The following is a 112607-nucleotide window of genomic DNA, read 5'->3' on the forward strand; positions in this document are numbered from 1 at the left end:
GGGCTCGAGGCAATCGCGCTGATACGGCGACATGAGGAGGAAAGCGGCTTGGCGCCCCTGCCCATACTCGTCCTCACGGCGGACGGCCAGGAAAGAACCCGCCACGATGTGCTGGCCCATGGGGCAAGCGGCTTCGTGACCAAGCCGCTCGACCCCGATGCTCTCGTGCACGCCGTCGAGGAGGGCGCCACTTAAGCGATCTTTTGCTCTGTTAGGAGTGGCTTGAGCCGACCGCTTCCCACCGCTATCGTTCACATACCTGTTGCAGAGCGGCACTATGCGTGCGCAAGGCCCTGTCGCAGGAGAAGCAAGGTGCAGGCAGTTTCATCCGCAGTGAGCACTCCACCCGACCCTGAGACAGTGGTGTCTGGGCTTTCCCCAGTCGGGATCGCCGGACGGACTCTCGGCAGGATCGGCTCCCTGGAGGCTCGGCTGGCCTGCAGCGAGGCGGAAATCGAGGCCGCCCAGGAAGTGCGCTACAGAGTTTTCTACGAAGAACTGGGGGCGAAGGCCAGCCGGCTGCAGGCAGCGGAGCGGCGCGACGCAGATCGGTTCGACGCGGTCTGCGACCATATCCTCGTCTTCGATCATTCGCTGGCCGCGCCCGAGCACGAACGAATCGTCGGCACCTACCGCGTTCTCACCCAGGAAGGGGCGGCGCTTTGTGGCGGCTTCTATTCGGAGGACGAGTTCGATCTGGCCGGCCTGATCGAGAGAAACCCGGGCAAGCGGTTCCTGGAGCTTGGGCGCTCCTGTGTACTTCCGCAGTACCGGTCCAAGCGCACGATCGAGGCTCTTTGGCAGGCCATCTGGGCCTATGTGCTCCATCACAAGATCGATGTGATGGCCGGTTGCGCCTCCTTCCACGGGACGGTACCCGCGGCCCATTCGGAAGCCCTGTCCTTCCTCGCACAGAGCTTCCGGACGGAGCCGGAATTCCAAGTCAGCGCGCTTCCAGAGCGCTACCGCTCGATGGACCTGGTGCCGCCCGAGGCCATCAACGCAAAGGCAGCGTTCGCCCGCATGCCGCCGCTGATCAAGGGATATCTCCGCCTCGGCGCCCGGATCGGCGACGGATGCGTGATCGACCACGACTTCGAGACGGTGGACGTGTTCGTGGTCTTGGCGGTGAGCGACATCCGCCAGCGCTACATCAGCTATTACACGGCCGACGAAGGCGCATACGTCGCATAGAGGAAGCGAGCCCCCGCCAGGCGGCTTGGCCGCCCTATCCGAGGTCCTTCGGATGGCGGCCGGGGCGAGCGCGATAGGCCGGTATGCTCCAGCCGTATCTGAGCGCACTGCCGCGTACAGCGAATGCCGCTGCAAACGCCAAAATGGCTGAAGCGTACTCCGGAAAGCCGGCCATGTCGGAGAGGGTGAAGACCGTCGCGCCGGCCAGGGCGGCGGTAACGTAGATTTCGGGCCTGAGCAGCACGGACGGTTCGTTCGCCAGGAGGTCGCGCATAATGCCGCCGAAAGTCGCCGTCAGCATGCCCATGACGATCGCAACGACGGGAGATCCGGTGGCGGTCAAGCCCTTCGCCGCGCCCAAGGCCGAGTAAGCGGACATACCGATGGCATCCAGCCAGAGCAGCAGCCGGTATCGGGATTCCAGCCTGTGCGCGCCCAGAAACACGAGGATCGCCACGGCCGCGCAGACGAGCACATAGGTATGGTCGCGTATCCAGAAGACCGGCAGCCCGAGGATCACGTCGCGCACCGTGCCGCCGCCAATGCCGGTCACGCCTGCGAGGAAGAGGAAACCGACAAGATCAAGTTGCTTGCGCGAGGCGGCGAGCGCGCCGGTCGCGGCAAACACCGCGACTCCGGCATAGTCGAGAACATGCAGCGGGGTCATGGCCACTGGATCGCATTGGGCATTCCCGCAAAAAGGCCGCGGGACGGTGGTCGCGTCAACCCCCTGCGGCTAGGCCATGAGCCGAATTGTTCGGGTGACCGATTCTCGTCTCAGCCTTCGGATTGCCCGCTCTGCTCGGCTTCCGCCGTAGCATCGCTGCCGCCGTTCTTGGGGCCGCCCTTCGACACGCCGACCATCGCCGGACGCAGCACACGCTCGCCGATCGAGTAGCCTGCCTGAACGACCTGCACCACGGTATTGGCCGGGACGTCCGGATTCGGCACCTCGAACATGGCCTGATGGAAATGGGGGTCGAACTTCTCGCCGGCCGGGTCCAGCTTCTTCACGCCATGGCGCTCCAGCGCCGAGAGCATCGAGCGCTCGGTCATCTCGACGCCTTCCGCCAATGCCGCGAGACCCGGATCGGCCGCCTTGGCCTCCTCGGGGACTGCCTCAAGCGCCCGCTGCAGATTGTCGGAAACGGTCAGCATGTCGCGCGCGAAATTGGCGACGGAGTAATTGCGGGCATCGTGGATCTCGCGTGCGGTACGCCGCCGCAGGTTCTCCATCTCCGCCGCCGCCCGAAGGACCTTGTCCTTCAGTTCCTCGTTCTCCTTCATGAGCCGCACCAGCGCCTCATAGTCGCCGTCCTGGGTGTTGGCAGCTTCGGGCGCCTGTCCGTTGGTCGCGTTCTCCTCTGGCGCGTGTTCGTCCTTGGTCTGCTCGCTCATCGCATCCTGTTCCTGCAAACTCACTCCTTGGAGATGCGGCGGATATCGATCCTGCTACTTCGAAAATCAAGGGGCAGGGCCATTTGCCTGCAATTCAGAGCCCGAAAGCAAAGTTCGTTAGACTTTTAGATAAATTTTACCATGAGCGGCCACGCTGCAGTGCGTACAGGAACCATTCGGAATGGGTCGAGTTTCGCTGAAGCAACGGGTTACCGGGACAATGACGAACCAGGAGACAAATAATCCTATAAGGCTCGAGATGGAATTCCGCCGCCAGATGCGCAGCGGGCAGATGAGCCGGTTTGTCGGGACGTTGCCGGTATACACGGTGGAGCCGGAAATACCGGACCGTTTCGTCAGACTGCTGGAGGAACTCGATCGTGCCTGCGCAGAGCAGGACGATCTGGAAGAACTCGGCGGGCGCCGAGCGCCCACCAGGAACTGAGCGGCCGGCGTTTTCCAAACGCCGGCCTGCGCTCTTGGTCAGGCAGCCCGCCGCCCCTCCGATCTTAGAGTCTCGCCATACGAGATCTCGGTGCCGAGCACCCTCAAACACTCCCTCATGAAAGCAGCAAGCCCCGGCCAGCCCTTTCCGGAAACAAGGTTTCCATCGACATGGGCGCCGGTCGGGGGAACGTCGATGTACTTTCCGCCAGCCAGCGTCACCTCCGGCTCGCAATACTGTAGCGCAGCCACTTCCCGTCCGCGCAGGACACCATCCACGGCCATCAGGATCTGCACGCCGTGGCAGATAGTGAAGATCGGCTTGCCGGCCTCGTGGAAGTGGCGAACGAACGCCTGCACGCGCTTGTCGATGCGGATGTATTCGGGTCCGCGCCCCCCGGCGCAGTAGACGGCGTCGTACTCGGCCGGGTTCACCTCCGAAAAGGTCTTGTTCAGGTAGCAGTCGTGGCCGAGCTTCTCGGTATAGGTCTGGTGACCCTCGAAATCGTGCAGGGATGTCTTCAGCACGTCCCCGGCCTTCTTGTCCGGGCACACGACATGCACGGTGTGGCCGACCGCATGCATGGCCTGCTCGAACACGAAGATCTCGTATTCCTCGCTGAAGTCGCCGACCAGCATCAGAATCTTCTTCCCAGGCATGATCTTTTCCTCCCGATCGCCAGAGTTATTTCGAAACTCGTAATAATCAGGCTATCGTAAGTTCAGGATTGACGCAGGGGAAGAGCGAATCCGCTCCTGGGCACCTTCCGGAACCCTTGATGGGTGGTCAGTTTGCGGGTCGCCGCCGCCAGGAGTATTTTTCCGTCGTACCGGAAGACTGAGACGTCGGCTGGTAATACACACCCAATCCGCCCACCCGTCCTTCCTCAAGGCGCCGGATCAGAACGGGGTTAGTCACCTCGAACTCGTCGAAGCCGAGGCGAAGCATGTGAGGAAGCTGGTCGACGAGTACCTGGCCGGTGGCGCGGATCGCACCCTCGAAGTCGTAGCGGCTCCTCAGGAGCTCGGCCTTGGAGAAGCTGCGCCCGTCGTTGAAGGCCGGGAAGGCAAGCGCCAGGAGGGAAAGATCCTCGAGCAGGTCGGCAACGCGCTCCACCGGATCGCCCGGTTGCAGCAGCACGCCAAGGCGTTCCTTGGCGGAGCGGCGCTGCGTCCGGTCGAGCGCGAGAAAGGCAGCAAGCGGCAGGATGAAACGGCCGTTGCCGGCGAGCGCCTCGGCACTCTCGGCATGGGTCCATTCGTCTTCCTTGAAACCCGCAGGGGTCCAGAGGCGCGGCTGAGGCGCTGGCTGTTCAGTCATGCAATGCGAAGTCCTAAAGCGAGGAGTCTGTGAGCGATTGCTCGAGACCCGTCAAATGGATTCCGCACTCGGTCTTGGCGGAACCCGCCCAGCGTCCCGAGCGCGCGTCTCCGCCTGGCTGGGCGGGAAGGGTGCAGGGGAAGCAGCCAATCGAAAGATAGCCGTAGGCGACCAGCGGATTTTCCCGAAGCGCATATTTTCGCATGTAGTCCGCCAGATCGGATGTGCCCCAGCCGGCGAGCGGATTTATCCTGTAGCGTGGCCCGATCTTTTCGAACACGGGCATGCGCGAGCGCGTACCCGACTGGAAGCGCTTGCGGCCGGTGAACCATGCCCCGAAGGGCTTCACGGCTCGCGCCATCGGCTCGACCTTGCGCACTTCGCAGCATGCGTCGGTATCGGTGTGGTGCAGGTTGCCGTCCGGATCGACGCTCTCCAGCACCTGCGGATCCGGATGGATGACCTGGATGTTCGTCAGCCCGACATCCGCTGCTAGCGCGTCCCGGTACTGAAGCGTCTCGCCAAAATGTTTGCCGGTGTCGAGGAACAGCACCGGCAGGTTGCGATCGATCTCGGCGATCATGTGCAGGAGGATGGCCGAATCGGCGCCGAAGGAGGACACCGCGGCAATACCGCCAAAATCCTGTTCCAGCGAACGCGCGATCACCTCCTGCGGCGGCAGCGAGCCATAGAGCGTCTCGAGCGACTCTGCCCTGTCCAGGATCTCGGAGGCGTCAAGCAGCCTTGGATTCGGCACCATAGAGCGCCTCCTTGAATGGAGCGGCGCCGACCCTGCGATAGGCGTCCAGGAATTTCTCGTTCGGATCGAGCCGCAGGCCGAGATAGGTCTCGACGACGGTCTCAATCGCGTCGGTGATCTCGTCCGGGCCGAAGCCGCGGCCGATGATCTCGCCGATCGAGGTATTCTCGTCTCCGGAGCCGCCAAGGGTCACCTGGTAGAGCTCCGCGCCCTTCTTCTCGACGCCGAGGATGCCGATGTGGCCCACATGGTGATGGCCGCAGGCGTTGATGCAGCCGGAGATCTTCAGCTTCAGTTCGCCGACTTCGCGCTGGCGCTCCAGCGAGGCGAAGCGCCGCGAGATGTCCTGGGCAACCGAGATCGACCGCGCGTTGGCCAGCGCGCAATAGTCGAGGCCCGGGCAGGCGATGATGTCGCTGATGAGGTTTGAATTGGCCGTCGCCAGTCCGATCTCCGCCAGAGCGTCGTAGACCTTCTTCAGGTCGGCGCGCGCCACATGCGGCAGGATCAGGTTCTGCTCGTGGCTGACGCGGATCTCGTCGAACGCGTAGCGCTCGGCGATGTCGGCCACCGCGTCCATCTGGCTGTCGCTGGCGTCGCCCGGCACTTCGCCGATCCCCTTCAGGGAGATGGTCACTGCGGCATAGTCGGGAATCCGATGCGTGGTGACGTTCTGGTCCAGCCATTCGCTGAAGGAGTGCGAGTCAAGCCGCGCCTGCTTGACAACATCGTCGCCCTCCAGCCGGGCCGGCAGCTTCGGCGGCGCGAAATAGGCCTCGATCGCGCGGATGTCCGCCTCAGGCAGCGTCAGTTGACCGTCCTTCAGGTGCGCCCATTCGGCCTCGACCTGACGGGCGAACTCTTCCGTGCCGGTCTCGTGGACGAGGATCTTGATGCGCGCCTTGTACTTGTTGTCGCGGCGTCCGTAGAGATTGTACACGCGCAGGATCGCGGTGACGTAGGAGAGCAGGTGCTCCTCCGGGAGAAAATCCCGGATCTTCTTGGCGACCATTGGCGTGCGCCCCTGCCCGCCCCCGACATAGACGGCAAAGCCTAGGCTGCCGTCAGGACCGCGCTTCAGGTGCAGGCCGATATCGTGCGTCTGTATCGCAGCCCGGTCGCGCTCCGCACCCGTGACCGCGATCTTGAACTTGCGGGGCAGGTAGGAGAATTCAGGATGGACGGAGGACCATTGCCGAAGGATTTCGGCGTAGGGCCGCGGGTCGGCCGCTTCGTCGGCGGCAGCCGCAGCGAAGTGATCGGCGGTGACGTTGCGGATGCAGTTGCCGCTGGTCTGCAGGGCATGCATCTCGACCGAAGCCAGATCCTCCAGGATCGCCGGTATGTCGGAGAGCGCCGGCCAGTTGAACTGGATGTTTTGCCGGGTCGTGAAGTGGCCGTAGCCCTTGTCGTACTTGCGGGCGATGTGGGCCAGCATCCGGAGTTGCCGCGGATTGAGCGTGCCATAGGGGATGGCGATCCGCAGCATGTAGGCGTGGAGCTGCAGATAAACCCCGTTCATCAGGCGCAGCGGGCGAAACTGCTCCTCCGTCAACTCGCCTGAGAGTCGGCGCTCCACCTGGTCACGGAACTGCGCGACGCGGGCGGATACGAACTCGTGGTCGAACTCATCGTAGCGGTACATTCTTGTTTTCCGTCAGTTCCGAAGCCTGTTCATGCGGCCGTGCGGGCCTGCTTGCCGAGATCAAGCCGGATCGTCGGACCGGCCGCCTTGATACGCTCGCGCAGCCGGATCGGGATAATCGAGCCGTCCACCAGCTCGACGTCGATAAATTCGAGATCAATCACCTGATTTGCGGCAACGGCAGCCTTGGCGGTCCGCTCCAGCTCGGCCTCCGCCTGCTTGTCGGCGGCGACCTCCGCCGCCTGGATGGTCTCGGCCCACACGCCGTTGGCAGACAGCCAGACTGCCTCGCCGTCGGTCAGCCGGTTCGCAGCCGCAACCTTCATGCTTGATGTTCCTCTTTCTCATGTTGGCGGCTTGTCTCGCGCCGCGCAGACAGCGGCTCCGACCGCGAGAAATCGGCACCGGCGACGGCGTCGCCAATGATCGTCATCACCGGACCTTCGAGATCATCCCGTCCCTGAAGCGAGGGCAGGTCCGCCAAGATACCATGGAAACGGCGCCGTGTCGGCAGGCTGGCGTTCTCGACGACGGCAACCGCCGTGTCCGGCGACAGCCCGGCGCCGATCAGCCGGCCCGCGACATCGGCCGCGACGGAGCGGCCCATATAGACGGCGACGGTCGCGCCGGAGATCGCCAGCTTCGCCCAGTCCGGAAGCGAGTTACCCTTGAGATCGTGGCCGGTGGTGAACACCATCGAGGAAGTGACGCCGCGCAGAGTCAGCGGCAGCGCGAAATCGGCAGCAGCGGCAAAGGCCGAGGTGACGCCCGGCACCACTTCGAATGAAACACCCGCATCGCGCAGCGCCTGCATCTCTTCGCCGGCACGGCCGAACACCAGCGGGTCGCCGGACTTCAGGCGCACCACGCGCTTGCCCTCGCGCCCGAGCCGCACCAGCAGCGCGTTGATCTCGGATTGGGTCTTGGAGTGGCAGCCCTTGCGCTTTCCGACAGGCAGGCGTTCGGCATCCCGACGCCCCATCGACACGACCGCCTCTGGAACCAGGGCGTCGTACACGATTGCGTCGGCTTCCATGAGGAGGCGATGAGCGCGGAGCGTCAGCAGGTCCTCGGCGCCCGGACCGGCGCCGACCAGCGCGATATGGCCGGCCCTCGGCTTGGCCTCGATCAGCAGCCGCGCCGCAGCTTCGCGCGCTTCCGCCTCGTCGCCGTCCGCAACCGCGCGGGCTGGCGCGCCAGCGAAGAAGTCGTGCCAGAACGAGCGGCGGGCGACGCCCCTGGGAATGAACTTCTCTGCCGCCTCCCGGAACGAGTTCGCCAGTCCGGCAAGGGCGCCGAGCGACGGCGGCAGCAGTGCATCGATGCGCGAGCGGACGATCTGCGCCAGGACCGGTCCGGCGCCCTCAGTGCCGATTGCCACGGCGAGCGGTGCCCGGTTCACGATCGCGGGCGTATAGAAATCGCAGAGATCCGGCCTGTCCACCGCGTTGACCGCGATCCTCAGCCTGCGCGCATCCTGCGAGATGCGGCGGTCGAGAGCGGCGTCGCCGGTCGCGGCGAAAACCAATGCAGCATCGCGGAGGTGAGCAACGTCGTATTCCGCCTCGACGAGCGTCGCACCGTGTTCTGCGGCCCAATTGCGGAGAGCATCCTCCGCCGCGTCGGCAACGATCACCAATTCCGCGCTCGACTGCCCGAGCAGACGCGCCTTCGCCAGCGCCTCGTCGCCGCCACCGACAATGACGACCTGCCGTCCCTCGACCTTGAGGAAGACGGGAAAGGCGTTCAGCTTGTTCTCCAAATGCCGCATGTCGCGCAGGTCGTCCTCGCTTGAACCGGCATGTTTAGAGGGTCAAGCTGCGATCCAGAAGAAACCCACTCGCGCCACGCTCTGCGGCCACGGATCGGTTTTCCGTGGCCCGCAGGCACAAAGGCATTTTATTCCGCCGCGTCTGTTTCGACCTACAGGTTGCTGATTTTTGGGCTGGACAACCGACTGGGGCCGGCAAGACGGATCCAGGCTAGACCTCGATCGTCTTCAGCCGCTCTGCGACCAACCGGGCAAGCCGGCGGGCGACCTCCTCCTTGCTCATCTGAGGCCACTCCTCGACGCCTGCGGTCGAGACGATGCTCACCCGGTTGAGGTCGCCGCCCATCGCCCCGCCCTCGGCGCTCACGTCGTTCGCGACGATCAGATCCGCGCCCTTCTTCTTGAGCTTGGCCTTGGCATTGGCGAGCAGGTCGTGCGTCTCCGCGGCAAAGCCGATCACAAGGTAGGGTCGCTGGCTATCATGGCCAATAGTGGCGAGAATGTCGGGATTCTCGACCATTCGCAGCACGGGCGGTTCGGCGCCCGGCTTCTTCTTGATCTTCTCGCCCGCCGCTGCCTCGCTTCGCCAATCGGCAACTGCGGCAACGAAGATCGCGGCATCGGCCGGCAGTTCGGCACGGACGGCTTCCATCATCTCGCGGGCCGTTTCCACGTGGACGGCATGCACAGTCGCAGGATCGGAGGTGCCAACGGGGCCGGAGACTAGACGCACCTCCGCGCCGAGTTCGGCGAGCGCAGCCGCGATCGCATGGCCCTGCTTTCCGGAGGACCGGTTGGCGATGTAGCGCACGGGATCGATCGGCTCGTGCGTCGGCCCCGAGGTGACGATGATCTTTTTTCCAGCCAGCGGACCGGGAGATGGAGAAAGCAACCGCTCCACCGCGGCGACAATCTCCAGCGGCTCGGCCATGCGGCCCTCACCTGCCTCCCCGCGCTCGGCCATCTCGCCGCGGTTCGGCCCGACAAAGGCAACGCCGTCCCGCTCGAGGGTGGCCCGGTTGCGCTTCGCCGCCGGGTTGGCCCACATGCGCGGGTTCATGGCCGGCGCCATCAGCACCTTCTTGTCGGTGGCGAGCAGGATGGCGGAAGCGAGATCGTTGACCAGCCCGTTGGCAAGCTTCGCCATCAGGTCGGCCGTTGCCGGCGCCACGACGACCAGATCGGCCTCCCGCGACAGGCGTATATGACCGACGTCGTGTTCGTCGTCGCGATCGAAAAGCTCGGTGAAGACCCGATCCGCCGTCAGCGTGCCGACGGATAGGGGAGTGACGAACTCGCACGCCGCCTTTGTCATCACGGCCCGAACCGCCGCCCCCCGCTCGCGTAGCCGGCGAATGAGGTCGAGGGACTTGTATGCGGCAATGCCGCCGCCGACGATCAACAAGACGCGCTTGCCGGAAAGGGTCATGGGGCTACTTCCCACGGGTTTATCACCTTGATCCCGCACTCCTGGAAGTCATCGGTATTTCTTGTGACAACGGCAAAGTCGTGCCGGCGTGCAATCGCCGCGATCTGCGCATCAAACTCACCGATCTGCCTGCCAATGCTCAACCTATGCGAGACAAGTTCTGCAAAGTGCTCGGCCTCCCGCCCTCCGAAGGCCAGCACAGGCGTTCGCAGCCGGTCCTCGAAGAAAGTTCGTAGGGCGCTGCCCAGAATCTGCTTGCGCCTGCCCTCGGGCATTACGGCTAGGCCGAGCAGTGACTCGGCCTTGCTGACAGATGTTACATAGAGTTGAGCTGGATCAGCGGCCTCCAGCCAATATTCGACCGCCGGTTCAGGTCGGGGCCTGAACAATTCCGATACGACGTTGGTATCGAGGATGAACATATCTACTCGAAGGTCGGCGGTTCGCGCATCTTCTTACTGCGCGGCGGAATTTCAAGTTCAAAGCCGCCGTGCGGTTCCACGAGCTTGCGGATCGAGCGATACCAGTTCTCCCCCGAGCCTGTTCCGGGGATACTCCCTTCGGAAAGGACCTCCTTCCTGAGGATCAGTCGAACTTCCTGCTCCATGGAGACGCCATGCTTGGCGGCGCGAAGGCGCAACGCCTGTTTCGTTTCTTCATCGAGGTTCCGGATCGTCAGGGCAGCCATGGCATCATGATCTCGTAGCAGCCTGCAACCTATGCAGTGCTAGCATTGCAGTCAACTCGGGGTTACGACAGCTGCCACGCCAAATAGATCAGCGTTGCGGCAATCACCCAGACCGCCACCCTGCCCCATCGGGTCGCTTCCGCCTTTGCCCGGCCCATCGCGTGGGCGGTTTCCTTTTCCAGCCGAACGCCCTCTTCGACCATGCGGTCGATCTCGCGGCTCAGATGCTCGGTGCGGCGGAGCAGTTCAGGCGCTTGCCTCGCGAGGGCTATCAAGGCGTTCACGCCCTCGCGCGCGTCTGACAGGATGCCACGCGGTCCGAGATTCTCGCCGATCCAATGGCCCACCACCGGCTCGGACGCCTTCCACATGTTGAAGGTCGGATCGAGGTTGCGGGCAACGCCTTCGACCACCACCATCGTTTTCTGCAGCAGGACGAGTTCCGGCCGGGTCTGCATGTCGAACAGTTCGGTCACCTCGAAGAGCAGCGTGAGCAGCTTGGCCATCGAAATGGTCTCGGCAGGCTGGCCATGGATCGGCTCGCCGATCGCCCGGATCGCCTGGGCAAACGACCAGACATTGTGGGCGTGCGGCACATAGCCCGCCTCGAAATGTACTTCGGCGACGCGCACATAGTCGCGGGTGATGAAGCCGTAGAGGATTTCCGCAAGGAAGCGGCGCTCCTTCTTGCCGAGCCGCCCCGAGATGCCAAGATCGACCGCGACGATGGTGCCATCCGCCTCGACGAACAGGTTGCCGGGATGCATGTCGGCATGGAAGAAGCCGTCGCGCAGCGTATGGCGCAGGAACGACTGCACCAGCGCGACCGCAATCGCCTGCAGATCGTGGCCGGCGGCGCGAAGCGCATCGATGTCGCTCATCTTGATGCCGTCGATCCACTCCATGGTGACGACGTCGCGACCGGTGCGTTCCCAATCCACGGACGGAACGCGGAAACCCGGATCCTCGGAGGTGTTCTCCGCGAGTTCGGAGATTGCGGCTGCCTCCAGCCTGAGATCCATCTCAATGCGGGTGGTCTGGGCAAGAATTCGCGTGACCTCGACAGGACGCAACCGTCGCGACGAGGGGATGAACCGCTCCTGCAGGCGGGCGGCGAGGAAATAGCTCTCCAGGTCACGGTAGAAGGCGCGGCGCACCCCCGGCCGGATAACCTTGACAGCCACCTTGCGAATCACGCCGTCCTTCAAGACCTCGCCGGGGTGCACCTGAGCGATCGAGGCAGCGGCGACCGGCGACCCGATGCTCACGAACAGATCCTCGATGGGACGGCCAAGCGACGCCTCGATCTCGGCGACCGCCAGTTTCTGCGGGAAGGTCGGCATGCGGTCCTGCAGCTTGGCGAGATCGATCGCGACCTCGTCGCCGACCACGTCGGGACGGGTGGCGAGGAACTGGCCGAGCTTCACATAGGACGGGCCCAGCCGCGCGACGGCTTCGGCCAGCCGCTCCGTTCGGCCGAGCCCCCTTGCGCTGCGGCGCGTGAGGATCTTGGAAAGGCGCCAAGCCAGGCGCGGTGGACCGGATAACTCCTCGCCTGGCAAGGCCGCGAACACGCCTTCCCGCATCATGACCCAGCCGGCCCTGACGAGCCTGAATGCCGCCCCTACAGAACTCATCCCAGAGCGACCGTCAAAGCTTCCAGCCGGAATGCAGCGCGGCGATGCCGCCCGAATAGTTGCGCCAGGTGACGCGCTCGAAGCCGGCGCGGCGGATCATGTCGGCGAAGTTCTTCTGGTCGGGGAACTTTCGAATCGACTCGACCAGATAGGCGTAGGGCTCGGCCTCGCCTGTTACGGCCTTGCCGATCGGCGGGATCGCCTTGAACGACCAGGTTTCGTAGGCCTTGTCCAAAAACGGCATCTCGACCTCCGAGAATTCCAGGCACATGAAGCGACCACCTACCTTGAGCACGCGATTCGCCTCTTCCAGGGCTCGGTCGATGCGCGGCACGTTCCTGATGCCGAAGGCGATCGTGTAGGCGTCGAAACTCTCGTCCGGGAAAGGCAGTTCCTCCGCGTTCGCCTCGACGAAGTCGATCCGCCCCTCCAGACCGCGCTTCCGGGCACGCTCCCGCCCGACGCCGAGCATGGAACCGTTGATGTCCAGAACGGTTACCGCGGCGTTACTGTCGGAGGCTTCGACGATCCGAAACGCCACATCGCCGGTCCCGCCGGCCACATCCAAGGCTGCCCAGCCGGGCCGCTTCGGCGGATTGAGAGCGGCGACCATCGCGTTCTTCCAGACGCGGTGGAGTCCGCCGGACATCAGGTCGTTCATCAGGTCGTACCGTTCGGCGACGCGATGGAAGACGGCGTCGACGAGGGGCTGCTTTTCGCCATTGTCGACATTGCGAAAGCCAAAGGAGGTTTCCATGCCGCCAGCGGCGGTGGTGCGCTGCTCTGTCATAAGTTTGGACCGTTCGCGGTTTACCGGCTTACCCGATGCACCGTGCAGCCGCTATTGTCCAGCACGGCCGTAAACGATCCGTGCTTCGCATCAGGGAGGGGACCATGCGCCTGAGCGCCGAGTTGCACTGCCATATCGAGGGCGCCGCCGATCCGCAGTTGGTCAACGAGCAGGCCCGGAAGTACGGAGCGGACGCATCCCGCTATATCCGCGATGGCTCGTTCGTCTGGCACGACTTCACCTCCTTCCTCGAAGCCTACGACTTCGCCGCCGACCTTTTCCGCAGCGAGGACGACTATGCACGGCTGACGGAGCACTATCTCACGAGCCTGGCGCGCGATGGCGCGATCTATTCGGAGATCTTCATCTCACCGGATCACGCCCGGAAGGCGGGCCTTTCGCCGCAGGCCTATACCGATGCGCTCGGCGAGGGAATCATGCGGGCCCGCGACAAGACCGGGATCGAGGGCCGGATGATCGTGGTGGGCATACGCCACTTCGGAGTGGAGGCGGTCGAGGCGGCCGCGCGTTTCGCGGCCCGGCGCGAAAACCCGCTCGTCACCGGCTTCGGCATGAGCGGAGAAGAACGGCACGGCGATTTAGAAGACTACGTGCGGGCTTTCGAGATCGCACGCGAGGCGGGGCTCGGCATCACCGTGCATGCGGGCGAACTCGCCGGCTGGAAGAGCGTCGCCGCGGCGCTCGACCACCTGCGGCCGAGCCGGATCGGGCATGGCGTACGGGCCATCGAGAATCCGGACCTTGTGCGGCGCATCGCCGAGCAGGGCGTGGTGCTGGAATGCTGTCCGGGGTCCAACATCGCGCTCGAGGTTTTTCCCAGATTCGCCGACCATCCCTTTCCGAAACTGCTCGCCGCCGGCTGCAAGGTGACGCTCAACTCGGACGACCCGCCCTATTTCTGGACCTCGCTGCGCAAGGAGTACGATATCGCGGCCGAGCACTTCGGAATGGACGAAAAGGCGCTTGCAAAAGTGACGCGGACCGCGATCGAAGCGGCCTTCGTCGACCGCAAGACCAAGGCGGCGCTGTTCGCCCGCCTCGATCGCAAGTCGCGATAAACCGGGGAAATCGTGTATGGAACGATGTCTGGCGCTTCTCCCGTCGCCCGGCGCCGCTAATATCCCCGCCGCCAAACTGAAGTCATGGAGGTCGCCATGCGCGGCGTAACGGTCATCGATCACCCTCTCGTCCAGCACAAGCTGACGATCATGCGCAAGAAGGAGACCTCCACGGCAAGTTTCCGGCGGCTGCTCAAGGAAATATCGCTGCTCCTCGGCTACGAGGTGACGCGCGACCTGGAACTGACCACCACCACGATCGAGACGCCGCTCGAGACGATGGAAGCCCCGACGCTCGAGGGCAAGAAGCTCGTCTTCGCCTCCGTGCTGCGGGCCGGCAACGGCCTTCTCGAAGGGCTGCTCGACCTCGTCCCAGCGGCGCGCGTGGCTCATATCGGCCTTTATCGCGATCACGACACGCTTGAGGCGGTCGAGTATTTCTTCAAGTCGCCGAGCGACCTCGGAGACCGCCTCGTGATCGTCGTCGATCCGATGCTGGCAACCGCCAACTCCGCCGTGGCGGCGGTGGACAAGCTCAAGGAGCGCGGCGCCACGAACATCCGCTTCCTATGCCTGCTTGCCGCGCCCGAAGGAGTGCAGCACTTCACATCCGCGCACCCGGATGTGCCGGTCTTCACCGCCTCGCTCGACCGGCAGCTGAACGAGAAAGGCTATATTGTGCCCGGCCTCGGCGACGCCGGCGATCGGCTTTACGGTACTAAGTAGTCCCGTTAAGCGCCGATTCACCCAAACTTCGATCGTGAAGGCTCTGGCGTCGGTCCGTTAAATACTCGCTCGCAGCGATCGGGTAGAGCAGGCGAAGCAACAGCGGCTTGGCCATGCTTCGCAAGACGATCATCTTCGGAATCTGCGTGGGCGTCTCGGCCTCGGTGCCGGTCCTCTACAAGACCAACCCCGAGGCCGTGGCGGCACTGGTAGGCTCAAGCAGAGAACAGGGCGTCGGCATCGAGCCCCCCGCTGAAATCGCCAAGCAGGCCGCCACCCGAACCTCGGGGATCAGCGGCCGAAAGGTGGAGATCAAGGCCGACCCGCGGGGCCACTATCTGGCGGAGTTCAAGATCAACGGGCGCCCGGTCACTGCTCTGGTCGATACGGGAGCCACCTTGGTGGCGATGAACTTTTCGACCGCCCGGAGGATCGGGATCAAGATTTCGCCCTCCGATCTCACAGGCAGCGTGAACACGGCGAACGGAAAGACCCGCGCAGCAACCGTCGAGCTTGGCCGGGTCGATATCGGCAGGATCTCCGTCGAAAACGTCCCGGCGATGGTGCTGGAGGATAAGGCCCTGGATGTCGTCCTCATCGGGATGGCCTTCCTCAGCCGCCTCAAGAAATTCGAGGTCAGCGAGGGCAACCTCCTGCTCGCGCAGTAGCTCTAACGGTCCGGCGTGATCCTGCGCACGACCGGGTCCTTTGCCGCCGATCTTGAATCGCCGATCGAATGGGCGGCCATCACTGCTGCCGCTGCAGCATCCGCATCGGCAGCAGTGCGGGCATGGACGATCGCCAGTGGCTCGCCGGCGCGGACCTCGGCGCCCAACGGAAGCAGGCGCGAGAGGCCGACGGCATGGTCGATCGCCTCACCCGGATTCGTCCGCCCGCCGCCCAGCCCGACAACCGCCAGCCCGAGTTCGCGCGTCGCGATCTGAGCCACATAACCGTCGCGCGGCGCCGTCACGACGCGCTCTTCCGGCGCGCGCGGCAGGTAGGTCTCGTAGCGTTCGATGAAGTCAGACGGACCGCCCAGCGCTCGCACCATGCGGGCGAACCGCTCCGTTGCCCGCCCGCTTTCGAGCGCCTCGCGCGCCTGCGCCAGACCATCGGCTTGCGAGGACGCCAGGCCCGCGGACAGAAGCATCTCGGCACAGAGCGCAAGCGTCACCTTCTCCAGCCGCGGATCGCGCCTTCGCCCGGTGAGAAATTCGACGGCATTGGCCACCTCGACCGCGTTGCCGGCGGCGGAGGCCAAAGGCTCGTTCATGGCGGTGATCAGCGCCGTTGTCCGCAGCCCTGCGCCATTGGCCACCTCGACCAGACTGCGGGCCAGGGCGGCCGCGTCGCGGGATCTTTCCATGAAGGCGCCGTTGCCGACCTTCACGTCCAGCACCAGGGACTGCAGCCCAGCCGCGAGCTTCTTCGACAGGATCGACGCGGTGATCAGCGGGATCGACTCCACCGTCGCCGTGACGTCGCGGATGGCGTAGAGCCGCTTATCGGCCGGCGCGAGCGCCGCCGTCTGGCCGATGATCGCGCAGCCGGCCTCGCGCACCGCCTTGCGGAACAGCACGTTGTCGGGCTGGCTCACATAGCCGGGGATGGAGTCCATCTTGTCGAGCGTGCCGCCGGTATGCCCCAGGCCGCGCCCGGAGATCATCGGCACATAGGCACCGCAGGCGGCGACGATCGGCGCCAGCACCAGCGAGACATTGTCGCCGATGCCGCCGGTCGAGTGCTTGTCGGTTGTCGGGCCCGGCAGATCGGACCAGTCGAGGACCTCGCCGGAATCGCGCATCGCGAGCGTGAGCGCCACCGCCTCGTCGCGCTGCATGCCCTTGTGGAAGATCGCCATGGCGAGCGCCGCGGCCTGGCCTTCGGAAACGGAACCGGAAGTCAGGCCAGCGATGAAGCCGGCTATCTCATGGGACTGAAGGGTGCGGCCGTCGCGCTTGGCACGGATGATTTCCTGGGGGAGCATGGCTGCGCGCGTCATGGCAGCCCCTCCTCGAACATCTTCCGCAGCACCGCCGCCAGCCTGCGTCCACCGAGCGGCGCCATCTCCTTGGTCTCCTCGTGCGACAGTTCCACTGCCGACATCCCGGCGGCGAGATTGGTGATGACCGAGCAGGCGGCGACGCGCAGCCCGAGGAATCGCGCGAGAATGACTTCGGGAACCGTGGACATGCCCACCGCCGTCGCACCCAGCACCCGGGCCATGCGGATCTCCGCCGGGGTTTCGAAGGAGGGGCCGGAGAACCACATGTAGACGCCCTTGTGCAGGGTCGTCCCGGTCGCCTCGGCGGCCTTCTCGATCGCGGCCCGCAGGTCCGGGTCGTAAGCGCCTGTCATGTCGATGAAGCGGCGATCGGTGCTTTCACCGATCAGCGGGTTCGCCCCCGCGAAGTTGATGTGATCCTCGATCAGCATCACCGATCCAGGCGACATCTCCGGGTCGAGGGAGCCCGCGGCGTTGGTAAGGATCAGGGTCGTGATGCCGATACCGGCGAGCGCTTCGAGGGCCTGGCGCATCGCCGCCGCGTTGCCGTGCTCGTAGTAATGCGAGCGGCCGGCGAGCAGGATGACTTCCGTGCCGCCGAAGCGGCCCGCGACGAGCGTTCCGGCGTGACCGGTGACGCCGCTCTGCGGGAAGCCGGGCAGTTCGGAATACGGAATGGTGGTTGCGTCCTCGACCTCGTCGATCAGCCCGCCCAAACCCGAGCCAAGCACGACGGCGACCTTCGGCACGCGGCCACCGAGACGTTCAACCAGCACCGCGACGGCATCGGTCATTTGAGCACGCATCCTTCGAAGGCGAAGGGAAGGATGTCGCCGATCGTCACCGTCTCGACGACGCCCGCCTGGTCGCAGAGGTAGAGCTTCGTGTCCGGCCTGGAGAACTCTGCCAGCCTCTGCCGGCAGCCGCCGCATGGCGTGATCCGGTCCATGCGCTCGGCGACGACTGCGATCTCGGCGATCTCGCCGCCGCCTTCCATGACATAGTGGCCAAGCGCCGTCGTCTCGGCGCACCAGCCCTCGGGGAACGAGGCGTTCTCGATGTTGCAGCCGGAATAGACCCGCCCGTCGCTCGTGCGGATCGCCGCTCCGACGGGGAATTTGGAGTAAGGCACGTAGGCCCTGGCCATCGCCGCGCGCGCGGCGAGGAAGAGGTCATGGGACATGGCGGCCTCCGCGACTGATCGACCGGGGCTTCGAAACCGATTGAGTAGAGATCGTTTCGACCCCCGGGAGCGCCATCACCGCTCCTTCACATAGGGCACGCCGCCGGCGCGCGGCGGGATCGCCTTGCCGATGAACCCGGCGAGCAGGATGATGGTCAGGATGAACGGCAGTGCGTTGACGAGCTGCACCGGGACCTTGCCGATCACCGGCCAGGCCATACCCTGGAAGCGGATCGAGGCGGCGTCGAGGAAGCCGAAGAGCAAGCACGCGAACATGGCGGGAACCGGCTTCCACTTGGCGAAAATCAGCGCGGCCAGCGCGATGAAGCCCTTGCCGGCGGTCATGTCCTTCACGAAGCCGGCGTTCTGCGCGATGGAGAGATAGGCCCCGGCCACACCGGTGAGCACGCCGGTCAGGATTACAGCCCGATAGCGCAGCCAGGTCACGGAAATGCCCGCCGTGTCGACCGCGGCGGGGTTCTCGCCGACTGCCCGGAGTCTCAGGCCGAAGCGGGTGCGGAACAGGACCCACCAGGTGAGCGGCACCATGAGGAAGGCCACGTAGACCAGGATCGAATGGCCGGAGATCAACTCGGAATAGATGAGACCGATGACCGGCACGTCGCGTAGGGCGTCCGCGCCGGGCAGCGTGATCGCCTCGAACCGGGCCGGCCCCGACAGCGGCGGGGTGCGGCCGCCCTGGCTGAACCAGGCCTGGCCGAGGATGATGGTGGATCCGGCGGCGATGAAGTTGATCGCCACGCCGGACACAATTTGGTTTCCACGGTGAGTGATCGAGGCGAAGCCGTGCACCAGAGCTAGACAGACGGCGATGAGAATCGCCATGCCCAGCCCAACCCAAGCCGAGCCGGAGACCGCGGCGGCGGAGGCGCCGGCGAAGGCGCCGGCCAGCATCTTGCCCTCGAGGCCGATGTCGAAGATGCCGGACCGCTCGGAATAGAGGCCGGCGAGGCAGGCGAGCAGCAGCGGCACCGAGACACGGATGGTCGCGTCAATCAGTTGGGCGAGTGCGTCCACGAAAGCCATATCAGGCGCCCTCCCCCTTCGGCGCAGGAACGCCCATGGTGCGCGGGCTGAGCGAGGCGAACACCGTCTGCACGTAGGGACGGAACATGTGCTCCAGCGCCCCCGCGAAGAGGATCACCAGGCCCTGGATGATGACGATCATGTCGCGCGAGATGTTGGGCATCTCGAAGGCGAGTTCCGCGCCGCCCTGGTAGAGCACGCCGAACAGCACGGCGGCGGGCACGATGCCGGCGGGATGCGAGCGGCCCATAAGCGCCACTGCGATGCCGACGAAGCCGGCGCCTGCGACGAAGTCGAGCGTCATGTGGTGCTGGTCGCCCATGATCGGGTTCAGCGCCATCATGCCCGCCAGGCCTCCCGAAATCAGCATCCCGATGATGATCATGCGGACGTCGGAGATACCGGCATAGCGCGCCGCCTTTGGGCTGAAGCCGAAGGTGCGCATCTCGTAGCCGAGCTTGGTGCGCCAGATCAGCAGCCAGACCGCCCAGGCCATGAGGAGCGCCAGCAGGAAGGAGATGTTGAGCGGCGCCGAACGGACGGACATGCCCATCGCCTCGAGCACCCAGCCGAGCTTCGGAAGCTGCGCCCCTGCCAGGAAGTCGCGGGTCTGCGGCGCCATCGATCCCGCGGGCTTGAGCGGCCCGACCAGCAAATAGACCATCGCGCTCGCCGCGATAAAGTTGAACATGATCGTGGTGATGACGATGTGCGAGCCCCGCCTGGCCTGCAGATAGGCAGGAATGAAGGCCCATGCCGCTCCCACCGCTGCTGCGGCGGCGATGGCGAGGGGGAAAGTCAGCCACCAAGGCAGTACGCCGTCGAAGGTGAGGCAGACGACCGCCACGCCGAGCCCGGCAATGTAAGCCTGCCCCTCCCCACCGATGTTGAAGAGGCCGCAATGAAACGCAACCGCGACAGCGAGACCGGTGAAGATGAAACTGGTCGCGTAGTACAACGTATAGGCGATGTTCTGGCCGGAGCCGAAGGCGCCCTTGACCAGGATGCCTGCCGCGTCGATCGGGTTCTCCCCCACCAGCAGCACGACAATGCCCGCCACGAGAAAGGCGACGATCAGGTTGATGACCGGAATGAGCCCGTAGTCGGCCCAGCGCGGCAACCTTGCGAAGGGGGCGCTCATTCGGCTGCTTCTCTCTGCTCGACGCCCGCCATCAGCAGGCCGAGTTCGCCTTCGCTGGCGTCCGGCCCTCGCTCGCCGACAATACGGCCGGCGAACATCACCAGGATGCGATCGGAGAGCGAGCGGATCTCGTCGAGTTCGACCGAGACCAGCAGCACCGCCTTGCCGGCGTCGCGCATCGCGATCAGCCGCTTGTGGATGAATTCGATGGCGCCGACGTCCACGCCGCGGGTCGGCTGGCCGACGAGCAGCACGGTCGGATCCTGCTCCATCTCGCGGGCAAGCACGATCTTCTGCTGGTTGCCGCCGGAAAAATTCGCCGTCTTCAGCCGGTCGCTGGCCGGGCGGATATCGTATTTCGCGATCTTGTCGCGCGCATCCGCGTGAATCGCCTCGATGTTGAGGAATGGGCCCCTCAGGTATTGCGGCTTGTCGTGATAGCCGAGGATCGAGTTCTCCGCCTCCTCGAAGGCCAACACCAATCCCACATGGTGCCGGTCCTCCGGCACATGGGCCAGTCCGCGATCGCGCAGTTCGCCCGGGTCAACGTGGCCGGTCACGTCGACCGGCCGTCCGTCGAGCATCACGGTCCCGGCCTCCGCATTCCGCGTACCGGCGATAGCCTCGAGCAGCTCGGACTGGCCGTTTCCGGCGACCCCGGCGATCCCGACGATCTCGCCTGCGTGCACGTCGAGCGAAACGTCGTCGACCATGACCACGCCGCGCGAATCCCGGACGGTGAGGTTGCTCACGGAGAGCTTCACGTCGGCAGGCCTGGGCTCCCCCTTCTCGACGCGCAGGAGCACGCGGCGGCCGACCATCAGTTCGGCGAGTTCCTCCACGGTCGTCTCGGAGGTCTTGCGGGTCGCCACCATCGTCCCCTGCCGCATGACCGACACCGTGTCGGTGATCGCCATGATCTCCCTGAGCTTGTGGGTGATCAGCACCACCGTCTTGCCCTGGTCCTTGAGCATCTTGAGGATGCGGAAGAGGTGGTCGGCTTCGGCCGGCGTCAGCACGCCTGTCGGCTCGTCGAGGATGAGGATGTCGGCGCCGCGATAAAGCGCCTTCAGGATCTCGACGCGCTGCTGCAGGCCGACCGGCAGTTCCTCGATCACCGCGTCCGGATCGACTTCGAGGCCATATTCGCGCTCCAGCCGCTGCAGTTCGGAGCGCGCCTTGGAGATCGAGGACTTGAGCAACGCCTCGCCTTCGGCGCCGAGGATAACGTTCTCGATGACCGTGAAATTCTCCACCAGCATGAAATGCTGATGGACCATACCGATGCCGACCGCGATGGCATCGTTCGGCGTGTTGATGGCAATCGGCTTGCCGCCGACCCGGACCTCGCCGCTGTCGGCCTGGTAGAAGCCGTAGAGGATCGACATCAGTGTCGACTTACCGGCGCCGTTCTCGCCGATGATGCCGTGGATGGTTCCGCGCTCGACTTCGAGATTGATGTCGCGATTGGCCCGAACCGGTCCGAAGCTCTTATTTATCCCTATGAGCTGGATTGCGGCTTCAGCCATCCCCCGCCCGCCTCTGTCTTGTTTTATTGGTTGGTCAAATCCGCTAGCACGCGCGATCTCCCCTGCCAATCGCCCGCGTCCCCCACTAATGTCGGCAGAGAGCACGCATCTTGTCAATTTCGAACACGAGCCGGATAGAAGCCGCGCACATGCAGCGGAACTCGACCGCTCCCGGAGCACCCCATGACCGAGCCCAACGACCGTATCACGACGCTCGAAATCCGCGCCGCCGAGCAGGAGAAGGTGATCGAGGAACTGTCCGGACAGATCGCCGAACAGTGGAAGACGATGGACCGGATGCAGAAGAAGCTGGACGCCTTGGTCGACCGCTTCCTGTCTCTGGAGGAGGAAGTGCGGCCGGACGTTCCGGTCACAAAGCCGCCGCACTGGTGAGGCACGGCGGTCACAGCGGACGGGCTCTGATATGATTCCGTCCCGATATTCCGCTTTCCCCTATACAAGCACGGCTGGCCTGCGGCATTATCTCGGCAGGTGGGTGTCTTACTGACATGATAGAAAACGAAAACTCGACGCGTGCTGCGCAGATCTATGTCCTTGATGAGAGGAGAAAGACGCACCGCGCCAAGCCATCGCTCGGCGACGCGACGACGCTCAGGATATCGTTGCAAGCTCGGGTGTCGGCTCCACAGCGGGCCCGGCAAACCATGCCCGGACGCAGATGGCGTGCCGTCTCCGACAGGCTCGTCCGCCTCCCGCACGTGCGACTTCAAGCGCATGGACGATCGGCCTCCGCTGCTCACCATCCTTCGCTCCGGACCCAGGCTCTTGACCGGCTCAGTTCCGGGTTTCGGAACGACCGACTCGCAGCCGGCCAGAGCGCGCTCTTGGTGATCGGCCTGCTGGCGGCGTTCGGCCTTGGCTTTCTTGCAGGAACCTCCTCGCACGCCGATGCCCCTGCGGCCGCCGCGCTCGTCCAGACCGGCCAGGCAGGCTAGAAAATAACGTAGAGCCCGCGACGAGGGTCCTGTCGTTTATTGCCGAGGCACCGATGCGGCCGCGATCGATGTTCTGACGAACAGCAAGGGCGCTAGCGTCCCGAGGGCGGCGATTCAGACCGCAACCATGAAAAGCGCAAAGCCGGTCCACGAATAGGCGTCGATCACTTGCGCTGCAAGCGGTGGGCCAATGACTGTTCCGATGCCACCGGCCTGGCAAACCAACCCGATCGCGACCGCAGTTGATCCTCCCGGCGGCACGACCGCGGGAATCGCGGCGAACAGAGCCGAGGCGATGACGCCGCCTGCGACGGCGAACAGGACCATAGACATGGTCGCGGTCGCCTGGATTGAGACGGCGAAGGTCGGCCATGCCGCCAAGGCAGTCGCGGCGAAGCCGAGCGCGGCAAGGAGCAGAGCGTTGCGCGCTCCGCCGCGCACCAGCAGTCCGGCGAGAAGATTACCGAGCGGCACGGTCAGCGAGATCGCACCGGCCGCGAGCGCGATTGACGAGGCCGAGCGCTCAACGAAGGCTGGCAGGAAGGTGAAGAAGCCGATCGACAGGATGACGTAGAGCCCGAAGGCCAGGGCCACGATCACCACCGGCAGCGTCATGGTCGCAGCAAAGCCGCCGAACGCGCCAGTCCCGTTGGCCGGAGCTTCGCTGCCGTCAGGCACACGGGCCAGAAGGAGGGTGGCGAGAGCAGCGAACAAGCCGAACAGGAGGATGGCAGCCAGAAGATACCGGCCCGGCGCTGAAGGCGCATCAGCCGCGCGCGCCAGATAATCGCCGACCGCATAGCCGAGCGGCACGAAGCCGCCCCACACCGCGAGGGCGGGAGCCCGCCATTTCGGCGCGGGAATGGAGTTGAGCAGGGCCGGTATCGTGATCACCAAAACGAGATAGCCCAACCCCTCCATCAGGCGAGCGGCGAGAATGGCCGCAGGAGACCTCAGGAACGCGAGCGCGACTCCGCCGACCATCAGAACAAGCGAGGCGATGACGAAGGAGCGTCGCGTCCCAACCCGCTCGATCGCCCAGCCTGCAGGAAGTGCGGCAAGCGCAACGAAAATGCCGATCATCGCCGTGAACCAGCCGGTCAGGACCAGCGAAAAGCCGATCTCCTGCTGATACCAGCCGACCAGCGGCGCGATCTTGCCAAGCTGCGTACCGGCCAGGATGCCGGCGGCGAGCAAGGCCACGATGGATAGAAGGCGCATCCTCCTCCCCGTCTGCGCAAAAAAGCCGCCGGTATTACCGGCGGCTTCCAAGACTGCGGATCGAAGATCAGTACGGGCAGGCGTTGTCCGACATGTAGTCGTGCACCTTGACGGTGCCGGCGATGATGTCGGCCTTGGCCTTTTCGGCCGCCGCCTTGATCTCGTCCGTCACCAGGTCCTTGTTGTTGTCATCCATGGCATAGTCGACGCCGCCTTCCTTGAGGCCGAGGTCGTTGATGCCGGGCGTGAATTTTCCGTCCTTGGCGTCGGTGAAGGCGTTGTAGACGGCGACATCGACACGCTTGACCATCGACGTCAGGATCTTGCCGGGCTGCAGTCCGTTCTGGTTGGAGTCGACGCCGATGCCGAGCTTGCCGGCGTCAGCCGCAGCCTGCAGCACCCCGACACCCGTTCCGCCAGCCGCGGCGTAGACCACGTCCGCGCTCTGGTCCATCTGCGCCTTGGCGATCTCGCCGCCCTTGGTCGGGTCGTTCCACGCCGCCGGGGTATCGCCGGTCATGTTGTAGATGACGTTGGTTGCGCCGGCCGCCTTGGCGCCGCCGACGTAACCGCAGCCGAAGCGGCGGATCAGTGGGATATCCATGCCGCCGATGAAGCCCACTACCTTGGACTTCGACGCAAGGGCCGCCATCACACCGACCACATAGGAACCTTCCTGTTCCTTGTACACCACCGAGCGGACATTCGGCTTGTCGACGACCATGTCGATGATGGCGAACTTGGTGTCGGGGAAATCGGCCGAGACCTTCTCCAGTGCGGCCGCCCAGGAGAAGCCGGCCATCACGATCGGGTTGTTCCCGTCCTCGGCGAACTTGCGGAGCGCCTGCTCGCGCTGGGCATCGTTCTGGATTTCGAAGTCGCGATAGTCGATGCCGGTCTCCGCCTTGAACTTCTCGGCGCCGTTGAAGGCCGATTCGTTGAAGGACTTGTCGAACTTGCCGCCGAGATCGTAGATGATCGCCGGCTTGATGTCCTCGGCCAAAGCCGGGACAATAAATGCGGTTGCGGCCAGGAGGCCGAGAACGAGACGCTTCATGTGTTCCACACCCTGTCGGTTTCTTTGATCGGCAGTACCGTGGCACCTGAAGGTGCACGCGGCCCGCGGCACGCCAAAGGCGACCGCTTGGCGGCCACTTTACATGGGCTTAAGCAAAATTCACGCGGAATTTTGGGAGCTTGGTGAAACGCACGACCTGCCCCTCCCCCTTGAGGCGAGGGTGCCGAGCGAGGCGAGGCGGGAGGGGTTCTGGCGCCCGTTCTCCACGCTGATCAAGAAGTCAATCAGGTTGGCGCATTGCCACGACCACCCCTTCCGGCCGCTCCGCGGCCACCCTCCCCGCAAGAGGGAGGGATGGTCGCGCTGATCAACCGGCGGAGGCGGCCTGTGGCGCGGGACAGGACACGCCAGTGCCACGCAGGTTGCAATAGCCGAAAGGGTTCTTGGCCAGATACTGCTGGTGGTCTTCCTCCGCGAAGTAGAAGTCCGGCGCCGGCGCGATCTCGGTGGTGATCCTGCCGCGCCCCGCCGCATCGAGCGACGCCTGGTAGGCGTCGCGCGAGGCCTTGGCCGCCGCGAGTTGTTCGTCGCCGAAGGTGTAGATCACCGAACGGTAGGTCGTGCCGACGTCGTTGCCCTGGCGCATGCCCTGGGTCGGGTCGTGGTTTTCCCAGAACAGTTTTAGGAGGTCCGAATAGGAGATGATCTTCGGATCGAACACCACCAGAACGACCTCGGCATGTCCGGTCAACCCGGTGCAGGTCTCCTGGTATGTCGGATTGGGGGTGGTGCCTCCCGCATAGCCGACTGCCGTGACCCAGATACCTTCGGTCTGCCAGAACATGCGCTCCGCGCCCCAGAAGCACCCCATGCCAAACAAAGCATTCTCCAGGCCCTCAGGATAAGGGCCAGCCAGCGGACGCTTCGAAACGAAATGGTGCGTCGCCGTCGGGATCGGCGAGGCGCGACCGGGGAGCGCCTCTTCCGCCGTGGGAATCTTCAGCTTCTTGTTCAGCATATCGCTCAGGAAGAACATTGCATGTGCCTCTGCTCGATCGGGGCTAGACGGCGAGCCGGCGGGCGGCGCGCTGCGGGCGCCTGCCGATCGCATGGAATAGGAGCGCCAAACCCAGGAAAACCGCAAAACCCGGAAGGGCCAGGATCGGCTCGACGACCAGTTGCCAGATCATCGGGCTGAGCCGTGCGTCACTGAACTGCCGCGCAGCCAGGATGGTCTCCGGCGACACGGCTTGCCAACTCTGAACAAGCGGCGTCATCACCGGCGCCGAAACCGCGATCGACCGCGTCGAATCGAGGACGATCATGATGACCGCCACCGACAGTGCAAAGAGGGAAAGCAGGCGAAAGACGAACCGTATCATGCTATCCAGGCGGCACTTTTCGGGCTTGCCGAGAATATGGCCGCGAGCAGGCAAGTTCAATGCGGCACACGCCGAATTGAGCGCGGGCCAGGGTTTTTGGGGGCCGAAGCCGCTCATTATCCAATCGCCACTCCCGAGCGGAGGCCCTCCTTGCGCGGGATCCCGGAGCCGCGTTCGCCGGCTAAGTCGGCATCACTTATCAAGACAGCGCAAACGAGGCTTGGCATGGCGCTGCAGATGCACTAGACAGCGCCGCATCCGCTAGGCATCTCGCGGATGCGGCGGGAGAGGTGGCCGAGTGGTTTAAGGCGCACGCCTGGAACGCGTGTATACGGGAAACCGTATCGGGGGTTCGAATCCCCCTCTCTCCGCCAGAGCTCGGCTAAGCTCTTGACGGGCCATAATCCTCAGCAAAGTCATCGGCTTGCAGCTGCCGTGGTGGTACACAATGGCTTTGGCGATGGCGCGCCCAGCGCAGCGGCGCCGACACGATGCTGTTCATGGCCTGCTGCTCGACCTGGAACCGGCGCAAGTCATCCGCTGTCTCCGGCGGTCGGCCAAGGAAACTTGCGAACCGTCGGACATCCCGGATGAGTTGCGCTGCGACTCTTGGCTGAACCGGCGCATGGTCATGTTATCGAGGACACCGCGCTCGCGCAGGAGGTCAGCTACTGAATAGCCTTCTCATCCCTGAGGTTCACGTCCATGACGTCATCGATGGCCTCCTCTGTCGCCAGCAGCTTTAGCCGTCTGCCACGCCGGGCACCGGGCCGACCACATGGACACCGGCCATTTCTGGGACAATGCACAAGCACTCGTCTCGGCTTATTCCGTCTCATCAGACAGGCCGAACGAGGAAAGCATAGAGAGCAAGCAAGCAGCGAATTTCGATCGGTGCTCTGTTACCATTGGCTTATGCCCAAATGTCCTATCAACCCGTACCCGATTTGACGGACAATGCCCGCGCCTTCTCGAACGCGGCGTCCAGGCCCGCGACGACCGCATTGTTGAAGCCTTTGTCGCGCATCGCCAGGATGCCAGCCGCCGTTGTTCCCTTGTAGTCCACGTAGGATTTGACCGTCTCGGTAGCAGACGCGCCGTTGTGTTCCTGGAGTCGTCCCGCCCCGATGATGACCTGCTGCGCCGCGCGACGGGCGACATCGGATGGCACGCCCCGCCCGATTGCGTCCTGCGTCATCGCATCGGCCAGAAGCGCGGGAAATGCAGCGCCGGAGCCGGTCATCGCGGTGAAATAATCGATGTGCTCCTCCTTCGTCACGGCGTCGACTTCGCCGCAACTGCGGAAAAGCGTGCTTACGATGTCTTGATCCTGCGGTTCGGAGGATGACAAAAAGAACGGGGTGTAGGAATAACCGATTTCTGCGGCGGCATTTGGCAGGGCGCGCGCCACGCGGGCGGAGCCCGTTCTCCTGCCGATTTCTCCCACAGTCACCCCGGCCATGACCGAGATAACGAGCTTTCCAGCCGCATCCACGTCGATGCTGTTCCAGTCGCCGGGCCGCACGGACAGGATGACGACGTCGGACCGTTCGACCAATTGCCTGTTATCCTGCGTCCAGGCGCATTCCACCGAGTTTTCCGGTTTTCTGCTGCGGAAGGAACAGATCAGCCGTTCGGCAGTAACGGTGCCTGAACCGACAAGCGCCTTCGCCATTGCCGTTCCAAGCCATCCTGCTCCGCCGATTATTCCGACGCGTCCGACGTCAACCATGAGTTCCCCTCTAACTATCTGATCTGGAACCCGTGTGCTAACGGATCGCGATCATCCACGAAGATCGTATTGTGGCCAATAATGCGTGCCCAGCCGCCGACACTCGGCTGGATGCCCTGGAAGGGGCCTATACGCGCCTCCGCCTCGATCCGGCCTTCAAACACGGTCCCGATCAGGCTTTCCTGTCGGAACGTGTCGCCGGCCTTGAGCCGGCCCTTGCCATAGAGCTGCGCCATGCGAGCCGAAGTTCCGGTGCCGCCCGGAGATCTGTCGATCGCCTTGTCGCCATAGAATACCGCGCCGCGCCCATCGGCATTGTCGCTTGATGGACTGTCGCACCAGATGGCGTGGTGCACGCCGCGTATGCCTTCATCTTCGGGATGAACCGGATCGCAAATAGCCCCGAGCGCTTCGCGGAGAGCGCGGCTGAGATCCACGATCTCGCTCGCCGACATGCCGTCTAGGCCCTGCCAGGACTCCTGTGGCTCGACGACAGCGTAGTAGTTGCCACCGTAGGCTATATCGACGACGAGCCGACCGACGCCCGGGACCTCAACGGCTATGTCGACGGCATGCAGATAGCTGGCGACGTTGAACATCCGGACGGAGTCCACGAACTCGCCCGGTTTCTCGTATTCGATATCAACCCTGCCGGCGGGAGTCTCGATGGAGAGCCTGCCCGGCATCCGGGGCGTCACGAGGCCTTCCTCGACCGCCGCTGTCACGAGGCCGATCGTGCCGGCCCCGCACATCGGCAGGCATCCGCTGACCTCGATGAAGATCACGGCGAAATCGCAGTCCTCACGGTAGGCAGGATAGATGATCGCCCCCGACATGATGTCGTGTCCGCGCGGTTCGAACATCAGCGCCTGCCGGACCCAGTCATGATCGCGGACAAATAGCTTCCGACGTTCGGCAATAGGCAGGTGGGGCAGCAGGGGAGCGCCGCCCGCCACCAGTCTCACCGGGTTTCCGCAGGTATGGGAATCGATACAGAAGAAGCTACGGCGCATGCGATGTTTCCTTCCGGGTCAGGTGGCCTTCGCGGCGCCAGTCCCCTGCCCTCGCTGCACCGCGCCCCGGGAGAGCCTGTCGAGAAGGATGGCGATGGCGACGATCGCCAGTCCGGCCCGGAGGCCCAGGCCCATTTCCATCCGTGTCAGCCCCCGCGTCACCTCGGCTCCGAGACCTCCCGCACCGACCAAACCCGCCAAGACGACCATGGCCAAGGACAGGAGGATGCACTGGTTCAGGCCTACCAGGAGGGTCGGGGTGGCTGCGGGAATCTCGATCTTGAACAGGATCGATCGTGGCGATGCCCCCGTCGCATGGCCGAGTTCGAGGAAGTTTTTCGGCACCTGATTAAAAGCCAGGGTAGTCAGGCGCAGCATCGGGGGTATGCCGTAGATGATCGTGGCGATGATGGCGGGAACGCGGCCCAGGCTGAAGATAATGACTGCGGGGATGAGATACACCCACGGCGGCACTGTCTGCATCATGTCGAGCAGCGGCCGGATCGATGCCTCGAAATTCCTGTAGCGTGATGCCAGGATGCCGAGTGGGAAGGCGATGAAGACCGAAATGGTCACCGCCACCGTAACCAGCGCCAGCGTCTGCATCGAGGCTGTCCAGAGCCCCACCAGCAAGCAGAATGCGAGCGCTAGGGCAGTCACCACCGCGACCCGGGTGCCGGCGATGAACGCGGCGAGGAGAACCGCCGCCACGATCACCGCATAGGGCGGTGGATACAACAGAGCGGCTTCTATGCCTCCCAACACCGCTTCGATGAACTTGGTCACGGCGTCGAAGAACGGGTGAAAGTTCCTGTTCAGCCAATCCACGACCGGGGCGAGATACGCCCCCGGCGAAAACCGGAGCAGATCGAGGTTCATTCAGCGCCTCCCTCGGTGCGGTGGGCGGCGCTCTGCGTCAGTCGGTCGAGCACCATGGTCAGGATGACGATCGCGATCGCGGCATTGATCGAGGTGGCGATGTCGAGCGTGCGCAGGGATTCGTAGATCGTCTGCCCGAGACCTCCCGAACCAACGATACCTGCGATGACCACCATGCCGAAGGCCATCATGAGGCTCTGGTTGATCCCGGCCATCATGCTGGGGACGGCGAACGGAAGCCGGATCTTGATGAACATCTGCCAGGGTGTCAGGCCGCTTGCCTGGCCCAGTTCGATGAATTCGCGCGGCGTCATGCGGATGCCCAGGGAGGTGAGGCGAATGGCGGGCGGCATCGCGATGATAACGGTAGCAGCAAGCGCGGTCGCCGGCCCATAGCCCAGCAGCGCGATCGCGGGCAGAAGATAGATATAAGGCGGCAGGGTTTGGATCAGGTCCAGCACCGGCTCGAGGATCCGGTCGAGCGACCTGATGAAACCTGCTGCAATTCCAAGGGGAAGGCCGACGAGAAGGGCGAGGATCGTAGCGGTGATCACCATGGCCAGCGTGCTCATGGTTTCCGCCCAAAGTCCCATGACTTCGCAGAAGATCAGCGATAGTCCCGCCAAGATGCCGGAGGCAGCATTGATCAATCGCCACCCGAGCAGCGCCGCGATGAGTCCGATCACGTAAGACGGCGCCAGGTGGAGAAGCCACAGGACACCGTCATAGGTGCCCTCCAGTACGGTTCTCAGGAATGAGAACAGCCATTCGCCGTTGTCGCTCACCCAATCGAGCGCACTATCAGTCCAGGAATCGAAGGTGTCGGTAATGACTGCAGTGTCCATTCCGCTCCTCCCTAGCTATGCCGCAACAAGCTCTTCTGCAGGCATCCCGGCAACCCCGCGGAGCAGGCCACGGACTGTGACGACACCGACGACGACGCCATCCTCCACAACCGCCAGCGCATTGCCATCGGACTGCATGGTGACGTCGATCAGTTCGCCGATGTCGGCGTCGGGCGAAGTCTGCGGAAGAGCGTTCACGTCACACTGCGGCTGCGAGCGTTTGAAGTCGTCGACGGGCCGCATGACCGAACGGGCCTTGACCAGGTGAATCCTTGAAATGCCCGCCACGAAATCCGCCACGTAGTCGTCGGCGGGTTTGGCGACGATGTCCTCTGCCGTCCCGATCTGGACGATGACGCCGTCCTTCATGATGGCGATACGGTCGCCAAGACGGATGGCTTCATCGAGGTCATGGGTGATGAAGACGGAGGACTTGCCGAGCGATTTCGTCAATCGCCTGAATTCGTCCTGCTGCTGTCGCCGGATCAGCGGATCCAGCGCGCTGAAAGGCTCGTCCATGAGGATGATCTCAGGATCGGCGGCCAGTGCCCGCGCCAGTCCAACACGCTGCTGCATGCCGCCCGAAAGATCCGACGGGTAGCGCTCAACCCAATCGGCGAGACCGACCTTCTCTAGTGCAGCAAGGGCGGTCCTGTTGCGCTCGCCTTTCGAAATGCCCTGCACCTCTAGACCGAAGGCGGCATTCTCGAGAACCGTCCGGTGAGGGAGAAGTGCCACGCTTTGAAACACCATGCCCATGTTCCGGGCGCGCATCTTGCGGAGTTCAGCCGGATTCAGCTTGGCGATGTCCTTCCCTTTCACGATGATCTTTCCGATGCTCGGTTCGATCAGACGATTGAGAAGTCGGATCAGCGTTGACTTGCCGCTGCCCGACAGACCCATCACGCAGAAGATCTCGCCTCGCCGAAGCTGAAAGCTGGCGTCCGAGACAGCGACAACGCATTTGTAGTCCTGCAGAACCTGTTTCTTCGTCAGGCTGCGCTCGACAACCGCTTTCATGGCCTCAGGCGCGTTTGCGCCGAAGACTTTCCATACGGACTGACAGTCCACCAGCACTTCATTTGTATCGATGTTCGAGGCGTTCATCTCGACCCTGCGGGTTAGGCTTGCCGCATTGGCTCGCCGCAGATTTGCAAGAGCTGCCCGGCGTTGGACGCCGGGCGCTCCCCATGCTGGTTATTCGCTCTTGATGTTGCCCCACCGCTTCATGAGATCGGCGTGCTTGTCGGCCCAGTCCTTGATGGCTTCGTCCATCGTCATGCCATCATTGACGGCGGAGTTGATCGCGATGTTATCGCCCAACGGAAGGAAGACGCTGGCAATTACTTCACGAGCATGAGGATGCTCTGCAGCAAAGCCCTTCTGCGCGATCCAATAATAGCTTTGCGACACTGGATAGATCCCCTTGGGATCCTGCAGAAACTTCATGTCGAACTTCTGGGCCATCCACGAGGGTGTCCAAAGGGTGACAACGATCCAATCTTTGCGGTCGACTGCCGACTTGAGGGCGGCAGTCATCGCGCCGCTGCTGCCTTCGACGAGTTGGAGCTTGATGCCGTATTCCTTGACCGCGTCGATGGTGTCACGCATTAGGCCGGAACCCGGCTCGATGCCCACGATCTTGCCGCCAAACTTGTCGGCGTTCTCGTTGAGTTGCTCCATCGAGTCGATGGTCACGTATTTCGGCACCGCCAATGCCTGAAACAGACCATGCGACACCGGCGACAGCTTCTCGAGCTTGTCCTTGTTCTTGTCCCAGTAATCATGAGCAACGTAGTCCGTCTGAGAGGCAAGAATTTGAATGTCACCCTTGCTGAGCGCGGCATAGGCGATGCCCCACTCGGAGAAGGGAACCACTTTTACGGTATAGCCGGCGTTTTCGAGGGCGATCTTGGTGACGCCGGTGACAGGCAGGATATCCTCCCAGGACATCGTCCCCATGGTAATGGTCTTTTCCTCCGCGTGAGCGGACATCATGGTCATTCCGACCATCGCCGCGGCGCAGAGCGCTTTCCAGAAAGTCTTCATTTCCTCACTCCTCCCATTCCCATTTGAAGACTTGGCCGCTGGCCCAGTCTTCACATTGCGCGGCAAGGGCTTATCCCTCGCGGCCTGCGCGCAATTCCTGCAAACGGATCACCGAATTTATGCCCAGCCATGCCAACGGCTCCGGCGGAAGCCGGGAAGGCTCGGGATGATCCATGTATTCCTCGAGACGTCGGGACGTGGTGCCGGTGGCCAGTTCCGCCGCCATCATGCCTGCGAGAGTGCTCTTCACCGTGCCCAATCCGTTCTCGCAGCAAGCGGAGTAAAGTCCCTCTTCGACTTCGCCAAAGGCGGGAACGTGATTGACGCTCAGGCAAATCCGCCCTGCCCAACTATGTTCGAATGGTATTCTTTTGAGCCCTGGAAACCTTGCATCAAGCGAGCGCCGGTGCGCCTCGGCCATTCTAGCCATGCGCCGCTTGGTCACGGCGACTTCAGTGTCGTAGGTGTACTTTGTCCGGATCGTGATGCGCGATTGACCGCCGGACGTGATCTTGCGGACGGTCGCACCCATTGCATCGGCGGGAAGCAGCGCCCATCTGTCGCCCCCGGTGACCCTGCGGCCAAAATCGTCGGCAGGAAAAGGGGCGGTCATCGACGCATAGGCGAAGATATGCATCAGCCGACCACGGAAGTATCCAAAGTCGTCAATGTGGCCATTGACACCTACGATGACCTTGGGAGCGGTGACCGCGCCTCGTTGTGAAACGGCGGTCCAGACCCCGTTTTCCCGGGTCAACGACGTCACGGGCGAACGTTCGAATATGCCCACCTTCGTGGAGAGGCCTGCGGCAAACGACCGAACGTAGTCGGCGGGCTGAATCAGGACCGCGCCGGGCGTGTACAATCCACCGAGATAGTAATCCGATCCGGTAATGCCGCGCATTTCGGCGGAATCCAGGAAAGTATGCTCCTCGCCGGCGCTTTTCAGCGACTTGCCGAAGCTTAGGTTGAGTTTCATACCGCGCGGCGTCGCCGCCGCGTTGATCTTTCCTGATGGATCGAAAATCTCGCGGGGCATTCCGTATTCCGCTGCCGCCTCGGCCGCAAAGGCGATTGCGGAGCGGTTCTGAGCCATCTCCAGTTTCGTGGCGTCAGTGTTACCAGTCGAATATTCACTCGACGTCAGGTCGTGAGGGACGTCGATCATGAAGCCCGAGTTTCGTCCCGCAGTCCCCTTGGCGACTTCGCTCGCGTCGAGCACTACGATCTTGTCGTGCGGCCGAAGCTGAAGCAGGCGGCGCGCTGCCGAAAGGCCCGCGAAGCCCGCGCCAATGATCAACCAGTCCGCGGTCACGTTGCCTTCGAGGCTTCGGACGGGAAACGAACGCTGACTGATCGCCTCCCATCCCGAAACGCCATTCTCGACCGGCAAACGTTTGACCGCCTTGGCAATCATCGGATCGTCTCGTCCACCGATCGATCCGAAACGTCGATCCAGATGGTCTTCAGTTCGCAATAGTTGTCATGAGCGAAGATCGACTTGTCGCGCCCGCCGAGGCCGGACTCCTTGTAGCCCCCGAATGGCGTGGTGGCGTCGCCTTCGCCGAAGCAATTGACCGTGACGACGCCCGCCCGGATTTCGCGCGACAGCTTGATCGCGTTACGCAGGCTTCCCGTATAGACGGACGCAGTCAGGCCGTAATTCGTGTCGTTGGCGAGCGCGATGGCTTCGGCGAGCGAATTGAAGGTCGTGACCGACAGGATCGGCCCGAATATCTCTTCCTGAAAGAGGCGGCTCTCGGGCGTCACACCGTCAACGACAGTCGGCTCGATGTAGATGCCCTTGTAGGTGTCACCCCCAATGGCGACTGAAAGCCTTTCGCTCTTCACGTCGTCGAGGAAGGAACTCACCTTCTCGAAATGGTTCTTGCTGACGAGTGCGCCGATGCGATTTTCGGGATCGAGGGGATCGCCCGCCTTCCACTCGCGCATGTAGGCGCCGATCCGCTCGAGCAGTTCGTCCTTGACCTTGGCGTGGACGATGAGACGAGAGGTGGCCGAGCAGTTCTCGCCCATGTTCCAGAACGCACCATTGACCACCTGTTCGGCGACGAGGTCGAGATCTTCGGCATCGTCGAGAACCACTGCCGGATTCTTGCCGCCGCATTCGAGGACGACGCGCTTGAGATTGGAGTCCGCGGCGTAGCGTAGGAAACGGCGGCCAGTCGGGGTCGAGCCGGTGAAGGCCACCATGTCGACGTCCATGTGCATGCCGATCGGTTCGCCGACCTCCTTGCCGCCGCCGGTGACGACGTTGAAGACGCCTGCGGGAATGCCCGCCTCATGGGCCAGTTCAGCGACGCGAAGCGTGGTCAGCGACGTCTCCTGCGCGGGCTTCACGATCACCGAGCATCCCGCGGCAAGCGCCGGACCGATTTTCCAGGCCAGCATCAGAAGCGGAAAGTTCCAAGGCAGGACGCAGCCGACGACGCCGACCGGCTCCCGCACGATCAAGGTCAGCGCATTCGAACCGACCGGAGCGGTGTTGTCGTAGAGCTTGTCGATGAGTTCGGCATGCCAGCGGAGCGTGTGGATCGTGTCGGGTACGTCCACGGTCTGGCACTCGCGGATCGGCTTGCCGCTGTCGAGGCTCTCCATGACCGCGAGTTCATGGCGGTTGCGCTCCAGAAGCTTGGCGAAGTTGAGGAGCACGGCCTTACGCTCGCCAGGCGACTTGAGGCGCCAGCGGCCATCGTCGAACGCTTTCCTGGCCTTAGCCACGGCAAAATCGACATCGCTGGAATCACACGCCGCAATTTCTGCAAGCGTCTCGCCAGTCGCTGGATTGGTCGTCTTGAATGTCTTGCCGGAATTCGCCGGGCGAAACGCTCCGTCGATGAAAGCATTGGTCGGAAACTGAACGGTCGCGGCTATGGCCCTGTATTCGGCCGCGGTCAACGGTTCATGCATAGTTTGCTCCCGACGCGATCTGGGCGACCGTGCGCTTCAAGGTGGCTACGACAGTCTGAAGGGTTCGCTTTTCTTCTGAATTGAGAGGGCGCAGCGGCGCGCGCACCTCGCCTGCGTTCAGGCCTGCCAACTCGCAGCCGTACTTGATCGACTGAACGAACTTCCCGCACTCGAGGAAATCCATGAGCGGCAGCATTGCCGTCATGATGGCGCGGCCCTTGTCGAAGTTCTTTTCCAGCACGCAGGCTTCGTAGAGCGCGACATGTTCGCGGGGGAGAAAATTGGAGCCGGCGCAGACCCAACTCCTGGCGCCCCATGCAAAGAATTCGAGTGCTTGGTCGTCCCAGCCGCAAGAGAGTGCGATGTGGGGAAACTTCCGAGCTAACAGGTGGAGGTTGCCCGTCTCGCCGGAGCTCTCCTTGATGGCCACGACGTTCCTGGACTTGCCGACGCGGGAGAAATACTCCTCTCCCATCATGACGCCCATGCGGGCCGGGTAGTTGTAGAGCATGATCGGAAGGTTCGCCGCGCGGTCTATCGTGAGTGCGTGAACCGCATTCTCCCGCTCCGTCGGCAATGCGTAGGGAGGCGAGGTTACCAGGATCGCGTCGGCGCCGATCTCCTTGGCCGCCTTGGCATATTCGACCGAATCCTCGGTCCTGGTCGCGCTCGTTCCAACGATGAGCGGAATCCGGGTGCCGACCACTTCCTTGGCGTAGACGGCGAGATCGAACCGCTCCTGTGGGCTCTGGGCGTAGTACTCACCCGTCGATCCGCCGACGATGATGCCGTGCACCCTCGCTTCGATAAGAGACTCGAGGACTGCTGCGAAGGCGTCACGGTCTATCTGCCCGTCCCGGCAAAACGGCGTTATGGCCGGGGTATAGATACCTTCGAATTTCAAGACGATCTCTCCATCATGCGGCGGGCCTATCGACGAGCGCGTCCGCCTTCATCCCCTCGGGTGTGATGAACATTCCCATGTTCTCGCGCGACAGTTCCCAGTGTTCGAACACAAGGCTGACGACCGCGTCCTCGTCGTGCGCCTCGATGGCTGCGATGAAGCCGTCATGGTGGTCCACGGCGAGTTGAAGACGGTTTCGCATCTCGTCGTTACGGGGCCGGAAGAAGGTGTGCCCGATCCGGGCGTGGTCGATCAGAAGACGGCTGAGGCTCGGCTGCAGGTACGCATTGCCAGACATCTCCCCCATGATCTCGTGGAAGCGATTGTTCTCGAGCACCATGGAGAGCGCGTCGCCGGTGACGCTCGCCGTCCGGAACCGCTCCTGTGTGTCCCTCAGATCTGCGAGTTGCCTCTGCTTGAAATTCTGAACTGCAAGGCGGCCGATCGCGGCATAGATCATTGGCGCGACCAGGAAGAAGTTCCTGAGTGTCTGATGGTTCATGGGAACGACGCGCGCGCCGCGGTTGAGCCGAATATCGACATATCCCTCCCCCTCGAGCTGCCGGAAAATCTCTCGGACAGGAGTGCGCGAGAGGCCATAGCGCTCGCCCAAGCTCACCTCGTCCAGGTCCTGGTCGGGTTCCAGTTCCATCGTCAGAATCTGACGCTTCAGTTCCTCGTATAGGTCGCCTTTTCTGCTCTTCATCGAGATCCCTGCCTGGCTTCCTGCGACGGCGACATTCCTCCCGCTGGAGGCTCCCCCGTCGTGGATGGAAGGATGTTCGCAGGGGCGGGCAAACGAGTCAATGGAATTGTATAAGTTGAGTACACATCCCTTATGCGGTAGCGATACAATCCATTCAGGAAATCGTGACCCTCCCTGGTTGTCGATGGCCGACGGAATTGAAAAACGCGGGAACTGCTAGACGAACAGGGGCCGAAGCGACTGCTGAAGCGCCTTGTCCTGCTCCGCCGAGAGTTTCGAGAGCGGCTTGCGGACATTGCCCGTGCCGAGCCCGCGCAGCTGCGCCGCTCTGATCACGGAAGGCGAATAGTGGGTGCGCCAGATGAAAAGGAGAGACGGCAACATCATCTGCCAAAGGACCTGCGCCTCCGAGTATCGCTGCGCTGTTACGAGGTCGTAGAGTTCGACAGCCTCGCGCGGCATGTAGTTCGCGCCACCCCAAATGACCCCCCGGCATCCCGCCATTAGGGCATAGAGGGTGGTGGTGTCGCAGCCGTTCAGGACGCCCGGCGTCGCCTGGAGGTACTCTTGGTGTAACGTGAAATCCCCGCCGCTGTCCTTGATGTAGTTGAAGTTGTCGAGCGCCGTCAGCCGCTTCAGGAGTGCCACAGAAACGGATACGCCTGTCGCCTGCGGAATGTTATAGCCGATGATGTCGATGCCGACGGATGAGGCGACATCCCTGTAGAACTCCACGATGCCGTCATCGTCCGTCGGACCCTCCAAATAAGGCGGCAAGATCATCAGGGCATCGGCGCCGATGGACTCCGCGTGCCGTGATCGCCGGATCACCTCGTCGACGTTCAGGGCCGAGGTCTGGCAGATCACGTGACAACGACCGCCGACGCGCTTGGCGCCGATCTCGTAGAGCTGGTTGCATTCCTGTTCAGTGAGATACGGATGCTGGCCGGTCCCCGACCCAAATACGAGCCCGTGGACGCCCGCCTCGACATACTTGTCGATGAGTCCCTCGAAGACCTTGAAATCGATAGCGCCGCCCGCGTCAAACGGCGTCTGCATGGCTAGGTTGATTCCCTTCAGGTCAGCCATCTCGGTTCCTTTCTGCTTCAGACTTCCTTGCCCGCCTGCTTGAAACGCCAGCCCGTCACGAAGCGCACGCCCAGCGAGGTGATAAGTCGGGGATAGGTTCGAACGGGCGCCGCCCGCCGCTTGAGAATGTCGATCACCGGCGATGACCGCCCGGCTGCAAGTTCAGCGATCGCTTTGCCGAAGGCGGTTCCCCTCGACACGCCGGTTCCGTTGCAGAAGGCAGAGCCAAAGACATTCTCGGCCAGTTGGCCGAAGACCATCCCGCCGTTTTGGGCGAGTGTCAGGAGACCGCCCCAACTTGCCTCGAAACCCATGGCTGACAGTTCCGGCCAACGGCGATCAAACGCGATCTGCTGTTGCTTGCGGGCGCGGATAACGTCCTGATGGGTCGCCGTGAAATTGTTGGCGTATGAGTAGACGTTGCGCAGGAAAAGCCGGTTGTCGGACGTTCGTCTGACTGTCGTTCCGAAGCTATCGGCTGGGATCAATCCGTAGGCAGGACGGTCTCCGACCTGTGCGAGTTCGCCCGGCGTCAGCTGCCGCGTCATGCTGGCGAAGGTGTAGACAGGAATGGCGGTGTCCGGAAAAAAGCCGAACTTCGTCAAATGGGCCGAAGCGCAGACGATGACTTTGTTCGCCTTGATCTGACCACCGCGTGCCTCGAAAACCTGGGTCGGCGTTCCGTATCTCGCGGCCGTGATCGGCGTGTTTTCATATACCGTCACGTTGGCTGGCAGCGCTTGCGCGGCATTCTTCAAATACTTCGCCGGATGGATGAGGATGGTGCCAGGGTGATGCAGAGCCCTGATGTAGTGCCTGCTGCCGGTGATCAATTGGATTTCGTCGCGCTCGACCCAACGATAGGTCTGCCCCATGCGATCGAGGGCTTCAGAAAAACTGAGCAGGTCGCGCACGCCGTGCTCCGTGGCAGCGCTATGGTATTTGCCTTGCGGGTCCCAATCGCATTCGACGCCATGATCCTCCACCGCCGAGCGCAAATAGGCGTTGCCTTCAAGGTTGGTCCGCAGTTCGTCCCGGTTACCCTGCACGTCCTCCAGAAAATCCCTTTTGCGGGGGTTGTGCGCGAGATCGATGGCAAACCCCATGCAGCGTCCCGCTGCATTGTTGCCTATACGCCCGGCGTCGACGAGGATGACGCGGGCATCAGGCTGGAGTTCGGCGAAGCGTCGCGCCGCGTGCAACCCCATCCATCCCGCGCCGATTACGAGGCAATCGCAACTCGTATCCTCATTCAAGGAAACGAGCGGCAACTCGGGGCCGGACGTAAGATACCAGCCGGAAGCCGTTGCCTCGATCTGTGGAGGCGGCACTGCGATGCGCTGCGAAGCGGAATGGGCGGACAACGATCCCAATCGAGTTCTCTCCATGCCGCGGCCATATTGGCGGCCGCGAAGGCGCGGAAGCGCCTTGGGAGAGTGATAGCCCCGAACAAGGAGGCGCTGTAGACGATAAAGACATCGGCTGGTATGAATCCAGTCTATGTCTAGGCTGCGCCACATGTTGCCCTCGCCGCACTCTCTTTTCGTATTCGAGGCGGCGGCGAGGACCCTGAATTTCAAGCTGGCTGCTGCTGAATTGAACGTCACGCAGCCGAGCGTTTCGCACGCCATCAAGGCGCTGGAGGTGTACTGTAAGGTTCAACTGTTCCGACGGGGAAACAGGGGCGTCCAGTTGACCGAAGCGGGTCGGGAACTGTACGAGAGTGTCCGATCCAGCTTTGTAAGAATCGAACAAAGCTTGTCGTCTATCGCCGCGAGCGGGATGCAATACGTAACGCTGGCAGCTTCGACCTCAATGGCCGCGCATTGGCTGGTGCCTCAGCTTCACGATTTTCAGCAGCGTCACCCCGGCAGCAAGGTCAAGATCATCGCCACCGACCGGGATGTCGAACCGGACGAGCAGATCGATTTGACGATCTGGCTGCGGCCAGCCAACTTTGATCGCCCCAATTGCTGGTACATTTGCGACGAGATTGTCCTACCTGTTTGCTCTCCGGCATACCTGAGTTCAGTAGACCGGATACTCTCTGTTTCGGATTTGGTTGGCCACAAGCTCATCCATTGCTTCGATGCGTTCAGGAAGAGAGTCGGCTGGAATGAGTGGCTGGCATTGGCAGGCGCCGATAGCGTCGGGTTGATGCCCAACATTGTCTTCAACGACTATCAATTGGCAGTTCAGGCAGCGTTAGCCGGAGAAGGGATTGCGTTGGGCTGGTCTCTCACAGCCCAGCTTTTGCTTGAAAGGAAATTGTTGGTGCCGGCAATCGACAAGAGTGTTCGTACAGGAAATGCCTTCTTCCTGGTCGGCTCTGGAAACAGCGCGAAAAGCGCCGAATCCGACAAGCTCGCTAAATGGATACTCCGTAATAGTTCCAACTTGAGATAGGCTTGCTTTGTGTCGGCCTTGGCGAACCATCCAAATGACGCAAATAGCGCCGACGGCAGCTTGGCGCCCCCGCACAGGCCCTATGGATCCGCCGCAAGATCTGCGACGGGATTGCCATGAGGAAAAGGCGTTCGCGACGTCTTCGCACATGGGTGCATCCAAGCTGAGGACGCCTTTGGAAGGTCTTCGGGAGCGGCGCCGGCAAACCGAGGCGCGTGCTCCCTTGGACCCTGCCCTGCTCCTACATCATCCAGATCAGATGCGCGCCGTTACAGTCTTCACCGTGTAGTATGCCTTCAGGCCCTCCAGCCCCTTTTCGCGCCCGAAACCGCTGTTCTTGGTGCCGCCAAACGGCGTCTCCACGCCACCGGCGAAATACTGATTGATGAAGACCTGACCGCTCGACACATGCCGGCTGAACTTCAGAGCCTTGGAAACATCCTTCGTGTAGATGCCGGCGACGAGGCCGAACTCCGTGCCTTCCGCCAATTCGCATGCGTGCTCGAAATTCTCGGCAATCTGAACGGTGAGCACCGGCCCGAAGATTTCTTCCTGAGCGCACTTCGTGGAAGGCTCATGTGCCACGAGGACGGTCGGCTCGAAGAACCATCCATTGAGCCCGTCCGGCTTCTTCACCCGTCCGCCGGTCAGGAGCGTCGCCCCAGCCGCGACGGAATCGTTCACGATCGTCTCGATCTTGGCCAGTTGGTCCTTGGACACGACCGGACCAATGTTCGGATTGTCGAGACCACGGCCGAAGGTGAAGGCGCCGATGCGCTCGACGAGCGAGGCGAGGAAGGAATCGGCGATGCTTCGCTCGACCACAAGGCGCGAGCCTGCGGAACAGACCTGGCCGGCATTGGTGAAGATCGCCTTGAGGACGCCTTCCAGCGCCGCCTCGCGGTCGGCATCCGCCAGGACCACCACCGGGGATTTGCCACCCAGTTCCATGGTGACCGAAGCGACATGAGAGGCCGCCGCCATCATCACGGTCTTTCCTGTCGCTACCGAGCCGGTGAAGGTCACGTGAGCGATGCCGGGATGCTGGGTCAGCGCTGAGCCCGTCGTCCTGCCCGGACCGCACACGACGTTCACGACGCCTGCCGGGATGCCGGCCTTCTCCAGATATTCCGGGAGCATGAGGGCGGTCAGAGGGGTCTGCTCGGCCGGCTTGATGACGGCGGTCGCACCTGCCGCCAGCGCAGGTGCAAGGCCGCGCGCCGTCGTGACGAGAGGAAAGTTCCAGGGAATGATGTGCGCCGTCGCGCCGATCGGTTCATGCAGGGTGAAGGACACGAAGTCCTTGCCCAGCGGAATTGTGTCGCCTTGGAGCTTGTCGGCGATGCCGGCGTAGTACTCGAAGTAGCGCGCGGAGGTCTCGATATCGCCCACCGCTTCCCGCAGGGGCTTGCCGCTGTCGATGCACTCGACGGTGGCCAGCCGCTGCGCGTCGGCGCGAATGAACTGGGCGACACGGAACAGCATGCGGCTTCGCTCCGCCGGCGTCACATTGGCCCATGCGCCCTTCAGTGCCGCCCGCGACGCTTCGACCGCCTCGTCGACGACGGATGCGTCGCTGACAGGCACCTCGCACAGGACCTCCCCGGTAGCGGGGTCGTAGGTCGGATGGACGTCGCCGGAAATCTTGCGACGCGCGCCGTTCACATACGGGTCGAGCGAGATGCCCTCAATATGGTGGTGGAACGTCATGACTCTTCCTTCTATTCGGAAAGGGTTATCTCATCCGGCTCCATTGCGGAGCCAGCGTCCTTGTCGGCGGCCAGAAGGCCAACCGCGAGCGGCTTCAGCGGCGGGCGGGCGCGCGGATGCGTTGTCAGGTCATCGGTGGCGAGACCGAGCAGCGACGACGCCACGTGCAGACAGTTGCGTCCCTGGCAGCGTCCCATCCCGAGCCGGCTCGACGTCTTGACGGCATTCAGGCTGTTGCGGCCGCGGCCGGGATCGGCAAGCAGCCGGCCGAGGGTCAGTTCCTCGCACCGGCAGATGATCGTGTCGTCCGTGGCGGCCAGGAGCGGCTGCGGCATCCGGTAAGCCAGATTGAGTTTGCGACGATAGCCGTCGAGGCGGCGATAGCGCGAGGCGAGGGACGCCGGCGCTCTCGTGCCCATGATCGAATGCGCCGCGATGCGCCCCTCCAGGAGGGCGACTTCCACGCCGCCGATGCCGGCACCATCGCCGATCGCATAGATTCCTTCCTCGCTGGTGCGGAGCGTGTCGTCCCGCCACGGGACTAGCCCGTTCAGGGCAGGATTGTGCTCCGTGCGGCAGCCGAACAGTCGCGCTGTTTCGGTGCCCGGCAGAAGTCCGTAGCCGACCACCAGCGCATCGGCTTCTATCCATTGCTGCTTGTCGCGCCGGGGGCGCCCATCGGCTCCCACAGGAGCGATGCCGACGGCGGTCAGCCTGTCCTTGCCCCTTGCGCCGGCGACCATCCAGCCGGTCCGGAAACCTGCCCGGGCCGCCATGATCCGGGCCCTGTATCCGATTCCGGTTCGCAGCACGCCGGGCGCCGCGAAGAGGCCGGAAACGGCTGCCGAGGCCAGCCGGATGTCGGACTGGGCCTCAACGACGCCAACGACTTCTGCTCCGGCTGCGATCAGCGTCGCAGCGGCGACAAGAACCAGTGGTCCGTTCCCTGCGACCACGACTCTGCCCGTCGGCACCATGCCGTGCGCCTTCGCCAGATTGAGGCATCCTCCGGCAGATATGATTCCCGGAAGTGTCCATCCCGGGAACGGCAACGATTTCTCCTGGGCGCCGGTCGCGATGACGATGGCCGAAGCTTCTATGCGCCCGCTCGACGTCGGACCGGCATAGGCAACCGTCTTGTTGCCCGGCGCGCCCCAGACGACCGTGGACGAGAGATAGCGGACACCCGGCAGGGTCAGAACCTTCGCCAGTTCATCGAAACGCGCCTTGTCACGGAGCAATCGAGCATCTCGCGAAACCTGATAGGTTTCGGGCAACTGACGGAAATACTGTCCGCCGGCCATACCGTTATCGTCGATAAGGACGACCTCACGGCCGGCTGAAGCAAGCTCCCAGGCGCAAGACAGGCCGGCGGGCCCAGCGCCGATGATCACGACCGGGCGGCTCATTTATCCCACCGTCCATCGGCGAAGGAGATCACCAGGCCCTCGCGGACCGGCTCGGAGCAACTCCTCACAACGCCTTGTCCTTCGACGTGGACCGCGCATTCCCAGCAAAGCCCCATGCCGCAATAATATCCGCGGGGCTCGTCACCGATCCGCGTGCGGCGAAGGGTCCGTAAGCCCGCGCGCATCACAGCGGATGCGATCGCCTCGCCCTTCCAGCCCGTAAGCTTCTCGCCTTCGAACATGAAGCTGACCGTTTCGTCGGACGGTCTGACGCCCTCGATAAGGCGCACGCTAGGCTGCGACATGTGCGAACCTTCCGGGGTTGAAGATGTCTATGGGCTTCGAGGTCTCTCCATGGGAGATCAACTCGCCGAGGAGTTGCCCCATGAGCGGACCAAGCGTGAAGCCGCCGCGTGCGCAGGCCGCGCAGTAGATATTCCGGTGGCCGGGGAGCAGGCCGAGGTACGGTAGGGAGTCCGGGGTGACTCCCTCGTAGCCAGCCCAACTACGAACTACGTTGAGCCTTTCGAGCCCCGGAATGACGCGCAGCGCCAAGCGGAGATTGTGAACGAGCTGATCGTAGCTCACTTCCTTGCGCTGGTTTTCCAGCGTGCCGATGCCCTGCCAGCCGCCGCCAATCAGGCAACTGCCGTTTGCAACCTGCTTGAGGGTCAGGATGCCACGTGCGTGCGTGACGATATTCTCGATGGTCGGCCGAGCGGATTCGGTCACCGACACCATGTTGACGTCGAGTGATATCGGCAGACGTACGCCCACCATCGCGGCCAGTCGACCGGACCACGCGCCGGAAGTTATCGCAATCTTGGAAGCCTGGATCTCACCGCGTCGCGTCACTACGCCGAGGCGATCCCCGCTGCGGATTTCTTCGACGGCGGTGTCGTCCAGAATTTCCACACCTGACCTCTCCACGGCTCGGCGCAGCGCCGGACCGACGAGTGTCGGGTTCGCATATCCATCTTGCGGCGAGTATGTGGCCGCCACGCAGTCGCTGGAAATCCAAGGGGCCGTGCGGCGCAGGTCCGCCTGAGTCAACCGTCTGACGTCCAGGCCCAAGGCCTTCTGCTGCATCGACACGGCGTCGAGGCGCTCTGCCTCGGCTTCGGTCATCGCAATTTTGTAGCCGCCGTCACGACGCAAGCCGATATCGGCACCGAGGCGTTCGGCCAGCGTCTCCCATATCTCCCATGACCAGAGCGTATAGGGAACCAGCGCAGGCAATTTGTTCTGAACGCCAAGGGACCCTGCGTTGACCGCCGATGCCTCGGACCAGACCGGGCCGCGATCGATGACGACGACCGACTTTCCCGCATCCGCGAGAGTGAGAGCACAGAACAGCCCGAAGATGCCGCCACCGATCACAGCCACGTCGTAGGCGCGGGACGGCAGGCGCCTCTCGCTATCCGGATATGCAGACATGGTCTTCAGGCCCTGATGCGCCTTGTACGAGGTGACGGCCCGCTGCCGTAAGTTTCGATGTACTGACTGAGGGCGACCTGTGAGGATTGAAGGTCGTTCAGGATTGCATTCCTCAGAGCGCCTCCGTCGCGCCGAGCAGCGCTTTCGATGATGTCCTCGTGACGGCGATGATCGACGCGGTTCTTGTGGAGAATGGGGTACATGTAGCGGAGGGTGGGACCGATCCTCAACCAAAGGCTCTCGACGATCTTCAGATGAAGAGGGAGATCGGATTTCGTGTAGATGAAAAAGTGGAACACGGAATTCAGCCGAAGAACCTCTTTGTAGTCGGCCGCATCCAGCGCCTGCAGGAATTTCTTCTGCGTATCCTCCAGAAACGCGACATCCTCGTCGCGCAGCCGTGGTGCGGCGACCTCGGCCATATCGCCCTCGAGAAACCGACGGATGCTGAAAATCTCAACGATCTCCGCCTCGGTCCGCTCCGGCACCAGGACGGCGTTCTTGTCCGTCGTCTGAAGGACACCGTCGGCGATCAACCTCAGCACCGCCTCGCGGGCAGGGGTCACGCTGACGCCGATCTCCTCGGCTAAACGACGGATGGTAATCCGCTCCATAGGGGCAAATGATCCCGAGAGGATCGCGGTCGAGAGTTGCCGATAGACCTGCTCCGCCAGCGTGTCACCGCGGACCGGCTGTTCGTATCTCAGATCATCCCCACCAGTTCCCACGATCAGCACCCGCTTGACAGGAATTTCATATTCGACATACGATATATCAAATTGTGGCAAAGGTCAATTAGGAGACCATCGATTATCATGACCAAAGTGAGTTGGAGCGGGGTGCTGCCCGCATTGGCGACCCCTTTTGCGGCGGACGGCAGCATCGACAAGGATCAGTTGAAGCAACTGGTCGACCTGCTCCTGTCCGAAGGCGTCTCCGGCTTCGTCGTCGGCGGCAGCACCGGCGAGTACTATTCCATGTCGATCTCGGAACGCGCGGACCTTTTCGAAACGGTCTTCGCGCATGTGGCGGGTCGCGGAACGGTGATTGCCGGCACCTCCTCCACCAATCATTCCGAAACGCTCGAGCTTACCAAGGTCGCCAAGCAGATCGGCTACGATGGCTGCATGGTGCTGCCGCCGGTCTACTGCCTGCCCACGCCGTCCGAGATTGTGAAGGCCTTCGAGGATGTCGCGGCCATCGGTCTCCCGATCATGGTCTACAACAACCCGGCGCGCGTAGGTGTCGCGCTTTCTCCCAGCCTGACGGCGCAGCTTGCCGCTCTCCCAGGCGTTGCCGCGTACAAGGAAAGCGCGCGTGATCTCTATGCGGTCGCCGAAGTGTACTACGCGACGCGGGATCGGTTGGCGCATTTCGCGGGATTGGAGCCGTACGCCAGTGCGTTGCTTTCACGCGGTGCAAGCGGAATCGTCTCGACCATCTCGAATGTGTGCGCGAGAGAGGTCGTCAACTACTACAAGACGTTCCGCGAAAACGACGCCGATGCTCTGTCCCGCAACCAGCAGGTGATCGACCAACTCTATCACCTACTCGCCCGGTCCGGGCTGGCGAACTTCGCTTTTGTGAAGGGCGCCATGGCCGCTCTCAGTCGGCCGGGAGGCGTTACGCGCAGTCCTCATCGGATGGCCGATCAGGCCCAGATCGAGAAGATCGGAACTGAGATCCGAGAGATCTACGCCAGGGCCGGCGTCGAGATGAAGCAGGCGTAGGCCGTACAAAAGCCCGAAATCGAAAGAGATCCAAACAGGAAAAGGGGAATAAAGTGAAAAATCGCATCTCTCTTCGTTCAATGTTTGTCGCCACCGCGCTTGCCCTTGCCGGCCTAAATTTGGCCGGCATGGGCGTGGCTGCGGCCGACCCCGTCTGGGATCGTATCGAATCGTCAGGGAATATCGTCTGCGGTGCAATTCCCAACGACCCCGTCGGGTCGTGGGTAGACCGGCAGACCGGGCAGTGGGAGGGGTATGAGATCGACCTTTGCCGTGCGATCGCCGCGGACCTCTCGAAGGAGATGGGGAAGGAAATCAAGCCTGAATTCCGCGAAACCGGCTGGAAGACGGTGGTGCTCGATCTTCAGTCCAACAAGATCGATATCTGGCCGGGCATGAGCGCGACCCCTGAGCGCGAGAAGGCACTGTCCATGATTGGGCCGATGTACGGCCTCGCCTTCTGCGGCGTCACCGGCAAGTCGTTCCAATCCGAGGGCACTTGGGAATCGCTGAACAAACCCGAAGTTCGGATCGCCACCGTTACTGGCACCAGCATCGAGACGGCGTTCAAGAAGCTCGCTCCCAACGCAACGCATGTCACCCTCTCCGAGTATTCGGAAGTGACTTTGGCGGTTCAGTCGGGCCGAGCCGATATCATGGGTGCGGACGCATTGCGCTGCCTTAATGTCCACAAAAGCGCTTCGCATGCATTCGGCGACATCGTTTTCCCGACGCCGATCCAGTCGATGGGCTCCTCGGCAGGTATCATCAAGGCGGCTGATCGCTTGGCGCCCTGGCTCAAGAAGTGGTCGGAGGAGAAGCAGGCATCCGGAGAAGTGAAGGCCATCTTCGTCAAGGTCCTGAACAACGCCGGCTTCGATACCAGTGTCATCCCGCCCGAAGTCCAGTTCTGAGACTTGAGCACGGTTGGCCGCCAGGCAATGGGGGCCAACCGCCTACCGGATTTTTCGGAAAAGACAGATGAGCTACGAATTCGATTGGTCGGCAGTATGGGACCCAAGCGCATGGATGACGGCGATCGGCGTCACCGTCGCTTACGGCGTCGCAACCACTGTTGCAGGGCTCCTTCTGGGTCTGATCCTCGGCCTGCTGCTGGTCAGTCGGATATGGATCGCACGGCGGGCCGTTTCTCTGTTCATCGGAGTTTTCCGCTGCACGCCCGCACTCATCCAGATCGTGTGGTTCTACTACGCGTTTCCAATGGCGCTCAACATCAACATGCCGGCTTGGTTGGCTGCGGGTTGCGGCCTCACGCTCTACATGGCCGCTTTCTCCGCCGAGATCTTCAGAGGCGGCATCCAGTCGATTGAGAAGGGCCAATGGAACGCCTGCCGTTCCCTGTGCATGTCCCACTGGCAGACGATGTACCATGTCATCCTGCCACAGACGTTCCGGCGGATGACCCCGGCCATCGTCAATCAATCGATCATTCAGTTCAAGAATACCTCCCTGCTTTCGGTCGTTGCAGTGCATGACATCATGTTCACAGCGTCCGCGCTGACGTCAGAAACCTACCGGCCGCTGGAAGTATTCACGTTTGCAGCGCTCCTATACATCATCCTGATATGGCCCATGGCATCGATCGCGCACCAGGTCGAGCGTCGGTTCGACTACAGGAGTTCACGCTGATGTCGGTCAACTTTATCGAAGTACGCTCCCTCCGGAAGACATATGGCACGACCGTCGCCGTCGATGACGTAAGCCTGACGCTTGAAGAGGGCCGCACAGCAGCAATTATCGGATCAAGCGGGTGCGGGAAGTCGACCTTTCTGAGGTGCCTGAACCTGCTCGAAACTCCGACCGAGGGGTCTATGAGGATTGGCGGAGACACCGTCACCTTCGCCAATGACAAGATGGCATCCGGTGAGGACCAAGCGCTCCGGTTCCGGAAGTCGATGGCCATGGTTTTCCAAAGCTTCGACCTGTTTCCCCACATGACCGCGCTGCGGAACGTCTCGCTCGCGCCGACAATCGTAAACGGTCTCAAGCGCGAGGAAGCCGAGGGTCTGGCCCTCAAACTGCTCGAGCGGGTGGACCTCAGGCACAAGGCCGATGCCTATCCCGGGCAGTTGTCCGGCGGTCAGGCTCAACGGGTGGCGATCGCGCGTGCGCTCGCGATGAACCCTCGCGTGCTCCTGTTCGACGAGGCGACATCTGCCTTGGACCCAGAGTTGGTCGGGGAAGTCCTGGCCGTCATCAAGGACTTGGCGAAGGAAGGCCGTACGCTCCTCGTCGTAACGCACGAGTTGGCCTTCGCCCGCGACGTGGCGGATACACTCTATTTCTTCGATCAAGGGCGCGTCCTCGAAAGCGGAAAGCCCCAGGAACTGATGAGTAATCCGCAAACGGAGCGGCTGCGTGCGTTCCTGAAGAGGTTTCAGGGACCGTTGAATTCCTGAGAGCCGACCAAAGCTGAAACCGGGGGGATCAGGCATTGAGACGAATTGCTTACGTCAATGGCGAGTTCGTTCCGATAGAGGAAGCACGAGTCTCTATTCTCGACCGCGGTTTCCTCTTCGCTGACGGGATCTACGAGGTCACCGCCGTACTCGACGGTAGGTTGGTGGACAACGACAGCCATCTGGCGCGGCTCGAACGCAGTTGCCGCGAGATCCGTCTCCCGCTGCCGCTATCAACGGACCAGATAGAGGCCGTGCAGAAGGAGTTGGTGGAGCGCAATAACCTTCGGAACGGGATGGTCTATCTCCAGGTCACCCGCGGCACGGCAGAGCGGAACTTTCTATTCCCGAAAGATGTCACCCCGACCCTGGTGATGTTCACGCAGGAAAAGGACATCGCCAACGCGCCCTCCAGCCGGGAGGGGATTTCGGTCGCATGCGTCGATGACATCCGCTGGGGGCGTCGTGACATCAAGAGCGTAGCTCTGCTGGCGCAGGTTCTGGCCAAGCAAATCGCGGCCGAGGCAGGCTGCGACGAAGCATGGATGATCGAGGACGGCTACGTGACGGAGGGCGGCTCGTCGACGGCCTTCATCATCACCGAGCATGGCGCGCTGGTGACAAGGTCCGACTCCAGCGCAGTGCTTCCGGGATGCACGGCGAAGGCCACCCTGCAATTGGTGGCGGAGATGAACCTCACCATTGAGCGGCGACCATTCACAGTCGACGAGGCCCTGCAGGCTCGGGAGGCTTTCATGACCAGTGCATCGACCTTCGTCCAGCCGATCGTGCGGATAGATGGAAGGCCCGTGGCGGACGGAAGACCCGGCCCGCTGAGCTTGAGACTGAGAGAGCTGTACATCGAGTTCGCCCGCACCGATCCCTGAAGATCGGACTAGTCACGCACATCGGATCGTCACGGCGTCGGCAGAGCGTCTCGGAAGTTCCGGACGCCCGAGCCTTCGCGAAAAAATATCGCGTAATCAGGATCATCGCCATGTCTGCGTACGACGTTCTCCTCCAACCATTCCAATTGCGCGGGCTGACGCTACGCAACCGCATTGTGAGCACGGCGCATGCTCCCGGATACAGCGTTCAGTCGCTGGCAGGGGAGAGGTATCGCCTGTACCATGTCGAGAAGGCAAAAGGTGGAGTGGCGCTGACGATGATCGGTGGCTCGACCGCCGTATCGACGGATTCTGCTGCGCCGTTCGGTCAGCTTACGCTCGCCGAAGATCGGGCCATTCCGCACATCAAGTCCTTGGTCGATGCCGTACACGACCATGGGGCGGCCGTTTTCTGCCAAATCTCCCACGCCGGGCGGCGCGGCCGTTGGGATACGGGCGCATGGATGGCGCCGGTGAGCCCATCGGCGGTTCGGGAAGCCCAGCATCGCTCGTTCCCGAGGGAAATGGAGGACTGGGATTTCGAACGCATCCTGCATGACTTCCAGGCTGCCGGCCAGCGTGCCGAGGCTGCAGGGCTGGACGGCATCGAGTTGCTATTCGCGGGCGGACAGATCGGGATGCAATTCCTCTCGCCTGCGGTGAACAAACGCACTGATCAATACGGCGGAAGTCTAGAGAACCGCCTCCGCTTCCCTCTCCAAATCATCGATGCGGTGCGGCGCGGCCTGGGTGACAGGCTGGTGCTCGGTGTGCGTATCACCGCGGACGAGTTCTTCGAATCGGGACTCGATCAGGAGGATTGTCTTGAGATCGCCAAGGCATTCTCTGACGCGGGCGCTGTCGACTATCTGAATATCATGGCAAGTACGGTGTACAACTGGCGGACGGCATCGATGTCGATGCCGAGCATGGGTACCCCGCTTGCCCCATATCTGGATATGGCCGGGAAGATTAAGGCCGCTGTTTCAGTCCCCGTGCTTCATGCCAACCGGATTTTGGACTTCGCCACCGCAGCGCGCGCAGTCGAGGACGGTCTCATTGACCTCGTAGGCATGACGCGCGCCCAGATTGCTGATCCGCATATGGTGCGGAAGCTGACCGAGCGCCGCGAGAGCGACATCCGCCCCTGCGTCGGAGCCAACTACTGCATCAGCCGGATCTACGCCGGAGGAGAAGCTCTTTGCATCCAAAATCCCGCAACGGGGCGCGAGGCGACAATGCCCCATGTCGTGCCGAAGGCGGATACGCAAAAGCGCGTGGTGGTCGTCGGTGCCGGACCGGCCGGCCTCGAGGCAGCGCGCGTGTCAGCCGAGCGCGGTCATAAGGTGACATTGATCGAGGCCGAGCCCCAAGTCGGAGGCCAGATCAACATCGCCTCGAAGGTGAACTGGCGCCAGGATCTGCAGACCGTCTCGCAATGGCTTGAGGACCAATGCCGTAAGCTAGGGGTCGATATCTGGCTCGGTTACATGGCCGACTCCACGATGATTGAAGGCTTTTCTCCCGATATCGTCGTTGTTGCAACCGGAGGATTCCCCAACGTCGGCGATATCGAGGGCGCGGAGCATGTCTATAGCACGTGGGATATTCTGGGCGGCCGCGTAGAGATCGGAGAGCGCGTGCTGATGTTCGACGACCAGGGTGCAGATTCGGGAATCAGCGGCGCGGACCACTTGTCACAGGCCGGCAAGAAACTGGAGGTCGTTACCCCGGAACGTCACCTCGGCGTTGAGGCCGGAGCCTATAACTTCCCCGTTTACCTCTCACATTTGTACAAGAACGGCGTCTCCATCTCACCTGACAGGAGATTGCTGAGCGTAAAACCCGCTGGCAACAGCCTGGTCGCCACCTTGCGCAACGAGTACACGCTCGAGGAAGAGACGCGGGAGGTTGATCAGGTCGTAAGCGACAACGGAACGCTGCCCAACGACGAACTCTACTTGGAACTGAAGGAACGATCGCTGAACCAGGGCGCGGTCGATTACAATGCCTTGATGGAGGGGCGGCCACAGGCAACTGTCTCCAATCCGGACGGCAAGTACATGTTGTTCAGAGTGGGGGATGCGGTTGCCAGCCGCAACATCCATGCTGCACTTTTTGATAGTCTGCGGCTCTGCAAGGATTTCTAGGGTAGTGACCCGCCTAGGAGTGGAGCCTCTCGGAGAATCCTTTAGCCAGTCAGCATGCCGGCGGGATGATCGAGACGCTCCTTGAGGCTAACCCATCGCCAGCTCAATGTGTGAGCTGGCGGCATCTAACGTCCAGCATCGTTGCGGAAGCCAGTTCCGGACCATTCACGGCCGGTCGTTGAGGGACGACCGCCACCCATCTCGCGGTCAGCGGTCCGTAGCGGATTCCACCCGCTGGCGAGCCTGCTTCGGGGTGAACCCGAAATGCCCCCTGAAGGCCGAAGTGAAGCTGGCCTGGTGGCGAAAGCCGACGGCGTGGGCGACGGCCGCGATCGGCAGTTGCTTGTCGATCAGCAGTTCCATGGCGCGGTCCATGCGGTGGCGGTTGCGATAGGCGAAGATGGTCGTGCCGTACAACAGCCTGAAACCGCTCTTGAGCTTGGTCGCGTTGGTGCCGAGCCGGCGCGCCAAACTCGGAATGGTGTGCGTTTCCGAAAAATTGGTCGCCAGCACTTCTCGCGCACGGCTGAACATGGCGAGTTCGCGAGCGGTGAAAACGATCGATTGCTCCTCGGCCCTGCCGCTGCGGTCGATCGCGTCGACCGAAAGCACCAGAAGCTCTATGATCCGCGCCGCAGACAGCGGCAATGCGCGAGCCGTCTCGTAGCCGATGCTGAATAGATCGCGCAGCACGCGCAGGAATTCGAGGTCGATCTTCTGCTCGGTCATCGCCATGGTGCCCTCGGCCGGATAGAGCAGTTGCCGCGCCATCCCCTGCCCCGCATTCAGGCAGAAGCTCTGCTCGAGCAAGGCCGGGCGGACATAGAGGCTTGCCATCCTATAGGCGCCCGGTTGGCAGATGACGTCGTAGACCATCCCCGATGCCTGCTGGCAGGCCATGAGCGAGACGTTAGACGGCGCGGTCGGATGCTTCTGTGGCAGGTTGAGCTCCACCGGTCCCTCGAGCAGGAAATGAAATTCTACCAGGCCCTCGGCGGCGACGTGCTCGTGGCGCACGGTGGCGAAGGTGCAGTCGGTCAGAACGACGAAAACGTCTCCTCCGAGCGAAAGGAACCGCCAGAACCCGGTCCCGTCCTCTCCGTGAAGATCGACTCGGGCGTGAGACAGTTGGAGTCGCTCGTCGGTGATTTTCGCAAACTGTGCACTATCGAGACGCCTGAACACGGAGGCGACGGTGGCTTCGCCGAGAAAGGCGCGGAACAGGCCCTTCTGCTTGGCTACGCCGCCGATTTCCCCCATGCCTTCTCTCCGGTCGCTTGCGCGCCTCGAGAATAGGCCATCGTCCAAATGGTGGCTAGAAGTCAGGCCGGATCCTTCCAACGGCGGACCAGGCCGCTGTCGATGCCGAAAAGATCCAGAACCCGGCCGATGGAATGGTCGACCATCTCCTCCAGGCTGGTCGGCCGAGCATAGAAGGCGGGCAGCGGCGGGGCGACGACGGCCCCCATCTCGGCGAGTTGCGTCATCGTGCGCAGGTGGCCGAGATGAAAAGGCGTCTCGCGAACCATCAGCACGAGCCGCCGCCGCTCCTTCAGCATCACATCCGCCGCGCGCGTCAGCAGTCCCGTCGTCACGCCCGTGGCGATCTCGGACATGGAACGGATGGAACAGGGTGCGATCACCATGCCCATGGCCCGGAAGGATCCCGAGGCTATCCCCGCGCCGATATCGGCCTGCTGGTACCAATGATCGGCCAGCGCCCGGACTTCGGCCACCTTGAAGTCAGTTTCGTGGGCAAGGGTGATCTCGGCAGAGCGCGACATGACCATGTGCGTCTCGACGCCGGCGGCGCGCAGGGCCTCCAGCATGCGCACACCGTAGATGACGCCGGAAGCGCCGGAGATACCGACGACGATGCGCCTGGGCGGGCTCAAAGATGGCTCCTGACGCGCATGTTACATCCTGCTCAGGCTGCGACAGCAGCGGATCACTATCGCCTTCTTGCGCAAGAATCTACGGAAGCCGCCGTAGCCATAGCGGGTTCCGCCCAGGCCGGAGCACCCGAAGGCAGTCTTTTCGGCCCGTGCCCCGACGCCGCCCATCGTGTCGAAGTCGTTGATCCACATGCCCCCGGCATTGATGCGGCCGCCGATCGCGATCGCCTTCGCCTCTTCGCCGATCACCGCGGCCGACAGGCCGAACTCGGTGTCGTTGGCGAGCCGAACCGCTTCATCCTCCGTGTCGAAGGCCATGATCGGCACGATAGGGCCGAAGGTCTCATCGCGCATGATCGCCATGTCCTGGGTCACGTCAACCAGCACGGTCGGCTCGCACCACAGACCGCCGCCATGCTCCACGACCTTGCCGCCGGTCAGCACCCTGGCGCCCTTTGCAAGGGCGTCGGCGATCTGCTCGCGCAGGATTTCTGCCTGGCGGGCGAAGATGATCGGGCCGAGTTCGCCCTCCTTGATGTCGTCAGTGTTCATACGCAGTGCCTGCATGCGCGACACGACGCGTTCGCACACCGCGTCATAGACACCACGCTGGACATAGACGCGCTCGATGGCGCAGCAAAGCTGACCGGAATTCTCGACCGATCCGCGCACGATGATCTCGGCGGCGAAGTCGGGCTCGGCGCTGTCCAGCACCACCGCAGGATCGGAGCCGCCGAGTTCGAGGAACACGGTCTTGAACTGCGAGGCGGCGCGCTCCTGCACCTTGCGGCCGGTGCGGACGGAACCGGTGAAGACCAGCGTGTCCGTGAGATCGACGATCATGCCGCCCGTCTCCCCGTCGCCCTCGAACACGTCGAGCACGTCGCGCAAGTGCTCGACCTCGGCAATCGCCGCCCGGAACGGCTGGATGAAGCGCGGCGTCACCTCCGATGGCTTGATGGCGACGGCGGAGCCCGCCAGCAGAGCGGTGATGGCGTCGATCATGCACAGGATCAGCGGATAGTTCCACGGCGAGATGATGCCGACCAGTTCGTAGGGCACGTGCTGCTGCTGAAAGCGCAGCGTTGGATCGGACGAGCCACCGCTCGCCTCCGCCAGCGCCTCCTCGGCCGTGGCGCAGCGCATGCGGGTGATGCCCTTCAGCCCCTCGATCTCGTTGACCGACCATTCGTAGCGGCCGGTGTCGGCGCAAAGGGCGGCGAGGATCGCGTCGTAGTGCCGATCGACGGCATCGCAGAGTTCCAGCATCGCCTTCGCGCGGCCCTCGATGCCGAGCGCCAGCCATGCCGCCTGCCCGGCGCGCAGTTTTCTGCAGCGCGCCTCCAACTGGCCGCGGTCCAGCGGGGTGATGGCATAGTCGTTCGCGCCGGTGCGGGGATTGCGGATAGGGATGGTGCGGGTCATTCGGCATCCTCTTCGGTTCAGCGGAGATTGGCCAAGCGGCCCTCCCCTGCATAGGGGGCCGTCTGTGCTATTGCCGAATTCGACAAAGATCCGGCGGCGAGGAACAATCCCGGGCTGTCATCCGCCGCCGCAACTGTCTTAACTGGTCGGCCGAAGAAGGAGACGGACATGCGGCGATTCATTGAAGACCTTGCCGGGCGGGGCGAACTCGCCGTGGTGCGCCGTCTGGTGGACCCGCGTCATCAGCTTGCCGCCGTCACGAAGGCTGTTCAGAAAACCGGCGAGCAGGCAGTGCTGTTCGAGAACGTCGACGGAACGGAGTTTCCGGTCGTCTCCAATCTTTACGGCAGCCACGAGCGGCTGTGCCGGCTGGTCGGTGCGGGCGACAAGACGTTCTGCCAGCGTTGGATTGAACTGACCGACGCCTGCATCGCCGGACGCGACGCCGACGTGCTGGAGCAGGCGCCTGCCTCGGTGGAGCAGGAATTCCGGGACGGCAAGCTGTCGGACCTGCCGGCCATCACCTATCACGAGCGCGATGCGGGGCCTTATTTCACCTCAGCTATCTTCCTGGCGCGCGAACCGGACAGCGGCGTGCCGAACCTTTCGTTCCACCGCTCGATGCAGGTTTCCGACGAGGAGTTGCGCGTCCGCCTTGGCTCCACCCACGATCTTGCCCGCTACCAGGCCAAGGCTGAGTCCCGCGGCGAAGCGCTGGAGGCGGCGCTGCTGCTCTCCTGCCCGCCGGAGATCTTCATGGCCGCCTGCGCCTCGCTACCCTATGAGGCGTCGGAACTGGTGATGGCCGCGCAGATCAGCGGCGGCAAGGTCGCCATGCGCCCCTGCAAGACGATCGGACTGGATGTGCCGGCATCCTGCGACATCGTCGTCGAGGGCCGTTTCCTGCCGAACGTCAAGCGGCCCGAGGGCCCGTTCGGCGAGTTCATGGGCAACTATGTCGGTGTCGGCGACAACCACGTCTTCGAGGTCAGCCATGTCAGCTACCGCCCCGGCGCGGTTTTCCATGGGCTGGTCTGCGGCTCGCCGGAGGATCTGAGGCCGCTGGAGGCGGTGACGGCCGCCCGCGTCTATCGCCATGTCGCCGCGCAAGTGCCGGGCGTCCTCGACGTTTGCTGCCGGCCGAACGTGATGATCTCCATCATCAAGATCCGGAAAACCTACGAAGGCCAGGGCAAGCACGCCATCCTGGCCGCGCTGGGATCGTATCTCGACTACAACAAGGTGGTCATCGTGGTCGACGAGGATGTCGACATTTACGACCTCGATGACGTGATGTGGGCCTACATGACACGCGGACGTGCAGACACGCGCGCGATGATCCTGAACGATATTCCGGGCTTCTACCGCGACCCGCACAAGGACCACTGGGGGCGGCTGTGCATCGACGCCACCTTGCCTTTCGGTCGGGAGGCCGAGTTCGCGCGCAAGCGCATCCCCGGCGAGGATGCCATCGATCTGAGCCAGTGGCTGACCTGATGCGGCGCTTCGGAATGCCGCTGGCATGACCGGCAAGAGGATCATCGTCGTCGGCGCGGGCATCGCCGGGCTGGTCGCTGCGCGGCGGCTCAGCCAGGCCGGCCATTCGGTGCGCGTGCTGGAGGCTGCGGAAGTAGCTGGTGGCCGTGTCGGCGACAGGGAGATTCGCGGCATCCGCTTCAATGCCGGCGCGCGACTCGTCTACGGCTTCAGCCCGCCATTCAACGCGTTGCTCGACGAAGTCGGCCTGACAGAAGCGTTGGTCCCGGTACGCCGTCTCTCGGCCGAATGCGTCGGCACAGACGGACGCTGGACGGTGGAACTGATGCCGAGTTTGCAGAGCCTGCTCACGCCGGGCCTGTCCGTCGGCGAGCGCTTGCGCTTCCTGTCGTTCGGCCTGAACACCCTCGCCGCGCGCCGCAGCGCCGATCCCGACGACGCGGCCTCTATGCCCGCCGCAGACGGCGTGACCTTGGCCGACCACATCCGCACTCGGCTGGGGCCGAACGTGCTAGAGCGCATGCTAGAGCCGATCTTTCGCGGCACGCGCAGTTGGAACCCGGAGGAGGTCTCGGCCGCATTCTTCGCCTCGACCGCGCCGCATCTGGTCGGGCACGACACGGTTCATGTCTTCAAGGGCGGCATGGGGCGGCTGCCCGACGCACTGGCGCGGGGCCTCGCGATCGACTGCGCCACGCGCGTCGTCGCGGTGGAAATGCATGAAAGCGGTCCCTGTCATATCCGAGCGGAACGAAACGGTGATGCGATTGGCTACGATGCCGATCTGGTCATCTGTGCCACCGAGGGCTCGGTCGCGGCCGCGCTGTTTCCCGATCTGCCGCCGGACGAGCGAGTTTTTCTCGCTGGCGTCCGCTACAATTCCCTCGGCATCGTGCATTACCGGCTAAACCGGCAGGTCGAGCCGAAAATGCAGTTCTTTACACGCGAGGCTGCCAACACCCTCACCACATGGCAGCAGGTGCCGGGCAACGAGGCGACGGGACAGGCGCCGCAACTTTACGCGCAACTTTCGCCGGAAGCGACGCACGAAGCCAAGGGGCGCGGTATGACCGACCGGCTCGACGAAGTGGTGAGTGAGCGCGTGCGCGAGCTTTATCCAAGCCTCGACCGTGACTGCGTCGATCGGCACGGCCAGTGGATCGAACGCATGCTGCCGCTCTTCTATCCGGGCTACGGCCGCGCCATGGCCGCCTTCCGGGACCGGCAGTCGGCAACGCGGCGAAGAGTCTATTTCTGCGGCGACTATCTGGCGCAGGCGCTGGTCACGGGTGCTGCGGCGAGCGGCGAGCGCGCCGCCCGCGACATCGCCCGCCACTGGGGTGGCGGATGACCGCGTTCCCAGCCCATCCGGCCTGGGATTTTGTCACGCGCCTCTACGGAGCGCCGGGCATCGCGCCGGCCTGCCTGGAATTGCAGGAGCGGCATGGGATCGACGTGACGTTCATGCTGTTCTGCCTCTGGCGGGGTTCGGTGTGCGGCAGGCCGCTCGGCGACCACATGCCTGCCATCGCCACCGCAGCAAGGGAATGGCATCAAGCCGTGGTGCTGCCGGTCCGCGCCGCAAGGCGGCGTCTCAAGCCTGACGTCGATGCTCCGAAACGGCCGGAGGCCGCCGCACTCTACAAGACTGTGCTTTCGGCAGAGATCGACTGCGAACATGCCGAACTACTGATGTTGGCAGACCGCACCGACGCGCTCTGCGGTTCGGCGGACGGTGCCGGCTCCGCCGCTGCGATGGCGGAAAATCTGGCTGGCTTCTTCAGAGCCTCTGGCGTGGAGCTCACCTCCCGGGATCGCCCTGCCCTGACAGCCATCCTCGAAGCGGCGGGCGCCGCCTCAGAACTCGCCCGGCTCTTCCCCTGAAAGGCCTTCCGCCCAAAAGTTTCGTCCGATCGCGCAAGGCTTCGCCGTTCCGCGTCGCGCGGCCTTGTCTACAGTCCCGCCGCGCAAGACAGGAGTTGCAATGAAGAACCGGATTTTCTCAGGGGCGCCCTCGGAAGAGTTCGCCGGCTATGCCAAGGCGGTCATCGACGGGCCGACCATTTATGTCTCCGGAACCCTGGGCCAGGACCCGGTCACCGGGGCGATGCCCGAGGACGCCGGGCAGCAGGCGCGCAACGCGCTGGCATCGATCGCCGCTACTTTGGAGAAGGCCGATGCCGGGCTGAAGAACGCGGTGGCCTGCCGCGTCTACATCACCGACGCGGCTTTCCTGAAGGATGTTGCGGTGGTGCTCGGCGAGACCTTTCGTGACATCCGGCCCACGAACACGCTGCTGATCTGCCAGATCCCGACGCCCGGTGCCAAAGTCGAGATCGAGGTGACTGCCTCGACCCGCGCCTGAACGCCGATCCGCCTCTTGGGGCCGCGAGAAATCACTTGCCGGGGATCAGGCCCTGCGGCCTGAACCTCAGCATCAGGATCAGGATGACGCCCATCACAACGAGGCGCATGTGGGCGGCGCTGTCGATCAGATGCTGCTTGAACTGCGAACCCTCCGCCATGCCGGCAGTGATCAGGTTGATCAGGCCATTGCCCCACGGCTCCACCTGCACCCACAGGTACCAGATCAGGAAGCCGCCAAGCACGGCGCCGAGATTGCTGCCCGAACCGCCGACCACGACCATCACCCAGATAAGGAAGGTAAAACGCAGCGGCTGGTAAGCGCCGGGCGTCAGTTGGCCTTCCAGCGTGGCGAGCATGGCGCCCGCGATACCGAGCACGGCACAGCCGAGCACAAAGACCTGGAGGTGGCGGCGGGTCACGTCCTTGCCCATCGCGGCAGCCGCCACCTCGTTGTCACGGATAGCGCGCATCATGCGGCCCCACGGCGAGTTCAGCGCCGCCTGGGAAAGCCAGATCAGGATCAGCAGCACGGCGAGGAACAAGCCGGCATAGAGCAGCTTCACGACGATACCCGAGGCGGCGGCCGGGTCGGCGCCGATACCGGACACGAAGGAGAGAAAGCCCTGGCTCTGCTGCAGGTCGATCTCGTAGGGCACCGGCCGTGGGATATCGACGATGTTCTTGACGCCGCGACCCAGCCAGTCCTCGTTCTTCAGCACTGCGATGACGATCTCGGCAATGCCGAGCGTGGCGATGGCGAGATAATCGGAGCGCAGGCCGAGCGCGGTCTTGCCGATCAACCATCCCGCGCCGGCCGCCAGCAGGCCGCCTACCGGCCAGGAGAGCAGCACCGGCAGGCCGAGGCCACCGATGTTGCCCTGCAGCGCCGGATTGATCGCTTCGACGGCCGCCGCGGCGGGATCCAGGATCAGCCGGTAGACGACAAAGCCCGCCACCAGCAGCGGCGCCAGCGCCACGAACCGCCAGCGGCCGCGCGGCAGCATTTTGTAGACCCATGCCGCCGCGGCGATGATCAGTGCGCCGAACACCAGCGCAACCAAGATGCGGAATCCGCCAGCCTGCCAGGCGCCTTCGGTCGGCGGGATCGAGACGAGCACCGCCGCCAGTCCGCCCAGCGCCACGAAACCCATGGTGCCGACATTGTAGAGGCCCGCGTAGCCCCACTGTATGTTCACGCCCAGAGCCATGATTGCCGAGAGCAGCCCCATGTTGACGATCGCCAGCGCGGCGTTCCAGCTCTGCGTCAGGCCCGTCGAGACGATCAGCGCGCCCACTGCGACAAACAGCAGGACATTCCTTGTCGCGACGCTCATGCGGATTTCCCCCGGAAGATGCCGGTTGGCCGGAACAGCAGGACGAGCACCAGCACGGTGAAGGAGACGGCAACCTTGTAATCCGTGGTGAGAAGCTGCGCGAGACCGTCCGGCTGCCAGTCAACGGGAAGCAGGTAGCCGAAAACCTTCTTGAAGCTGTAGGTGACGAAAATTTCGGAGAAGGCGATGACGAAGCCGCCTGCGACGGCGCCCAGCGGACTGCCGAAGCCGCCGACCACCGCGGCGGCAAAGATCGGCAGCAGGAGTTGGAAATAGGTGAAGGGGCGGAACGACTTGTCGAGCCCGTAAAGCACGCCGGCCAGCGTCGCCAGCGCCGCCGACAGCATCCAAACGATCATGACGACGCGCTCCGGATTGACACCCGACAGCAGGGCCAGGTTCTCGTTGTCGGAGAAGGCCCGCATGGATTTGCCGGTGCGCGTGCGTCGCAGGAACCAGTGCAGCCAGGCGACGACCAATACGATTACCACCAGCGTCACGGCTTGCGTGGTACGCAGCGCCAGCGATTCGGTCAGCCCTGTCCACTCCCGGAACTGCGCGGCGGTGAAGACGAAGCGCGCGCCATCGGCGAACTGCCGGTCATCGACGCCGATGATGGTTCGCACGATGCCGTTCATGACGAACATGACGCCGAGCGACACCATGACGAGCGTCAGCGAGTTGACCTTGGATCTGCGGTAGTAGCGGTAGACGAGCCGGTCGGTCGCAAGCACGAAGAGCACGGCGACGACAATCCCGGCCGGAAGGGCGAGCAGCGCGGTCGGCAGGGAACCGAAGCCGATGCCCGCCGCCTGCAGTAGCCACATCACCAAGATGGTGGCCATGGTGCCAAAGGCCATGGTGTCGCCATGCGCGAAGTTTGAGAACCGCAAGATGCCATAGACCAGCGTGGCGCCCAGTGCGCCCAGCGCGAGTTGCGCGCCATAGGTGATGCCGGGCAGCAGCACGAAGTTGGCAAAGACGACGAGCGCGTTGAGGAGGTCCATGCCGGTCAGCCTCCCAGGAAGGTGCTGCGCACCTCGGGGTTGGCCAGCAGTTCCGCGCCGGTGCCGGTGAAGCGGTTGGCGCCCTGCACCAGCACGTAGCCGCGATTGGCGATCTCCAGCGCCTGGCGCGCGTTCTGCTCGACCATCAGCACGGTGACCCCGGTACGGGCAACGTCGATGATGCGGTCGAACAGTTCGTCCATGACGATCGGGCTGACGCCCGCGGTGGGTTCGTCGAGCAGAAGCACGCTAGGCTCCGTCATCAGCGCCCGTCCGAACGCGACCTGCTGTCGCTGGCCGCCCGAGAGTTCGCCCGCGGCCTGGCGGCGCTTCTGCTTCAGGATCGGAAACAGCGCATAGACCTGCTCCATGGTCGGACGAAAATCGTCGCGCCGCAGGAAGGCGCCCATTTCGAGGTTTTCTTCCACGGTCATGGAGGTGAAGACGTTCTCAGTCTGCGGCACGAAGGCCATGCCCTTGGCGACGCGTTCCTGCGGTTGCAGGCGGCTGATGTCCTCGCCGGCCAGCCAGACGCTGCCCTCCCTGAGCCGCAACATGCCGAAGACCGCCTTCATGGCGGTGGACTTGCCCGCGCCATTGGGTCCGACGATGACCGCGATCTCGCCCTTCTCGACCGCGATGGTGCAGCCGTTCAGGATGTCGGCCCCGCCATAGCCGCCGGTCATTGCCCGGCCGATCAGGAACGGGGTCGTGCTGCCGCCGGGCACTTCCCTCATGGTGCAGTTGCCCCGAGCACGGCGGGACCGGCCGCGACTACCCTGTTCTTGAGGCCGGTGCCGAGATAGGCTTCGATCACCTGCTCGTTGCGGATGATCTCGGCCGGCGCACCGCGCGCCAGCACCTTGCCCTCGGCCATGACGATGACGCTGTCGCAGAGGCGCGCAATGAAATCCATGTCGTGCTCGACGACGCAGAAGGTATAGCCGCGCTCCTTGTTGAGGCGAACGATCGCGTCCCCGATGGTCTTGAGCAGCGTCCGGTTCACGCCGGCGCCCACCTCGTCCAGAAAGACGGCGCGGGCGTCCACCATCATGGTGCGGCCAAGTTCGAGCAACTTCTTCTGACCACCCGACATGGTGCCGGCCCGCTCGTCGCGCAGATGGGTCAGTGTCAGGAATTCAAGCACATCCTCGGCCTTCGCGCGCAGGCGTTCCTCCTCCCGAGCGATGCCGCTGCGATTGGTCCAAGTGCTCCACAGGCTTTCGCCGATCTGGTTGCCGGGCACCATCATCAGGTTTTCCAGCACGCTCATGGAGGAGAATTCCCGGGCGATCTGAAAGGTTCTCAGCAGGCCCTTGGCGAACAGTTCGTGCGGCGGCAGGCCGGTGATGTCCTCCCCGCCCATCGTCACCCTGCCGGACGTTGGCGGGTAAAGCCCGGCGATGACGTTGAAGAGCGTCGACTTGCCGGCGCCGTTCGGGCCGATCAGCCCGGTGATCTTCCCGGCCGGGATCTCCAGTGAAACGCCGTCGACGGCATGGAAGCCGCCGAAATGCTTGTGGACGTCGTGGCAAATTATCATTGGTGTCTCGGCGATCCCCTCACCGCCGCGTCGTTCGCTGCCAGCGAAACAGCATGGCCCGCCGCTGGTGCGGCGGGCCATGCATCGCAAAGCCTCAGTGGAACTTGACGGTTTTCATCTCGCCGTTTTCGACGACGATCTCGCGGTAGGAGCCGGCGCTTTCGCCCTTGCCGATGAACTCCACTGCCGAGCCGCCGACATAGTCGATATCGCCGCCTTCCTTCAGGATCTTGAGGCCCTTGGCGAGTTCGCCGGGGTAGATCTTTTCGCCTGGCGCGTTGACCACGTCCATGATCTTGCCCTTGTAGTCCGCCGGCTTGGCAGAACCCGCCGCCTGCATGGCGAGCATCATGATGGCTGCCGCGTCGTAGGTCTCCGGCACGAAGGTGGCGTTGCCATCGATCCCGGCAGCCTTGGTCATTTCCAGCAGCGTCGCCGCACCGGGACTATCGGAGCCTGGACGATCGCCGAAGGCGCCGTCGAGTTGCGAGCCGAACTTCGCCAGCAGACTCTCGCCCCACATGCCGTTCGGGAACACGAATTTGGAAAAGGCGCCAGTATCGAGCACCGTCTGCACGATTCCGGCACCGCCCTGGTCGGCATAGCCGGCCACCACGATCGCATCGCCGCCGGCAGAGGCCAGCGCACCAACCTCGGCCGAATAGTCGCCCTTGCCGTCCTCATGTGGGGCGCTCAGCGTGATCTTGCCGCCGAGTTTCTCGAATGCTGACTGGATCGAGGAGGCGATCCCCTTGCCATAGTCGTTGTTCGTGTAGCTGATCACGGCTGACTTGACGCCGCGATCGGTCATGATCTGAGCCAGGATCTCGCCTTCGCGGGCATCCGACGGCGCGGTGCGATAAAACAAGCCCTTGCTGTCGATGGTCGACAGGCCCGGCGACGTGGCCGACGGCGAGATCAGCACCATGCCGTTCGGGATCGCGACATTGGTCAGGACCGCGCTGGTCGCGCCCGAGCAGGTCGGGCCGATGATGCCGGACACCTTGTCCGACGTCACCAAGCGCTCCGCAGCCGCAGTCGCGGCACCGGCGTCGATGCAGGTCTCATCGTTGCGGACCGGGACCACCTTGGCACCATCCAGGAAAAGGCCAGAATCGCTGACCTCCTTCATGGCCAGTTCGGCGGCCTGCGCCATCGGCGGCGTCAGCGTCTCGATGGGCCCGGTGAATCCCATTTCGATGCCGATCTTGACGTCTTCCGCCCGCGCGGCAGTCGCCAGCACGAGGCATGAAACCGATGCGATAAGTAACTTTCTCATTTTCTCCCCCAGAATTCCCACTCTCTATGATTGCAGCACAAGCTGGGATTTCCCCCCTGGAAGCCCAATCTGCAATATTCGGCTTCCTACTATGTGCGCTGGCAACAGTGATGTCACATTATGGCATGTTGGAGAAAGCTGGCATTTTGTTGATTTCGGTTTTTTGGCGAAGATTCCGACTTTTCCCCACATCGTCGAATGGTCGTCCAGCCCCAGGCAAGTACCATCGCCTGGAGAGGACTGAGCCCCTCGGTCCCCCGACGCCTGCTCAGACAGGCCGGATACTGCGGGCTTCCAGTCCCTTCTGCCCCTGCGCATAGGTCATCAGCACCCGCTGACCTTCAACGAGGGTACTCATGCCGGATCGGTTCAGGGCAGAGGCGTGGACGAACACGTCCTTCCCGCCTTCGGCACGGCAGATGAAGCCGAAGCCCTTGTCGGCGTTATACCACTTTACGGTACCCTCCCCTTCCTGCTCAGAGGAATTTGGCTGAAAAGAACGCTCGGATGCGGGACGACGCGATAGATTCAAGTCCGGCGTCGCCGGACCTGCGTCCAGAACCTCGAGCACCTGCGACACCTGCTTGCCTCGCGCAGCGTCCTGCAGGGTCACTTTTATCTGCGCTCCCTTCGGAACGCTGTTGTGTCCAGCAGCTTCCAGCGCACGGATGTGCAGAAACGCTTCTGATCCATCGACTGTCCTGATGAAGCCGAAGCCCTTGTCGGGGTTGAACCACAGGACTTCAGCATCGATGGGATCTAAGACTGCTGGCGTCGGGCGCTGAAAATAGCTTGGCCCTTCTAGCGGCTCCAGAAATGAAGGCAGGTCACCGGGAAAGTCGCGGCGACGTTCTCTCTTGCTTACCTTATTACCCATTGATGTCTCGTTCTGAGTGATTGATGGTCCGAACCAGCACTGGCGCGTAGCTCAACGCCACGATGACAGGATGAACGGGAGTTCGGCATTGACAATTATCATTTCGTCGAGCGCGCGCTAGGCCATAAGATAGATGATCCGCTACGGCGCCGGCCAACGTTGCAGCGCTTCCCGCCCTGCCGAGGTGAGTTCGTAGAGCCCTCGCTCCGCCCGATTGAACCAGCCATAGACATTGCGGTGCAAGATCTTCTGGGCATTGGGTGCAGTGGGCTTGAGATCCCGCGGCCGGCGTGGTCCCTCCGACAATGCTTCAGCGCAGGCGAGCGCCTCCTGCCTGTAGGCGGTCATGATCGGCTGCCGCGAGCCGCCACCGACGGTTGGATCGCCCCTTCTGCGGCGATGCTCCTCGATGAGACGCGACCTGCGCTTCGGGTCACGCCGCGGTGGCGGGGCGGCGGGGCTGAGCAGGAGTTCGACGTTCTCTCCCCGCACCCCCAACAATCCGAAGCCCAGCCTCCGGCAGAGAGCTCTGAAGCGAGGATCATCTTCACGACCTCTGCCATTCGATGAGAGCCTGGCGGCAAGCCACACCTCGTCGCAGGCAACGGCCCGATCGACTCCCTGAAGGAGGAGTTCGAGATTGAACTGCAGCTTCATCTCGCAGACGATCACCACCGGCGGATCGCCATCGGCCAACGCCACGATATCGCAGCCGCTGACCTCGCCCTTCACGGCATAGCCGAGGCTCTCGAGGAAGCGTTTCAGGGGCGGGTAGAGGGACGTCTCGGACACGAGCCTCTCATCGGCGATTCGTGTCGCGAACAGAAGCACCGTCACATTCCGATTAGCGCGCGAACTCCTGCGACTTAGCCGCTTCACACCATGATCACGCTTTTGGAAATGCGATCGCCCTTACGTTGGGGGCTTTGTTCTCCCGGCAGAATTCAAGGCCCTAACGCTCTTTCGCCTCGCGCCCCGATAGCTGGTCGATCGAGATCCGGAAGAACACGTGCGGCGATTGGTTCGAGACTGGCTGCGCGTCTGGCTTGAGCGCTCCCGGCTCCCACCAATTGGCGTGCTGACTGAGCAGCGACCAGGCGTGTTCGCGTTCCACCTTGTAACCGATCCGGTCGCGCAGTTCCTCGAAGCGGCCTTCGACCAGCACGCTTTGCCAGGCGCGGCCGGGCCCACTCAATTCCACCAGCATCGCTACCGCGGGATTGGCTCGCAGATATTCGATTTTCCGGCCGGGCAGTGAAAACGCGTAGAGATAGTTTCCGCCATAGGCATAGTAGATCGGCACAAGGTAGGGCCGGCCGTCGGAGGAGCACGCAAGGCGGCCCAGCCGGTTTGCCTCCAGGAGCTTCCTGCATTCCGGGCTGCTGAGACTCCGTACCCACATATTGTTTCCCTCACCTATGCGCTCGCATCGCCTCGGGGCCGAGCAGCGAGCAGGACTATGTGAGCGCCGAGGGTGTCACTCACATTGATGTGGATCAAGGTTCCGGGAGCGATCCATCAGCAGTGGGCATCGATCCAGGAGAAGATGCTCGGCCAGACCCCGGCATGGGCTTCGCGCCCGACGAGCACGCCGACATGCTGCAGACACACGCCTCTCTCGCCGGAGATCTTGATCATCTGGACGTCCTTGGCTCGGATGACGGACAGGAACGGCTCGACCGACGCGACTGGCGCGATCTCGTCCGCTGTGTTCACGATCGCCAGCGTGGGCGCCGCAATTCGTTCGGGACCGACTGACACGCCATCCATCGTCAGCGCGCCGGAGCACAGGCGGTTTTCGCGGTAGAGCCAGTCGATGATCTGATGCACCAGCCGCCCCGGCAGGGGAACCTCGTCTAGCGCCCAGCGCTCCACTCGCGCATGGATTTCCAGCGCATGACCGTCAGTGATGCTGAGCGCCGCGTCAATCATGCGCGACCAGATGAAAGTGTTGGGCGAGGCCAGCATGCTCATACAGGACAGAAGCGAGCCCGGAAATGGATGGGTTTCGGTGAGATTCGCCGGGACCAGGCTGACCAGCGCATCACGGAAAGTGCTCCTTCCCGGCTGGAAGCAGAGGGGCGCAGAGAGAAGCACGAGACCACTGATGCTTTCGGGCGAGAAGGCCGCGTAGATGGCCGCAAGCGTGCCACCCAGCGAATGGCCGATCACGGGCGGTGCACTCGCCGCGCTGCCGGCAATCGCAGCGACACAATCATCGATGGCCCGCACGTAGTCTTCGAGACCTCGGTTGCCATGACGCTGCGAGGCCGGCTCCCACTCAAGCAGATAGACGTGCAGGCCGTGCCTAAGGCAGCAGCGGATCGCGCTCGCCGACGGAGCGAGGTCCCAGATATAGGGGCGCTTGATGGGAGCGGCGATAACCAGGAGCGATGCCGCCCGGTCGCGGCCTCCATAGTCGCGAAGACGCCAGAACGGCGCTGCGGAAACCACCTGATACGGGCATTCGCGAGCGGCGAGACCCAGCGCGTCAAAAGCATTGCCGTGAGCGCGGCGCAGGCTGTCGGCCAGCTCGAACTGAACTCTGCGCAACGAATCCAGCGCTTGCCACATAGTGCGGCCCAGCCATGTTCCTCACACGCAGCTTTGTGCCCCTTCCGGCCAGCATCATGTTTGATCGGCATCAATGTGCACTCACCATCGGCGGGCGACCACCAGGTTCAATTGGAGCTCCGCCAAAGGGCTTTGACGCGCGTCAATGCTACGCGCACGGGACCGAGTCACACGCTCGATATTTGAGGCGAGAACAGAGCCATGCAGATTGAGCCTCAGATCCGGTTCCGGGGAATGGAGCCGTCTCCCTCCGTCGAGGAAGTCGTGCGGGAACGCATAGAGCGCCTGACCCGCTTCCATGATCGCATCACCTCGTGCAGCGTGGTGATCGAGGCGCCGCACAGGCACGGCAGGAAGGGCAGGCTCTATCAGGTCCTGGTGGATGTGACGGTGCCCGGCAAGGAGATCGTCACAGGTAAGGGAGAGGATCGGAACCGAGCGCATGAAGACGTCTATGTCACAATTCGCGACAGCTTCGATGCTGCCCAACGCCAACTCGAGGACCTCGTCCGCAAGAAGAGTGGCCATCGTGTGAAACCGCATCCGCAGGTCCTACGTGGCAGGATCACGCGGCTTATGCCGACAGAAGGGTACGGCTTCATCCAGGCGCAGGACGGCCGGGAATTCTTCTTTCGGCGCGAGAGTATGGCCACCGACACGGGTTGGGCTGGCCTCGCCGAGGGAAGCGAGGTCCGCTTCTCCGAGCATGAAGGCGACAAGGGCCCGCACGCCTCCAGCGTCGAGCCAATGTGAGAGGAGCCGGCGCCCCCGGTCAGCGCGGGATGTCTTGTAGTCGAAATTGCCCTCTATAAAATGGACAAATGAGGATCTTCCTGTGCGGGGACGTCATGACCGGCCGAGGCATCGACCAGATCATGCCTCGTGCCTGCGACCCTGTTCTCTACGAACCTCACATGCGCTCGGCGCTCGGCTATCTGGCCCTGGCAGAACGCGCGTCGGGCGAGATCCCTCGGCCGGCGTCCTTCGAATATGTCTGGGGCGATGCGCTGGACGTCATCGCGGCCCGCAGGCCCGACTTCCGGATCATCAATCTCGAGACCAGCATCACCGACGACGGGACACACGAGCCGAAGGGTATAAACTATCGGATGCATCCCGGTAACATCGGCTGCATCACCGCTGCAGAGATCGATTGCTGCGTGCTCGCCAACAACCACGTGCTTGATTGGGGGGTAAGCGGTCTTCTGGACACGCTTGCCGCGCTGCAGCCTGCGGGAGTGACGGTGGCCGGCGCCGGTGTCGATCGGAATGCAGCGGCGGCCCCGGCGTTACTCCAAGGCAGCGCCGGCCGGCTGCTCGTGTTCGCCTTTGCATACTCCTCGAGCGGTGTTCCCGATCATTGGGCGGCGAAACCGGCGCGGCCAGGAGTGAACTTCCTCAGGAGCTTGGGCCCGGGTTCCGGCACCAAGATCGCGGCCGACATCGAAGCCTGGAGGCAGCCGGGCGACCTCGTCCTCGTCTCGCTGCATTGGGGACCGAATTGGGGCTACGACATACCTCAGCTTCATCAGGCATTCGCACGCGAACTGATCGACCGCGCCCGCGTGGACATTGTGCATGGCCATTCGTCCCATCACCCTCTGGCGATCGAGGTGCATGCCGGGAAGCTGATCCTGTATGGCTGCGGCGACTTCATCAACGACTATGAAGGGATCTCTGGATACGCGGAGTATCGCCCAAATCTCGTCCTCGCCTACTTCGTCGAGCTTGATCCTCGCGGCCGCCTTCTTGCGCTGGAACTTGCTCCCTTCCGACTACAGCGGTTCCAACTCGTTCGAGCATCGCCCTCGGAAACTGCCTGGCTTTGCCGCGTCCTGGACCGGGAATGCCGCCGCTTCCGCGGGCATATGCGAATGGGAGATTCGGGACTGCGGCTCCTGTCCGAGAATGAAGGTGGGTGAGCCGCTGGTCGCGCTTCCACCAGGCGCGGCCAGCGGCGCTGCGCTCAGATCTCCTGCGCGCCACGAATGCGCGCGAACGTCTTTTGGCCGGAGGGACCAAACAGGAAGACCTCGTAGTCTTCGGGCGTGACGCCTGGAAAATCCATGCCGGGAGAGCCGGCGGGCATTCCGGGAACCGCAAGACCCGTGCCGGAGGGCCGCTCGGCCAGGAGGCGCTGGAGGGCCGAGACCGGCACATGCCCCTCTATGACATAGCCACCCACTTCGGCCGTATGGCAGGAGTAAAGCGCCGAGGGCACGCCAAGCCGCTGCTTGAGGCTGTCGAGATCGCCGGATTCAACTACTTTCAACGGAAATCCCGCAGCCCGGATATGCTCGGCCCAGCCGGTGCAGCAGCCGCAATTCGGATCCTTTGTCACCGTCACCAGCGGCAAAGCGTCGGCGCGTCCCAATCCTGTCAGGGAAAACAGGCCCGGTATCGCAGCGGCGCCCACCAGAAGGGCACGACGGCTGATCGCATGGTTGTTTCGCATCGTTGTTTCTCGCTTTACGAACACTGCCGCCGACGATTTCAGCGGCCCAAGTGGGCTCCCCCGCCGGGTTACTGGAGCATACTATCCTGCCTTTTTCAGTCAGCCTTGCGGCAGCGCAAGGAACGAAGCGGTCCCGGAAAAAGACGCTGCCATACGGAGCCCACCGCAGCCTCCTACAATTTCGCGGCGCGAAGCCGGGAAGCGTTCGCGATGACGCTCACCGAAGACAGCGCCATGGCGGCGGCCGCTATGATCGGTGACAGGAGAATGCCGAAGGTCGGGTAGAGCACACCAGCCGCCACGGGGACCCCCAGCGCATTGTAGATGAAGGCGAAGAACAGGTTTTGCCGGATGTTGCCCATCACCGCTTGCGAGAGCCGGCGCGCCCGCACGATACCGGTCAGATCGCCCTTGAGCAGGGTAACGCCGGCGCTTTCCATCGCCACGTCGGTACCGGTGCCCATGGCGATGCCGACATCGGCGGCCGCGAGCGCAGGGGCGTCATTGACGCCATCGCCCGCCATCGCCACGACGCGGCCGGCGGCCTTGTGCTGCTGCACCACCGCACTCTTCTGATCCGGCAGCACCTCGGCCTCGACCTCGTCGATCCCGAGTTGCCGGGCGACGGCTTGCGCAGTTGTCAGGTTGTCGCCGGTGAGCATGACGATCCGTATGCCCTGCGCCTTCAGCGCGGCCAGCGCTTCCGGCGTAGAGGCCTTCACCGGGTCCGCTATGGCGAGGATCGCCGCCGCCTGCCCGTCGACGCCCATGAAGATGGCCGTCGCTCCGTTTTTGCGCAGTTCGTCCGCTTCCTCGGTGAGCGGGCCGACATCGACGCCCTGCTCGGCAAGGAAGCGGGCGTTGCCGAGAGCGATGCGCTTGGCTTCGACGGTTCCGAGTGCGCCCTTGCCGGTGGGCGAGTCGAAATCAGCCACAGGTGCGATCGCGATCCCGCGTTCTTCGGCGGCGCGGACGATGGCGAGGGCGAGCGGATGCTCGCTCGCCCGCTCCACACTCGCGGCAAGGCGCAGGGCTTCCGCCTCCGTAAAACCAGACGCCGGAACGATGGCCGTGACGGCGGGCCGACCTTCGGTGAGCGTTCCCGTCTTGTCGACGACAAGCGTGTCGACCTTCTCCATGTGCTCGAGCGCCTCGGCGTTCTTGATGAGAACACCTGCGTGCGCGCCGCGCCCGACGCCGACCATGATCGACATCGGCGTCGCAAGCCCGAGCGCGCAGGGACAGGCGATGATGAGAACGGAAACCGCCGCGACAAGACCGAACGAGAAACGCGGCTCCGGACCCCAAATCGACCAGGCGACGAATGCAAGCACAGCGACGACGATCACCGCCGGAACGAACCAGCCCGACACCTGGTCGGCGAGACGCTGGATCGGCGCGCGGCTGCGCTGAGCCTCAGCGACAAGCTGAACGATCTGAGACAGCATGGTGTCGCGGCCGACCTTCTTCGCCTCGATGACGAGCGCGCCGGATTGATTCATCGTCCCCCCGATCGCCTTCAAGCCGACCTCCTTGGTCACCGGCATTGACTCGCCCGTTACCATCGACTCGTCGACGGCGCTGCGGCCTTCGAGGACTTCGCCGTCGACGGGGACCTTCTCGCCGGGCCGAACGCGAAGGCGATCGCCGACATGAACCGCGTCAAGCTGCACCTCTTCCTCGGTACCGTCGTCCCGAATGCGCCGGGCGGTCTTCGGGGCGAGGTCGAGTAGCGCGCGGATCGCGCCGCTGGTGCTCTCGCGCGCCCGAAGTTCCAGCACCTGCCCGAGCAGAACCAGAACCGTGATGACGGCAGCAGCCTCGAAGTAAACCGCGACGGAGCCGTCCGCTTGTCGAAAGGCATCAGGGAAGATGCCGGGCGCGACCGTCGCCACGATGCTGTAGATCCATGCCGCACCCGTACCCATCGCGATCAGGGTGAACATGTTGAGATTGCGGGTGACGAGCGATTGCCAGCCGCGCTGGAAGAAAGGCCAGCCCGCCCAGAGGACGACGGGTGTTGCAAACACCAGTTGCAACCAGTTGGAGGTCCCCTGGCCGATATAGTGGTTCAGACCGAGAAAATGCCCACCCATCTCGAGGATGACCACCGGTATCGCCAACGCCAGCCCGATCCAGAAGCGGCGCCTCATGTCGATCAATTCAAGATTGGGCTCCGCATCGACGCTGACCAGCACAGGCTCCAGCGCCATGCCGCAGATCGGACATGATCCCGGCCCCACCTGCCGGACTTCCGGATGCATGGGACAGGTATAGACGGTGCCGGGCGGTGCCTCTTCGATCGGCCCGCCCTTTTCCGAGACGTATTTTTCCGGATCCGCCGTAAACTTCGTCCGGCAGCCATCGGAACAGAAGTACCAGGTCTTTGCGCCATATGTTGCCCGATGGTGCGTCGTGTGCGGATCGACCATCATGCCGCAAACCGGATCCTTGACGCGATGGCCGCCTTCGACCGGAGCGGCCGCGCCGGCTTGCTCGTGATGATTGCCTGAGTGGTCAGGCCCGTGATGAGGATGGCTTGCAGGATGCCGATGTTCGGGGCTGCGCGAGCCGGCAGCATGGAGAGAAGTCTGAATTTTGCCCTTGCCCATCATACACCTCGTCCGGAAATCGCTCGCATGCCTTCTGCACCTTCCCGCCGCTGGAAGGTCAAGGGGGATGTCGCGAGGCGGTGCCGGTGTGCCGTTGCCGCAGCGTGATACGCATCACATTGGTTCGGAAACGTTCTAAAATCTGCTTGGCTGCAGAGGGCGTGGGAAACCACGATAGCGCTCAGGAACCTGCCACAAAGCCCACCGCCGGGGTGTTCTCCTTGCTACCTCATGACATTCGTGAGAACCGTAAGCGAGTTGACGGTATCGGACCACATGACCTTTTCGCGCTTCGCCACCCGGCTCAATTCCTTCGCCTCCGCGCCGCAGCTTTTCTGGCCAGACCTGAATGGAAAGCCGACGATGATGCAGATGGCCGAGCGAGCGGCGAGCGCCAAGGGCCTGACCGACCTCGATCTCAACTATCCGGACCACGTCTCAGATGATCCGGCGGCGATTGCCCGGCGCATCGGCGACTTCGGCCTTTCGATCAACGGCCTGGCGATGCGCTACTACACCAATTCGGCCTTCAAGCTCGGCGCCTTCACCAATCCCGACAGAGCGGTGAGGCAGGAAGCGATCGATCTCACGAAGCGGGGAATTGATGCCGCGCGCGCGATGGGCGCCGACCTCATGACCATCTGGCTCGGCCAGGACGGGTTCGACTACAATTTTCAGCTCGACTACGAGCGCGCCTGGGATCTGGAGATCGAAGGCATACGCGCCGTCGCCGAGCACGATCCGAGCTGTCGCATCAGCATCGAGTACAAGCCGGACGAGCCCCGCGCCCACAGCCTGCTCCGGGATGCCGCGACGACGCTGCTCGCCATAGCCGAAGCCGGCGCGCCGAACCTCGGCGTGACGATCGATTTTGCCCATTCCCTCTATGCCGGCGAACAGCCGGCCTTCGCCGCGCATCTCATCCATCGCCGCAGCCGGCTGTTCGGCGTCCACCTCAACGACGGCTACGGCAAGCGAGACGACGGGCTCATGGTCGGTGCGGTGCACCTGCGTTCCACGCTCGAACTGCTGCGCCAGATCCGCCGTGACGGCTATGACGGCGCGCTCTATTTCGACACCTTCCCGGACGCCAGCGGCCTCGACCCCGTGGCGGAGTGCGAGGCCAACATCGCCACCGTCCAGCGCCTGCTCGCGATCGCCGATCGGCTGGACGGGGACAACAGGCTCGCCGACGCATTCGAGCGGCAGGACGCGGTCGTCAGCCAACGGATCGTCAACGAAGCGCTGATCGGCGCCTGACCAGGGCGATGGGAATGACCTTCAAGTCACGCTCCCCATGAGCACGTCCGAAAAGCCAGTCATCGTCGTGGTCGGGAGCCTGCACTACGACATCATGGTGGACGCCCCGGACCGGCCCCGGAAAGGCGAAACCATCACCGGCTTTTCCTGGCGCCCGAAGTTCGGGGGCAAAGGCGGAAACCAGGCAGTCGCGGCGGCGGGGGCTGGTGCCGAGGTTCGCATGGTCGGCGCAGTCGGCGATGAAGATTTCGGGCGTTTCCTGCTGGACCGGCTGGTCGCCGGCGGTGTCGACGCCTCGCATGTGACCAGACTGCCGGAAGTGGGGTCCGGGATGAGCGTTGCGATCTCGGATTCTGGAGGCGACTACGGCGCGGTGATCGTGTCGGGATCGAACCTCCTCCTCGATCCCGCCGTTCTCGCCGACCCGGCCCTATGGTCCAGCGCCAAGGCGCTAATCCTCCAGAACGAGATGCCGAATGCAGTCAACATCGCGGCGGCGCGTGCGGCCCGGGCCGCTGGGGTTTTGGTCTGCCTCAACGCAGCACCCTCTCGTCCTCTGCCGGAAAAGTTGACAGCCTTAATCGACCTGCTCGTGGTGAACGCCATCGAGGCGGAGCAGCTAGGCGGGTTGCGCGTGACAGACCTTCCGTCCGCAGCGGATGCAGCCAGGGCGCTGGCGGAACGCTTCCCAGCCGTCGTCGTCACGGCAGGAGAGGATGGCGTGGCCGGGATGCGACGCGGCGCCCATCCGGTGATGCTGCCGGCCCTTCCGGTGACGCTTGTCAGCACCCATGGAGCCGGCGACGTGTTCGTTGGCACGCTCGTGTCGCGCCTCGCGGCGGGACACTCCTTCGACGACTGCTTGCGCTCTGCCAACGAGGCCGCCGCAATCCACGTCTCGACCACGCCGCTGGCGGAGAGGAAGTTTTTGCCCTGAAACAACGCTTTCCGTCGTCCGGAACTTCGCCGCTCAGACGCCTGCGATGCAGCTAGCCAATGATCGCCACGACTTCTAGCGAGCCCGCGTCGACGATCACGATCCGCCCGTCCGGCAGCACGAAATACTGATCGTCCCTGTAGTCGGGAACAATCTCCACGATACGAGCCGGGAGCCGGTGCAGATGGACCTCCCGCGGTACATGGGCGCCCACGTCGACCGAGAAGTTGATGTCACGCTCGGGTTCGACGTGCACCTCGCGGAAGATGTTCCTGACCTCGGTGCGTTGCTCCTCTCCAAGACGCATCCCATGCCGTCCCTGCATCCTGCCGCCGTGCCCTTCGATCCGACCGCCTTGCTCACCTTGTTGATCTTGCTGTCCGCCCCGCTGCATTCCATGACCGCCGCGCATCTCGCCCCCGCGCTCTTCGCCTCTGCGCCCGCCCTGGTCACCCTGCTGATCTCCTTGTGTACGAGGCTCCATTGCATGCCCGCCGCGCATCTCCCCGCCGCGCTCTTCGCTTCTGCGCCCGCCTTGGTCACCCTGCTGACCTCCTTGTGTACGAGGCTCCATTGCATGACCGCCGCGCATCTCCCCGCCGCGCTCTTCCGCGCCCGGCGTTTCTTCGCCGCTCTCGCCACGTTGCCCTTGCATCTGGCGGCCGCCCTGCTCGCCTTGCGCCGCCCCGCATCTGCCTCCGCGGCCCTGGGTCTGGTCAGGCGCCTTCTGCCTGGGCATTTCGGTCTGGGCCACGGCAAGTCCGGGAGAGATGCCGAGGGCCAATGCAAACGTGCTCTTGATCAGGATCTGTCTCATGGTCGTTTCCCACATGGGCTGGGGAAACCGAACTTTGGACAGAAGATCCTCGTTCCATCACGTTTGGAGCGGGAATCGTTTGCATCGACTGACACGCGGGCAGCCCATGCGGAATGAAACTATACGCGCGCTCCCGAGGAGGAGTGCTCAACCGGCGGGCAAATTGCTATTCCGGCAGTAGACATCGCAGCGCCGATCGACCAATCTCGCACCCCGCAAACAAGAAAAGGCGCCGCAAACACGGTGCAGCGTGAATCGGGTGGGCATGACCAATAGGTGGCAACTGTATGACGCGCGGCTGGCATGGATGCTGGTCGCCCCGGTCCTATTGCTACTGGTTTTATTCCTGCTGCTGCCGATCGCCGTGATGGCCGTCTACACCTTCTTCACCTTCGTCACGGCAGGCGTGGAGACGAGCGCGCTGACGCTGGCAAACTGGAAGGAATTCCTGACCGACAGCTACTATCACGGTTTCCTGCTGAAGACCGTCCGGGTCGGCGCCATGACCGCGATCATCTGCGGGGTCCTTGGCTACTTCCCCGCCTATTTCATCTGGGCGACGACCTTCCGGCACAAGTGGCTGCTACTCTTGCTGCTGATCGTGCCGTTCTGGATCAGCTTCACCATCCGTACCTTCTCGTGGATCCATATCCTCGGCGAGCAGGGGCTGATCAATGTCACGCTGCTCAGGCTGGGGCTGATCGATCAGCCGCTGCAGATGCTCTATACGGAGGGCGCAGTGGTCATGGGGCTGCTGCACTTCCTGCTGCCCTACATGATCCTAAACGTCTATGTGAGCCTGGAGAGCATCGACCGGACGCTGATCTCGGCCGCTCGGTCCATGGGTTGCACGAGCGCGCAGGCGTTTCGCGAGGTCACCTTGCCGCTCTCTCTGCCCGGACTCGGAGCGGGCCTGCTGCTCTGCTTCGTGCTCGCCGCCGGCAGCTATGTGACGCCACAACTGCTCGGCTCAGGACGCGACGCGCTGTTCGGCAATCTGATCTACGACACGATCATGGGGCAGCTTAACTGGCCCATGGGCGCCACGCTCTCGATCGTGCTCTTCATAGTGCTCGGCTGCTTTGCGGCCGCCTACACCCGCTACATGGGCATGTCCCAGATCGTGAAGGGGCTCGGCGGATGACCCCGGCTCAGCATCACGACAAGGAAGGCCGCTGGGCCTGGCGCCTGACCGGCTTCATCACGCTGCTCGTCTACATCTTCATGTTCGCGCCGATCATCGCCACGGTGGTGCTCTCCTTCAACGCCTCGATGTTCGGGGGCTTTCCGCTCACCGGCTTCAGCCTACAATGGTACGCAAAGCTCCTGGCCAACGAGCAGGTTCTCGCCGCCTTCAAGACCTCGATGTGGATCGCGCTCGTCACCGCCGCCGTTACGACGCTGCTCGGCATCATCACGGCGTTTGCGCTGGTGCGCTTCGACTTCCGCGGCAAGGCGACCCTCGGGACGCTGGTTATCCTGCCCGCACTGGTGCCGGAGACAATCCTCGGCGTCGGGCTGCTGGTCCTGATCAAGGCAGTCGACCAGCCGCGCAGCCTGGGGCTGCTGTTGCTGGGCCACATCCTTCTGGCAGTGCCCTATGTGGTGCTCATCGTACAGGCGCGCATGGTCGGCATCAGGCGGACCTATGAGGAAGCGGCGCTCTCGCTCGGCGCATCGCGCCTGTCGTCCTTCGGCGAGATCACGCTGCCGCTGCTCATCCCGGCGGTTGTCGCAGGCGCGCTTCTTGCCTTCACCATCTCCTTCGACAACACCTCGGCCAGCCTGTTCTGGCGTCCGGCCGGCGTCGAGACGATGCCGACCCAGATCCTTTCAATGCTCAAGATTTCGATAAGCCCGGAGATCAATGCCCTCGGCACCGTCATGATCCTCGTGACCGTCGGCATTCCGCTCGTCGGCGGGCTTGTCCTGCAAGGTCTCAGCCTGTTGAGAAAACGTGTCGAAGCAAAAGGGGAACTAGCATGAAAATTTCGACGACGAAGAGACTTGAGAGACTGAACGAGCGCTACGGAAACGGCGATCTTAGCCGCCGCACCTTCCTTGGGCTGACGGCCGCGGCGGCCGCCTCGGCAGGGCTGTCGATGCCCTGGATGGGCCGCGCGCTCGCCGCCGCCACGGAAGTGCGCTTCGACGGCTGGGGCGGCGTGGTGCAGGAGGCGATCGACAAGTATGCCTTCCAGCCTTACACCGCCAAGACGGGCATCAAGGTCGTGCAGGGCACGTTCGGCGACGAGAACGAGGTCATCACCAAGGTCAAGACCTCGAAGCCCGGCGACTTCCAGATCGTCCACTCCTCGGGCGTGAACTACTACATCAAGTACGTCAACGCCGGCGTGAATGCGGAGATCAACGAGGCCAACATTCCCAATATGGCGAATGTGCTGCAACCGATGATCGAGCCGTTCCGCAAGATCACGCCGAAGATCTCGGCCGTGCCCTACGACTACGGCACCACCGGCCTTGCCTACAACACCACCGTGATCTCGCCGGAAGAGGCGAAGGAGAAGGGCGTCGGCCTCCTGTTCGACCCGAAGTATGCGGGCAAGGTGGGCGGCTACGCCGATATGACCACGCGCGTCTGGTATGCCGCCCTCCAGAGCGGCCAGGACCCGAACAACATCCAGGACATGGATGCCGTCTGGGCGAAGGTGCGTGAGAACCGGGACCTCGCCAAGAAGTTCTGGAGCTCCGGCGCCGAGTTGATGGACCTGCTGTCCAAGGGCGAGGTCGTCGTGACCGATGCCTGGTCGGGCCGCATCGCCGCGCTGCAGCAGCAGGGCCATCCGATCGGCTATCTCGATCCGGCGGGCTCCTATGCCTGGATGGAGGATATGCTCGTCCTCAAGGGCTCGCCGATGGCCGAATGCGAAGAGCTAATCAACTTCATGCTCGAGCCCGCCACCTCGATCGCCGTCGCCGAGGGCCAGAACTATCCGCCGTCGCTGGATCCGACCAAGGTCGAGCTCACCGAGAAGATCAAGGCGCTCCCCGCCTTCGATCCGACCGGCTCGATGAAGTCGCTGACCTTCGCCGATCCCGTCTACTGGGCGAACAACGAGGACGCCTGGAACAAGCAGTGGGACAGGATCTCGAAAGGTGCATGACAGCATTCACTCGACACCCCGGCCGGCTTCGGCCGGAGCCCTGCCGGCCGGCGCGGGCGAGCATGCCGCTCGCGCCGATGGGCAATTGGAGAAGCCGGCGGTCGAGTTCCGCGATATCGACATCCACTATGGCAAGTTCGTCGCGGTGCGCGATTTCTCGCTCGCCATCCGCAAGGGCAGTTTTGTAACCCTGCTCGGGCCTTCCGGCTGCGGCAAGACCACCATCCTGCGTTCGATCGCCGGCCTGGTCGACATCTCGACAGGCCAGATCTCGATCGGCGGACGGCGGGTCGACGACATCCCGATCTACAAGCGCAACATCGGCCTGGTCTTCCAGAGCTACGCGCTGTTCCCGCACAAGTCCGTCTTCGACAACGTCGCCTTCGGGCTGAAATACCGCAACGTGCCGAAGCCGGAGATTGCCCGCAGGGTCGGCAAGGCGCTTGAGATGGTGCGCCTGCCGGGCAGCGAGAAGAAGCTGCCCTCGCAACTCTCGGGCGGGCAGCAGCAGCGCATCGCGCTGGCGCGCGCCATCGTGTTCGAGCCGGAAGTGCTGCTTCTTGACGAGCCGCTCTCGGCGCTCGACGCCAACATGCGCGAGGAGATGCGCGTCGAGATCAAGAAGATCCAGAAGGAGACCGGCATCACCGCCATCTTCGTGACCCACGATCAGGAAGAGGCGCTGTCCATGTCCGACCGGATCGTCGTCATGAATGCGGGACGCATCGAGCAGATCGGCTCGCCCGAGGAGGTCTACGAGGCTCCGGCAACCGCTTTCGTCGCCGATTTCCTGGGCAAGGCGAATATGCTGCCGGGCGTGGTGGCGTCGGTGGATGGGCAGAAGGCGACGATCGCGCTTTCGGCCGGCCAGCAGGTCACGGCGCTTTCGCCCAAGGTCCTGGCCTCCGGCGCCCGCGTCACCGTCGTGGTCCGCCCGCAGAAGCTGTCGGTCGGCACCTCCGCCACGGGCAACCGGCTCGCCGGAAAAGTGGTCTCGACCTCCTATCTCGGCGGCAGCGCCATCTACGAGATCGGGATTGGCGAGGGCACCATCATCCGCGCCAACACCCAGATCGACGGCAGGCTCGCGCGCGAAGGCGAAGCCATCGATGTCGGCTTCGACCCGGCCGCCTGCGTGCTGATGGACGAGAAGGGTTTTCGCATCGCGTAGACGCGACCTCGACCCAACCCATGGCAGCCTTGCTGTCATGGATGGCGCCTTTGGACTAGGGATCGCTTCAGTTCAGCGGCGAGCCGCCCTCGCGCTTGCGGCGCTCCATATAGTCCCGCAGCGCTACGTCGATCCCCGGATCGAGCGGGGGCTGCTCGTAGTTGGCCAGGACCTTCTTCCAAATGGTATTCGCGCGTTCGCGCGCCGTGACCTGCCCCCGCTCGACCCAGGTATCATAATTGTCCCAGTTCGAAACCAGCGGCGAGTAGAAGGCGCGTTCGTAACGCTGCATCGTATGTGCAGCGCCAAAGAAGTGGCCGGCCGGCCCGACCTCCCGGATCGCGTCAAGCGCCAGCGTTTCTGCATTCACCTGCGGCGGCTCGAAATAAGCCGCCATCATCTGCAGCATCTCGCAGTCGATGACGAGCTTCTCGAAGGACGCGGTCAGTCCGCCCCCGAGCCAGCCCGCGGCGTGGAGCACGAGGTTCGCCCCGCCCATCAGGCAGCCCCACAGCGACATGGCGCTCTCATAGGCCGATTGAGCGTCGACCGCATTCGCGGCCGTGACGTTGCTTGAGCGGAACGGTACGCCGATCAGCCGGCACAATTGCCCGGTGATCTGTGCGGCCATGGTGTATTCGGGCGTCCCGAAGGCGGGCGCGCCGCTCCTCATGTCCACGTTCGAGGTGAAGCCGCCATACATCACCGGCACACCCGGCCGTACGATCTGGGTCAGCACGATGCCGGCAAGAGCCTCCGCATGCTGCTGCGCAAGCGCACCCGGCAGGGTGACCGGGCTCATCGCCCCGGCAAGCGTGAAGGGCGTGATCACGTTGACCTGCCCATGCTCGGCCAGGGCGATGAGCCCCTCGGCCATCGGTTCGTCCAACTGCAGGGGCGAGTTGGTGTTGATGATGCCGGTGAACACGGGCATCTCGGTTGCCAACTCCTCCCGGGTTGTGCCCAGCGAGATGGCGACCATCTCCAGGGCGTCGATCGTCCGGCCCGTTCCGAGTGTCTGCGGCTGCCAGTTCTTATCCAGCAGCGTGATCTCCGCGTAGTAGAGATCGAGGTGGCGCGTGTTCGGGTTTAGGTCCATCGCCTCGAAGGGGCCGCCGCCTTCCTGGTGCAGGATATCGAAGCTCTGGATCAGCTTCAGGTAATCGCACATTTCGGCATAAGTGCCGCTTCGCCGCCCGCGATCATTGTCCATCACATAGGCCGGGCCACCGACAGAAGAGAGGATGCAGTGGCGCCCGCCGACTTTCAGGTTGCGCTGAGGATTTCGCGCGCGAAGCTCGAACGTCGCGGGCACCGTCTTCAGCCGCTCGGCGATGAGCGCCCGATCCATCCGGACGCGATGCGTGCTTTCGTCTACATCGGCTCCCGCGGAGCGGTAGAGCGCGCGTGCCTCCGGCTTGAGGACCCGCATCCCGACCTCTTCGAGGATGATGAGAGCGGCATCGTGGATCGCCTCCACCTCATCCTTCGACAGGACCTCGATCGGTGCATAGGGCAGAACCAGTTGCTTCCAAGGCTGCTGGCGAATGGCTCCCGTTTCGCGCTGCGGGCGGCTTGCCCGCCGGCGGCCAGGCGTTCTCTCCAAAACTGTCTCCATGTCTACCGGCTTTCGCCGCGAGGGGCCGCCTCGCCCCTCGCCTCTTCGGGTCTTTGAGCGAGACGACTTCTCTTCGAGACGTCATCTCGCTCTAAGTTTTTGTTTTGCCGCATGATCTCGTCCGAAAAGTCTGCAACTTTTCGGGATCATGCTTTGACGCTATGCGCTCTTCTTGAAAAAGACTGGATTGGGATGGCCGTCTGGATAGATCAGCGGCTGCATGCCGGTCCGATGGACGACCACGAGGGGCTCGTGGCAGATGAAGACGAAGCCGCCCGACTCCTCCATCAGGTCCTCCATCCTGTTGGCGAGCGCCACGCGCTTTTCCTCGTCGGTCTCCGCAACCAACTGCTGGTACTTCTCCTCGAATTCGGGGCTATCGAATCCGGACCAGTTGTAGGCGCCGATCTGCTCGGGGCGGGACCAGACGAGGTTTTCGGAGGGGTCGACGCCGCCGGCAAAATCCATCAGCACCAGGTCGAGGTTCTTGTAGGTGTCGCCTTGCGTCTTGTCGCCGAGGCCCCAATAGGCGGCTTCGTCATAGGGCTGGATCTCGACCTTGATCCCCGCCTGCTCCAGGCTCGCCTGGATGATCTGGGCCACCGCCATGCGCACCGAGTCGTTCATCACCGTCAGCGTGAGCGTGAGATCGCTCGCACCTGCCTCGGAAAGCAGCGCCATCGCCTTCTCGTAGTCCGGGGCGGCGATGGTGTTGCTCTTGCGCGCATACTTCGTGCCGGGCTGGACCACGCCAGTCGAGCGCGCTGTCAGATCGTTGTAGACGCCCGTGAGGATCTGGCTGACGTCGACGGCGTACTGGACCGCCTGCCGGACGCGCGGATCCTGCAGCCGCGGGCTCAGCATGTTGATGGTGAGCCACTGATAACGCGTCGACTGGGCCTCGATCACCGTCGTATCGGCGGGCGGGTTTGCCTTCACGTCCTTTGCCGCCGCGATCGCGACCTTGGTGTAATCGAAGCTGTCCGCCTCATAGGCAAGCTGCGCCGCCTGATCGTCGCTGACGATGTAGATTTCGACCTTCTGGAAGTCCGGCTTCGGTCCCGGCCAATCAGGATTGGGCGTCAGTGTCAGCTTCTGCTTCTGCTGCCAGTCGGAGAAGATGTACGGGCCGCAGGTCGCCGGCGGCTCGGTGGTGAACTTGCCCCCTGCCTTCTCGGTACCCGCCTTCGAGATGATGTGTCCGCCATAGTAGGGCAGGCTTACCACATAGATCGGCGCATAGGGGCTCTTCAGGTGGATGATGCCGCTCTGCTGATCCACCACTTCGACATGGTCGAGCTGCTCGAACTGGTAGGCCCACGGTGACGCGACGGCCGGATCGGCGATGCGCTCGTAACTGAACTTCACGTCCCCGGCGGTCACCGGACCGAGGCCATTGGACCACTTCAGCCCGTCGATCAGGGTGAATGCGATGGATTTGTCGTCACGCTGCTCCAGCGTCTTCGCACCCCACGGCATCCAGGGGGCGCCGTCGCGCAGATCGCCAAGGCGGTTCAGCGAGACGTAGAGGCAGCGCATCATCACGTCCTCGGTGCCGCCGATCATGAAGGCAGGATCGAGCGTCTGCAGATCGCCTTCCATGCGGATGCGCAGGGTGTCCCCTACGGCCGCCCAGGCAAAGCCGGGTCGAACCGCGGCAGCCGCGGCAAACGCGCCGGCCAGCTTCAAGAAACTACGCCTGTCGGTGTTCCACTTCATTGCTGCTTCCCCTTCTGTTTATGGGAGCCGGAATGGCGGCATCCCGCTCTTGTTGTTCGATCTCCATCGGGTAATGGCAGCGGACATTCCGGCCCGGCGCCACCGCTTGGTAAGCCGGCGCTTCCGCGCGGCATCGCGGCTGCGCGAACGGGCAGCGCGCGTGGAATTCGCAGCCCGCCGGCCGGCTGAAAATGCTCGGTATCTCACCCCTGATGGCGAGTTCGGTGCGCTTTCGGCGGGGATCGGGCACCGGCTCCGAGCGGATCAATGTCGCCGTATAGGGGTGCAGCGGCCGCTTGAAGACCTCGGCGGTCGGCCCGGTCTCCACCAGCCGCCCGAGATACATGATGGCGAGGCGGTCGCTGACGTGTCGGATCATCGAGAGATTGTGCGTGATGATGATCGCGGCGAATCCGTGCTCGCGGCGCAGGTCCGCGATCAGGTTGAGCACCTCGCCCTGCACCGACACGTCGAGGCCTGCCGTGGGTTCGTCCGCGAGCAGCAGGCGCGGCCTCAGCGCCAGCGCCCGCGCGACGCCGACCCGGCGCGCCTGGCCGCCCGAAAGCTCATGCGGATAGAGCTGCGCCACGGATTCCGGCAGTCCGACCTGGGCGAGCATGCTTCTGACCAAAGCGCTGCGATCCCCGACGGCCATCCGCCGTATCGTGAAAGGCTCGGCCAGAAGCGTGCCCACTCTCAGGCGCGGGCTGAGCGAACCAGTCGGATCCTGGAACATCATCGCGGACTGCCGGCGCAGGGCGCGGAAATCGGCAGGCGTCCTGACCTCCCTCCCCTCGAAGGTGATGCGGCCGGCGGAGTGGCGCGTGAGCCCGAGCATGGTACGCGCCAAGGTCGTCTTGCCGGAGCCGGACTCGCCGACCAAGCCCAGCGTTTCCCCGGGCAAGACGAAGAGCGTCACGCCTTCGAGGATGTTGAAGAGTTTTCGAGGCCACGGATTGAGCAGACGCGAAACGAAATTTGGCCTGAGCAGGCTGACGTCGAGGTCTTCCGTCGCCAGCAGCGCGCTCATAGGACCACCGCATGGCACCGGGCGACGTGCCCGGTCGGCAGCACCTTGGCCGCAGGGTGCGTCGTGTGGCAGGGCGCGAACACCCGCGAGCAGCGGGCGGCAAAGGAGCAACCCGGCGGCGGATCGATGAGGTTCGGCGGAGCTCCCGGGATCGTCGGCAGCCGCTCAAGCCTCTCGTCGAAACGGGCTGGGTCGCAGGCGAGCAGCGCGCGCGTATAGGGATGGCGGGGGCGGTCAAAGATCTCCTCGACGTCGCCCGCCTCCAGCACCTCGCCGCCATACATCACGTAGACGCGGTCGCACAGCTCGGCGATGACGCCGAGATGGTGCGAGACCAGCACGATGATGCCGTTGTATTCGCGCCGCAGCTCCGCCAGCAGATGGACGATCTGCGCCTCCATCGTGACGTCGAGCGCCGTGGTCGGCTCGTCGGCAATCAGCAGTCCGGGATCGGTCAGCAGCGCCGCTGCGATCGCCACCCGCTGCCGCATCCCGCCCGAGAGTTCGTGCGGGTAGCTGTTCATCCGCCGCTCCGGATCGGAGATGCCGACGCGCTCCAGCATCGCGGCGATCCGCCTGCGCTTCTCGGCACGCCCGAGGTCCGACCGATGGTGCTGGAAGTCGACGAGTTGATCACCGACGGTCAGCACCGGGTTGAAGGCGGTCATCGGGTCCTGGGAGACGAGCGCGATTTCGTTTCCCTGAAGCATGCGCCTGCGACAGGGATCGAGCCCGACGAGATCAGTCCCGCCGTAACCGATCGCACCCTCAACCATGGCGTTGGGCGGCAGCAGATTGGCCAAAGCCGACACGAAGGTGGATTTTCCGCAGCCGCTCTCGCCGACGATGCCGATCACCTGCCCGGGTTCGGCATCGAGATCGACATGGCGCAGTGCGTGGACCTCGCCGCGCGGGGTCTGATAGCGGACGCTGAGGTCCCGGACCGCGAGGCTTGCGCTCATGCGGGCCGCCTCAGCTTCAGGCGCGGATCGAGGCTGTCGCGCAGGCCCTCGCCGAGGAAGGTGAATCCCAGGGTTGCGAGCACCAGCGGCAAGCCGCCGAAGATCACGACGAAGGGCGCGGAGCGGATGCTGGTGTAGCCATCATAGAGGATGGAGCCCCAGGACGGTGTGGGCGGCCGCACGCCGAGTCCCAGGAAAGACAGGCCCGCCTCCACCATGATGACCACGGGAATGTCCATTGACAGAAGAATGATGAGCGGCCCGACCACGTTCGGCAGGAGATGGACGAGCAGAATACGGAGCGGATGGGCATCCATCAGCCGCTCGGCGAGGATGTAGTCGCTGTTCTTCAAGGCGAGCGTCTGCGCGCGGATCAGCCGCGCGTAACTCGGGAACGAAGTCGCCGCGATGACGAAGATGAGTGTACCGGTGCCCGTACCCAGAACCGTGATGATCGCCAGGGCGAACATGATCATCGGCAGCGAGTTGAGGCTGTCGAACACTAGCACGAGCACGCCGTCCAGCCAGCGCGGGCCATAGCCGGCGATAAGACCGAGCAGGAGACCGACGCTGCCTGCTACGGCCACCGAGCCGATGGCGATCGTCAGAGCGGTGCGCGCGCCATGAATGATGCGGGACAGAAGATCGCGGCCGAGATGGTCGGTTCCGAACCAGTGCTCCGCCGAGGGCGGCTGAAGCTTGTGGAGCACGTCGATCTTCGTGGGCGGATAGGGGGCAAGCCACGGCGCGAAGGCGGCCATCATCAGGAACACGATGACGATTACCAGCGCCGCGAGCGTGACCGGATTGGAGGCCAGCGCCCGCAGAAGCGGGAAATGTCCCCACCCGCGACGCGTCTGGACCGCCTCAGCCACGAAAGACATCGCGCACCCGCGGGTCGAGCCGCGCGATCAGCAGATCCGCGGCGATTGTGATGGTCACGTAGATGGCTGTCATGACGAGCACGGTGCCCATCACCACCGGATAGTTGCGCGTGTTCACCGCGTCGGTGATGAGTTTTCCTATGCCCGGGCGAGCGAAGACGGCCTCGACGAAGACCGCGCTCGAAAGGATGCCCCCCAATCCGACCGCGACCAGGGAGATGGTCGGGATGATGGCGATGCGCAGTGCGTATTTGCCGACGATCTTCCACTCCGGCAGCCCGAAGGATCGCGCCGTGCGGATATGCGGCTCGCCCATCACCTCCATCATCGAGGCCCGGACCATCCGGGCGATGTAGCCGATCCAGCCGAGCGCGATCGCCATTACGGGCAGGATCAGCGCCCGGACCTGGCTGCCGATGTCGCCCGCCTCGCCGGCTCCGATCGCCGGCAGCCAGCGGAAGGTGACGGCGAAGATCAGCAGCGAATAGATCGCCACGACGAAGGACGGCACCGCGATCACGCCGACCGACAGCATGCCGATCGCGGTGTCGACGACGGTGCCCCTGCGGATGACCGAGAGGCAGCCGATCGGCACGCCGATGATCAGGGCCGTGGCAAGAGCCGCGATGCCGAGCGCCAGCGTCTTTGGCAGCGCCTCCATGATCAACGCGGAAACCGGGCGGTTCGACCAGACGTCGTAGCCGAGATTGCCGGTGAGCGCGTTGCGGAAGAACTCGATGATCTGCCGCCAGACCGGCTGGTCGAGGCCCATCCGCTCGATCAGCATGCGCTTCAGTTCAGGCGTGGCGCGCGGGCCCAGCGCAACCGTGGCAGGGTCCCCGGGGATCAGGAAGACGGCGGCATACATCGCCACCATCACAAAGGTCAGGATCAGGACACCGAGGCCAATGCGTTTCACGGCGTAGGTGAGCATTGGCTTGCCGCTCCCTCAGGCGAAATCGCGCCTGATGCGCTGCGTCGCCGAGGCGCTGTGCACCAGCCGCCCTCGTTCCCGCGCCTCGAGCAGCCAACTGAGACTGAAGTGCGTCTCGTCGGCCGTGAGTTCCGTACGCGCCGAAGCCTCCATGTCGGCGTCCCCGCTTGCAACCGCCCAACGATACTCCGTGACCAGCTTTGCCGATAGCGGGTCGTCTGCGCAAATGCTCATCACGTCCCGATTGGAGGAAGAGACGGTGATGCCGCGATCTTCATAGCGGGTCCGGCCGTGATCCGAGGTAAGCGTAATGGTCTGGTTGCCGCTGCCGACATCGTCGACGACCACGCGGCTGTCATGGCCGGGCTCGAGGACGGTCGAGGGGACAGGGGGCGCGATCTGAGCTTCCTCGAACCTGACCTCCCTGTCGCGCGGAGAGCTTGGGCGGATAGGCAGGACCGCCCTGCTCTCGCCCAGCACGACATTGAGCGTGGAGAGGTGCGGCTGCGGCCACAGAATGGGCCAGTGCTGGTTGGCGATGGCCAACCGAATGCGATGGCCCTTCGGTACCAGGCGAGCGAAATCGTTGAGCTTGAGCCGCACCCGGAATGGCTCGCCGACGGGGCAAGGCGCCGGGTGGTCATGGCTCTCCCTATGGCTGAGGTTGAGCACGCCATAGGTCATCAGCGCCGAGGTGCCGTCGGGATAGACGTCGCACAGCCGCGCCGCGAGATTGACGTGCGGCTGGTCGACGGTGACGAGAAGATCGAGCTCGACCGCGCCGAGCAGGGTCGTGTCCTGATCCAGCGGCTCGGTGTCGAAGCACAGCGCAAGGCCGTCCTCCCGACGCTGGTCGATCGCCATGTCGGGGCAGCTTCCGCCGTAGCCGCCCCATCGGCCACAGTCGCGTCCAGCATTCGCCGGTGAGCGCACCGACTGGGTTGCGCCGCTGATCCCCGGGTCAGAGCTCAGCCGTCCGTCTTGCAGATGAAGGACCCGGCGCTCGATCCGCGGCGACGGCCATTGCTCCTCAGCAGCCCAGGTGCCTGCGTGACCCGGCAGGTAGTAGGGCTTTGGGCGTTCCTCGCCGGTGATCCAGACCCGGTAGAGCGGCTCGTCCATGATGCCGGTGTCTTCGCCGCACAGCCAATGCCGCCACCAGCGCAGCGCCTCCTGGAGATAGCCGATCAGCGGACCGGGGGCTCCGCGGCAGGGGTAGGAATGCGACCATGGCCCCATGATGCCGAGCTTCGGACCTGGGAGATGCTCGAGCAGGCGCGGCACGAAGTTCGAATAGGAGTCTTCCCAGCCGCAGACGGCCATGACCGCGCATTGGATCGCGGAAAAATCCTCGCAGACGGAGCCCTGCTTCCAGTAGTCGTCGCGCCGCTGATGCCGCAGCCAGATCTCCGAAAGCGACCGGGTGCTTTCCAGCCGCTGCTGCCAAAGACGGCGCCATGCTTCGCCGATGATCTGCGGATCGGGCGGCATGGCCTTCTTCACCAGCATGAAGTTGGACCACATCTCTTGCTCGGTCAGCAGCGCGCCGCCCATGTAGTGGATGTCGTCGGCGTAGCGGTCATCGCTGGCGCAGAGCGTGATGATCGCCTTCAGCGCCGGCGGGCGGCGGACCGCCACCTGCAGGGAATTGAAGCCGCCCCAGGAGATGCCGGTCATGCCGACATTGCCGTTGCACCAGGGCTCTGCGGCAAGAGCCGCGATGATCTCGCAGGCGTCCTGCTGTTCGCGCTGCGTATATTCGTCGGCGAGATCGCCTTCCGAATCCCCGCTTCCGCGGATGTCGATGCGGGCATATGCGATCCCGTGGCCGGCGTACCAGGGCGCCATCTCCATGTCGCGCGCAACGGTACCGTCGCGCCTGCGGTAGGGCACCATCTCGACGACCACGGGCACCTTGCGGTCGGTGACCGGGCGCCAAAGCGTGTAAACGATCCTTATCCCATCCGAGAGGGTGATGAAGCCCGGATCGAGGCAGTCGACCTCAAAAGGAAAGCTGTCGACGACGCGAGTCACCACGCTCCTCCTGCGTAGGTCATTCCGCCGCCTCCGTCTGCGGCGCAAATTCCTCCTCGCCGAAGGGGGTGTCGCGCCGCGCCGGCCGCACCTCCTGCCCAAGTTCCTGCGCCAGCTTGTGGCCGCTGTAGACGGCATGGACGATGGCGCCGGGGGCCAGCGCATCGCCGATCCGCTCGATGCTGCTGACGCCCGCCGCCTTGAGCTCCGCCATCCGCGCCGTGAGCTCGCGATAGAGTTCGTCGCGGGGGCTGCGCAGGCCGACGATGACCAGCGAACGCGCGGCGATCTGCGTGACCTCGCCCGTGAACAGATGGGAAAGCCGGACTGCCTCGCCGTCGAAGCCGGCGACCGTCCGGAGGGTGGTCACCGGCACGCCGCGGCGCGTCAGCGCGCGATGCACCAGCGGCAGCTCGTTGGACATGATGGTCCAGGCCGAGGCATGGCCGGCGGGCGTCACATAATGGACATCGAGCCCCATCCCGGCCAGATGCTCGGCCAGAACGCCGCCCATGTAGTAATTGTCGAAGTCGAACAGGACGACAGGACCTTCCGGGATCCTCCCGTCCGCTATGTCGTCCGGCGTGAACACGCCCGGCCCATCGATCTGCCCCACCGGGATCTCGAGCGGGGAGTAGAGCATCTTCGTCCAGCGCGCGCCGGTCGCCAACACCAGATGATCCGGAGCGATGTCGATGATCTCATCAACGCCGAGGCGGCTTGCAGGAAACAGCGAGACATTCGTCATCTCGTTGAGGCGGCCAAGCCGATATTCGACCACCCGCCGCCACGCCGACAGGCCGGGAAGACGCGTCTCGAACCTGAGCCTTCCGCCAAGCTCCTCCGCTTCGTCGGCGAGCATCACCTCGTGCCCGCGCCGGCCGAGCGTCAGGGCGCATTCCAGTCCGGCAGGCCCCGCCCCGACGATCAGCACCTTCGACTTCCGGGCGGCTGGCCGGACGCGTTCGGGGTGCCAGCCGCGGCGCCACTCCTCGCCCGCGGTCGGGTTTTGCGTGCAGCGCACCGGCACACCGTCGTGCCAGCTCGAAATGCAGATGTTGCAGCCAATGCACTCGCGGATTTCGTCGAGGCGCCCTTCCCGGATCTTGGCCGGCAGGAAAGGATCGGCAATCGACGGGCGCGCACCGCCGATCAGGTCGAGAACGCCGCGCCTGATCTGCGAGACCATGCTGTCGGGCGAGGTGAATCGGCCGACCCCCACCACTGGTTTCTTGGTCATCCGCTTGACGAAGTCGATCACCGGTTCGTGGCTGCCCTCCGGCGCGAAGCGGGACGGCGCGCAATCGGTCGGGCTCGAATCCATCTTCACGTCGAAGAGGTCGGGGACCTCAGCGAGAAGCTCGATGACCTCATGGGCCTCCGACGGCTGGTGGCGTCCGGGCCGGCTGCGTAGTTCCTCCAGGCTGATGCGCAGGGCAACGCCGCAGTGCTGGCCGACCGCATCCTTGGTCACCTCGATCATCTCGCGGACGAAACGGACGCGGTTCTCGATCGAGCCGCCGTACTCGTCGGTGCGGTGGTTGTACTCGGGCATCAGGAACTCGTAGCCGAGGTAGCCCATGCCGGCGTAGACATAGACGATGTCGAAGCCCGCGGAGCGGGCTCGCAAGGCGGCTTCCGCCTGCCAGCGCAGCACGTCCCTGATGTCCGATTTGTCCATCGTCCGGGGCTTCAGATTGCCCATGAAGCCGACATGCGTCGCCATCCAGGGGATTCCCGAGGGCGAGAGAGGCGGGGTACGGGTGACGCGGTTCATGACGGATGCGCCGCCATGCCAGAGCTCTACGCCGGCAAGCGCGCCATGCCGGTGCACCGCCTCCGTCATCAGTGCATGGGCCTTGATGTCGCGCAGGTCCCACAGGCTGGCGAAGGGCAAAGGCGCATCGTCAGAGGTCGGATGGATGGAGCAGGCTCCGGTGCAGATGACGCCCCAGCCGCCTTCGGCCTTGGCCTCGCGGAAGGCGGCGCGCACGCGCGGCAGCGCGTTGGTCATGCCGCTGGCATGCGGGACCTGGTAGAAGCGGTTGGGGGCCGTCACCGGGCCAATTTTGACCGGTTCGAAAAGGATGTCGTAACGGCTGTCCCTCATCATTCCGCTTCGGCCGTAGCCATCCTCCCTAACGGAGCCCGGTCCAACTATAGCCCACAAGACAGGGCTCGCAAGCGAAATTATACGATCATATAACAAGGTCCGGTCGTGCTTCCCTGCTCGACCAGGAGCGGATATCAAGCTGCAAGGCGACTGGAACCGCGCACAGGTGGTGAATGCCTTCGACCAATCAGAAGAAGCCACGAGCGCATTTCCGCCGCGTTGCGCCGGACGATCGGGCCCGGCAACTCGCGGAAGCGACGCTGCGCTGTATCCAGAAGAAGGGGTCGGCGGGCATTTCCGCACGACAGATCGCAGCGGAAGCCGGGGTCACCCAGGGCCTCATCACGCATCATTTCGGCGAGATCGGCGAACTGGTGGCCTACGCCTTCGACGTGATGTCGGAGGGTCTCCTCGAAGCCATCATGGCGGCGACGGAGGCCGCTCCGAACACGCCCCAGGCGCGGCTGGAGGCCTATATCCAGGCCTCCTTTTCCCAATCCTTCTTCGACCAGGAGGTGTTACGCGTCTGGGTGGTGTTCTGGGGGCTCATCCTGCACTCGCCGCGCATGAGTTCATCCCAGAAGCGCGAGTACTCAGGCTTCCTGACCTCCATCGAGCGACTTCTGATCGATCTTGCAGCCAACGAAGGTTTCGTAATCGCGGACACGCGACTGGCCGCGATCGCCTTCAACGCCCTGCTCGATGGCCTGTGGCTGGCATGGTGCCTCAACCCGGAGGCATTCCGGCCGGAAGAAGGCGCCGCCCTCTGCCGGCAATGGGTGGAAGGCCTGCGCAGAGGCGCCTCGGCCCAACACCAAGCCGGCAGTTAGAGCACGAAGCGCCGATTTCGCGGCAGTGAGACCGGCGGGCAGGCCTGGCTCGCTTACATCAGCGAGCCGCGACACTGCCCTTGTGCATCACATAGAGCTTGCGGGTCTTTTCCTTCAGCACCCACTCGCCGCGCCAGCCCTGGGGCAGCGTGAGGAGATCGCCTGCCTTCAGTTCCTTGACCGTGCCGTCCTGGGTGCGCATTTCCACATGCCCGGAGATGATGTGGCACATTTCGGACGTGGTCGAGCGGTCGGCGGTGAAGCGGCCGGGCGTGCATTCCCACACGCCCACCTCCACCGTCCCATCCGGCGAGGTCCAGAGCGCCTTCGCCGCCTCGCGCTGGTCGCCTTCCACCGAAGTCGGCTTGGGTTCGGCCTCGCCCAGATCGATATCGGCGAGATGCTTGAAGACCTCCAAATCAACCAAAGTATGTGCTCCTGCTAAAATGAAATTTTCAGTGTCCGGTAAGCTTGTCGGCCAGCGTCGCGAGCCGCGAACTGTGCTGAAGTCCGCCCTCCTCGCGCCGATCGGCGAGGTTGTAGAGCTGGTACATGCTGTGCACGCCGAGCCAGCGCAGCGGCTCGGGCTCCCATTGCCGAACGGCGCGGTTGACCCAGGGCAGGCGTACGAGTTCAGTGTCGCGGCCGAGCACGAGGTCGCATAGCGTGCGGCCGGAAAGGTTCGAGGTCGATACGCCGAGGCCGACATAGCCGCCGGCCCAGCCCATGCCGCTCCTCTGGTCGAAGCCGACCGTGGTGCACCAGTCGCGCGGCACGCCGAGCACGCCGCACCAGGCATGGTCGATCCTGAGATCGCGCGTCTGCGGCAGGAGCCTGAGCAGGATGGCGTGCAGTTGGTCGATGGTCGCCTGCTGCGTCTGCCCCCGCACGTCGGTCTTCGAGTTGAAGCGGTAGGGCACGCCGCGCCCGCCCATGGTGATGCGGCCCTCGCGAGTGCGCTGCGCATAGCAATAGGCGTGCGCCGCGTCACCGAGCAACTCGTGACCCTTCCAGCCGATTTCCTCCCAAAGCGCGTCGGATAGCGGCTCGGTGACGATCTGGGCACTGTTCAGCGGCAGCCAGTTGCGCTTCTGGCCGGGCAACCCGGCGGTAAAGCCTTCCGTAGCGCGGATGATGATGGGGGCGCGCACCGTGCCGCGGTCGGTGGTCACCCTGCCCTTCTCGATGCCGGTCACCGTGGTCTGTTCGTAGATCTCGGCGCCCGCGCGTCGCACCGCCTCCGCCAATCCCCGCACCAGCTTGGCCGGCTGCACGCGGGCCGTGCCATGCACCACCTTTGCGCCCTGGATATTGTGGATGTTGATGCGGGCGCGGGCCGCCTTGGCGTCGAGCAACTCGACCTTGGTGGCCGGCGTGTCCCATTCCAGGGCTTCGGCATACATCGCCTTCACGCGCTCCCACTGCGCGGCGTTGGTGGCGACGGTCAGATTGTCGACGCGCAGGATGTCGGCGTCGATATTCTCCCGCTCCGCGACCGAGATAACCTCATCGACCGTGCCGGCCATGGCGTTCTGCATGGACACGACCGCCTGGCGACTCGATGCGGCCAGATACTTCTCGCGAGACCACGAGAAGCCGCCGGAAAGCCAGCCGCCGTTGCGGCCAGACGCACCGAAGCCGGCGAATTCCTTCTCCAGCAGGACCACGCGCAGCGAAGGATCCGCCTGTTTCAGGTAATAGGCGGTCCAGAGCCCGGTATAGCCGGCCCCGACGATCGCCACGTCGGCCTCCATGTCGCCGGGCAATGGCCCGCCCGGCGTCGGAATGCCGCCGATATCGGCATACCAGAATGAGATGTTGCCGTTGATCTTGGCTTGCATGGACTTCAAGGCCGGTTAGGTAAGGGTTTGATCGGCGGTACTGTCGTCGGCGAGCAGCTTGGCGTCGGCACCTGCGAAAGTGACTTCCACCGCCTCGCCGATGTCAAAACTCTGCTCGCCGAGCGGGGAGCGCACGATGGCGGTGGAGCCGTCCTTCAGCCGCACCTCGTATTTAGAGCCCGAGCCGAGATAGATCGCCTCAGTGACGGTACCGCTGAGCCGGTTGAGACCACTCTCGCCTTGGCCGTTGCCGCGGCGGCGCAGGGCGAGCTTTTCGGGCCGCAGAAGCAGCACCGGCGCACCGTTGCCCGGAAGGCGCTTGTCCATAGTAACCGTCTCGCCGGCGATCGAGATCGCAGTGCTCGTGCCGTCGCTGTTCGCCTGCCCGCGCAGCACGGTCGAATCGCCTATGAAGCGCGCCACGAACAGCGTCTGCGGCTCGTCATAGAGCTCGCGGCCAGTGCCGACCTGCTCGATGCGGCCGCGGTTGAACACCGCGATGCGGTCGGAAAGGACGAGCGCCTCCTCCTGGTCGTGGGTGACGTAGACGAAGGTCGTGCCGAGCTCGCGATGGATGCGCTTGATCTCGAGCTGCAGCCATTCCCTGAGCTTCTTGTCGAGCGCGCCGAGCGGCTCGTCCATCAAGAGCAGCGGCGGATCGAAGACGATGGCGCGCGCGAGCGCCACGCGCTGCTGCTGGCCGCCGGAAAGCTCGCTCGGATAGCGATGGGCGAAGTCCGACATCTTCACCATTTCGAGCGCCTGCTTCACGCGCTTCTCGCGCTCCGCCGAGGGCACCTTCCGGAGCGCGAGCGGATAGGCAACGTTGCGGCCGACCGTCATGTGCGGGAAGAGCGCGTAGTGCTGGAACACCACGCCGATATTGCGCTTGTGAGCGGGAATACCCACCACGCTGCTCCCGCCGACTTCGAGATTTCCGCCGGTGATCTCGGTGAATCCGGCAACCACGTTCAGCGTCGTCGTCTTGCCCGAGCCGCTTGGCCCGAGCAGCGTCATGAACTCGCCGGGACGGATGCCGAGCGATACGTTGTCCAGCGCGGTGAAGTTTCCGTAGACCTTGCTCACCGAGCGGATGTCGATGGCTGCACCGCGGCCCACTTGCTTGTTCTCCGCCATCGTCACGTCCTCCGCTCGCGTGCGAACAGCAGCAGACCGCCGCCGATCACGATGGTCGTGGTGAAGAGGAGGATGGTGCCCACAGCAGCGACCGTCGGATCGGCGTCGCGCGTGATGCTGGTATAGATCTGCACAGGCAGCGTCCTGAGATAGGGATTGGTGATGAAGAGCGAGACGATAATCTCGTCGAAGGAGGTCACGAAGGCAAAGAGCAGGCCCGACAGGATTCCCGGCAGGATCAGCGGCAGCGTGACCGTGCGGAACGTCGTCAGGCGACCGGCGCCGAGGCTGGTCGCGGCGAGTTCCAGCCGCTTGTCGAACACTTCGAGGCTCGCCGTGACGGCGATCAGCACGAAGGGGATGGCGAGCATGGTGTGGGCCAGCACGAAGCCGGGCAGCGTGCCCACCAGCCGCATGTCGAGATAGACGGCATAGATGCCGATGGCGAGCACCACGCCGGGGACCACCATCGGGGTGAGCAGAACCATGCGCAGAAGGCCGCTCGCCCTGCTCTTCATGCGGTCGAGGCCGAAGGCCGCGAGCGTGCCGACGATCGCTGCGAGGATGGCGACGAGGACCGCCACCTTGAGCGAGTTGATGAAGCTCGACGACCAGTCGGGGTTGTTCACGAAATTCGCATACCACTGCGTCGAAAACCCCTGCGGCGGGAAGGCGAGCGACTTGTTCTCGTTGAACGACATCGGCACCACGACGAGCGTGGGCGCGACCAGCCAGACCGCGACCAGCAGGCAGGCGAGTCCGAGGAGGACGCGGGTCATGGGACGCATCTGCATATCAGCGGCTCCCGGCCTGCTTGTAGCGCTGCCGCATCAAAGGCGCGGCGAGCGCGAGGAGAATGAAGGTGGATACCAAGAGCACCACGCCCATGGCTCCGCCGCGGCCCCATTGCAGCAGGCTCAGCACCTGGTTCTGGACCAGCGTCGACAGCATGGTGCTGCGCGGTCCGCCAAGCAGCGCAGGCGTGATGTAGAAGCCGAGCGCCAGGATGAAGACGATCACCGCGCCGGCATAGACGCCGGGCAGCGACAGCGGCAGGTAGACGCTGAAGAAGGCCTTCGACGGCCGCGCGCCGAGGCTGCGCGCCGCCTGGACGAGGCGCAGGTCGATCCCTCTCATCACGGAATACAACGGCAGGATCATGAACGGCAGCAGCACCTGCGCCATGCCGATGACGACGCCGGTCTGGGTGCGGATGAGCCGCACCGGTGAGAGGCCGGCCCCGCGCAGCATGGTGTTGATGACGCCGGAATCCTGCAGCAGGATCACCCAGGAAAGCGTGCGCACCACGCCGCTCACCCAGAAGGGCACGAGCACGCACAGCACCAGGACGAGCCGGACCTTCGGCCCGACCGCCGTCATCACGAAGGCATAGGGATAGGCGCAGATCACGCAGACCAGCGTGACCCAGGCCGAGATCGCGAAGGTGCGCTGCAGCACGATCAGGTTCACCGGCGTGCCGAAGAACCACGTGTAGTTCTGAAGACCCCAGTCCGGCTCGGCGAAACTGCGCATCGTAACGCTCACGAGCGGATAGCCAAGCACGGCGACGAGCAACACCAGCGCAGGCATGACGAGGAGCCATGGACCCAATGGCTTGCGTGTCCGCTTGGCCGCGGGCTCCGGCCGCGCGATGACGCGGCCAGGATCGGTTTCGACGAGAGGACTGGAAGTCATATCAAGCTACGGCTGATGAGGGCCGGCTCAGTTGCCGGCCATCACCGCGCTCCACTTCTCCAGTGCGGCTTGATGGTTCTCGACCCAGAACTTGATGTTCTGCTGATAACCCTGCTTATGCCGCTCCGGCGTGTTGGTCATGAAGTCCGCGACGATCTGCTCGACCTTGGGCTGCGCATCCTTGTGGATCGGCGAATAGGAGGTCTTCTCCGCCATGACCTCCTGCGCGTGCTTGCCGACAGCGTAGTTGATCAGCGCGTGCGCGGCATCCGGATCCTTCGCGCCGACCGGGATCGTCAACTGGTCCATGACGACGAGCCAGTCCTGCCAAGCCGGGGTGTACTGCGCGCCGTTCTTGACCGCCGTCATGGCGCGGCCGGTCCACATCATGATCATGTCGGCTTCGCCGGATTCGGCGAGTTGCTGCGACTCCGCGCCCGTCTTCCAGTAGATCGTGTCGGGGCCGAGATTGCGGACCACCTCCAGCGCCTTGTCGATGTCGTCAGCGGTCATGTTCTCGGCCGAGCCGCCGGTCGAGAGGATCGCCTGCTCAAGGAAGCCGCCAGTCGGTTCGCCGCTGCCGTCGATGGCGCGCACGCCGGGGAATTTCTCGGTGTCGAAGAAGTCCTTCCAGCTCTTTGGCGGGTTATCCTTGTAGGTGTCGTTCTTGTACATCAGCACCACGCCATAGTTCATGGCGGGCACGCTGCATTCGCTGACCTGACCCTCGGGGATGTTGGACACGTCGATCTTGGAGAAGTCGAGCTTCTGGAAGAGCGTGCCGCAGTGGACGTAGGGCGGCAGGTCGCCGGTATCGACCACGTCCCAGGTGACGTTGCCGGACTCCACCTGCGCCTGGACCTTGGCGATCTCGGTCGGCCCGTCCTGGAGCAGTTGAACGCCGGTCTTGTCGACGAAGTCCTTGAGCGAGGCGACCTGGCCGTCCTGGTAGATGCCGCCGAAGGAGACGAAGGTCAGCGTCTTGCCCTTGAGCGAGCCTTCCTTGGTGTCGCCCGCAACCGGCTTGTCCTGTGCAGTCGCGCCGGCGCAGAGCGCGCCGATGATCAGTGCCGCGGCGCTGGCGCGGAGCAGTTTGTTTCGGGTTGTCATTGCAGTTCCTCCCAATGTTGTTGGCTGGGTTTCCTCACCCGGCGGGCTGCCAGGCGACATATTTCTCCAAATCGGTGCGAGCCGAAGTCGGCGGCGCGATGATCCACATTACTTCCGCCCGCCCGTTGCCGATATTCACAGTGCGGTGCGGCGTATTGGTCGGATATTCGATGCTGTCGCCTTCCTCGAGGACGTACCTGTCCTGTCCGAGGCTGACCTCGACCACACCCCGCAGCACGGTCAGCATCTCGTGGGCTTGCCCGTGGGTGTAGAGGTCGGGCCCGGTGGATCCGCCGATCTCGAACTCGCCGATATAGACCTCGAAGTTGCGCACCGGGCGCGCGGACAAGAGCGTCTTTCGGCAGCCGTCGGTGGGCGGCAGCGAGGGGCGCTGGCTGCGCTTCAAAACCCTGTGCGCTGCGGCTGAACGTTCTTCAAACAATTCGGCGACACTGATACCGAGCGCGGAGGCGATCTGGTTGAGAGTCGAGGTGCTGGCACCCGTCAGCCCGCGCTCAAGCTGGCTGAGAAAGCTGGCGCTGGTTCCGGCGAGGTCTGCCAAGTCGCGCAGGGACAACTTACGTGCCGAACGCAGGTGGCGAATCCGGCTGGCAAGCTTCTGCAGCGCGTCGCGCTGGTCACCCGCAGCTTGTTCGGCGCTATCTCCCGCCATGAACTCCTACACTCCCACTGAACGCTAGTGTTCAGTCAGAATGCATGGCTGTCAAGCGTGAAGGCGCAGTTTTTGGCACAGCGCATTGGCTGCAGCGGAGAACTTCGCCGAGGACGTTGCATCCTGATTGGCCTCATCAGCCGGGGAAGATGGTAAAACCGCCATCGACGCGGATCACCTGCCCGTTGATGAAGCGCGCGCGGGGGCCAGCGAGGAAGGCCACGGCCTCGGCGATCTCATCCGGCTCGGCATAGCGGTTGAGCGATCGTTTCGAGGAATCCATCCGGCCCGGATCGACGACCCGGGTCGCCTGGAAGCGTGCCGTCTTCGTCGCGCCCGGGCTGACGGCGTTAATCCTCACCCCGTCCTCGATGAGTTCCTTGGCGAGGCAGCGCGTGTAGTGCACGACGGCGGCCTTGAGGGTGGAATAGACCACTTCCGGCGAGCAGCCGATATGGGCGGCAGCCGAGGCGATGTTGATGACCGAGCCGGAACCGCGTTTCACCATCGGCGGCACGAAGGCCTGGCAGACCAGCATCGTCCCGATCAAATTGTTTTCGGTGAGGACCTTTATGTCCTCATAGTCGATGTCGAGTGCGTTGTTCGGGTTGGGCTTGCCGCCCTTGGCGCCGATGTCGCCGCCGGCGCAGTTGACCAGCACGTGTACGTCGCCGAGCTCGGTCTCGATCTTGCGCTTCATCTCCGCGACGGCCGCGCGGTCGCCGATATTGCCGGTGACCGCGGTCACCCGCGTACCATGCCGGGCGAGGCGCTTGGCCGACTCGCCGAGATCGGCGAACTCGCCGTATTTGGCGGGCTGGGTCCAGTCCATGTCGTGGATCACAACGTCGGCTCCGAGTTCGGCGAGGCGATCGGCCATGACATGGCCCAGGCCGCGTCCGGATCCGGTGACAAAGGCCGTCAGGCCGCTGAGTTCGCGCGTTGTCATGTAGGGTCCTCCACAGTGATGAAACCGAGTTCCTTCATGTTGGCGGCGCTGCGCCGGATCATGTCGAGCTCGTAGGAAACAAGGTCTTGGTCGTCGCCACGCTCCCAGGGCGTGCGGTAGTCCACGTCGTCGGGCAGCCGGTTGCGCTGCGCGGCGCGAAGGCAGGCGGCAAACTCGCGCGCCGTCTTCTCCGGATAGCCGTTCCACCATTCGTCGTTGAGAAAGCGCACATGCCGCGCCTCCAGCGCTCCGGGTTCGACCACCGCTGGCAGTTGCGGGTGATGCTCGGCGAGAATCGCCACGAGCTCACGGAACGGCACAGCGCCGTCGCCGATGGCGCAGCGCACGAGCCGGTAACCCTCGCCGGTGAACTGGACGCGATAGTCCTTCAGATGCAGGTGGCGCACGAGAGGCGCGATGCGGCGAGTGAAACCGAGCGGGGCCTCGCCGACCGGAAATGTGTTGCCGGTGTCGAAGGTAATGCCTACGGCCGGGCCGCCAACCTCACAGAAGGCGACGAGTTCCGCGCTGCCGAAATCCTGGTGGTTCTCGATAGCGAGAACGCGGCCTTCCAGCGCCGCCCGCGGCCCCCACTCCTTCAGGGCGGTGCGGATTGCCGAGTTGAACTCGGTCCATTTCTCGCTCCAGGCATTGCGGTCGCCGCAGAGCACCGGCGTCAGCGCCGTCCGGATGATTTTGGCGTCCAGGAGCCTCGCCGCTCGGAACGCATTGTCGAGCGGTCCGGATATCAGATAGCCGCCGCTTACCACCGGGGTCATACCGAGCCCGTCAAGGCGATTGCGCAGCGACATCACCTCGTCATCGGACATCGCCGTCAGCCACGGCTCGAAGATCTCCAGCGTCTTTGCGCGGAGTTCGGTGGCGAGTTGGATGAAAGCTTCCAGACCTGCGCCATTCGGATTGGCGCGCGGCGTGTTTCGCCCCTGCAGGCCAAGGTGATAGGTGAGGCCGTAGGGGTTCAAGCCGATGCGCAGCATAGGACAGCCCGTTTCGAAAGCGGCCGGTAACGACCTGGATGTCGATTGAAGGAGCAGCTTTCGACCCCCACTCCGGTTTGCCGCGCAAACCACCTCTCCCCCGATCGACCAGGGAGAGGAAGGGCGCATGCCTTTCCACAGCGTGCCCTTTGATTCACCGCGCCAGAAGAGGCGAATGCGTCGCGGCCGGGCTTTCCTCTCCCCCGTCGATCGGGGGAGAGGTAGTTTGCGCAGCAAACCGGAGTGGGGGTCGACAAAGTCCTGGTAAGCCCAGCAGCAAAGCGATGCGCCCCCATCACCGCAGCCCGGCGTCGACGATGATGGACTGCTTGGTGATCATCCGACTGTCATCCGCCGCCAGGAATAACGCGGTGCGGGCGATCTCGTCGCCGAGCAGCACTTTTCGGATCAGCTGGCGCGCCACCGTCTGGTCGACCGCATCCTGCGTCTTGAACCACAGCTGGCGCTGCCGCTCAGTGATCACCGCCCCCGGTTCGATCGCGTTGACGCGGATATTGTCCGGGCCGAAGCCGCGGGCGAGCGCACGCGTCATGCCGACGATCGCTGCCTTCGCAGTGGCATAGACGGCCATCTGGTCGGCGCCGAAGCGCCAGGAGATCGACGACATGTTGATTATGGAGCCGAAGCCCAGTTCCTTCATGTGCGGATGCACGGCCTGGGCGGCGAAGAACTGGTGCTTCAGGTTCACGTCCTGCGTGCGGTCCCAGTAGTCGGGCGTGACGTCGGCGATGGCATGGCGATCGTCATTGGCGGCGTTGTTCACCAGCGCGGCAACCGGTCCGAGCTTCCGTCGTACCCTCTCGATTGCGTCCCGTAGCGCCGGGATATCGGTGAGATCGCACCCGAGGAAGAATGGCGCGTGGCGTGATGTTCGAGAGACCTCCTCGACGAGCATACGCCCGGCCTCTGCCTGGATATCGAGGAAGGCGACGCGCGCATCGTTCCGCGCGAAGGCGCGGACCATGTCGGCGCCGATCCCGGAGGCGCCTCCGGTGATCAGCACGACGCGATCGGCCAGGCTCGGATATTTGGCGAAATTCACAGGTGAGGACTTTCAAAGAAGGGACTGCGTAGCGGGATCGAAGAGGCAGGCACGCGCCATATCGATGCCCAGCGTCATGGTTTCGCCGACCCGCGGCGCGGTGTCGGGATCGAAGCGGCCGGTGACCTCGAGATCGCCAAAGCGCAGCACGGCGAGGGTTTCGGCGCCTGTCGGCTCGACCAGGTCGACCGGCGCCTGCACAGCGGCAAGACCGGGCTTGCGCTGCCTGAGGTCGTCGGAGAAGCGGTAGATGTGCTCCGGGCGGACGCCGAGCACGACGTTCTTCGGCGCGCGCGTCGGCAGGGCCTGCGCGAGCGGCAAGGCCGCGCTGCCGCCATTGACGGTTCGGATCGTCACTGCCGCGCGGCCTTCGCCATCGCTCAGTTCGGCCGGAATGAAGTTCATCGCCGGAGAACCCATGAAGCCGGCAACGAACATGTTGGCCGGGCGGCTGTAGATCGTCTGCGCCGCATCGAACTGCTGGACCGAACCCTGGTGCATCACCGCGATGCGGGAGGCGAGTGTCATCGCCTCCACCTGGTCATGGGTGACATAGACAGTGGTCTTGCCGACGCGGTTGTGTAGCTTCTTGATCTCGGTGCGCATGTCCACGCGCAGCTTGGCGTCGAGGTTGGAGAGCGGCTCGTCGAACAGGAACAGTTTTGGATCGCGCACCAACGCCCGACCCATGGCGACGCGCTGCCGCTGGCCTCCCGAAAGTTGGCCGGGCTTGCGGTTAAGCAGCGGCTCGATCTGCAACAGCGCGGCCACGCGCTTGACCGCGTCGGCCTGCTCGGCCTTCGGCACGCCGCGGCTCTCCATGCCGAAAGTGATGTTTTCGCGCACCGTCATGGTCGGGTAGAGCGCGTAGGACTGGAACACCATCGCGATGTCACGGTCCTTGGGCGGCACGGAGTTGACCAGCCGATCCCCGATCCAGATCTCGCCCGAGCTAATGCTCTCCAGCCCGGCGATCATGGCGAGCAGCGTGGACTTGCCGCAGCCGGAAGGGCCGACCAGCGCGATGAACTCTCCCGGCTGCGCCTCGAGATCGATGCCCTTCAGCACGCCGACTGCGCCGAAGCTCTTGTGGACGTTGCGGATCGTGAGCGCGGAGAAGGTTCGGCTGGTCATTTGATTGCCCCCTGCGTCAGACCCCGCACGAAATACTTGCCGCCCAACAGGTAGATCAGCAGCGGCGGCAGCGCGCCGATGAGCACGGAAGCGCTCATCACGTCATAGGCGCGCGCGGTGGTGCCGCTCGCCGTCAGCGCGACCAGCGCGGCCGTGATCGGCTGCTGCTGGCCGGAGGTGAAGACGACGCCGAAGAGATACTCGTTCCAGATGCCGGTGAACTGCCAGATCACCGTGACGATCAGGATGGGCGGCGAGAGCGGCAGGATGATCTTGCGGAAGATCCGCCAGAATCCGGCGCCGTCGATGCGGGCCGCTTTGATCAGGTCGTCGGGGATACCGAGGTAATAGTTCCGGCAGAAAAGCGTGGTGAAGGAAATGCCCTGGATCACGTGGACCAGGATCAGGCCGTAGGTCGAATTGGTCAGCCCGAGCTTTCCGAGGACGAAAGCCCACGGCATCAGCGCGATCTGCCCAGGCATGAACACGCCGAGCAGCATGCAGGTGAAGAGCACTTCCGAGCCCTTGAAGCGCCACTTGGACAGGACGTAGCCGTTGATGGCGCCCAGCAGCGTGGAGATGATGGTCGCCGGGATCGTCATCCAGAGCGAGTTGAAGAAGTTGCGTTTCATGCCCTCGCAGGTGCCGGCGATGCAGTAGCTGCTCCAGGCGTCCCGCCAGGCGTCCAGCCGGAAGGTCTGCGGCAGCGAGATCAGGCCGTTGCGCGCGATCTCCTCCTGCTCGCGGAAGGAGTTGAAGACGACCACCAGCAGCGGGACCAGGTAGATCGCAGCAAAGAACGTCAGCACGCCGTAGATCGCGAACCGGGTCCAGAAGTGCCTGCGGCTCGCCGCCGCGGCCTCCGCGTCGAAGAGGAGTGCCGCCGCCTGCTCAGCCATGGCCGCTCTCCCTGCGCCGGCGCCACACGACCCAGAACGAGTAAGGCACCAATACCACGGCTAGGGCGGCAAGCATCATGACTGCGGCTGCCGCGCCCTCGCCGATCTGCCCGCGCTGGAACATCAGGTCGTAGACATAGATGGCCGGGAAGGTGGTGGAGACGCCCGGTCCGCCGCGAGTGAGCGCCGCCACGAGGTCAAAGGTCTTTATGGCAAACTGGATCTGGATGACGGCGACCGCTAGGAAGATCGGCGCGATCGTCGGCAGGACGACCTTGCGATAGGTCCGGAAGGCGGAAGCGCCGTCGATCTGCGCTGCCTTGACCAGGTCGGGGTCGACCGAGCGCAGCCCGGCGAGGAACAGCGCCATGGCGAAGCCCGAGGACTGCCAGACGCCGGTGATTATGACCGCATAGATCGCATAGTTGCGGTCGGCGGTGAGCGCGAAGCTGAAGTCGCTCCAGCCGAGGCTGCGCACCAGCGCCTGGATCCCGTCGACGGGATTGTAGAGCCAGTTCCACACCGTGCCGGTCACGATGAAGGACACCGCCAGCGGATAGAGGAAGATGGTGCGCCATACGGCTTCGCCGCGCACCCGCTGGTCGATCAGGATCGCCAGCAGCAGGCCGACCGCCATCGAGCCGACGATGTAGAAGCCGCTGAACAGGAAGAGGTTGGTGTAGGCGATGTTCCAGCGCCGGTTCGACCAGAGCGAGACGTAGTTCTGAAGGCCGGCGAAGTCGTAGCTCGGCAGCAGCGACGAGTTGGAGACCGACAGATAGAGCGTCCAGGCCGTGAACAGGAAGACGTAGACGAAGCTGGCGGCAAGCGAAGGCGCAAGCACCAGGATCGGCGCCCAGGTGCCGATGCGGTCACGCCAGGGCCGTGGCGGCGCGGTTATCGGGATGGTCAGGTCCTGCGTCGACATCGCGCGCCTGCTGAAATGGCCCGGGCGCGAAACACACCCGGGCCTGATCGCGATTACATCTGCGCTTCGGCGGCGTCGGCCATGGCGTTGGCCGCGTCCTGAGCGGACATGCCGGGGGTGGCCACGAACTCGGTGATCGTGTCCATGATGGCGCCGCGCACCTTCTGCGGAACGGTCATGTTGTGCGCCATGGAGCGCACCAGCGTGCCTGCGTCGATCGAGGCCTGCAGGTCCTTCTGCGCGATCTGCTGGCAGGGGTTGAAGCCGTTGGAGAGATCGACGTCGAGCCGGGCCGGGATCGAGCCCTTGGTCTGGTTGAAGATGGTCTGGAACTCCGGCGACAGGATCGTGCTCGCAAGCAGCTTCTGCCCCTCCACATAGTCAGGGTCGGTCTGCTTGAAGAACACAATGGAGTCGGAGTTGAGGATGAAGCCCGGCTTGCCCCAGTCGGTCGGCGCCTGCGCGCAGGTATAGTCGGTTCCCTCCTTGAAGCCGGCGGCGGTCAGCAGGCCGATGGTCCAGTCGCCCATGATGTGGAACGCAGCCTCGCCGCGGCCGACGAGATGCGACATGGAATCCCAGTCGCGCCCATTCATGCCGGGATCCATGTATTTCGAGGTCATGGTGCGGAACTGTTCGAAGGCCTTGACCATGCCTTCGCTGCGCATCGCGTCAACATTGCCCTCGACGAAGGCCTTCTTGAAGAGATCGAGATCCTGGCCGTACACCACTACCTCGAACACGGTGGAGTCGGTCCAGTCCGCGGTCGAGTGCGACAGGCAGATTTTGCCGGTTGCCACGATCTTGTCGCAGGCGGCGTTGAACTCCGCCCAGGTCTTCGGGATCTCCGTGACGCCGGCCGCTTCCATCACCTTGGGCGACGCCCAGATCCAGTTGATGCGGTGGATGTTCATCGGCGCGGCCACCCAGTGACCGGCGGGCTTCATCACCGGTAGCAGTTCCGGCGCGACGACCTTCTCCCAGCCTTCGGCCGCAGCGAGATCGTCGAGATTGGCGGTCATGCCGGTCTCGTTCCACTCGGCGATCTCGGGGCCCTTCAACTGCACCGCGGGCGGCGCATTGCCGGCGATCACGTCGGCGCGCAGCTTGGCGAGCGTGTTGGCGGTGTGACCAGCGATGGAGGTCTGCTGCCACTTTCCGCCCTTGGCCTCGAACATCTCGCCGAGCTTGGCGATGGCCTGGGCGTCCGAGCCGGTCGCCCACTGGTGGAGCATGTTGGTCTTGGGCTCGGCATGAGCCACGCCGATCAGAAAAGTAGACGCCGCCGCGGCGGCGAGTGCCGTCCTCAGATACTTCATCGTCTCACTCCCATTTGACGGTTCATTGCGACCGTTTCATATGACGCTGTCGAACTTCTCGACGCGCCTATTTTTTTCTAGAATGATCAAATAAGGGGATCAGTCAAGCAGGTCCTCGCTCAAGAATGACAAAACAACTTCTGAAATCATTGCTGGTCGACACCCCGGCCGGATCGCCCGAAGGCCTTATCGTGCGCTGCCTCAGCCAGCGCGGGGCGATCTCCGCGGCGCAAATCTCGAAACTTACCGGACTGGCGCGCTCGACGGTCTCTACCGCTCTAACGGGACTGAGACGGTCGGGCGTCGTCGTGGAATCTTATTCTGTCGACGAAGGAATTAAGGGGGTAGGCCGGCCGGCCGCCACGCTGGCGCTCAATCCGGAAGCGGGCACCTGCGTCGGTATCCACCTCAGCCTCGACGAGATCCGGGTCGTCGTCGCGGACGTGTCTCATTCCTTCATTGCCGAAAAAACAGTCACCCTCGGCCTGGACTACCCGCCAGACCGTGCGGCAAAGCTCACCAAAGCTGCAATCGCAGAATGCTACGATGAGAACAGCTTGCCCGTCTCCGGCCTCCTGGGTGTAGGGGTTTCCGTCTCGGGACCGGTCAGCCCCGAAGGCGTCGTCCAGCGAGCCAGCATCGTTCCCACTTGGGCTGGCGTCAATATACGGGACGTCTTCGGGCCGGTGCTGCAGCAGCCGATCTTCGCCGCCAACGAGAGCAACTGCTCGGCGATCGCCGAAATGATGTGGGGTGCGGCCGTAGGCTGTGAGGATTTCGTGCTGTTCAAGATCGATCTCGGCGTCGGCGGCGCGATCGTGCAGCAGGGCCGCCTCGTCACCGGGATCGCCGGCGGGGCGGGCGAATTCGGCCACATCAGCATCGATCCTGCCGGCGATCTCTGCCGGTGCGGCAATCGCGGCTGTCTCGAGCTCTACGCCAGCTTCAAGCGGCCGCTTGAGCAGATCGAGCGCGTGAAAGGTTTTCGCGTGACGATGGATGACGCGATGCGGATGGCCGCGGAGGGCGATGTCGGGGCATTGCGCATGATCGAGGACACGGCCGAGTTCGCAGGCCGGGGCCTGGGCATCATCGGGTCGATCATCAATCCGCCGCTCATCATCATCGGAGGGCGCATGGCGCTGGCCGGCGACATGCTGCTCAACCCGCTGATCGCCGCCTATGAGCGCCACACACTCATCAAGTCGCGCGATGTCACCCCGGAAAGCCGCACGCGCATCATCAAGGGCAAGCACACGGAGAACGATTCTCTGCTCGGCGCCGTCGGCCTAGCGCTCAGTCACCACGGCATGCTCAAGTAGGTCGTTCCTGTCCCGGCTTAGCAGAGATGTGGTCCCTCACACAGGTGCGGAGCCGGCCGCCCGAAAAATCTTCCCCGGATTGAGAATGTTTTGAGGGTCGAGTACGGACTTGATTGCGGCCATGGCCGCGATCTCTGCCTGACTGCGTGAGCGGCCGAGCCAGTCGCGCTTGCTCAGACCGATGCCGTGCTCGGCCGAAATGGCGCCGCGTCTCGCAGCGACGAGATCATAGACGATCCGCTCCGCAATGGGCTTCTTATCTTTGGATGGCAGGCCGATCGCCACGTGCAGGTTGCCGTCTCCCATGTGGCCGAAGACATGCAGTCCCGAATGGCCGGGAAGCTGCTCGTCCACCGCCCGCGCCAGGTCGCGGCCGAACGACTCCATGTCCTCCAACGCCAGCGAGACATCGAAGTCCCCCATCTCGGAGAACAGCGCCATCTCGGCTTCGAAATCCTCGCGGATCCTCCAAAAAGCATCGCGCTGGGCAACCGACTGGGCGATCGCCGCATCGACTGCGCCGGCCTCCATCGCCTCCACGATGAGCCGCTCGAAGCGGGCCGCATCGGCCTCCGGCTCGAACCCTTCCGCTTCGCACAGCACGTAGTACGGCAATCCCCGTCGGACGGGAGCGCGCAGGCGTCCCTCCTCGGTGTTGAGATCGTAAAAGTCGCGCCAGATCACCTCGAAGGAGGAAAGCGTACCCGCCAGGCCGCGCGACAGCGTCCCGAGAAGTTTCGGGATCGGACCGAATTCCTCGAATGCCAGGAACGCGGTCTGCACCGAGATCGGTTGCGGATGTAGCCGCAGCACGGCACGGGTGATGATCCCCAGCGTGCCTTCCGATCCGATGAAGAGCTGCTTGAGATCGTAGCCCGTATTGTCCTTGGCGTAGGGCGTCAGATGCTCGAGGACGGTGCCGTCGGCGAGAACGACCTCCAGTCCAAGCACCTGCGCGCGGGCCGAGCCGTAGCGCATCACCTGCACCCCGCCGGCATTCATGGCGAGCAGCCCGCCGATCGTGGCGCTGCCCCTCGCCCCGAGGTCCAGGCCGACCCGAAGCTCCTGCCCGGCGGCGTGGTCCTGCAGGCGCTGCAGCACGGCGCCGGCCTCCACCTCGACCCAGCCGGAATCGGCTGCGATCTCGCCGATGCGGCTCATCCGTTCGAGCGACAGGAGGATGTGGTCGGGTTCGGCCTCGGTGCCGCGCACGAGATTCGTGCGTCCGCCCTCGGGGATGACCACTTGCCCGCGCGCATGGCAGAGAGCGAGAATGGCTGAGACCTCCGCCGTCGATGCGGGCCGGACCAGCCCGAGCGCCCTGGTGGCATCACTGGACCAGAAGTCGATCGCGCGGGTCTCGATCTGCTCTCGGCCGAGCACGTGGCCGGCGCCGACGATTGCCGCAAGGTCGTCCAGGATCATCTTCGGCCTCGTCCTCTCAACTTATCGAGTCTGGCCCTTGTCTTGGCCACGAAGTTGCTTATGCACCGCACCGGACCGTTTTGGGAGAATTTCGTTGCCGCCCTTCAATGCGCATGTGGATCGTCTCGCGCCGCCGGCCGTGCCTGCGGTGCAGGCCTGGGCCAGGGAGTATCGCGACGGCCTCGGGCCGCTCATCGACATGTCGCAGGCCGTGCCAGGCTATCCGCCGCACCCGGACATGCTGCGCTTCCTGGCGGAAGAAGCTGGCTCGACGCGCAACACCGGCTATGGCGACATCGAGGGCGAACCGGCGCTGCGCACTGCCTACGCGGCCGATTCCGCCAGGCTGTACAGGGCCCAGATTGGCGCGGAAAACGTGCACATCACCTCCGGCTGCAACCAGGCCTTCGTCGTGTCGGCGCTGGCGGTGGCTGGACCGGGCGATGCCGTCCTCGCCGTCAATCCCGTCTACTTCAACCATGAGTCCACCCTAAGAATGCTGGGCATCCGGGTGGCGACAGTGGATGGACGTGCGGCGGACGGTTTTCTGCCTTCGGTCGAGGCGATCGAGAAGGCGCTCACCCCGGACGTGCGGGCGGTGGCGTTGGTCTCGCCCAACAACCCCACTGGCGCGGTCTACCCGCCCGACCTTCTCAAGGCGATCTTCGAGCTTTGCCGCCGGGAGAAGCGCTGGCTCATCCTCGACGAGACCTATCGCGACTTCCTGCCCGACGGGGGACAGCCGCCGCACGGGCTCTTCGCCAAGGCCGACTGGGAGCAGAACCTGATCGGGCTCTACAGCTTTTCCAAAAGCTTCTGCATCCCTGGTCATCGACTGGGCGCGATCACCGCGGGGACCGCACTGGTGGCGCAGGTCGCCAAGATCATGGATAATCTGCAGATCTGCGCCCCGCGCGCCGCGCAGGCCGCCCTGGCGCGAGCCATTCCGATCTTGGACGACTGGCGACAAGCCAACCGAGTCACGATCCAGTCGCGCACCGCGGTGCTGAAGGCGGTGATCGCGCAATGCCCGGGCTGGGAGATCGACGCCATCGGCGCCTATTTCGCCTATATCCGCCATCCCCTTGAGGGCCTCGACTCCATCGCAGTCTCCGAGCGGCTCGCCAAAGAGGCAGGCGTGGTGACAATCCCCGGCGGCTTCTTCGGTCCCGGCCAGGAAAGGCACCTGCGTTTCGCCTTCGCCAATGCAGTCGAGGAGACGATCTCGCTGCTGCCGGATCGGCTGAGGGCGGTTTAGCACCGCAACCCACCTCCCCCAGGGGGGAGGTGGAGGCGCCCTCCCCTCCTCCTACGCCTCGCGCCGCAGCGCCTGCGCCATGCAATGAATGCCGCCACCGGTCTTGGAGATCTCGCTCATCTCGACCGCGGCGACCTCGAAGCCAAGCGCGCGAAGCTTGCCGATCAGCGTCTGACTGATGGTCGGCGCGATCACCCGGTCGCGGCCGAGCGACATGAAGTTGCAGCCGAGAGCCATGGTGTCGCGGAACGGCACGTCGATGATCTCGTGGCCCTTGCCCTTCAGCCAGTCGACGATGCCGGGCTCGGTGCAGTCGAGGCAGACGGCCGTGAGCTTCGGGGCGATCGGCACGACCATCAGGTCGATGTGCACGTAATACTCGTCGATGAAGGCGATCCGGGTCTCCCAGCCCTCCTTCTCGAACCAGTCCTGCACCTGGCGCGCGCCCTCTTCCTGCGTGCGCGCCCCGCCGCAGCCGATCAGCACCACGCCGTCCTCGATCACATTGAAGTCGCCGCCCTCAAAAGTGCCGGCCGTGACCATGTCGTAGATCGGGATGCCGAGCTTCTCGTAGGTACGGATGGCGGCATAGTTCTCGCCCCGCCGCCACCAGTTGGCCATTGCCGTGATGAACGCGCCGTAGGGCGTCATCACCGAGGAGTCGCGCGAGTAGACCTGCATCGGCAGTTCCGGCGTCGGCTCATGCCAGTGCACGCGCACGCCGAAGTGCTCGTAAGCCGCGACGAGTTCCTTGTGCTGGGCCTGCGCCACCTGGATGTTGCAGGGCGCCTCGCGCAGGTGTTTGCGCGACAGCGAACTGGTGGCCATATGGCGCAGGAAGGCCGGCGAGCCGAGCAGCACGTCGATCAGCGGGTCCGTCTCGTTGCGGAAACCCCACTGGGCAAGCACCGGGGTGCCGCCCTCGGGGCGGCGGCGCTGCAGCGAAAAAGGCTCGTCTGTCTCGAACGTCTCGTGGCGGGTCATGGGCGCTCTCCTCCTACTGATTGGGCGGTGTGGGTATCCACCAGTCGCGGCCGCGCGGCGTGGTCACATATTCGGGCCAGCGGAAATGGATGGGCGGGTCGTAGTCGCAAAGCGGCGGCAGCCATTCCGAGCCGCCTACTCCGCCGCCGGTGCGGCGGGTAAATTCGTCCATGGCGTCGCTCCGCGCGCCTTCGTCCTCGAGAAGGCGAAGCGCGATCAGCGAGATGCATTTCGCGGCCGAGACCACCATAGGATCGATCGTTTCGGGGATTCCGCCTAGCGCATTCATGGCCCAGGCCGGCGGGGACGCGCCGTTCGGCGAGCGCAGCGCGGGCCGCGCCACATAGAAGCGGGCAGTCGGCGCGTGCCAGCACATGTCGGTGTAGTCGTCCGAGGTGGAGTGAGTCTGCGAGGGCGGCAGGTCGCGGCGCAGGATTTTTTCCGCTTCCCACGGCGCGATCAGCGCCTCGCATTCGGGGATGAACGGCTCCTCGGTGTCGACCCCCAGCGCATTGCGCTGGATTTCGCGGGCGATGGCCTTGGCGGAAGCATCCCATTGCGGCGGGCCAACCGTGCTCAGCGCATCCCAGGCGAGGTTCGCCATGGCGTGGTTGGCAAGGCCCGGCCGGGATTTGCACACCCAGTGGCGCTCGAACCGACAGCCGCTCAACCCTGCCGCACTCGCGGCGATGCGGTCGAGCGCGGCGGTCACCTGCTCCGCCATGGCCAGCGTTGGGACGCGAATCATGAACTGCACCTCGGCGAGTGCGGCCGGCAGGTTGTCGGCGGTGGCCTGGCCGGCGGTCAGCACGGCGTCCGAGATCGACCAGCCGCCCTGATGCGGCAGCATGGAATCGCGCAGCGCCTTGGAATGCATGAGCATCAGCATCAGCGCGTCGTTGGCGCCGG

Annotated in this window: 110 protein-coding genes and 1 tRNA gene (2 of these 111 running past the window's edge); 31 read left to right on the plus strand and 80 right to left on the minus strand. The window is 63.9% G+C overall.

The window, feature by feature from the left end:
• Together HUI96_RS16210 and HUI96_RS16215 are read left to right on the plus strand one after the other, a co-directional pair.
• Positions 1-195, plus strand: partial view of a response regulator gene (locus HUI96_RS16210; protein WP_188255710.1) — the 3' portion only. It extends 2067 nt beyond the left edge of the window; 195 of the gene's 2262 nt are visible here — the last part of the coding sequence; its start codon lies off the left edge, out of view; it ends in the stop codon at positions 193-195.
• A gap of 168 nt (positions 196-363) precedes the next feature.
• Positions 364-1194 (plus strand): GNAT family N-acetyltransferase, encoded by an 831-nt coding sequence (locus tag HUI96_RS16215; RefSeq protein ID WP_337918401.1) that lies wholly within the window; start codon positions 364-366, stop codon positions 1192-1194.
• A gap of 34 nt (positions 1195-1228) precedes the next feature.
• Here the strand turns inward: HUI96_RS16215 and HUI96_RS16220 are convergent, their stop codons facing one another.
• Together HUI96_RS16220 and grpE are read right to left on the minus strand one after the other, a co-directional pair.
• Positions 1229-1861, minus strand: coding sequence for a trimeric intracellular cation channel family protein (locus HUI96_RS16220; protein ID WP_188255711.1), 633 nt, complete (start codon positions 1859-1861; stop codon positions 1229-1231).
• Between the two features lie 110 nt (positions 1862-1971).
• Entirely contained in the window at positions 1972-2592 is a 621-nt protein-coding gene (gene grpE / locus HUI96_RS16225) for a nucleotide exchange factor GrpE (protein ID WP_188255712.1), read from the minus strand.
• Between the two features lie 259 nt (positions 2593-2851).
• On the opposite strand from grpE, the gene HUI96_RS16230 reads away from it, so the two are divergent.
• Positions 2852-3037: a hypothetical protein gene (locus HUI96_RS16230; RefSeq protein WP_237684160.1), complete on the plus strand. Its 186-nt coding sequence runs from the start codon at positions 2852-2854 to the stop codon at positions 3035-3037.
• Between the two features lie 38 nt (positions 3038-3075).
• Here the strand turns inward: HUI96_RS16230 and HUI96_RS16235 are convergent, their stop codons facing one another.
• The 11 genes from HUI96_RS16235 to ubiE form a co-directional block, all read right to left on the minus strand.
• On the minus strand, positions 3076-3696 hold the full coding sequence (locus HUI96_RS16235; RefSeq protein ID WP_188255713.1) for a DJ-1/PfpI family protein: 621 nt from the start codon (positions 3694-3696) through the stop codon (positions 3076-3078).
• 127 nt (positions 3697-3823) lie between these two features.
• Entirely contained in the window at positions 3824-4357 is a 534-nt protein-coding gene (locus tag HUI96_RS16240; RefSeq protein WP_188255714.1) for a DUF934 domain-containing protein, read from the minus strand.
• Between the two features lie 13 nt (positions 4358-4370).
• The gene (locus HUI96_RS16245; protein WP_188255715.1) at positions 4371-5117 is read right to left on the minus strand and encodes a phosphoadenylyl-sulfate reductase; all 747 of its coding nucleotides are present in this window, start codon (positions 5115-5117) and stop codon (positions 4371-4373) included.
• Positions 5092-6762, minus strand: coding sequence for a nitrite/sulfite reductase (locus tag HUI96_RS16250; protein WP_188255716.1), 1671 nt, complete (start codon positions 6760-6762; stop codon positions 5092-5094). The genes HUI96_RS16245 and HUI96_RS16250 overlap by 26 nt, the downstream gene beginning before the upstream one ends.
• A 29-nt stretch (positions 6763-6791) precedes the next feature.
• Positions 6792-7088, minus strand: coding sequence for a DUF2849 domain-containing protein (locus HUI96_RS16255; RefSeq protein ID WP_188255717.1), 297 nt, complete (start codon positions 7086-7088; stop codon positions 6792-6794).
• Positions 7085-8533, minus strand: coding sequence for a siroheme synthase CysG (cysG, locus tag HUI96_RS16260; RefSeq protein WP_188255718.1), 1449 nt, complete (start codon positions 8531-8533; stop codon positions 7085-7087). Before cysG ends, HUI96_RS16255 begins: the two co-directional genes overlap by 4 nt.
• A gap of 211 nt (positions 8534-8744) precedes the next feature.
• Complete coding sequence (coaBC, locus tag HUI96_RS16265) at positions 8745-9962, minus strand: bifunctional phosphopantothenoylcysteine decarboxylase/phosphopantothenate--cysteine ligase CoaBC (RefSeq protein WP_188255719.1); 1218 nt, start codon at positions 9960-9962, stop codon at positions 8745-8747.
• Positions 9959-10384, minus strand: a complete 426-nt coding sequence (locus HUI96_RS16270) for a type II toxin-antitoxin system VapC family toxin (RefSeq protein ID WP_188255720.1) — start codon at positions 10382-10384, stop codon at positions 9959-9961. Before HUI96_RS16270 ends, coaBC begins: the two co-directional genes overlap by 4 nt.
• A gap of 2 nt (positions 10385-10386) precedes the next feature.
• Positions 10387-10650, minus strand: coding sequence for a FitA-like ribbon-helix-helix domain-containing protein (locus tag HUI96_RS16275; protein ID WP_188255721.1), 264 nt, complete (start codon positions 10648-10650; stop codon positions 10387-10389).
• 62 nt (positions 10651-10712) lie between these two features.
• A complete protein-coding gene (gene ubiB / locus HUI96_RS16280) occupies positions 10713-12287 on the minus strand; it encodes a 2-polyprenylphenol 6-hydroxylase (protein ID WP_188255722.1) in 1575 nt (524 codons plus the stop codon).
• Between the two features lie 13 nt (positions 12288-12300).
• Positions 12301-13077, minus strand: coding sequence for a bifunctional demethylmenaquinone methyltransferase/2-methoxy-6-polyprenyl-1,4-benzoquinol methylase UbiE (ubiE, locus tag HUI96_RS16285; protein ID WP_188255723.1), 777 nt, complete (start codon positions 13075-13077; stop codon positions 12301-12303).
• A 104-nt stretch (positions 13078-13181) separates the two neighbouring features.
• Here ubiE and HUI96_RS16290 point away from each other — a divergent pair, with 104 nt between their 5' ends.
• From HUI96_RS16290 to HUI96_RS16300, 3 genes are all read left to right on the plus strand, one after another.
• The gene (locus HUI96_RS16290; RefSeq protein ID WP_188255724.1) at positions 13182-14156 is read left to right on the plus strand and encodes an adenosine deaminase; all 975 of its coding nucleotides are present in this window, start codon (positions 13182-13184) and stop codon (positions 14154-14156) included.
• Between the two features lie 96 nt (positions 14157-14252).
• A complete protein-coding gene (gene upp, locus HUI96_RS16295; protein ID WP_188255725.1) occupies positions 14253-14882 on the plus strand; it encodes a uracil phosphoribosyltransferase in 630 nt (209 codons plus the stop codon).
• A gap of 113 nt (positions 14883-14995) precedes the next feature.
• On the plus strand, positions 14996-15550 hold the full coding sequence (locus HUI96_RS16300) for a retropepsin-like aspartic protease family protein (RefSeq protein WP_188255726.1): 555 nt from the start codon (positions 14996-14998) through the stop codon (positions 15548-15550).
• A gap of 2 nt (positions 15551-15552) precedes the next feature.
• On the opposite strand, the gene deoA is transcribed toward HUI96_RS16300, so the two are convergent.
• The 6 genes from deoA to HUI96_RS16330 form a co-directional block, all read right to left on the minus strand.
• The gene (gene deoA, locus HUI96_RS16305) at positions 15553-16872 is read right to left on the minus strand and encodes a thymidine phosphorylase (RefSeq protein WP_188255845.1); all 1320 of its coding nucleotides are present in this window, start codon (positions 16870-16872) and stop codon (positions 15553-15555) included.
• An 11-nt stretch (positions 16873-16883) separates the two neighbouring features.
• A complete protein-coding gene (locus HUI96_RS16310) occupies positions 16884-17684 on the minus strand; it encodes a purine-nucleoside phosphorylase (RefSeq protein WP_188255727.1) in 801 nt (266 codons plus the stop codon).
• A complete protein-coding gene (cdd, locus tag HUI96_RS16315; RefSeq protein WP_188255728.1) occupies positions 17681-18073 on the minus strand; it encodes a cytidine deaminase in 393 nt (130 codons plus the stop codon). The genes HUI96_RS16310 and cdd overlap by 4 nt, the downstream gene beginning before the upstream one ends.
• Before the next feature lie 75 nt (positions 18074-18148).
• Entirely contained in the window at positions 18149-19120 is a 972-nt protein-coding gene (locus tag HUI96_RS16320) for an ABC transporter permease (protein WP_188255729.1), read from the minus strand.
• Position 19121: 1 nt separating this feature from the next.
• On the minus strand, positions 19122-20261 hold the full coding sequence (locus HUI96_RS16325) for an ABC transporter permease (RefSeq protein WP_188255730.1): 1140 nt from the start codon (positions 20259-20261) through the stop codon (positions 19122-19124).
• A complete protein-coding gene (locus HUI96_RS16330; RefSeq protein ID WP_188255731.1) occupies positions 20258-21790 on the minus strand; it encodes an ABC transporter ATP-binding protein in 1533 nt (510 codons plus the stop codon). The genes HUI96_RS16325 and HUI96_RS16330 overlap by 4 nt, the downstream gene beginning before the upstream one ends.
• Before the next feature lie 183 nt (positions 21791-21973).
• Here HUI96_RS16330 and HUI96_RS16335 point away from each other — a divergent pair, with 183 nt between their 5' ends.
• Positions 21974-22183 (plus strand): SlyX family protein, encoded by a 210-nt coding sequence (locus tag HUI96_RS16335; protein WP_188255732.1) that lies wholly within the window; start codon positions 21974-21976, stop codon positions 22181-22183.
• Between the two features lie 677 nt (positions 22184-22860).
• Here HUI96_RS16335 and HUI96_RS16340 read toward each other — a convergent pair.
• The 4 genes from HUI96_RS16340 to HUI96_RS16355 form a co-directional block, all read right to left on the minus strand.
• Positions 22861-23967 (minus strand): MFS transporter, encoded by a 1107-nt coding sequence (locus HUI96_RS16340; protein ID WP_188255733.1) that lies wholly within the window; start codon positions 23965-23967, stop codon positions 22861-22863.
• Positions 23968-24034: 67 nt separating this feature from the next.
• Entirely contained in the window at positions 24035-25024 is a 990-nt protein-coding gene (locus HUI96_RS16345; protein WP_188255734.1) for a BMP family lipoprotein, read from the minus strand.
• A gap of 328 nt (positions 25025-25352) precedes the next feature.
• The gene (gene msrA / locus HUI96_RS16350) at positions 25353-26021 is read right to left on the minus strand and encodes a peptide-methionine (S)-S-oxide reductase MsrA (protein WP_188255735.1); all 669 of its coding nucleotides are present in this window, start codon (positions 26019-26021) and stop codon (positions 25353-25355) included.
• Between the two features lie 25 nt (positions 26022-26046).
• Positions 26047-26367 carry a hypothetical protein gene (locus HUI96_RS16355; protein WP_188255736.1) on the minus strand — a complete coding sequence of 107 codons (321 nt, stop codon included), beginning with the start codon at positions 26365-26367 and terminating at the stop codon, positions 26047-26049.
• Between the two features lie 284 nt (positions 26368-26651).
• Here HUI96_RS16355 and HUI96_RS16360 point away from each other — a divergent pair.
• Positions 26652-26741: transfer RNA gene (locus HUI96_RS16360), tRNA-Ser, on the plus strand.
• Between the two features lie 557 nt (positions 26742-27298).
• Here HUI96_RS16360 and HUI96_RS16365 read toward each other — a convergent pair.
• The 12 genes from HUI96_RS16365 to HUI96_RS16420 all read right to left on the minus strand — a co-directional run bounded on the left by HUI96_RS16365 (position 27299) and on the right by HUI96_RS16420 (position 39888).
• Entirely contained in the window at positions 27299-28099 is an 801-nt protein-coding gene (locus tag HUI96_RS16365) for a pyrroline-5-carboxylate reductase family protein (RefSeq protein WP_188255737.1), read from the minus strand.
• A gap of 14 nt (positions 28100-28113) precedes the next feature.
• The gene (locus HUI96_RS16370; protein WP_188255738.1) at positions 28114-29112 is read right to left on the minus strand and encodes a 4-hydroxyproline epimerase; all 999 of its coding nucleotides are present in this window, start codon (positions 29110-29112) and stop codon (positions 28114-28116) included.
• Between the two features lie 18 nt (positions 29113-29130).
• Positions 29131-29991, minus strand: coding sequence for an ABC transporter permease (locus HUI96_RS16375; RefSeq protein ID WP_188255739.1), 861 nt, complete (start codon positions 29989-29991; stop codon positions 29131-29133).
• The gene (locus HUI96_RS16380) at positions 29988-30836 is read right to left on the minus strand and encodes an ABC transporter permease (protein WP_188255740.1); all 849 of its coding nucleotides are present in this window, start codon (positions 30834-30836) and stop codon (positions 29988-29990) included. Before HUI96_RS16380 ends, HUI96_RS16375 begins: the two co-directional genes overlap by 4 nt.
• 15 nt (positions 30837-30851) lie before the next feature.
• A complete protein-coding gene (locus HUI96_RS16385; protein ID WP_188255741.1) occupies positions 30852-31943 on the minus strand; it encodes a quaternary amine ABC transporter ATP-binding protein in 1092 nt (363 codons plus the stop codon).
• Positions 31944-32033: 90 nt separating this feature from the next.
• A complete protein-coding gene (locus HUI96_RS16390) occupies positions 32034-32885 on the minus strand; it encodes a glycine betaine ABC transporter substrate-binding protein (protein WP_188255742.1) in 852 nt (283 codons plus the stop codon).
• Between the two features lie 70 nt (positions 32886-32955).
• Complete coding sequence (locus tag HUI96_RS16395; RefSeq protein WP_188255743.1) at positions 32956-34302, minus strand: NAD(P)/FAD-dependent oxidoreductase; 1347 nt, start codon at positions 34300-34302, stop codon at positions 32956-32958.
• The gene (locus tag HUI96_RS16400; protein WP_188255744.1) at positions 34299-35816 is read right to left on the minus strand and encodes an aldehyde dehydrogenase; all 1518 of its coding nucleotides are present in this window, start codon (positions 35814-35816) and stop codon (positions 34299-34301) included. Before HUI96_RS16400 ends, HUI96_RS16395 begins: the two co-directional genes overlap by 4 nt.
• A complete protein-coding gene (locus HUI96_RS16405) occupies positions 35809-36720 on the minus strand; it encodes a dihydrodipicolinate synthase family protein (RefSeq protein WP_188255745.1) in 912 nt (303 codons plus the stop codon). The genes HUI96_RS16400 and HUI96_RS16405 overlap by 8 nt, the downstream gene beginning before the upstream one ends.
• 13 nt (positions 36721-36733) lie before the next feature.
• Positions 36734-37426 carry a GntR family transcriptional regulator gene (locus tag HUI96_RS16410; protein WP_188255746.1) on the minus strand — a complete coding sequence of 231 codons (693 nt, stop codon included), beginning with the start codon at positions 37424-37426 and terminating at the stop codon, positions 36734-36736.
• A 216-nt stretch (positions 37427-37642) separates the two neighbouring features.
• Positions 37643-38515 carry a dihydrodipicolinate synthase family protein gene (locus tag HUI96_RS16415; protein ID WP_188255747.1) on the minus strand — a complete coding sequence of 291 codons (873 nt, stop codon included), beginning with the start codon at positions 38513-38515 and terminating at the stop codon, positions 37643-37645.
• Positions 38516-38532: 17 nt separating this feature from the next.
• A complete protein-coding gene (locus tag HUI96_RS16420) occupies positions 38533-39888 on the minus strand; it encodes an NAD(P)/FAD-dependent oxidoreductase (protein WP_237684162.1) in 1356 nt (451 codons plus the stop codon).
• Between the two features lie 145 nt (positions 39889-40033).
• Between HUI96_RS16420 and HUI96_RS16425 the strand changes: the two genes are divergently transcribed.
• Positions 40034-40921, plus strand: coding sequence for a LysR substrate-binding domain-containing protein (locus HUI96_RS16425; RefSeq protein WP_188255748.1), 888 nt, complete (start codon positions 40034-40036; stop codon positions 40919-40921).
• A 255-nt stretch (positions 40922-41176) separates the two neighbouring features.
• Here HUI96_RS16425 and HUI96_RS16430 read toward each other — a convergent pair whose 3' ends face one another.
• From HUI96_RS16430 to HUI96_RS16450, 5 genes are read right to left on the minus strand one after another with little or no spacing between them, the layout of a single operon-like run.
• Entirely contained in the window at positions 41177-42631 is a 1455-nt protein-coding gene (locus HUI96_RS16430) for an aldehyde dehydrogenase family protein (RefSeq protein WP_188255749.1), read from the minus strand.
• An 11-nt stretch (positions 42632-42642) separates the two neighbouring features.
• Positions 42643-44040, minus strand: a complete 1398-nt coding sequence (locus HUI96_RS16435) for an NAD(P)/FAD-dependent oxidoreductase (protein ID WP_188255750.1) — start codon at positions 44038-44040, stop codon at positions 42643-42645.
• Positions 44037-44345: a (2Fe-2S)-binding protein gene (locus HUI96_RS16440; RefSeq protein WP_188255751.1), complete on the minus strand. Its 309-nt coding sequence runs from the start codon at positions 44343-44345 to the stop codon at positions 44037-44039. Before HUI96_RS16440 ends, HUI96_RS16435 begins: the two co-directional genes overlap by 4 nt.
• Positions 44332-45477, minus strand: coding sequence for an NAD(P)/FAD-dependent oxidoreductase (locus HUI96_RS16445; protein WP_188255752.1), 1146 nt, complete (start codon positions 45475-45477; stop codon positions 44332-44334). Before HUI96_RS16445 ends, HUI96_RS16440 begins: the two co-directional genes overlap by 14 nt.
• Before the next feature lie 5 nt (positions 45478-45482).
• On the minus strand, positions 45483-46205 hold the full coding sequence (locus HUI96_RS16450) for an FCD domain-containing protein (protein WP_188255753.1): 723 nt from the start codon (positions 46203-46205) through the stop codon (positions 45483-45485).
• 87 nt (positions 46206-46292) lie between these two features.
• Here HUI96_RS16450 and HUI96_RS16455 point away from each other — a divergent pair, with 87 nt between their 5' ends.
• From HUI96_RS16455 to HUI96_RS16480, 6 genes are all read left to right on the plus strand, one after another.
• Positions 46293-47207 carry a dihydrodipicolinate synthase family protein gene (locus tag HUI96_RS16455; protein WP_188255754.1) on the plus strand — a complete coding sequence of 305 codons (915 nt, stop codon included), beginning with the start codon at positions 46293-46295 and terminating at the stop codon, positions 47205-47207.
• Between the two features lie 53 nt (positions 47208-47260).
• The gene (locus HUI96_RS16460) at positions 47261-48121 is read left to right on the plus strand and encodes a transporter substrate-binding domain-containing protein (protein ID WP_188255755.1); all 861 of its coding nucleotides are present in this window, start codon (positions 47261-47263) and stop codon (positions 48119-48121) included.
• A gap of 67 nt (positions 48122-48188) precedes the next feature.
• Positions 48189-48857, plus strand: coding sequence for an amino acid ABC transporter permease (locus HUI96_RS16465; protein ID WP_188255756.1), 669 nt, complete (start codon positions 48189-48191; stop codon positions 48855-48857).
• Positions 48857-49627 (plus strand): amino acid ABC transporter ATP-binding protein, encoded by a 771-nt coding sequence (locus tag HUI96_RS16470; RefSeq protein WP_188255757.1) that lies wholly within the window; start codon positions 48857-48859, stop codon positions 49625-49627. The genes HUI96_RS16465 and HUI96_RS16470 overlap by 1 nt, the downstream gene beginning before the upstream one ends.
• Before the next feature lie 35 nt (positions 49628-49662).
• On the plus strand, positions 49663-50514 hold the full coding sequence (locus HUI96_RS16475; RefSeq protein WP_188255758.1) for a D-amino-acid transaminase: 852 nt from the start codon (positions 49663-49665) through the stop codon (positions 50512-50514).
• Between the two features lie 110 nt (positions 50515-50624).
• Complete coding sequence (locus HUI96_RS16480; protein WP_188255759.1) at positions 50625-52664, plus strand: NADH:flavin oxidoreductase; 2040 nt, start codon at positions 50625-50627, stop codon at positions 52662-52664.
• A 207-nt stretch (positions 52665-52871) separates the two neighbouring features.
• On the opposite strand, the gene HUI96_RS16485 is transcribed toward HUI96_RS16480, so the two are convergent.
• The 3 genes from HUI96_RS16485 to HUI96_RS16495 form a co-directional block, all read right to left on the minus strand.
• On the minus strand, positions 52872-53924 hold the full coding sequence (locus HUI96_RS16485) for a helix-turn-helix transcriptional regulator (protein WP_188255760.1): 1053 nt from the start codon (positions 53922-53924) through the stop codon (positions 52872-52874).
• A 62-nt stretch (positions 53925-53986) separates the two neighbouring features.
• A complete protein-coding gene (locus HUI96_RS16490) occupies positions 53987-54559 on the minus strand; it encodes a UbiX family flavin prenyltransferase (RefSeq protein ID WP_188255761.1) in 573 nt (190 codons plus the stop codon).
• A gap of 21 nt (positions 54560-54580) precedes the next feature.
• Entirely contained in the window at positions 54581-55984 is a 1404-nt protein-coding gene (locus HUI96_RS16495) for an aldehyde dehydrogenase family protein (RefSeq protein ID WP_188255762.1), read from the minus strand.
• 168 nt (positions 55985-56152) lie between these two features.
• On the opposite strand from HUI96_RS16495, the gene HUI96_RS16500 reads away from it, so the two are divergent.
• From HUI96_RS16500 to HUI96_RS16515, 4 genes are all read left to right on the plus strand, one after another.
• Positions 56153-57481 (plus strand): UbiD family decarboxylase, encoded by a 1329-nt coding sequence (locus tag HUI96_RS16500; RefSeq protein WP_188255763.1) that lies wholly within the window; start codon positions 56153-56155, stop codon positions 57479-57481.
• A 25-nt stretch (positions 57482-57506) separates the two neighbouring features.
• Positions 57507-58832, plus strand: coding sequence for a protoporphyrinogen/coproporphyrinogen oxidase (locus HUI96_RS16505; protein ID WP_188255764.1), 1326 nt, complete (start codon positions 57507-57509; stop codon positions 58830-58832).
• A complete protein-coding gene (locus tag HUI96_RS16510; RefSeq protein WP_188255765.1) occupies positions 58829-59365 on the plus strand; it encodes a TIGR02444 family protein in 537 nt (178 codons plus the stop codon). Before HUI96_RS16505 ends, HUI96_RS16510 begins: the two co-directional genes overlap by 4 nt.
• Positions 59366-59465: 100 nt before the next feature.
• Positions 59466-59846: a RidA family protein gene (locus tag HUI96_RS16515; protein ID WP_188255766.1), complete on the plus strand. Its 381-nt coding sequence runs from the start codon at positions 59466-59468 to the stop codon at positions 59844-59846.
• A 31-nt stretch (positions 59847-59877) separates the two neighbouring features.
• On the opposite strand, the gene HUI96_RS16520 is transcribed toward HUI96_RS16515, so the two are convergent.
• The 9 genes from HUI96_RS16520 to HUI96_RS16560 form a co-directional block, all read right to left on the minus strand.
• A complete protein-coding gene (locus HUI96_RS16520; RefSeq protein WP_188255767.1) occupies positions 59878-61182 on the minus strand; it encodes a branched-chain amino acid ABC transporter permease in 1305 nt (434 codons plus the stop codon).
• Complete coding sequence (locus HUI96_RS16525) at positions 61179-62189, minus strand: branched-chain amino acid ABC transporter permease (protein ID WP_188255768.1); 1011 nt, start codon at positions 62187-62189, stop codon at positions 61179-61181. Before HUI96_RS16525 ends, HUI96_RS16520 begins: the two co-directional genes overlap by 4 nt.
• 5 nt (positions 62190-62194) lie before the next feature.
• On the minus strand, positions 62195-62926 hold the full coding sequence (locus HUI96_RS16530; RefSeq protein WP_188255769.1) for an ABC transporter ATP-binding protein: 732 nt from the start codon (positions 62924-62926) through the stop codon (positions 62195-62197).
• Complete coding sequence (locus HUI96_RS16535; RefSeq protein ID WP_188255770.1) at positions 62923-63732, minus strand: ABC transporter ATP-binding protein; 810 nt, start codon at positions 63730-63732, stop codon at positions 62923-62925. The genes HUI96_RS16530 and HUI96_RS16535 overlap by 4 nt, the downstream gene beginning before the upstream one ends.
• A gap of 94 nt (positions 63733-63826) precedes the next feature.
• Positions 63827-65011, minus strand: coding sequence for an ABC transporter substrate-binding protein (locus HUI96_RS16540; protein ID WP_188255771.1), 1185 nt, complete (start codon positions 65009-65011; stop codon positions 63827-63829).
• A gap of 268 nt (positions 65012-65279) precedes the next feature.
• Positions 65280-65888: a cold-shock protein gene (locus HUI96_RS29905; protein ID WP_188255772.1), complete on the minus strand. Its 609-nt coding sequence runs from the start codon at positions 65886-65888 to the stop codon at positions 65280-65282.
• A 141-nt stretch (positions 65889-66029) separates the two neighbouring features.
• Positions 66030-66680 carry a DUF2161 family putative PD-(D/E)XK-type phosphodiesterase gene (locus HUI96_RS16550; RefSeq protein ID WP_188255773.1) on the minus strand — a complete coding sequence of 217 codons (651 nt, stop codon included), beginning with the start codon at positions 66678-66680 and terminating at the stop codon, positions 66030-66032.
• 160 nt (positions 66681-66840) lie between these two features.
• On the minus strand, positions 66841-67290 hold the full coding sequence (locus tag HUI96_RS16555) for a pyridoxamine 5'-phosphate oxidase family protein (RefSeq protein ID WP_188255774.1): 450 nt from the start codon (positions 67288-67290) through the stop codon (positions 66841-66843).
• 116 nt (positions 67291-67406) lie between these two features.
• Positions 67407-68441: an alpha/beta fold hydrolase gene (locus HUI96_RS16560; protein ID WP_188255775.1), complete on the minus strand. Its 1035-nt coding sequence runs from the start codon at positions 68439-68441 to the stop codon at positions 67407-67409.
• A 222-nt stretch (positions 68442-68663) separates the two neighbouring features.
• On the opposite strand from HUI96_RS16560, the gene HUI96_RS16565 reads away from it, so the two are divergent.
• Positions 68664-69215 carry an HPF/RaiA family ribosome-associated protein gene (locus HUI96_RS16565; RefSeq protein ID WP_188255776.1) on the plus strand — a complete coding sequence of 184 codons (552 nt, stop codon included), beginning with the start codon at positions 68664-68666 and terminating at the stop codon, positions 69213-69215.
• Between the two features lie 68 nt (positions 69216-69283).
• Positions 69284-70384: a CapA family protein gene (locus tag HUI96_RS16570; RefSeq protein WP_188255777.1), complete on the plus strand. Its 1101-nt coding sequence runs from the start codon at positions 69284-69286 to the stop codon at positions 70382-70384.
• A gap of 44 nt (positions 70385-70428) precedes the next feature.
• Here the strand turns inward: HUI96_RS16570 and HUI96_RS16575 are convergent, their stop codons facing one another.
• Both HUI96_RS16575 and HUI96_RS16580 read right to left on the minus strand, forming a co-directional pair.
• Entirely contained in the window at positions 70429-70917 is a 489-nt protein-coding gene (locus HUI96_RS16575) for a DUF411 domain-containing protein (protein ID WP_188255778.1), read from the minus strand.
• A gap of 173 nt (positions 70918-71090) precedes the next feature.
• A complete protein-coding gene (locus HUI96_RS16580) occupies positions 71091-73529 on the minus strand; it encodes a heavy metal translocating P-type ATPase (protein WP_188255779.1) in 2439 nt (812 codons plus the stop codon).
• Positions 73530-73805: 276 nt separating this feature from the next.
• Between HUI96_RS16580 and HUI96_RS16585 the strand changes: the two genes are divergently transcribed.
• Complete coding sequence (locus HUI96_RS16585) at positions 73806-74789, plus strand: sugar phosphate isomerase/epimerase family protein (protein ID WP_188255847.1); 984 nt, start codon at positions 73806-73808, stop codon at positions 74787-74789.
• Positions 74790-74826: 37 nt separating this feature from the next.
• Positions 74827-75726, plus strand: a complete 900-nt coding sequence (locus HUI96_RS16590; protein WP_188255780.1) for a PfkB family carbohydrate kinase — start codon at positions 74827-74829, stop codon at positions 75724-75726.
• Between the two features lie 52 nt (positions 75727-75778).
• Here the strand turns inward: HUI96_RS16590 and HUI96_RS16595 are convergent, their stop codons facing one another.
• Positions 75779-76033 (minus strand): DUF1236 domain-containing protein, encoded by a 255-nt coding sequence (locus HUI96_RS16595; RefSeq protein WP_188255781.1) that lies wholly within the window; start codon positions 76031-76033, stop codon positions 75779-75781.
• Between the two features lie 3 nt (positions 76034-76036).
• Here HUI96_RS16595 and HUI96_RS16600 point away from each other — a divergent pair, with 3 nt between their 5' ends.
• From HUI96_RS16600 to HUI96_RS16620, 5 genes are all read left to right on the plus strand, one after another.
• A complete protein-coding gene (locus HUI96_RS16600) occupies positions 76037-76660 on the plus strand; it encodes a hypothetical protein (RefSeq protein WP_188255782.1) in 624 nt (207 codons plus the stop codon).
• Between the two features lie 148 nt (positions 76661-76808).
• The gene (locus HUI96_RS16605) at positions 76809-77687 is read left to right on the plus strand and encodes an ABC transporter permease (RefSeq protein WP_188255783.1); all 879 of its coding nucleotides are present in this window, start codon (positions 76809-76811) and stop codon (positions 77685-77687) included.
• The gene (locus tag HUI96_RS16610; protein ID WP_188255784.1) at positions 77684-78529 is read left to right on the plus strand and encodes an ABC transporter permease; all 846 of its coding nucleotides are present in this window, start codon (positions 77684-77686) and stop codon (positions 78527-78529) included. Before HUI96_RS16605 ends, HUI96_RS16610 begins: the two co-directional genes overlap by 4 nt.
• The gene (locus HUI96_RS16615) at positions 78526-79668 is read left to right on the plus strand and encodes an extracellular solute-binding protein (protein ID WP_188255785.1); all 1143 of its coding nucleotides are present in this window, start codon (positions 78526-78528) and stop codon (positions 79666-79668) included. The genes HUI96_RS16610 and HUI96_RS16615 overlap by 4 nt, the downstream gene beginning before the upstream one ends.
• A complete protein-coding gene (locus HUI96_RS16620; RefSeq protein WP_188255786.1) occupies positions 79661-80839 on the plus strand; it encodes an ATP-binding cassette domain-containing protein in 1179 nt (392 codons plus the stop codon). Before HUI96_RS16615 ends, HUI96_RS16620 begins: the two co-directional genes overlap by 8 nt.
• A gap of 67 nt (positions 80840-80906) precedes the next feature.
• Here the strand turns inward: HUI96_RS16620 and HUI96_RS16625 are convergent, their stop codons facing one another.
• The 8 genes from HUI96_RS16625 to HUI96_RS16660 all read right to left on the minus strand — a co-directional run bounded on the left by HUI96_RS16625 (position 80907) and on the right by HUI96_RS16660 (position 92133).
• A complete protein-coding gene (locus HUI96_RS16625; protein ID WP_188255787.1) occupies positions 80907-82445 on the minus strand; it encodes a trimethylamine methyltransferase family protein in 1539 nt (512 codons plus the stop codon).
• Between the two features lie 171 nt (positions 82446-82616).
• Positions 82617-84176, minus strand: a complete 1560-nt coding sequence (locus tag HUI96_RS16630; RefSeq protein ID WP_188255788.1) for an ABC transporter substrate-binding protein — start codon at positions 84174-84176, stop codon at positions 82617-82619.
• On the minus strand, positions 84151-85206 hold the full coding sequence (locus tag HUI96_RS16635) for an oligopeptide/dipeptide ABC transporter ATP-binding protein (RefSeq protein WP_188255789.1): 1056 nt from the start codon (positions 85204-85206) through the stop codon (positions 84151-84153). Before HUI96_RS16635 ends, HUI96_RS16630 begins: the two co-directional genes overlap by 26 nt.
• Positions 85203-86168, minus strand: coding sequence for an ABC transporter ATP-binding protein (locus HUI96_RS16640; protein WP_188255790.1), 966 nt, complete (start codon positions 86166-86168; stop codon positions 85203-85205). The genes HUI96_RS16635 and HUI96_RS16640 overlap by 4 nt, the downstream gene beginning before the upstream one ends.
• A complete protein-coding gene (locus HUI96_RS16645) occupies positions 86165-87043 on the minus strand; it encodes an ABC transporter permease (RefSeq protein WP_337918412.1) in 879 nt (292 codons plus the stop codon). Before HUI96_RS16645 ends, HUI96_RS16640 begins: the two co-directional genes overlap by 4 nt.
• The gene (locus tag HUI96_RS16650) at positions 87036-87986 is read right to left on the minus strand and encodes an ABC transporter permease (protein WP_188255792.1); all 951 of its coding nucleotides are present in this window, start codon (positions 87984-87986) and stop codon (positions 87036-87038) included. Before HUI96_RS16650 ends, HUI96_RS16645 begins: the two co-directional genes overlap by 8 nt.
• Positions 87987-88001: 15 nt before the next feature.
• On the minus strand, positions 88002-90020 hold the full coding sequence (locus tag HUI96_RS16655) for a CocE/NonD family hydrolase (RefSeq protein WP_337918413.1): 2019 nt from the start codon (positions 90018-90020) through the stop codon (positions 88002-88004).
• 19 nt (positions 90021-90039) lie between these two features.
• Positions 90040-92133 carry an FAD-dependent oxidoreductase gene (locus tag HUI96_RS16660; RefSeq protein ID WP_188255794.1) on the minus strand — a complete coding sequence of 698 codons (2094 nt, stop codon included), beginning with the start codon at positions 92131-92133 and terminating at the stop codon, positions 90040-90042.
• A gap of 173 nt (positions 92134-92306) precedes the next feature.
• On the opposite strand from HUI96_RS16660, the gene HUI96_RS16665 reads away from it, so the two are divergent.
• Entirely contained in the window at positions 92307-92963 is a 657-nt protein-coding gene (locus tag HUI96_RS16665; RefSeq protein ID WP_188255795.1) for a TetR/AcrR family transcriptional regulator, read from the plus strand.
• A 58-nt stretch (positions 92964-93021) separates the two neighbouring features.
• Here the strand turns inward: HUI96_RS16665 and HUI96_RS16670 are convergent, their stop codons facing one another.
• From HUI96_RS16670 to HUI96_RS16735, 14 genes are all read right to left on the minus strand, one after another.
• Positions 93022-93390 (minus strand): cupin domain-containing protein, encoded by a 369-nt coding sequence (locus tag HUI96_RS16670; RefSeq protein WP_188255796.1) that lies wholly within the window; start codon positions 93388-93390, stop codon positions 93022-93024.
• A gap of 28 nt (positions 93391-93418) precedes the next feature.
• Positions 93419-94804, minus strand: coding sequence for an NAD(P)/FAD-dependent oxidoreductase (locus tag HUI96_RS16675; protein ID WP_188255797.1), 1386 nt, complete (start codon positions 94802-94804; stop codon positions 93419-93421).
• 15 nt (positions 94805-94819) lie between these two features.
• Positions 94820-95941 (minus strand): ABC transporter ATP-binding protein, encoded by a 1122-nt coding sequence (locus HUI96_RS16680; RefSeq protein ID WP_188255798.1) that lies wholly within the window; start codon positions 95939-95941, stop codon positions 94820-94822.
• 2 nt (positions 95942-95943) lie between these two features.
• Complete coding sequence (locus tag HUI96_RS16685; protein WP_188255799.1) at positions 95944-96735, minus strand: ABC transporter permease; 792 nt, start codon at positions 96733-96735, stop codon at positions 95944-95946.
• Position 96736: 1 nt separating this feature from the next.
• Positions 96737-97531, minus strand: a complete 795-nt coding sequence (locus HUI96_RS16690; RefSeq protein WP_237684177.1) for an ABC transporter permease — start codon at positions 97529-97531, stop codon at positions 96737-96739.
• 132 nt (positions 97532-97663) lie between these two features.
• Positions 97664-98746 (minus strand): extracellular solute-binding protein, encoded by a 1083-nt coding sequence (locus HUI96_RS16695; RefSeq protein WP_188255801.1) that lies wholly within the window; start codon positions 98744-98746, stop codon positions 97664-97666.
• Between the two features lie 34 nt (positions 98747-98780).
• Positions 98781-99419 carry a helix-turn-helix domain-containing protein gene (locus HUI96_RS16700; RefSeq protein WP_188255802.1) on the minus strand — a complete coding sequence of 213 codons (639 nt, stop codon included), beginning with the start codon at positions 99417-99419 and terminating at the stop codon, positions 98781-98783.
• A gap of 136 nt (positions 99420-99555) precedes the next feature.
• On the minus strand, positions 99556-100368 hold the full coding sequence (locus tag HUI96_RS16705) for an SDR family NAD(P)-dependent oxidoreductase (protein WP_188255803.1): 813 nt from the start codon (positions 100366-100368) through the stop codon (positions 99556-99558).
• Complete coding sequence (locus HUI96_RS16710) at positions 100365-101366, minus strand: sugar phosphate isomerase/epimerase family protein (protein WP_188255804.1); 1002 nt, start codon at positions 101364-101366, stop codon at positions 100365-100367. The genes HUI96_RS16705 and HUI96_RS16710 overlap by 4 nt, the downstream gene beginning before the upstream one ends.
• Before the next feature lie 295 nt (positions 101367-101661).
• Positions 101662-102429, minus strand: coding sequence for an SDR family oxidoreductase (locus HUI96_RS16715; RefSeq protein ID WP_188255805.1), 768 nt, complete (start codon positions 102427-102429; stop codon positions 101662-101664).
• 12 nt (positions 102430-102441) lie between these two features.
• Positions 102442-103563, minus strand: a complete 1122-nt coding sequence (locus HUI96_RS16720; protein WP_188255806.1) for an ABC transporter ATP-binding protein — start codon at positions 103561-103563, stop codon at positions 102442-102444.
• Entirely contained in the window at positions 103560-104462 is a 903-nt protein-coding gene (locus tag HUI96_RS16725) for a carbohydrate ABC transporter permease (RefSeq protein WP_188255807.1), read from the minus strand. The genes HUI96_RS16720 and HUI96_RS16725 overlap by 4 nt, the downstream gene beginning before the upstream one ends.
• The gene (locus HUI96_RS16730) at positions 104455-105390 is read right to left on the minus strand and encodes a carbohydrate ABC transporter permease (RefSeq protein ID WP_188255808.1); all 936 of its coding nucleotides are present in this window, start codon (positions 105388-105390) and stop codon (positions 104455-104457) included. The genes HUI96_RS16725 and HUI96_RS16730 overlap by 8 nt, the downstream gene beginning before the upstream one ends.
• A 53-nt stretch (positions 105391-105443) precedes the next feature.
• A complete protein-coding gene (locus HUI96_RS16735; RefSeq protein ID WP_188255809.1) occupies positions 105444-106709 on the minus strand; it encodes an ABC transporter substrate-binding protein in 1266 nt (421 codons plus the stop codon).
• Positions 106710-106834: 125 nt separating this feature from the next.
• On the opposite strand from HUI96_RS16735, the gene HUI96_RS16740 reads away from it, so the two are divergent.
• Entirely contained in the window at positions 106835-108031 is a 1197-nt protein-coding gene (locus HUI96_RS16740) for an ROK family transcriptional regulator (protein ID WP_188255810.1), read from the plus strand.
• Positions 108032-108067: 36 nt separating this feature from the next.
• Here HUI96_RS16740 and HUI96_RS16745 read toward each other — a convergent pair whose 3' ends face one another.
• A complete protein-coding gene (locus HUI96_RS16745) occupies positions 108068-109456 on the minus strand; it encodes an FAD-binding oxidoreductase (protein WP_188255811.1) in 1389 nt (462 codons plus the stop codon).
• A 94-nt stretch (positions 109457-109550) separates the two neighbouring features.
• Here HUI96_RS16745 and HUI96_RS16750 point away from each other — a divergent pair, with 94 nt between their 5' ends.
• Entirely contained in the window at positions 109551-110714 is a 1164-nt protein-coding gene (locus HUI96_RS16750) for an aminotransferase (RefSeq protein WP_188255812.1), read from the plus strand.
• A gap of 51 nt (positions 110715-110765) precedes the next feature.
• Here the strand turns inward: HUI96_RS16750 and HUI96_RS16755 are convergent, their stop codons facing one another.
• Positions 110766-111698: a dimethylarginine dimethylaminohydrolase family protein gene (locus HUI96_RS16755; RefSeq protein ID WP_188255813.1), complete on the minus strand. Its 933-nt coding sequence runs from the start codon at positions 111696-111698 to the stop codon at positions 110766-110768.
• A 13-nt stretch (positions 111699-111711) separates the two neighbouring features.
• On the minus strand, positions 111712-112607 hold the 3' portion of the coding sequence (locus tag HUI96_RS16760; protein ID WP_237684163.1) for an amidohydrolase. It continues 715 nt past the right edge of the window; the window shows 896 of its 1611 coding nt (coding positions 716-1611); its start codon lies beyond the right edge, outside the window — the gene reads right to left on this strand; its stop codon occupies positions 111712-111714.

The sequence above is a fragment of the Pseudaminobacter soli (ex Zhang et al. 2022) genome (genome assembly GCF_014595955.1).
In the GTDB taxonomy this organism is placed as follows: Bacteria; Pseudomonadota; Alphaproteobacteria; order Rhizobiales; family Rhizobiaceae; genus Kumtagia; species Kumtagia pseudosoli.

What these genes read in the sequence shown, in the direction of transcription:
- HUI96_RS16330 (WP_188255731.1), bottom strand. Translation starts at nt 21,790, where the DNA reads ATGGCTGAAGCCGCAATCCAGCTCATAGGGATAAATAAGAGCTTCGGA.
- cdd (WP_188255728.1), bottom strand. Translation starts at nt 18,073, where the DNA reads ATGTCCCATGACCTCTTCCTCGCCGCGCGCGCGGCGATGGCCAGGGCC.
- HUI96_RS16580 (WP_188255779.1), bottom strand. Translation starts at nt 73,529, where the DNA reads ATGGGCAAGGGCAAAATTCAGACTTCTCTCCATGCTGCCGGCTCGCGC.
- coaBC (WP_188255719.1), bottom strand. Translation starts at nt 9,962, where the DNA reads ATGACCCTTTCCGGCAAGCGCGTCTTGTTGATCGTCGGCGGCGGCATT.
- ubiE (WP_188255723.1), bottom strand. Translation starts at nt 13,077, where the DNA reads ATGACAGAGCAGCGCACCACCGCCGCTGGCGGCATGGAAACCTCCTTT.
- deoA (WP_188255845.1), bottom strand. Translation starts at nt 16,872, where the DNA reads ATGCTCCCCCAGGAAATCATCCGTGCCAAGCGCGACGGCCGCACCCTT.
- HUI96_RS16520 (WP_188255767.1), bottom strand. Translation starts at nt 61,182, where the DNA reads ATGAGCGTCGCGACAAGGAATGTCCTGCTGTTTGTCGCAGTGGGCGCG.
- msrA (WP_188255735.1), bottom strand. Translation starts at nt 26,021, where the DNA reads ATGTTCTTCCTGAGCGATATGCTGAACAAGAAGCTGAAGATTCCCACG.
- HUI96_RS16510 (WP_188255765.1), top strand. Translation starts at nt 58,829, where the DNA reads ATGACCGCGTTCCCAGCCCATCCGGCCTGGGATTTTGTCACGCGCCTC.
- HUI96_RS16700 (WP_188255802.1), bottom strand. Translation starts at nt 99,419, where the DNA reads ATGGCGGGAGATAGCGCCGAACAAGCTGCGGGTGACCAGCGCGACGCG.
- HUI96_RS16505 (WP_188255764.1), top strand. Translation starts at nt 57,507, where the DNA reads ATGACCGGCAAGAGGATCATCGTCGTCGGCGCGGGCATCGCCGGGCTG.
- HUI96_RS16465 (WP_188255756.1), top strand. Translation starts at nt 48,189, where the DNA reads ATGAGCTACGAATTCGATTGGTCGGCAGTATGGGACCCAAGCGCATGG.
- HUI96_RS16415 (WP_188255747.1), bottom strand. Translation starts at nt 38,515, where the DNA reads ATGGCTGACCTGAAGGGAATCAACCTAGCCATGCAGACGCCGTTTGAC.
- HUI96_RS16325 (WP_188255730.1), bottom strand. Translation starts at nt 20,261, where the DNA reads ATGAGCGCCCCCTTCGCAAGGTTGCCGCGCTGGGCCGACTACGGGCTC.
- cysG (WP_188255718.1), bottom strand. Translation starts at nt 8,533, where the DNA reads ATGCGGCATTTGGAGAACAAGCTGAACGCCTTTCCCGTCTTCCTCAAG.
- HUI96_RS16650 (WP_188255792.1), bottom strand. Translation starts at nt 87,986, where the DNA reads ATGCTCACCTACGCCGTGAAACGCATTGGCCTCGGTGTCCTGATCCTG.
- HUI96_RS16380 (WP_188255740.1), bottom strand. Translation starts at nt 30,836, where the DNA reads ATGGACACTGCAGTCATTACCGACACCTTCGATTCCTGGACTGATAGT.
- HUI96_RS16290 (WP_188255724.1), top strand. Translation starts at nt 13,182, where the DNA reads ATGCGCCTGAGCGCCGAGTTGCACTGCCATATCGAGGGCGCCGCCGAT.
- HUI96_RS16275 (WP_188255721.1), bottom strand. Translation starts at nt 10,650, where the DNA reads ATGGCTGCCCTGACGATCCGGAACCTCGATGAAGAAACGAAACAGGCG.
- HUI96_RS16570 (WP_188255777.1), top strand. Translation starts at nt 69,284, where the DNA reads ATGAGGATCTTCCTGTGCGGGGACGTCATGACCGGCCGAGGCATCGAC.
- HUI96_RS16445 (WP_188255752.1), bottom strand. Translation starts at nt 45,477, where the DNA reads ATGTCTGCATATCCGGATAGCGAGAGGCGCCTGCCGTCCCGCGCCTAC.
- HUI96_RS16695 (WP_188255801.1), bottom strand. Translation starts at nt 98,746, where the DNA reads ATGACAACCCGAAACAAACTGCTCCGCGCCAGCGCCGCGGCACTGATC.
- HUI96_RS16740 (WP_188255810.1), top strand. Translation starts at nt 106,835, where the DNA reads ATGACAAAACAACTTCTGAAATCATTGCTGGTCGACACCCCGGCCGGA.
- HUI96_RS16540 (WP_188255771.1), bottom strand. Translation starts at nt 65,011, where the DNA reads ATGAGAAAGTTACTTATCGCATCGGTTTCATGCCTCGTGCTGGCGACT.
- HUI96_RS16370 (WP_188255738.1), bottom strand. Translation starts at nt 29,112, where the DNA reads ATGCGCCGTAGCTTCTTCTGTATCGATTCCCATACCTGCGGAAACCCG.
- HUI96_RS16615 (WP_188255785.1), top strand. Translation starts at nt 78,526, where the DNA reads ATGAAAATTTCGACGACGAAGAGACTTGAGAGACTGAACGAGCGCTAC.
- HUI96_RS16590 (WP_188255780.1), top strand. Translation starts at nt 74,827, where the DNA reads ATGAGCACGTCCGAAAAGCCAGTCATCGTCGTGGTCGGGAGCCTGCAC.
- HUI96_RS16685 (WP_188255799.1), bottom strand. Translation starts at nt 96,735, where the DNA reads ATGCAGATGCGTCCCATGACCCGCGTCCTCCTCGGACTCGCCTGCCTG.
- HUI96_RS16640 (WP_188255790.1), bottom strand. Translation starts at nt 86,168, where the DNA reads ATGAGCGCAAGCCTCGCGGTCCGGGACCTCAGCGTCCGCTATCAGACC.
- HUI96_RS16725 (WP_188255807.1), bottom strand. Translation starts at nt 104,462, where the DNA reads ATGGCTGAGCAGGCGGCGGCACTCCTCTTCGACGCGGAGGCCGCGGCG.
- HUI96_RS16345 (WP_188255734.1), bottom strand. Translation starts at nt 25,024, where the DNA reads ATGAAGCGTCTCGTTCTCGGCCTCCTGGCCGCAACCGCATTTATTGTC.
- HUI96_RS16470 (WP_188255757.1), top strand. Translation starts at nt 48,857, where the DNA reads ATGTCGGTCAACTTTATCGAAGTACGCTCCCTCCGGAAGACATATGGC.
- HUI96_RS16565 (WP_188255776.1), top strand. Translation starts at nt 68,664, where the DNA reads ATGCAGATTGAGCCTCAGATCCGGTTCCGGGGAATGGAGCCGTCTCCC.
- HUI96_RS16340 (WP_188255733.1), bottom strand. Translation starts at nt 23,967, where the DNA reads ATGCGCCTTCTATCCATCGTGGCCTTGCTCGCCGCCGGCATCCTGGCC.
- HUI96_RS16585 (WP_188255847.1), top strand. Translation starts at nt 73,806, where the DNA reads ATGACCTTTTCGCGCTTCGCCACCCGGCTCAATTCCTTCGCCTCCGCG.
- HUI96_RS16705 (WP_188255803.1), bottom strand. Translation starts at nt 100,368, where the DNA reads ATGACAACGCGCGAACTCAGCGGCCTGACGGCCTTTGTCACCGGATCC.
- HUI96_RS16300 (WP_188255726.1), top strand. Translation starts at nt 14,996, where the DNA reads ATGCTTCGCAAGACGATCATCTTCGGAATCTGCGTGGGCGTCTCGGCC.
- HUI96_RS16730 (WP_188255808.1), bottom strand. Translation starts at nt 105,390, where the DNA reads ATGTCGACGCAGGACCTGACCATCCCGATAACCGCGCCGCCACGGCCC.
- HUI96_RS16310 (WP_188255727.1), bottom strand. Translation starts at nt 17,684, where the DNA reads ATGACCGATGCCGTCGCGGTGCTGGTTGAACGTCTCGGTGGCCGCGTG.
- HUI96_RS16710 (WP_188255804.1), bottom strand. Translation starts at nt 101,366, where the DNA reads ATGCTGCGCATCGGCTTGAACCCCTACGGCCTCACCTATCACCTTGGC.
- HUI96_RS16430 (WP_188255749.1), bottom strand. Translation starts at nt 42,631, where the DNA reads ATGACGTTCCACCACCATATTGAGGGCATCTCGCTCGACCCGTATGTG.
- HUI96_RS16575 (WP_188255778.1), bottom strand. Translation starts at nt 70,917, where the DNA reads ATGCGAAACAACCATGCGATCAGCCGTCGTGCCCTTCTGGTGGGCGCC.
- HUI96_RS16555 (WP_188255774.1), bottom strand. Translation starts at nt 67,290, where the DNA reads ATGTGGGTACGGAGTCTCAGCAGCCCGGAATGCAGGAAGCTCCTGGAG.
- HUI96_RS16530 (WP_188255769.1), bottom strand. Translation starts at nt 62,926, where the DNA reads ATGAGGGAAGTGCCCGGCGGCAGCACGACCCCGTTCCTGATCGGCCGG.
- HUI96_RS16365 (WP_188255737.1), bottom strand. Translation starts at nt 28,099, where the DNA reads ATGGTTGACGTCGGACGCGTCGGAATAATCGGCGGAGCAGGATGGCTT.
- HUI96_RS16680 (WP_188255798.1), bottom strand. Translation starts at nt 95,941, where the DNA reads ATGGCGGAGAACAAGCAAGTGGGCCGCGGTGCAGCCATCGACATCCGC.
- HUI96_RS16220 (WP_188255711.1), bottom strand. Translation starts at nt 1,861, where the DNA reads ATGACCCCGCTGCATGTTCTCGACTATGCCGGAGTCGCGGTGTTTGCC.
- HUI96_RS16605 (WP_188255783.1), top strand. Translation starts at nt 76,809, where the DNA reads ATGACCAATAGGTGGCAACTGTATGACGCGCGGCTGGCATGGATGCTG.
- HUI96_RS16440 (WP_188255751.1), bottom strand. Translation starts at nt 44,345, where the DNA reads ATGTCGCAGCCTAGCGTGCGCCTTATCGAGGGCGTCAGACCGTCCGAC.
- HUI96_RS16535 (WP_188255770.1), bottom strand. Translation starts at nt 63,732, where the DNA reads ATGATAATTTGCCACGACGTCCACAAGCATTTCGGCGGCTTCCATGCC.
- HUI96_RS29905 (WP_188255772.1), bottom strand. Translation starts at nt 65,888, where the DNA reads ATGGGTAATAAGGTAAGCAAGAGAGAACGTCGCCGCGACTTTCCCGGT.
- HUI96_RS16245 (WP_188255715.1), bottom strand. Translation starts at nt 5,117, where the DNA reads ATGGTGCCGAATCCAAGGCTGCTTGACGCCTCCGAGATCCTGGACAGG.
- HUI96_RS16355 (WP_188255736.1), bottom strand. Translation starts at nt 26,367, where the DNA reads ATGATACGGTTCGTCTTTCGCCTGCTTTCCCTCTTTGCACTGTCGGTG.
- HUI96_RS16390 (WP_188255742.1), bottom strand. Translation starts at nt 32,885, where the DNA reads ATGAAGACTTTCTGGAAAGCGCTCTGCGCCGCGGCGATGGTCGGAATG.
- HUI96_RS16400 (WP_188255744.1), bottom strand. Translation starts at nt 35,816, where the DNA reads ATGCATGAACCGTTGACCGCGGCCGAATACAGGGCCATAGCCGCGACC.
- HUI96_RS16320 (WP_188255729.1), bottom strand. Translation starts at nt 19,120, where the DNA reads ATGGCTTTCGTGGACGCACTCGCCCAACTGATTGACGCGACCATCCGT.
- HUI96_RS16230 (WP_237684160.1), top strand. Translation starts at nt 2,852, where the DNA reads ATGGAATTCCGCCGCCAGATGCGCAGCGGGCAGATGAGCCGGTTTGTC.
- HUI96_RS16485 (WP_188255760.1), bottom strand. Translation starts at nt 53,924, where the DNA reads ATGGGGGAAATCGGCGGCGTAGCCAAGCAGAAGGGCCTGTTCCGCGCC.
- ubiB (WP_188255722.1), bottom strand. Translation starts at nt 12,287, where the DNA reads ATGAGTTCTGTAGGGGCGGCATTCAGGCTCGTCAGGGCCGGCTGGGTC.
- HUI96_RS16635 (WP_188255789.1), bottom strand. Translation starts at nt 85,206, where the DNA reads ATGAGCGCGCTGCTGGCGACGGAAGACCTCGACGTCAGCCTGCTCAGG.
- grpE (WP_188255712.1), bottom strand. Translation starts at nt 2,592, where the DNA reads ATGAGCGAGCAGACCAAGGACGAACACGCGCCAGAGGAGAACGCGACC.
- HUI96_RS16425 (WP_188255748.1), top strand. Translation starts at nt 40,034, where the DNA reads ATGTTGCCCTCGCCGCACTCTCTTTTCGTATTCGAGGCGGCGGCGAGG.
- HUI96_RS16735 (WP_188255809.1), bottom strand. Translation starts at nt 106,709, where the DNA reads ATGAAGTATCTGAGGACGGCACTCGCCGCCGCGGCGGCGTCTACTTTT.
- HUI96_RS16255 (WP_188255717.1), bottom strand. Translation starts at nt 7,088, where the DNA reads ATGAAGGTTGCGGCTGCGAACCGGCTGACCGACGGCGAGGCAGTCTGG.
- HUI96_RS16235 (WP_188255713.1), bottom strand. Translation starts at nt 3,696, where the DNA reads ATGCCTGGGAAGAAGATTCTGATGCTGGTCGGCGACTTCAGCGAGGAA.
- HUI96_RS16525 (WP_188255768.1), bottom strand. Translation starts at nt 62,189, where the DNA reads ATGGACCTCCTCAACGCGCTCGTCGTCTTTGCCAACTTCGTGCTGCTG.
- HUI96_RS16500 (WP_188255763.1), top strand. Translation starts at nt 56,153, where the DNA reads ATGCGGCGATTCATTGAAGACCTTGCCGGGCGGGGCGAACTCGCCGTG.
- HUI96_RS16495 (WP_188255762.1), bottom strand. Translation starts at nt 55,984, where the DNA reads ATGACCCGCACCATCCCTATCCGCAATCCCCGCACCGGCGCGAACGAC.
- HUI96_RS16250 (WP_188255716.1), bottom strand. Translation starts at nt 6,762, where the DNA reads ATGTACCGCTACGATGAGTTCGACCACGAGTTCGTATCCGCCCGCGTC.
- HUI96_RS16240 (WP_188255714.1), bottom strand. Translation starts at nt 4,357, where the DNA reads ATGACTGAACAGCCAGCGCCTCAGCCGCGCCTCTGGACCCCTGCGGGT.
- HUI96_RS16690 (WP_237684177.1), bottom strand. Translation starts at nt 97,531, where the DNA reads ATGCCTGCGCTGGTGTTGCTCGTCGCCGTGCTTGGCTATCCGCTCGTG.
- HUI96_RS16410 (WP_188255746.1), bottom strand. Translation starts at nt 37,426, where the DNA reads ATGAAGAGCAGAAAAGGCGACCTATACGAGGAACTGAAGCGTCAGATT.
- HUI96_RS16515 (WP_188255766.1), top strand. Translation starts at nt 59,466, where the DNA reads ATGAAGAACCGGATTTTCTCAGGGGCGCCCTCGGAAGAGTTCGCCGGC.
- HUI96_RS16270 (WP_188255720.1), bottom strand. Translation starts at nt 10,384, where the DNA reads ATGTTCATCCTCGATACCAACGTCGTATCGGAATTGTTCAGGCCCCGA.
- HUI96_RS16720 (WP_188255806.1), bottom strand. Translation starts at nt 103,563, where the DNA reads ATGACCAGCCGAACCTTCTCCGCGCTCACGATCCGCAACGTCCACAAG.
- HUI96_RS16385 (WP_188255741.1), bottom strand. Translation starts at nt 31,943, where the DNA reads ATGAACGCCTCGAACATCGATACAAATGAAGTGCTGGTGGACTGTCAG.
- HUI96_RS16745 (WP_188255811.1), bottom strand. Translation starts at nt 109,456, where the DNA reads ATGATCCTGGACGACCTTGCGGCAATCGTCGGCGCCGGCCACGTGCTC.
- HUI96_RS16675 (WP_188255797.1), bottom strand. Translation starts at nt 94,804, where the DNA reads ATGCAAGCCAAGATCAACGGCAACATCTCATTCTGGTATGCCGATATC.
- HUI96_RS16455 (WP_188255754.1), top strand. Translation starts at nt 46,293, where the DNA reads ATGACCAAAGTGAGTTGGAGCGGGGTGCTGCCCGCATTGGCGACCCCT.
- HUI96_RS16335 (WP_188255732.1), top strand. Translation starts at nt 21,974, where the DNA reads ATGACCGAGCCCAACGACCGTATCACGACGCTCGAAATCCGCGCCGCC.
- HUI96_RS16630 (WP_188255788.1), bottom strand. Translation starts at nt 84,176, where the DNA reads ATGAAGTGGAACACCGACAGGCGTAGTTTCTTGAAGCTGGCCGGCGCG.
- upp (WP_188255725.1), top strand. Translation starts at nt 14,253, where the DNA reads ATGCGCGGCGTAACGGTCATCGATCACCCTCTCGTCCAGCACAAGCTG.
- HUI96_RS16755 (WP_188255813.1), bottom strand. Translation starts at nt 111,698, where the DNA reads ATGACCCGCCACGAGACGTTCGAGACAGACGAGCCTTTTTCGCTGCAG.
- HUI96_RS16600 (WP_188255782.1), top strand. Translation starts at nt 76,037, where the DNA reads ATGCCGTCCCTGCATCCTGCCGCCGTGCCCTTCGATCCGACCGCCTTG.
- HUI96_RS16660 (WP_188255794.1), bottom strand. Translation starts at nt 92,133, where the DNA reads ATGATGAGGGACAGCCGTTACGACATCCTTTTCGAACCGGTCAAAATT.
- HUI96_RS16375 (WP_188255739.1), bottom strand. Translation starts at nt 29,991, where the DNA reads ATGAACCTCGATCTGCTCCGGTTTTCGCCGGGGGCGTATCTCGCCCCG.
- HUI96_RS16665 (WP_188255795.1), top strand. Translation starts at nt 92,307, where the DNA reads ATGCCTTCGACCAATCAGAAGAAGCCACGAGCGCATTTCCGCCGCGTT.
- HUI96_RS16480 (WP_188255759.1), top strand. Translation starts at nt 50,625, where the DNA reads ATGTCTGCGTACGACGTTCTCCTCCAACCATTCCAATTGCGCGGGCTG.
- HUI96_RS16595 (WP_188255781.1), bottom strand. Translation starts at nt 76,033, where the DNA reads ATGCGTCTTGGAGAGGAGCAACGCACCGAGGTCAGGAACATCTTCCGC.
- HUI96_RS16435 (WP_188255750.1), bottom strand. Translation starts at nt 44,040, where the DNA reads ATGAGCCGCCCGGTCGTGATCATCGGCGCTGGGCCCGCCGGCCTGTCT.
- HUI96_RS16395 (WP_188255743.1), bottom strand. Translation starts at nt 34,302, where the DNA reads ATGATTGCCAAGGCGGTCAAACGTTTGCCGGTCGAGAATGGCGTTTCG.
- HUI96_RS16610 (WP_188255784.1), top strand. Translation starts at nt 77,684, where the DNA reads ATGACCCCGGCTCAGCATCACGACAAGGAAGGCCGCTGGGCCTGGCGC.